The organism is Anaerotignum faecicola (assembly GCF_003865035.1).
GTDB lineage: Bacteria > Bacillota > Clostridia > Lachnospirales > Anaerotignaceae > Anaerotignum_A > Anaerotignum_A faecicola.
Window position 1 is genome coordinate 115,343 of sequence record NZ_BHVZ01000004.1, and the last position, 115,343, is coordinate 230,685.

Annotated in this window: 101 protein-coding genes and 6 pseudogenes (1 of these 107 cut by a window edge); 11 read left to right on the forward strand and 96 right to left on the reverse strand. The window is 40.3% G+C overall.

Annotation, left to right across the window (positions count from 1 at the left end; translation table 11 throughout):
- Positions 1-36: 36 nt before the first annotated feature.
- The 55 genes and pseudogenes from EJE48_RS07940 to EJE48_RS08190 form a co-directional block, all read right to left on the reverse strand.
- Positions 37-1,110: a recombinase family protein gene (locus EJE48_RS07940; RefSeq protein ID WP_330548496.1), complete on the reverse strand. Its 1,074-nt coding sequence runs from the start codon at positions 1,108-1,110 to the stop codon at positions 37-39.
- A 12-nt stretch (positions 1,111-1,122) separates the two neighbouring features.
- Positions 1,123-1,506 (reverse strand): annotated as a pseudogene (locus tag EJE48_RS12775) (recombinase family protein); the annotation flags it as partial.
- Positions 1,507-1,710: 204 nt separating this feature from the next.
- The gene (locus EJE48_RS07945; protein ID WP_118578567.1) at positions 1,711-2,577 is read right to left on the reverse strand and encodes a zinc ribbon domain-containing protein; all 867 of its coding nucleotides are present in this window, start codon (positions 2,575-2,577) and stop codon (positions 1,711-1,713) included.
- A 2-nt stretch (positions 2,578-2,579) separates the two neighbouring features.
- Positions 2,580-3,179, reverse strand: a complete 600-nt coding sequence (locus EJE48_RS12565) for a zinc ribbon domain-containing protein (RefSeq protein ID WP_243108005.1) — start codon at positions 3,177-3,179, stop codon at positions 2,580-2,582.
- Positions 3,065-3,793 (reverse strand): recombinase family protein, encoded by a 729-nt coding sequence (locus EJE48_RS12570; RefSeq protein ID WP_243107998.1) that lies wholly within the window; start codon positions 3,791-3,793, stop codon positions 3,065-3,067. Before EJE48_RS12570 ends, EJE48_RS12565 begins: the two co-directional genes overlap by 115 nt.
- Positions 3,794-3,797: 4 nt before the next feature.
- The gene (locus tag EJE48_RS12575) at positions 3,798-4,145 is read right to left on the reverse strand and encodes a recombinase family protein (protein ID WP_243107999.1); all 348 of its coding nucleotides are present in this window, start codon (positions 4,143-4,145) and stop codon (positions 3,798-3,800) included.
- 17 nt (positions 4,146-4,162) lie between these two features.
- Complete coding sequence (locus tag EJE48_RS07955; RefSeq protein ID WP_118578565.1) at positions 4,163-4,366, reverse strand: SHOCT domain-containing protein; 204 nt, start codon at positions 4,364-4,366, stop codon at positions 4,163-4,165.
- 817 nt (positions 4,367-5,183) lie between these two features.
- Positions 5,184-5,615, reverse strand: a complete 432-nt coding sequence (locus EJE48_RS07960; protein WP_118578563.1) for a hypothetical protein — start codon at positions 5,613-5,615, stop codon at positions 5,184-5,186.
- A 456-nt stretch (positions 5,616-6,071) separates the two neighbouring features.
- A complete protein-coding gene (locus EJE48_RS07965) occupies positions 6,072-6,458 on the reverse strand; it encodes a hypothetical protein (protein WP_148095977.1) in 387 nt (128 codons plus the stop codon).
- A 271-nt stretch (positions 6,459-6,729) separates the two neighbouring features.
- The gene (locus EJE48_RS07970; protein ID WP_118578559.1) at positions 6,730-11,781 is read right to left on the reverse strand and encodes a SpaA isopeptide-forming pilin-related protein; all 5,052 of its coding nucleotides are present in this window, start codon (positions 11,779-11,781) and stop codon (positions 6,730-6,732) included.
- A 116-nt stretch (positions 11,782-11,897) separates the two neighbouring features.
- Positions 11,898-12,167, reverse strand: coding sequence for a helix-turn-helix domain-containing protein (locus tag EJE48_RS07975; protein WP_118578557.1), 270 nt, complete (start codon positions 12,165-12,167; stop codon positions 11,898-11,900).
- A gap of 139 nt (positions 12,168-12,306) precedes the next feature.
- Positions 12,307-13,557: an S-layer homology domain-containing protein gene (locus EJE48_RS07980; RefSeq protein ID WP_118578555.1), complete on the reverse strand. Its 1,251-nt coding sequence runs from the start codon at positions 13,555-13,557 to the stop codon at positions 12,307-12,309.
- Between the two features lie 107 nt (positions 13,558-13,664).
- The gene (locus EJE48_RS07985) at positions 13,665-14,726 is read right to left on the reverse strand and encodes a sortase (RefSeq protein ID WP_118578553.1); all 1,062 of its coding nucleotides are present in this window, start codon (positions 14,724-14,726) and stop codon (positions 13,665-13,667) included.
- Entirely contained in the window at positions 14,713-15,606 is an 894-nt protein-coding gene (locus EJE48_RS07990) for a hypothetical protein (RefSeq protein ID WP_124984476.1), read from the reverse strand. The genes EJE48_RS07985 and EJE48_RS07990 overlap by 14 nt, the downstream gene beginning before the upstream one ends.
- Before the next feature lie 4 nt (positions 15,607-15,610).
- On the reverse strand, positions 15,611-16,045 hold the full coding sequence (locus EJE48_RS07995; protein WP_118578549.1) for a hypothetical protein: 435 nt from the start codon (positions 16,043-16,045) through the stop codon (positions 15,611-15,613).
- The gene (locus EJE48_RS08000) at positions 16,042-16,758 is read right to left on the reverse strand and encodes an ATP-binding protein (RefSeq protein ID WP_118578547.1); all 717 of its coding nucleotides are present in this window, start codon (positions 16,756-16,758) and stop codon (positions 16,042-16,044) included. Before EJE48_RS08000 ends, EJE48_RS07995 begins: the two co-directional genes overlap by 4 nt.
- Positions 16,759-16,773: 15 nt before the next feature.
- Positions 16,774-17,424, reverse strand: a complete 651-nt coding sequence (locus tag EJE48_RS08005) for a CpaB family protein (protein ID WP_118578545.1) — start codon at positions 17,422-17,424, stop codon at positions 16,774-16,776.
- Between the two features lie 10 nt (positions 17,425-17,434).
- Entirely contained in the window at positions 17,435-18,364 is a 930-nt protein-coding gene (locus EJE48_RS08010) for a S1 RNA-binding domain-containing protein (RefSeq protein ID WP_118578543.1), read from the reverse strand.
- Between the two features lie 15 nt (positions 18,365-18,379).
- The gene (locus EJE48_RS08015) at positions 18,380-20,197 is read right to left on the reverse strand and encodes a VirD4-like conjugal transfer protein, CD1115 family (RefSeq protein WP_243108001.1); all 1,818 of its coding nucleotides are present in this window, start codon (positions 20,195-20,197) and stop codon (positions 18,380-18,382) included.
- Positions 20,198-20,228: 31 nt separating this feature from the next.
- Entirely contained in the window at positions 20,229-21,326 is a 1,098-nt protein-coding gene (locus EJE48_RS08020) for a hypothetical protein (RefSeq protein WP_118578541.1), read from the reverse strand.
- A 126-nt stretch (positions 21,327-21,452) separates the two neighbouring features.
- Positions 21,453-22,091, reverse strand: a complete 639-nt coding sequence (locus EJE48_RS08025; RefSeq protein WP_118578539.1) for a DUF6100 family protein — start codon at positions 22,089-22,091, stop codon at positions 21,453-21,455.
- Positions 22,048-22,596 (reverse strand): DUF5697 family protein, encoded by a 549-nt coding sequence (locus EJE48_RS08030; protein WP_118578537.1) that lies wholly within the window; start codon positions 22,594-22,596, stop codon positions 22,048-22,050. The genes EJE48_RS08025 and EJE48_RS08030 overlap by 44 nt, the downstream gene beginning before the upstream one ends.
- 14 nt (positions 22,597-22,610) lie before the next feature.
- Positions 22,611-25,367, reverse strand: a complete 2,757-nt coding sequence (locus EJE48_RS08035; protein WP_118578535.1) for a VirB4 family type IV secretion system protein — start codon at positions 25,365-25,367, stop codon at positions 22,611-22,613.
- Between the two features lie 95 nt (positions 25,368-25,462).
- Positions 25,463-26,299, reverse strand: a complete 837-nt coding sequence (locus EJE48_RS08040) for a hypothetical protein (protein ID WP_118578533.1) — start codon at positions 26,297-26,299, stop codon at positions 25,463-25,465.
- Positions 26,275-26,817, reverse strand: coding sequence for a hypothetical protein (locus EJE48_RS08045; RefSeq protein WP_118578531.1), 543 nt, complete (start codon positions 26,815-26,817; stop codon positions 26,275-26,277). The genes EJE48_RS08040 and EJE48_RS08045 overlap by 25 nt, the downstream gene beginning before the upstream one ends.
- A 228-nt stretch (positions 26,818-27,045) precedes the next feature.
- Positions 27,046-28,569 (reverse strand): lysozyme family protein, encoded by a 1,524-nt coding sequence (locus tag EJE48_RS08050; protein WP_124984477.1) that lies wholly within the window; start codon positions 28,567-28,569, stop codon positions 27,046-27,048.
- Between the two features lie 1,068 nt (positions 28,570-29,637).
- Positions 29,638-30,345: pseudogene (locus EJE48_RS12865) on the reverse strand (hypothetical protein); the annotation flags it as partial.
- A gap of 81 nt (positions 30,346-30,426) precedes the next feature.
- On the reverse strand, positions 30,427-30,855 hold the full coding sequence (locus EJE48_RS08060) for an N-acetyltransferase (RefSeq protein ID WP_118578529.1): 429 nt from the start codon (positions 30,853-30,855) through the stop codon (positions 30,427-30,429).
- A 93-nt stretch (positions 30,856-30,948) separates the two neighbouring features.
- Entirely contained in the window at positions 30,949-31,857 is a 909-nt protein-coding gene (locus EJE48_RS08065; RefSeq protein ID WP_118578527.1) for a radical SAM mobile pair protein B, read from the reverse strand.
- Positions 31,845-32,534, reverse strand: coding sequence for a radical SAM mobile pair protein A (locus EJE48_RS08070; RefSeq protein ID WP_118578526.1), 690 nt, complete (start codon positions 32,532-32,534; stop codon positions 31,845-31,847). The genes EJE48_RS08065 and EJE48_RS08070 overlap by 13 nt, the downstream gene beginning before the upstream one ends.
- Positions 32,531-32,968 carry a radical SAM mobile pair system MarR family transcriptional regulator gene (locus EJE48_RS08075; protein ID WP_118578525.1) on the reverse strand — a complete coding sequence of 146 codons (438 nt, stop codon included), beginning with the start codon at positions 32,966-32,968 and terminating at the stop codon, positions 32,531-32,533. The genes EJE48_RS08070 and EJE48_RS08075 overlap by 4 nt, the downstream gene beginning before the upstream one ends.
- 337 nt (positions 32,969-33,305) lie before the next feature.
- A complete protein-coding gene (locus tag EJE48_RS08080; RefSeq protein WP_243108006.1) occupies positions 33,306-33,593 on the reverse strand; it encodes a fimbrial protein in 288 nt (95 codons plus the stop codon).
- Positions 33,594-33,937: 344 nt separating this feature from the next.
- Positions 33,938-35,665: a DUF262 domain-containing protein gene (locus EJE48_RS08085; RefSeq protein WP_118578523.1), complete on the reverse strand. Its 1,728-nt coding sequence runs from the start codon at positions 35,663-35,665 to the stop codon at positions 33,938-33,940.
- A gap of 139 nt (positions 35,666-35,804) precedes the next feature.
- Positions 35,805-35,966: a DUF3990 domain-containing protein gene (locus EJE48_RS12940; protein ID WP_016408173.1), complete on the reverse strand. Its 162-nt coding sequence runs from the start codon at positions 35,964-35,966 to the stop codon at positions 35,805-35,807.
- Between the two features lie 152 nt (positions 35,967-36,118).
- Positions 36,119-36,343, reverse strand: a pseudogene (locus tag EJE48_RS08095) (transposase); the annotation flags it as partial.
- A gap of 330 nt (positions 36,344-36,673) precedes the next feature.
- On the reverse strand, positions 36,674-37,141 hold the full coding sequence (locus EJE48_RS08100; protein ID WP_124984478.1) for a hypothetical protein: 468 nt from the start codon (positions 37,139-37,141) through the stop codon (positions 36,674-36,676).
- An 80-nt stretch (positions 37,142-37,221) separates the two neighbouring features.
- Positions 37,222-37,467, reverse strand: a complete 246-nt coding sequence (locus EJE48_RS08105; RefSeq protein WP_016408168.1) for a hypothetical protein — start codon at positions 37,465-37,467, stop codon at positions 37,222-37,224.
- Positions 37,448-38,590 carry a M56 family metallopeptidase gene (locus EJE48_RS08110; RefSeq protein ID WP_124984479.1) on the reverse strand — a complete coding sequence of 381 codons (1,143 nt, stop codon included), beginning with the start codon at positions 38,588-38,590 and terminating at the stop codon, positions 37,448-37,450. The genes EJE48_RS08105 and EJE48_RS08110 overlap by 20 nt, the downstream gene beginning before the upstream one ends.
- Positions 38,591-38,604: 14 nt before the next feature.
- Positions 38,605-39,018, reverse strand: coding sequence for a BlaI/MecI/CopY family transcriptional regulator (locus EJE48_RS08115; RefSeq protein WP_124984480.1), 414 nt, complete (start codon positions 39,016-39,018; stop codon positions 38,605-38,607).
- 281 nt (positions 39,019-39,299) lie between these two features.
- Positions 39,300-40,538, reverse strand: coding sequence for an ATP-binding protein (locus tag EJE48_RS08120; RefSeq protein ID WP_170158618.1), 1,239 nt, complete (start codon positions 40,536-40,538; stop codon positions 39,300-39,302).
- 206 nt (positions 40,539-40,744) lie between these two features.
- The gene (locus tag EJE48_RS08125; protein WP_124984481.1) at positions 40,745-41,044 is read right to left on the reverse strand and encodes a hypothetical protein; all 300 of its coding nucleotides are present in this window, start codon (positions 41,042-41,044) and stop codon (positions 40,745-40,747) included.
- Between the two features lie 82 nt (positions 41,045-41,126).
- Positions 41,127-42,182, reverse strand: coding sequence for a stalk domain-containing protein (locus EJE48_RS08130; protein ID WP_118739674.1), 1,056 nt, complete (start codon positions 42,180-42,182; stop codon positions 41,127-41,129).
- Between the two features lie 338 nt (positions 42,183-42,520).
- Positions 42,521-44,311 (reverse strand): recombinase family protein, encoded by a 1,791-nt coding sequence (locus EJE48_RS08135; RefSeq protein WP_118582807.1) that lies wholly within the window; start codon positions 44,309-44,311, stop codon positions 42,521-42,523.
- 21 nt (positions 44,312-44,332) lie between these two features.
- Positions 44,333-44,515, reverse strand: a complete 183-nt coding sequence (locus tag EJE48_RS08140) for a hypothetical protein (RefSeq protein WP_118582805.1) — start codon at positions 44,513-44,515, stop codon at positions 44,333-44,335.
- A 1,479-nt stretch (positions 44,516-45,994) separates the two neighbouring features.
- On the reverse strand, positions 45,995-47,530 hold the full coding sequence (locus tag EJE48_RS08145) for a UvrD-helicase domain-containing protein (RefSeq protein ID WP_279221711.1): 1,536 nt from the start codon (positions 47,528-47,530) through the stop codon (positions 45,995-45,997).
- A gap of 21 nt (positions 47,531-47,551) precedes the next feature.
- On the reverse strand, positions 47,552-47,740 hold the full coding sequence (locus tag EJE48_RS12585; protein WP_243108003.1) for a hypothetical protein: 189 nt from the start codon (positions 47,738-47,740) through the stop codon (positions 47,552-47,554).
- Between the two features lie 14 nt (positions 47,741-47,754).
- Positions 47,755-49,743: an AAA family ATPase gene (locus EJE48_RS08150; protein WP_118582802.1), complete on the reverse strand. Its 1,989-nt coding sequence runs from the start codon at positions 49,741-49,743 to the stop codon at positions 47,755-47,757.
- A 30-nt stretch (positions 49,744-49,773) separates the two neighbouring features.
- Positions 49,774-50,853 carry a restriction endonuclease subunit S gene (locus EJE48_RS08155; RefSeq protein WP_124984482.1) on the reverse strand — a complete coding sequence of 360 codons (1,080 nt, stop codon included), beginning with the start codon at positions 50,851-50,853 and terminating at the stop codon, positions 49,774-49,776.
- Entirely contained in the window at positions 50,840-52,756 is a 1,917-nt protein-coding gene (locus tag EJE48_RS08160; RefSeq protein WP_118582813.1) for an HsdM family class I SAM-dependent methyltransferase, read from the reverse strand. Before EJE48_RS08160 ends, EJE48_RS08155 begins: the two co-directional genes overlap by 14 nt.
- Before the next feature lie 92 nt (positions 52,757-52,848).
- A complete protein-coding gene (locus EJE48_RS08165) occupies positions 52,849-54,000 on the reverse strand; it encodes a hypothetical protein (RefSeq protein WP_124984483.1) in 1,152 nt (383 codons plus the stop codon).
- Positions 54,001-54,061: 61 nt separating this feature from the next.
- Positions 54,062-55,411, reverse strand: a complete 1,350-nt coding sequence (locus EJE48_RS08170; RefSeq protein WP_118582793.1) for an ATP-binding protein — start codon at positions 55,409-55,411, stop codon at positions 54,062-54,064.
- A gap of 377 nt (positions 55,412-55,788) precedes the next feature.
- The gene (locus EJE48_RS08175) at positions 55,789-56,139 is read right to left on the reverse strand and encodes a TnpV protein (protein WP_118582790.1); all 351 of its coding nucleotides are present in this window, start codon (positions 56,137-56,139) and stop codon (positions 55,789-55,791) included.
- Positions 56,140-56,173: 34 nt separating this feature from the next.
- Positions 56,174-56,668: a helix-turn-helix domain-containing protein gene (locus EJE48_RS08180; protein ID WP_306307900.1), complete on the reverse strand. Its 495-nt coding sequence runs from the start codon at positions 56,666-56,668 to the stop codon at positions 56,174-56,176.
- Positions 56,626-57,285, reverse strand: coding sequence for a helix-turn-helix domain-containing protein (locus EJE48_RS08185; RefSeq protein ID WP_118582784.1), 660 nt, complete (start codon positions 57,283-57,285; stop codon positions 56,626-56,628). Before EJE48_RS08185 ends, EJE48_RS08180 begins: the two co-directional genes overlap by 43 nt.
- Positions 57,266-57,940, reverse strand: a complete 675-nt coding sequence (locus EJE48_RS08190) for a DUF3990 domain-containing protein (protein ID WP_118582781.1) — start codon at positions 57,938-57,940, stop codon at positions 57,266-57,268. Before EJE48_RS08190 ends, EJE48_RS08185 begins: the two co-directional genes overlap by 20 nt.
- A gap of 160 nt (positions 57,941-58,100) precedes the next feature.
- Between EJE48_RS08190 and EJE48_RS08195 the strand changes: the two genes are divergently transcribed.
- The gene (locus tag EJE48_RS08195) at positions 58,101-58,739 is read left to right on the forward strand and encodes a helix-turn-helix domain-containing protein (RefSeq protein ID WP_124984484.1); all 639 of its coding nucleotides are present in this window, start codon (positions 58,101-58,103) and stop codon (positions 58,737-58,739) included.
- Between the two features lie 125 nt (positions 58,740-58,864).
- Positions 58,865-60,100: an ATP-binding protein gene (locus tag EJE48_RS08200; protein WP_334295395.1), complete on the forward strand. Its 1,236-nt coding sequence runs from the start codon at positions 58,865-58,867 to the stop codon at positions 60,098-60,100.
- Between the two features lie 132 nt (positions 60,101-60,232).
- Here the strand turns inward: EJE48_RS08200 and tnpA are convergent, their stop codons facing one another.
- Complete coding sequence (gene tnpA, locus EJE48_RS08205; protein WP_118582772.1) at positions 60,233-60,637, reverse strand: IS200/IS605 family transposase; 405 nt, start codon at positions 60,635-60,637, stop codon at positions 60,233-60,235.
- 83 nt (positions 60,638-60,720) lie between these two features.
- On the opposite strand from tnpA, the gene EJE48_RS08210 reads away from it, so the two are divergent.
- Positions 60,721-61,878, forward strand: coding sequence for an RNA-guided endonuclease TnpB family protein (locus EJE48_RS08210; protein WP_118582769.1), 1,158 nt, complete (start codon positions 60,721-60,723; stop codon positions 61,876-61,878).
- Positions 61,879-62,214: 336 nt separating this feature from the next.
- Here the strand turns inward: EJE48_RS08210 and EJE48_RS08215 are convergent, their stop codons facing one another.
- The 13 genes from EJE48_RS08215 to EJE48_RS08275 all read right to left on the reverse strand — a co-directional run bounded on the left by EJE48_RS08215 (position 62,215) and on the right by EJE48_RS08275 (position 81,545).
- Complete coding sequence (locus tag EJE48_RS08215) at positions 62,215-63,432, reverse strand: IS256 family transposase (protein WP_170158621.1); 1,218 nt, start codon at positions 63,430-63,432, stop codon at positions 62,215-62,217.
- Between the two features lie 267 nt (positions 63,433-63,699).
- Positions 63,700-64,371 (reverse strand): helix-turn-helix domain-containing protein, encoded by a 672-nt coding sequence (locus EJE48_RS08220; RefSeq protein ID WP_118582763.1) that lies wholly within the window; start codon positions 64,369-64,371, stop codon positions 63,700-63,702.
- A gap of 429 nt (positions 64,372-64,800) precedes the next feature.
- Positions 64,801-66,879 (reverse strand): protease Lon-related BREX system protein BrxL, encoded by a 2,079-nt coding sequence (brxL, locus tag EJE48_RS08225; RefSeq protein ID WP_118582811.1) that lies wholly within the window; start codon positions 66,877-66,879, stop codon positions 64,801-64,803.
- Positions 66,866-67,447 (reverse strand): hypothetical protein, encoded by a 582-nt coding sequence (locus tag EJE48_RS08230; RefSeq protein WP_118582760.1) that lies wholly within the window; start codon positions 67,445-67,447, stop codon positions 66,866-66,868. Before EJE48_RS08230 ends, brxL begins: the two co-directional genes overlap by 14 nt.
- A 10-nt stretch (positions 67,448-67,457) precedes the next feature.
- Positions 67,458-70,004 (reverse strand): BREX-1 system phosphatase PglZ type A, encoded by a 2,547-nt coding sequence (gene pglZ, locus EJE48_RS08235; RefSeq protein ID WP_118582757.1) that lies wholly within the window; start codon positions 70,002-70,004, stop codon positions 67,458-67,460.
- 56 nt (positions 70,005-70,060) lie between these two features.
- Positions 70,061-70,954, reverse strand: a complete 894-nt coding sequence (locus tag EJE48_RS08240; RefSeq protein WP_118582754.1) for an FRG domain-containing protein — start codon at positions 70,952-70,954, stop codon at positions 70,061-70,063.
- A 171-nt stretch (positions 70,955-71,125) separates the two neighbouring features.
- Entirely contained in the window at positions 71,126-71,728 is a 603-nt protein-coding gene (locus tag EJE48_RS08245) for a DUF6661 family protein (RefSeq protein WP_118582751.1), read from the reverse strand.
- A complete protein-coding gene (locus tag EJE48_RS08250; protein WP_118582748.1) occupies positions 71,718-72,782 on the reverse strand; it encodes an AAA family ATPase in 1,065 nt (354 codons plus the stop codon). Before EJE48_RS08250 ends, EJE48_RS08245 begins: the two co-directional genes overlap by 11 nt.
- A gap of 23 nt (positions 72,783-72,805) precedes the next feature.
- Positions 72,806-76,516: a BREX-1 system adenine-specific DNA-methyltransferase PglX gene (gene pglX, locus EJE48_RS08255; RefSeq protein ID WP_118582745.1), complete on the reverse strand. Its 3,711-nt coding sequence runs from the start codon at positions 76,514-76,516 to the stop codon at positions 72,806-72,808.
- Positions 76,517-76,541: 25 nt separating this feature from the next.
- Entirely contained in the window at positions 76,542-80,126 is a 3,585-nt protein-coding gene (brxC, locus tag EJE48_RS08260) for a BREX system P-loop protein BrxC (protein ID WP_118582742.1), read from the reverse strand.
- A 17-nt stretch (positions 80,127-80,143) separates the two neighbouring features.
- On the reverse strand, positions 80,144-80,716 hold the full coding sequence (locus EJE48_RS08265) for a DUF1788 domain-containing protein (RefSeq protein WP_243108004.1): 573 nt from the start codon (positions 80,714-80,716) through the stop codon (positions 80,144-80,146).
- Positions 80,717-80,733: 17 nt separating this feature from the next.
- On the reverse strand, positions 80,734-81,324 hold the full coding sequence (locus EJE48_RS08270; RefSeq protein WP_118582736.1) for a DUF1819 family protein: 591 nt from the start codon (positions 81,322-81,324) through the stop codon (positions 80,734-80,736).
- Positions 81,324-81,545: a helix-turn-helix domain-containing protein gene (locus tag EJE48_RS08275; protein WP_118582733.1), complete on the reverse strand. Its 222-nt coding sequence runs from the start codon at positions 81,543-81,545 to the stop codon at positions 81,324-81,326. The genes EJE48_RS08270 and EJE48_RS08275 overlap by 1 nt, the downstream gene beginning before the upstream one ends.
- Positions 81,546-81,924: 379 nt before the next feature.
- Between EJE48_RS08275 and EJE48_RS08280 the strand changes: the two genes are divergently transcribed.
- On the forward strand, positions 81,925-83,223 hold the full coding sequence (locus EJE48_RS08280) for a hypothetical protein (protein WP_118582730.1): 1,299 nt from the start codon (positions 81,925-81,927) through the stop codon (positions 83,221-83,223).
- 85 nt (positions 83,224-83,308) lie between these two features.
- The gene (locus tag EJE48_RS08285) at positions 83,309-84,373 is read left to right on the forward strand and encodes a hypothetical protein (RefSeq protein WP_118582727.1); all 1,065 of its coding nucleotides are present in this window, start codon (positions 83,309-83,311) and stop codon (positions 84,371-84,373) included.
- 120 nt (positions 84,374-84,493) lie between these two features.
- Here the strand turns inward: EJE48_RS08285 and EJE48_RS08290 are convergent, their stop codons facing one another.
- Complete coding sequence (locus tag EJE48_RS08290; RefSeq protein ID WP_124984485.1) at positions 84,494-85,432, reverse strand: LysR family transcriptional regulator; 939 nt, start codon at positions 85,430-85,432, stop codon at positions 84,494-84,496.
- A 382-nt stretch (positions 85,433-85,814) separates the two neighbouring features.
- Between EJE48_RS08290 and EJE48_RS08295 the strand changes: the two genes are divergently transcribed.
- From EJE48_RS08295 to EJE48_RS08305, 3 genes and pseudogenes are all read left to right on the forward strand, one after another.
- Positions 85,815-86,996, forward strand: a complete 1,182-nt coding sequence (locus EJE48_RS08295; RefSeq protein WP_118582721.1) for a DUF819 family protein — start codon at positions 85,815-85,817, stop codon at positions 86,994-86,996.
- A 30-nt stretch (positions 86,997-87,026) separates the two neighbouring features.
- Positions 87,027-88,628 carry an N-acyl-D-amino-acid deacylase family protein gene (locus EJE48_RS08300; RefSeq protein ID WP_124984486.1) on the forward strand — a complete coding sequence of 534 codons (1,602 nt, stop codon included), beginning with the start codon at positions 87,027-87,029 and terminating at the stop codon, positions 88,626-88,628.
- Positions 88,629-88,740: 112 nt separating this feature from the next.
- Positions 88,741-89,571: pseudogene (locus tag EJE48_RS08305) on the forward strand (IS256 family transposase); the annotation flags it as partial.
- Between the two features lie 162 nt (positions 89,572-89,733).
- Here EJE48_RS08305 and EJE48_RS08310 read toward each other — a convergent pair.
- The 24 genes and pseudogenes from EJE48_RS08310 to EJE48_RS12945 all read right to left on the reverse strand — a co-directional run.
- Positions 89,734-90,957, reverse strand: a complete 1,224-nt coding sequence (locus EJE48_RS08310; RefSeq protein WP_118582715.1) for an IS256 family transposase — start codon at positions 90,955-90,957, stop codon at positions 89,734-89,736.
- 371 nt (positions 90,958-91,328) lie between these two features.
- Positions 91,329-91,622, reverse strand: coding sequence for a hypothetical protein (locus EJE48_RS08315; RefSeq protein ID WP_118582712.1), 294 nt, complete (start codon positions 91,620-91,622; stop codon positions 91,329-91,331).
- Positions 91,623-92,491: 869 nt separating this feature from the next.
- Positions 92,492-93,196, reverse strand: a complete 705-nt coding sequence (locus EJE48_RS08320; RefSeq protein WP_124984487.1) for a hypothetical protein — start codon at positions 93,194-93,196, stop codon at positions 92,492-92,494.
- Positions 93,197-93,453: 257 nt separating this feature from the next.
- Complete coding sequence (locus tag EJE48_RS08325; RefSeq protein WP_124984488.1) at positions 93,454-94,710, reverse strand: M56 family metallopeptidase; 1,257 nt, start codon at positions 94,708-94,710, stop codon at positions 93,454-93,456.
- Between the two features lie 24 nt (positions 94,711-94,734).
- Positions 94,735-95,088: a BlaI/MecI/CopY family transcriptional regulator gene (locus EJE48_RS08330; protein ID WP_124984489.1), complete on the reverse strand. Its 354-nt coding sequence runs from the start codon at positions 95,086-95,088 to the stop codon at positions 94,735-94,737.
- Between the two features lie 270 nt (positions 95,089-95,358).
- Positions 95,359-96,249 (reverse strand): ATP-binding protein, encoded by an 891-nt coding sequence (locus EJE48_RS12590; RefSeq protein ID WP_408608190.1) that lies wholly within the window; start codon positions 96,247-96,249, stop codon positions 95,359-95,361.
- A 12-nt stretch (positions 96,250-96,261) separates the two neighbouring features.
- Positions 96,262-96,597: pseudogene (locus EJE48_RS12595) on the reverse strand (AAA family ATPase); the annotation flags it as partial.
- Between the two features lie 208 nt (positions 96,598-96,805).
- Positions 96,806-97,105, reverse strand: a complete 300-nt coding sequence (locus tag EJE48_RS08340; RefSeq protein WP_124984490.1) for a hypothetical protein — start codon at positions 97,103-97,105, stop codon at positions 96,806-96,808.
- 92 nt (positions 97,106-97,197) lie between these two features.
- Complete coding sequence (locus EJE48_RS08345) at positions 97,198-98,223, reverse strand: stalk domain-containing protein (RefSeq protein WP_160117338.1); 1,026 nt, start codon at positions 98,221-98,223, stop codon at positions 97,198-97,200.
- A 277-nt stretch (positions 98,224-98,500) separates the two neighbouring features.
- Positions 98,501-99,019, reverse strand: a complete 519-nt coding sequence (locus EJE48_RS08350) for a hypothetical protein (protein WP_118582299.1) — start codon at positions 99,017-99,019, stop codon at positions 98,501-98,503.
- Between the two features lie 9 nt (positions 99,020-99,028).
- Positions 99,029-100,183: an AAA family ATPase gene (locus tag EJE48_RS08355; RefSeq protein WP_118582302.1), complete on the reverse strand. Its 1,155-nt coding sequence runs from the start codon at positions 100,181-100,183 to the stop codon at positions 99,029-99,031.
- A 234-nt stretch (positions 100,184-100,417) separates the two neighbouring features.
- A complete protein-coding gene (locus tag EJE48_RS08360) occupies positions 100,418-101,326 on the reverse strand; it encodes a HEPN domain-containing protein (protein ID WP_118582305.1) in 909 nt (302 codons plus the stop codon).
- 220 nt (positions 101,327-101,546) lie between these two features.
- Positions 101,547-102,071 carry a hypothetical protein gene (locus EJE48_RS08365; RefSeq protein WP_118582308.1) on the reverse strand — a complete coding sequence of 175 codons (525 nt, stop codon included), beginning with the start codon at positions 102,069-102,071 and terminating at the stop codon, positions 101,547-101,549.
- Between the two features lie 141 nt (positions 102,072-102,212).
- Positions 102,213-103,280 (reverse strand): DUF6017 domain-containing protein, encoded by a 1,068-nt coding sequence (locus EJE48_RS08370; protein ID WP_118582311.1) that lies wholly within the window; start codon positions 103,278-103,280, stop codon positions 102,213-102,215.
- Complete coding sequence (locus EJE48_RS08375) at positions 103,267-104,148, reverse strand: ParB/RepB/Spo0J family partition protein (protein ID WP_118582314.1); 882 nt, start codon at positions 104,146-104,148, stop codon at positions 103,267-103,269. Before EJE48_RS08375 ends, EJE48_RS08370 begins: the two co-directional genes overlap by 14 nt.
- Complete coding sequence (locus EJE48_RS08380) at positions 104,120-104,923, reverse strand: ParA family protein (RefSeq protein ID WP_118582317.1); 804 nt, start codon at positions 104,921-104,923, stop codon at positions 104,120-104,122. The genes EJE48_RS08375 and EJE48_RS08380 overlap by 29 nt, the downstream gene beginning before the upstream one ends.
- A gap of 333 nt (positions 104,924-105,256) precedes the next feature.
- Complete coding sequence (locus EJE48_RS08385; RefSeq protein WP_118582320.1) at positions 105,257-105,730, reverse strand: hypothetical protein; 474 nt, start codon at positions 105,728-105,730, stop codon at positions 105,257-105,259.
- A gap of 212 nt (positions 105,731-105,942) precedes the next feature.
- Complete coding sequence (locus EJE48_RS08390; protein WP_306307901.1) at positions 105,943-106,245, reverse strand: MarR family winged helix-turn-helix transcriptional regulator; 303 nt, start codon at positions 106,243-106,245, stop codon at positions 105,943-105,945.
- On the reverse strand, positions 106,205-106,366 hold the full coding sequence (locus tag EJE48_RS12715) for a hypothetical protein (RefSeq protein ID WP_306307902.1): 162 nt from the start codon (positions 106,364-106,366) through the stop codon (positions 106,205-106,207). Before EJE48_RS12715 ends, EJE48_RS08390 begins: the two co-directional genes overlap by 41 nt.
- An 89-nt stretch (positions 106,367-106,455) precedes the next feature.
- The gene (locus EJE48_RS08395) at positions 106,456-107,706 is read right to left on the reverse strand and encodes a peptidase U32 family protein (protein ID WP_118582323.1); all 1,251 of its coding nucleotides are present in this window, start codon (positions 107,704-107,706) and stop codon (positions 106,456-106,458) included.
- Positions 107,696-108,394 carry an O-methyltransferase gene (locus EJE48_RS08400; RefSeq protein ID WP_118582326.1) on the reverse strand — a complete coding sequence of 233 codons (699 nt, stop codon included), beginning with the start codon at positions 108,392-108,394 and terminating at the stop codon, positions 107,696-107,698. Before EJE48_RS08400 ends, EJE48_RS08395 begins: the two co-directional genes overlap by 11 nt.
- Before the next feature lie 19 nt (positions 108,395-108,413).
- A complete protein-coding gene (gene mltG / locus EJE48_RS08405) occupies positions 108,414-109,874 on the reverse strand; it encodes an endolytic transglycosylase MltG (protein ID WP_016408146.1) in 1,461 nt (486 codons plus the stop codon).
- 136 nt (positions 109,875-110,010) lie between these two features.
- Positions 110,011-110,460: a hypothetical protein gene (locus EJE48_RS12600; protein ID WP_016408145.1), complete on the reverse strand. Its 450-nt coding sequence runs from the start codon at positions 110,458-110,460 to the stop codon at positions 110,011-110,013.
- A 182-nt stretch (positions 110,461-110,642) separates the two neighbouring features.
- Positions 110,643-110,690 (reverse strand): annotated as a pseudogene (locus tag EJE48_RS12945) (hypothetical protein); the annotation flags it as partial.
- 171 nt (positions 110,691-110,861) lie between these two features.
- Here EJE48_RS12945 and EJE48_RS08415 point away from each other — a divergent pair.
- The 3 genes from EJE48_RS08415 to EJE48_RS08420 are packed head-to-tail and all read left to right on the forward strand — an operon-like array spanning position 110,862 to position 113,766.
- The gene (locus EJE48_RS08415) at positions 110,862-112,163 is read left to right on the forward strand and encodes a bifunctional folylpolyglutamate synthase/dihydrofolate synthase (RefSeq protein WP_160117339.1); all 1,302 of its coding nucleotides are present in this window, start codon (positions 110,862-110,864) and stop codon (positions 112,161-112,163) included.
- Between the two features lie 43 nt (positions 112,164-112,206).
- Positions 112,207-112,359 (forward strand): hypothetical protein, encoded by a 153-nt coding sequence (locus tag EJE48_RS12275; protein WP_016408143.1) that lies wholly within the window; start codon positions 112,207-112,209, stop codon positions 112,357-112,359.
- An 18-nt stretch (positions 112,360-112,377) separates the two neighbouring features.
- Positions 112,378-113,766: a tetratricopeptide repeat protein gene (locus EJE48_RS08420; RefSeq protein WP_016408142.1), complete on the forward strand. Its 1,389-nt coding sequence runs from the start codon at positions 112,378-112,380 to the stop codon at positions 113,764-113,766.
- A gap of 65 nt (positions 113,767-113,831) precedes the next feature.
- On the opposite strand, the gene EJE48_RS08425 is transcribed toward EJE48_RS08420, so the two are convergent.
- Together EJE48_RS08425 and EJE48_RS08430 are read right to left on the reverse strand one after the other, a co-directional pair.
- The gene (locus EJE48_RS08425) at positions 113,832-114,572 is read right to left on the reverse strand and encodes a peptidylprolyl isomerase (RefSeq protein WP_016408141.1); all 741 of its coding nucleotides are present in this window, start codon (positions 114,570-114,572) and stop codon (positions 113,832-113,834) included.
- A 28-nt stretch (positions 114,573-114,600) separates the two neighbouring features.
- Positions 114,601-115,343: the final stretch of a transglycosylase domain-containing protein gene (locus tag EJE48_RS08430; protein ID WP_124984492.1), read on the reverse strand. Its footprint extends 1,951 nt past the window's final position; 743 of the gene's 2,694 nt are visible here — the last part of the coding sequence; the start codon falls outside the window, past its right edge; its stop codon occupies positions 114,601-114,603.

Sequence of the window (115,343 nt, forward strand, 5' to 3'; positions counted from 1 at the left end):
TTAAAACAACCACCAACTTTTTTCATCATCGTGTATTTAATATTCCGGAAGCATCTTCTCAACTATAATTCCAGATTTGAATACTACCTCTATCTTTCTTGCATTCACCACGTTGATATTCTGAATCAGCTGCCGCACCAATTTATCGTCATATTCTGTCAGTACGCAGTTTGTTTTGTCCAGAAAACGCCCGATATCTTCCATCTCTCTGCTTTTCTCGCCTCTGCTAGCTGCTTTGATCTGCTTTATTTCCAGTGCTTCTATCTGTGCTGTGATCGCCTGACAGCATTCCTCAAATGCGGTTTTATCGCCGTTCTGCTTGGCTTGCTGCTGTATCAGTTCCGCCATAGCTTTCTGCAAGTTTTTCTTTTCTTCAGCATATTCGGAATCCTCTGTGTCATGCGTCAAGGCTGTGACTACATTTTTTCTGAATGTCTGGACGAAGTCACCTTTGTTTTCAAGAACCTGATTGATAGCATGTAATACTGCTCTATGTAATACATTTTCCTCTATAGTCGGGGATTCCTTGCAGTATCTTGTCCCATTTCTCAGCCTGTTTTCGCATCTCCACACCGCTTTCTTTTCCCCATACTTAGACCAGATTTGTCTGCGGTACTCACATCCGCACTCTTTGCAAATGGTAATTTTCGACAAAGCGTATTTTCCACTATGCTTGCCCTTTGATTCTGTTTTCAGTTTACTGGACTTCTTATATATATTGGCTCGCTGATGCAGTTTTTCCTGCACTTTATAGAATACTTCCCTTGGAATAATTGCTTCATAGGTATTTTCCACATAATATTTTTGAAGTTCCCCTTGATTCTCTTTTCGTGTTTTGGTCAAATAATCTATTGTGAAAGTTTTTTGTGCCATGGCGTCACCGATATACTTTTCATTAATCAGGATTGTACGGATTGAATTCACATTCCATTCTGTATTGCCCCTTATGGTTTTAATACCCTTTTCTTTCAGTATGCGAGCGATACTGTTCAGGCTTTCCCCCTCCAGATATTTTCCGTAAATCAATCGTACCACTTCTGCTTCTTCTGGAATGATATACAGCTGTCCATCTGTGCTTTTGCCATATCCAAACATTCTTCTGACCAGCATCTCTCCTTTTTCATATTTTCGTTTTAAGCCCCATTTCACATTTTCGCTGATATTTCGACTTTCTTCCTGTGCCTGACTGCTGAGTATGGTGATCAGAAGTTCTCCTGTGGATTCCAGTGTGTTGATATGCTCTTTCTCGAAGTAGATAGCGATATTTCGTTCTTTCAGCTTTCGGATACAGGACAGACAGTCAACTGTATTTCTGGCAAATCGGCTAATGGATTTTGTCAGAATCAGGTCGATATCTCCATCTTTTTGCAAGCATCTTTCCATCATGGCATTGAAGTTGTCCCTTTTTTTCATATCCGTTCCTGAGATGCCGTCATCCGCATAAATACCTGCTAACTGCCAACTGGGGTTTTCTGTAATCAGCTTAGTGAAATATGCCACCTGCGCTTCATAACTGGTTTCCTAGTCCTCCTGTGCGGTACTGACTCTGCAATAGGCGGCAACATTGATTTTTTTTACTTTCTTTTTCTTTTCTGTATTCATATTAGCTTTGGGCGGAATTATTTTGATTTTTCGATCAGTCGCTGTGCTATTCATAATATACTTCCTTTCTTTTTATGCTATTTTTTCTTCCATACTCTTTACACCGTTTTATGGCAGCATTTCTGTTACATTCACTCCGTTTTTCAGTGTGAACATCACTCTGCCATCTTTGTATATGGTAATTGTTTGGGTTATAAATTCGAATAAGTCTTTGTCGAATGTTTTTTCTTCTGTCTGCTCTTTATGCTGCTGAAGCAAGTCTAAAATTTTATTTGTATAGTATTCTGCTCCGCCATCATCGGAGTCTTCATACTGTAACGATGCTCTTTTATATATCAGCTCCAGCAATTCGTCTATGTTATGACTGCTGTCGTTTTTCAGAAGCTCTATTTCATGCTCTACTGCCTGTAAACGGATATTTCTTTTGAATTTATGTATCGTAATTTTTCTAATCTTTTCCGGATGGTTTTTCATTTTAGTTACTGCCTGCATAAATAATTCTTTGATTTGGGCTTCCTGTATATGCTGATTTCTGCAGTGTACCCTGCCTTTTACAATTCGTTTACTGCAATCCCATATCTGTTTATCTCCATGCTTGTAGCAGTGATATTCACTGCCACATTCTCCGCATTTCATTTTATCACCCAGAAGGAAGTATTCTTTATAATAGATATAGGACTGTTCCTTGCCTATTGCTTTGCGTCTTTCCTTTTTCATTTGCTGTACCGCTTCAAATAATTCCGGTTCTATAATCTTTGGGAAGTTCTCATCCCCCATATACCTTTTGTCGCTGAGCATATCATTGAGCTTTACTCGATTGATTTCCAGTCCCTCAATATGGGCTTTTAGCCTTGATACTGAAATGCCGCTGTTATATACATTGAATATCTCCTGCACAAATCTACTTTGTTCCTTATCTGCCTGCAATATGCCATTTTTAAATTGATAGCCGTATACTGTTACTTTTCTTCCCATATTTATTTCCTTCTTTCTGTTAGCTTTAATCCGTTTGTCAGTTCAAATACTAACTCGTTGGGATTTACAATAATCTTTTTTACGATTGCTTGGAATAATGTCTTGTCATATACTTCCAGATATTGCGGTCCTTTTTTGAACTGCTTAATCAGTTCCTTTGTCTGTATCAATTCTTTTCTCTGTCTAGATTTCTGAAGATATTGCTCCTTTGCTCTCTGATACTCTTTTAGGTTTTTGCTGATCATATTTTGCTGTTCCATATAAAAAGCAGAGTCGATCATCTCTCCACTTGCCAAGTGGTTGAGAATCTCTCTCTGCTTTTTCTGTTCTTGTATTCGTTTGTCTAATTGTTCCAACTGCTTCTGTATCATGGGTGTTGCATTTAGCTGCTCCAGCTCGTTCACCAATGGTACCAGTATATCATCACAGTGGCTTGAAAGTTTGTTCCACATGATGATAAAGGCTTGTTCTAACTGACTTTCTTTTATTATGTCATTCTCACAAAGTTCTTTTGTCTGTATGCGTCTGGCACAGCTCCAAGTAATATTGATCTTACCTGTTCTTTCTTTTCTCTCCCGACGATTGTATGAGGAACCGCAGATGCCACAGATAACTTTTCCTTTAAACTCTGAAGGTTCTTCCGACTGTTCTTCTTTGCCGGTTTTTTTACTTTTGCCTTTTGTTTCAGCATTCGCTGAACGGCTTCATACTCCTCATGGGTTACGATTGGTTCATGATCATTCTCAATAAGCACCTGACGATATTCCCCATTATTTTTTCTTCTTACGAATGGTACAATGTCCTCACTGTATGTTTTCTGAAGAAGCAAGTCACCTGTGTTGATGTTGTTTTTCAGAATGATATAAATGGCTCCGCCTAACCATGCCGCCTTTCCTGTTTTTGTTGGTATCCTCTGTTCGTTCAGGCTTTTGGCAATCCGCCATATTCCATTCCCCTCCAGATATTCGTCGAATATAAATCTCACGACAGCTGCTTGCTTCTGGTTCAGCTCAAGCAATCCGTTTGTATTTGTACAGTAGCCATATGCCGGATTAGGCAATATGTATGTACCATTCATAAATCTTTTTTGTATGCTCCATTTCTGGTTTGATGAAATGCTTTCCGATTCCGCCTGTGCCACAGAGGAATAAATGGATATCAGAAATTCACTTTTTTTCAGAAAGTGTATGAATATTTTCTTTTTCGAAATACACATCTATTTACTTTTTCTTAAGCTCTCTGACAATCTTAATGCATTCTACTGTGTTTCTGGCAAATCTGCTGATTGATTTGGTACAGATAATATCAATCTCCCCTGCTTCACAGTCTTCCAACATACGCATAAAATCCGTTCTGCCTTTTTTCTTTGTACCGCTTTTGACGTAGTCGGCATATATTCCTATGAAGCTCCAGCCTACCTTGCTTCGGATCATATTTTCGTAATACTCAAGCTGAGATTCATAAGAGCCTTTCTGGTGAGGAATATTTGTGCTGACTCTGCAGTAAGCACAAACATTTTTCATCATCGGTTCTTCATTTATGTCTGTTGTTTTTGCTGTATCATTCATGTTTATGCCTCCTTTTTTCAAGCAAAGGATACCTGCTTTTCAGTGACACATCTACTATTTTTTTCATAAAGTTTGGCTTCTGCCGGCTGGAAGGTTTGCAAGTTCAAACTGTTCATCTGATTATATTCTTCTTCTGTGATCAGATTTCGAAAGAGCATTCTTGTCAATAACTCCTTGGAAAGCTGGTATCTGATTTCATTTTGCATCTGATCTTTTGACATATAATTTTTTCCCCCCTTAATGACTATTTTCCTATTTATGACCTTTCATCAAAGAGTCACTCTTTCTCTGATGAAAAGTCACAAATGTGTGCCGCTTAAAAACGGCACACTATTCTGACTTAAATTTGCCGTATTTGACACTACTTCCCGGACATTAGGCAGCAATATAAACTGTGCTTGGCTGCACACATAGGCTTTTCACCTCCCCCGTCATGCGGGCTGCCGTCCTTGCGATGTCTGGGACTCGGCAGAAGTATCATTGTGGCTCTGCTTCGGTCGTGGCATTTGATCTTGCCAAAAGATCAATCCCATACAGCAAAATCGCTCGAATTATGTATTACAGACAAACGAACCACCCTCAAAAATATGTTTATTTCACGTTCTGTTGTAACGAATCGTCATGGCGCACTGCATGGTACTGCTTGTCCCTTTCGGGCAAAACAGAGTAACGTATTTATATTGCTGGGTATGTATTTTTCAATGTGCAACGAAGGGAAGAAAATACCCCTCACTTATAAGCCGAAAATACATACCCCTTAACAACCAATTTTTTAAAATTTGTGCAATTTTTTTTGATTTTTTCAGAATCTTATTTTGTGTTTATTGGTTTGTCTGTTATATTGCTCTAATTTTTGTTTTTGGGTAGGCATTTTCAATGCAAAACTGAAGGGAGGAAAAATAACCCTCACTTATAAGCCGAAAATACATACCCCTTAACAACCAATTTTGAAAATTTTGTGCAATTTTTTTAATTTTTTTCAAAATCCTTTTTTATTTCTATCGGTTACCTGCTGTATTGCTTTCATTTTATTTTTGTTTAACAACCAAACTTAAGAATTTTTTCAATTATAGTCTTTAAACTATTAAAAACCCTTTTTTTGTTTTTATGGATTGCTTGCTGTGTAACATTCGCTACCTTTGCAATTTCTATCTCCGTAGTTCCTTTTGCTATCCCTTCACATATATGATATTTGTCATCTATCTGAGCAACATATGACCAAATATCTGACGCTATTACTGTCCTTATGGCTTCTTCTTCAACATTCACTGTGCTATCCATAATGTAATCAATTCCTCTGGTATCTTCAGTGTCCCAGCTATCATAGTATAAAAGACCATGGGCTTTATCTTTTTCTACCATATACTTTTCTTTGCATTCCATCTCATAATAAGCTATGTATATTTCATCAGTTACTTCTACCAATGCGCCTTTGATTTTTATAAAATATTTCTTTCCATCATTGTTCATAGTTATTCCTCCGATTCAAATTTGTTTTTTCATGGCAAATTCAAGTCAGAGGCTGGTGGTGATCGGCACCTTTTTACGCAACAAAAAAAGCAAATCTCGGACTGAGATTTGCTTTTCGGCATAGTTATTTTATATATACAATTGAAAATATCAAATATTTGATGCTGAATGGCTTTTTTCACACAATATATTTAAAAATCGTGTCTTTTTTATTGACTATAGTCCATATCCATATACCATTTCTGTTAATCTCCTGTTTCTTCATGAAATTCAAGAACTAAAAAAACGCTGTCTTAAATCCAGCGTATCATAAAAATATATATCCATATTTCTTATTACATAATAATCCCTCGGTTTTTTGATAAACAGCTTATTTTCTTCTTTCAATCTATGAATCCTTTTATTAAAAAAGCGGTACTCAGACCATTCTAAGTACCACTAATTATCAAAACTATATCAGTCAAGCTCCCACTTATACTGTGTATAGGGGCATCCGACATGCTTCAGATCCCTCTGTATCATTTCTGCAAGATGATGAAACATATCCTTGGTTGCTGCAATCGCCGCAGGCTCCAGTTTATACACGACACTGTCATATACAAAATCAATATAGGCATACCCAATATTAGCCTTATTCTGGAACTCATTTCTGATTTTATTGATTTCATCGCTCCATTTTCTCAGAAGCTCACGAACCGCATGCGGCATTTCACTGCCTTCGGAAATAATATTGTTCGGTCTGATCCATTCATCCCATTTCACCCAGATTTCCTGATTCCTGCCATCATTGCTTTTCAGCATATATAACTTGCAATTGTTTTCTTTTCCAAAATGTGTATCCATAGCACCCTCACCGATTCTGTATTCTTTCAGCATTACACCACTCAGAAAAAATAATCTTAACCAAGCGCATAACTCATCAGTTATCATTGTATCAGGTACAACGCCTGCTCGCAATCATATTTTCTTTAGCACTGTTTATTCACCGGATACTATTCTGCTATAGAATGTTTTCACAACATCATTCAATAAAAAAAGAGGCACTCAGAATCCACTTCCAAGTGCCTCATCATTTACCCTACAGATGATATACTCTCATACAGTCGGTAGCCTATCAATATCCTGTTTTCGGCAGTTTCCCTCTGCTTGCCACAGGTGCATAAATCTTCGTTGTATAGGAATCCTCCGCCTTTACTTTCTGCATTTCGTACATCCCACCTACCTCTACTCTATTCGTAAACTGATACCCGTTCGGCAGATTCTGATATGTTTTACAATAGATAAAAGGACGTTCTACTTCGCAGAAGCCAACGTCCACCGTACCAAATTCGTATTTAATATCAGTGATATATTCCCCTGCCATTAGACCCTTTGTGCAGTCAATTTCATAGACCTTATTGGTAAACAGGTTATCCCGCAATACCTTAAAGCTGCCTGTTTTATTCGTCTTATAATAGATGGTATAGTTCAGGTTCTGATTGAATGTACCGGTAAACAGCCTTGTAATATACGCCGCATCCGCAGGCAGGCTTTCATGCAGATAGAAGTTCTCCAAAGGTACCAGAGATTTGTTCTGGATATGATAGAGATCATATCTGATTACACTTCCGCCCATTGTCTCCTGATAGCCGCTTTTTTCCACATGCGTCTGCAAAGCCGTGCTTTTATTTTCTCTTTCAATCTCTACGATTTCTCCATCCTTCCTGATTTCAAAAGAAATCATTTCATCACTTAAAAGGAAATACAGCGGACTGGTTGTTTCCTTCATGGTATACTTACCATATCTCAGCCAATCGGATTCCGCAAAGCCTTTACTGTCTGTTCTTAGAACAGTAACCTTCTTCCCGTCAGAATCATAAACCGTAAATTTTGCATCCTTTAAGCCATCCCCTTTTAAATGACCGGTGATAGCATTATTATCCGCAGCAGTTTTATGGATCTGTACTTTTCCTTGAATCGGCTTATTTTCCAGCTCTACATAGGTTGTCTTCCCCCATTTTGTTTTTACTGTCTGTAAGCCCTTTGTCACAACATAACCTTCATTTTCCTTTTCTTCGATATAGTAGGTAGCATCACCAAGGAACATCTTATCCAGATGAATTTCCCCCTTACTGTCGGTGATATATGTGCCGATGGATTCCTTATTCTTATCGAAGAGCTCAAACTTTACGCCGGAAATAGGGTCTCCCGTTTCCGCATCTGTTTTTTCAATCCGGATAGAAGCCAGAGGGTAGTTCTCCCATTCAATGAGTTGGTCATCGCCCCAATCCAACGCAACTTTTCTTACATTGGTATCCAGTGCATAGCCTTTTAGGGTATTGGTTTCTCTGATGAGATAGGTGCCGGCGGGGAGCTTATATTCCAGATTGATTTCACCCTGTCTATTGGTGTAATGCTTTCCATAGGTCTTGCCGTCCTCACGCACAATGGTAAATTCCACATTTTCCATTGGCTTTCCTGTGACACTGTCAGTTTTGGAGATACGAAGTGTCGCATTCTTATCGTTTTCAAATTTCACCATAGAGGGTGCATCGCTCTTTACCTGTACGTTCTTGCTGACTGCGGTATCAAGGCAATAGCCTTCGGGTGCCGCTGTTTCCTTTACCACATACCAATCGGGTTTCAGATCCGGAATGGTGATTCTGCCGTCTGCGGCAGTGATATATTCACCAATATAGGTGCCGTCAATTTTTCTTACCTCAAACTTTGCACCCTCCAGCGGCTTCTGTGTTTTTCGGTCTACCTTCTGAATGATAAGGCTGTTATGCGGCTGATTGAAAAATTCCAGAGAATAAACTCTGCCTTTTTCGATATAAATCGTCTTTGCGGTATTATCAAGAAGATACCCCTCCTTTGCCTTTACCTCCTGTACGATATAGCCGCCAATCAGCTTTGGAATATAAATACTGCCTGTTTCATCAGTGCGATATTCACCATTGGATTCACCGACTACTGCACCTTTGATGTCTGTTATCTTAAAGATAACATCACTCAGCGGTTCTTTTGTCACAGCATCCATCTTTTTAATCAGCAGACCGCCTAACGGCGCATTTGTAAATTCAACAGTAACAACTGCATTATCATCTTTCAGCGTCACTGTTTTCAGCGTATCATCTAAAATATGGTCGCTGTCAGTAGATACCTCTGCCACGGAATACACACCGGGTTTTAAGCCTGCAACAGTAATCGTACCATTTTTCGATGTTGTATAAGTCCCGATTACGGTACCCTCTGTTCCCGTAGCACCGCTTAAATATCTTACCTCAAAACGAATACCGGATAAAGCTGCTCCTGTTTCTGCATCTATCTTTTTAATGATAATGGCAGACTGTGGGCTATTTTCAAAGATAATCTCTTTATCCTCGCCTGCTTTCAGGAATACCTCCATAGATTCTGTTTTTCTCTCATAGCCTGCAGGAGCCTGTTTTTCTATAATACGATACCAGCCGCTATCTGCCTGCTGCAGTTGGAACTGTCCGTTGCTGTCTGAGGTATATTCACCGACCTTTACTACCTCTCCGCTAAGAGAATCATTTACCGCCTTCAGCACCTCAAACCTTGCATTCTTTAAGGGCTCTTTGGTAATGGAGTCTACTTTATGGACTGTTAATGTTGCTTTTTTCGTATTTTCAAATACAGCTGTAAAATCCTGCCCGACAACAAGATTTACTACACGTTCTTCATTGCCGCTCTCGTAAGCATTCGGTGCTTTTACTTCACAGATTTTATATGCACCGGGTGTCAGACCTTTCAGCAAAATTTTACCGTCAGTATCCGTTGTAAAGGGACTGCCGGATACAAAGCCTTTATCAGGCTCCTGCAATTTTTCTACGGTAAACATTGCACCGGATAATGCAGCACCGGTCTGACTGTCTCGTTTGATAATCGTAAGGTTAGGTGCTCTATGATTCTGAATTGCTACAGTGCCGGGCTTTCCGCTTTCTGCATAAACCTCATACACCTGCTCTAAAGGAAGATAGCCCTTTGCAGGCGTAACTTCCGTTACCTCATACCAGCCTTCTTCTACATCTGACAGCGTAATGCAGCCGTTCTGATCCGTTACACCCATATATACCTGTCGGGTATTCTTATTTGTGATTTCAAAGTGTACCCCTGCAATGGGTTCTGATGTTTCTGCATCAATCTTCTTAATCTCTACAGATGGCTTTTTCTTATTTTTCATTACAACAACTGTTTCCTTGCCCCAGTCAACCTCACCAATCTGCGGTGTGGCATCCAGAATATAATCAAATCTGGCCGCAAGCTCCTTAACCTCATAGCTGCCCTCCGGCAGATCTTCAATCGTTACTTCGCCATTCTTACCTGTTTCTACTGTCTGTTCAAAGCCCGTAGTATGATTGATGACCTGAAAATAAAAACTGGCTAACGTCTCCTGTGTCTGTGCATCAATCTTGCGGATTGTAAGAGAGCCATACGGCTGATTTTCAAAGGTGACTTTCGGATGTACCTCTGCATTGTTTTCCACACGAACGCTCTGAGAATTTTTCCCTACTGCAACAGAATAATGCGGCGGCGCAGATACCTCTGTTATTTCATATACCCCCGCAGGAATCCCTGTCAGTTTCAGGACACCATCGGAAATCGTAATGCTTGCACCTTTGCCAAGGACAGGCTCTATTGCACCATTCGTTGCCTTTACAGTAATATTGATGTACTCATTGCTCTTCGATACACCACGGATATGGAATACGGCATCTGCAACTTTTTTCTTAGTCTGATAGTCCAATTTTTCTACGACCAGACTGCCTTTATCAGAGGATACAGGTGTATCGGGATTCTCCGGTGTATCAGGGATTGTGGGGGATGCGTTGTAGGTCATTGCTGCAGAATCCGTTCCCTGCGGACGGAAGTTATAGATATACCCCTGCCAGTTACCGGACAGACCTACGGGGTTCCCAAGATAGCTGGCGGCTGTATCTAAAGAACCACCAACGGTTGTACCATACAGTGTATATCGAATCCCTGTGGATTCTGCCAATGTCTTTGGTACTTTTACCGTTACATCCTGCCCCATATCAACTGCAAACGCTTTCGATGTGTCCCATGCGCCGCTTACATTTGTCTGTGGCATGATTTTTTTACTGCCTGCATAGACCTCAATGGTTCCATTTTCCACCATTGCCATAATATCGTCCCCAAGGATACGGAATTTCCATTTATCTCTGGCAATGCTGCTGGTAAAATGATAGGTATTTACAACCCAGTCACCTTCCGCAGTTGCTTCCTCAGAACCACTGACAGGTGCAAGCTGTACAGTTACCGCCGGCGGCGTATACGGGTTTGCAATGCCTTCGTTATAAATCTTTTTTAATGCATTCAATACGCGTGTGTTTTTTGCTGTATCCCCACTCTGGATAGACCATTTATCCAGCGAACCGCCAACAATAGCTGTATGAATCGCACCATGCGTTGCATAATACGCCTCATCTACACTATTACAACCTAACTGTGCAGGCGTTTTATAAGGATAGCCTGCTCTGGCAATCCCAAGGATTTTCTTCTCTGCTGCGCCGATGCTTTCTAATGGGTCTACCTGATATTTCCCGTCGGCGTGCTGTGCAGTTCCTTTCCATCCCGGATTCTTGCAATATGCTGGATACTCCAAAGCCGCAGGATCATCGGCAATCCATTTCGCAATATGGATGTTGTCTACAATTTTGCCGTCATAATGCAGGATATTATTCAAAGGCCTGTCTGCTGTAATGGTTACATAACCGCCATTTGCCTGCAAATAATCATACGGTCCCGAGCCTGTAGCAGAACGTGCCTTTGGTATAGAATCCGTCCCATAGATTTCTGTGTAGTTATCTGCCAGTAAAGGGACAGCAGAATATCTGGATTCTACTGAAAATGTCTTTGTATCCGGCAGCACTGCATCTGCTGTTTTCTCATCGGATTTTTTACTGCCGGTATCCTCTTTTTCTGTTGTATCCTCCTTCTTTTTATCCTCTGTTATACTGCTGCTGATGGTTGTGCTATCGCTCTTGTTCGTGGTATCCCAAAACAGGTCATCATAGCTATTACTACCACTGTTCTGCCCGGGAATAACAAATCCATCTTCCCATGCCGCAAAAGCGGATAACGGTGCAGCGACAGTCATCATAACCGCTAAAAGCAGGGATACCCACCTTTTTGTGTGTTTCATAAAACCACTCCTTTGATTGAATTGTATATATAAAAAAGAGCCCTGATTAAATCAGAGCTCCTTTGCGTTTATAGTATTTATTTTTTCGCTGATTGGATAAACCTTACTGTTTTATTCTATTTCAGATTTTTCTTTGGCGCGCGTTGTTTTGTTTTTAGCCCCAAATCCTGAAGCTTTCTTCCCAACGCATCATCCTTTGCTACTAACAGTAAATCTTCATCCATATTATTTAGCGCATGTAGGACTGCAGCGTACATACCGATAGATACAGACGGAGTTCCTCTCTCGATTGCCCATAATGTAGCACGGCTTATCCCAGCTCTTTCCGCAACTAATTCCATCGATAGCTTACGTCTTAATCTGGCATACTTGATCTGTTCTCCCATTTGTTCTAATATTTTCTGCGTTTTCGGTAAAAGAACCGCACTTTTTTTGCCATAAAAACCACCTCTTAATGTTTAATATTATAAACAATAATGGTGTTATTGTCTATTTTATCAAATATTATTATTAAGTTGTGGGTCCTTATTTTACATACGCAAACATCTGATAGGTTGCTTTTTCCCCTACTGCGAAGCCTGCAACCTCATACATCGGATTCAAATAATTCTTTCGATGTGCCTCAGAATCTGTCAGACGGTTATGTGCCTTTGCAGCATAAGGCGCATACAGGACTGCATTTTCTCCCACATAATAATCCGTCAGACCAAAGGCTCTTGCCATCGCAGTGCATCTGCCGTAAAACCTTGAAACATGTCCATCCGCTATGGTTTTACCGTCATACTGTATCTGCTTGGTAAAGGTATCCAATCCATAGATGGATTTTTCAAGCATTTTCACCTCACACAGAGCATTTAAATCGGCATCATATTTCAGCTCGCTTACACCGGCTTTCCGGCGTGCATCATTCACCAAATCCAAAAGCTTTTCTTCCTCATCCCAATAATAGGAGTGATACTTGCCATACAGGTTATCACTGATAAGGTTTCGGTCAAACTGTGATTTTTCCATGACCTTGTACAGCATTGCTGCAAGCTCTGCTTTTGTCACAGTACCCTCAGGGCGAATCGTACCATCCGCATAACATGAAATTATATTTTCACCCGTCAGCCGCTTCATTGCATCCTTACACAAAGCAGATTGAAAGCGTATTTCATCCGCAAATTGCTGTTCTGACACCCTTTCTTTCTCCTGCATCGGCAGCATGGAAACCAGAAAAGACGCGATATATTGTCGTTGCACCTGATCCTGCAGGCAAAAGCCAGAATACCCAAGCATGGTATAATTTGCCTCTGAAGGATTCCCCCATACACCGGCTTCGCCGCAAATAAGTGCCGCCTGTGCGTTAGGATATGCTGTATTCCAAAGAGCAGCGTCACGGAACACCTTATGCGAAACAGTACCGCCGTTAAACTCTACAGGCTTTAAGCCTAATCTTGCAACTACCGCAGCAAAGTCAGCATAAGTAATCGGTTCATTGGGATGAAATGCCACTGCACTCCCATCCATACAGCCGGTCTGCAAAAAATAGGTTAGGTATTTTTCCGCCCAATGCCCTTTTACATCCGCAGGAATCCCGATATACGCATATTTTTGCAATGCAGCGTACTTTGATGCAGACGGTCTTGGTACAATGATGTCACTTTTGGCATAGGGTGCTGCGATATGGTTCCCTGCCGATACATCTCCAAATGCGGCAACAGGTGCCGCAAATGCAGAAATATGTATGCTGAAAATCATTGCCGCCAAAGTGCCGAAAAATACTTTCTTTTTCATGTATACTCCCCCTTTTCAAAAATGAATGATACTTTAATAAACGATTCTCATTCCGGAAAAGCAACAAAATTTCAGAATTTTTTCAAAAAAAGACTAAAAAAATAAATTTACTGCTGCTGCACCGCCTGCACCAGCAGTCGTTTGGTCGGCTCATTTTCGATACAGGTTACCATTGTCAGCTTATTCCTTTCATCACTCGTTGTAATATCCGTCCAATCTGTTTCATTGATTGCCTTTATGACAGATACCGTATAGGTTCTGGTGCCAAAGCGTGTTTCATAAATGACCTTATCCCCTTTTTTGATATTTTTCAGGTTTCTGAAATCATATTTATAATCCCTGTTATGGGCGCAGAAAGCAACATTTCCATCCCATAAGGCGGATTCTGCAAAATGCCCGATTGCTGTTTTGATTGTCGCAAGGTCTGCTCCGTCCTTTACCGGGTATTTTTTAATCCCAATTCGCTCAATCGTCAGATACCCCAGAATATCATGTGGCAACTGAACCGCAGTTGTTCCTGTTGTTCCTGTGCTTTTCACTGCCTGTGATAAGCCTGTCAGCTGAAACTGATAGCTTTCCAGTACCTTATATAGCATTTTAACCATTTCACTTCTGGTGACCGGGGTATTCCCTGCAATCCGGTTTCCGCTATAGGTATCAATCACGCCTGCTGCATACAGATTTCTGACTGCACCGTTCACCCAGGAAGGGATGCTATCCCTATCCCCATAAGGCAACTGTACTGTGTTCTGTTTTTCACTTTTCACCAATTTCGATACCATGGAAATAGCCTCAAAGCGTGTGATTGTTTTCTGCGGTCGAAAGGTATGATCCTCATAACCACTAACCAATCCGCTTTTTACCGCAGTATCCACTGAATCATAAAACCAATCAGTCTTTGCTATATCCCGAAAGTCCGCCTGCTTTCCATTGATGGCAGGCAGATTAAGCTTTCCGAATAATACAGTTGCCTCTGCTCTGGTAAGTGTAGCATCCGGCCGAAAGGTGCCATCGGGATAGCCACTGACCAATCCAAGGTCACTATAGCCAACTACATATTTTTCATCCGAATGCCCTGTAATATCCGAATAAGCCGCAGCAGATGCAATATTAGGCAGTAATACGGCACACAGAATCAAGCCAATAGAAATTTTCTTATACATCCGCATCCTTCGTTTCCTCCTGTTCCGATTCTTCTGTTTCTTCCTCCAAACTGTTTCGTTTATCGCGAAGGAACAGATAGATACCCGTTCCAATCGCCGCCAATGCAAGTCCAATACCGCCAATGATGAAGCCTAACGGCAGTTTCTCCTCCTGCTGTGGCATCGACTCTTCTCCGAGGTAGGTAATGGTATATGCTGTCTGCTCGGAAATTTCCTTCTTTGCAGTACCCTTATAAAGTACAGATGCGCGATAACCGGATGGGATTTTCACAGAATAGGTTCCTGTATAATAGCCTACTGCGGCATAGGTATTCCCTACCGCGGTATCGCCACTGGCAAGGTTATTATCCCCAATCCATTTCACATCCATCAGAGTCAGATATACACCGCCCTCCCAGATGCTTTTTGGAATCTGGCTGAAATCCATGGAAGACAGGTTATAGTAGGCTCTGCTGCCATGCTTCGTCTGGTTCTTTGTGGTGTAGCCGGAAACCGTATAGTTGATACTTCCTTTCTCTGCCTTCAATGTAGCCTGATAGCCTTCCTCATCGGTATATTGCTTGGTTGCACCCAGCTTTTTCAATACAACCACATCATTCCGGGATGCTACCGTTGTTTCTTCTGTCTGTTTCACATCCTTCGTTAAGACCTCTACCACTGGCTTACTGGAAATATCAATCTGATGATATACCAGCCCGTTCAATTCAAAGGTTGTATCCATGGTATCAAAAATTTCTTCCGTATTATTGATGACGTACGTTTTCTTAATATAGGAATTCCCGTTTTTTTCATAGGCTTCCTCTAACGGCTTTGGTGCGGCAAATGCCATTGTGTTACAGCATAATACGCCTATCACAGCCATTGCTGCTATTCGATAACCTTTCACATCCTCAATCCTCCTTTTCAAATATCCGATACAGATAAAAAACAAGCCACTCGCAGAACAGAAAGAATAATACACTGCTGATGCCACAGGCCATTACTACGGAACCGGTAAACCAGAGTACATCAAAATATTGTCCGCAAATATAAAAAAGCAGCAGCAAACCGATGAAAATAAAAAAATCAGCAAAAAGCATGACAGCTGTCTGCTGCAGCTTTGGTGCATACCGTCTTTTCTGCTGATCGGATTGATACTGCTCTGTTATGATTTCTTTTGTGATGTCATATTCCGGTCTGATAGCCATTGCCTTTTGCAGCTTATCGCACATCGTGGGGAATAAAATGCTCGCCTCCTGATCCATCAGTATCTCCTCTGTTGCTATTGCTGCTCCCCAAGCCTTCCATTTTTTCTGTTTCCTAAGAAATCTCTTTTTTGCCGTCATTTTTCCATTCTCCCTTCCAGTAAATCATCCAAGGTGTGCTCCACTGTTTCACGATATCGTGTATGGCAACATGTAAGGATGGAGAATAAATCCCCTTCCATAACATAACGCTCAATCTCTCTGCCAAAGGGCAGGATTCCATCAAAGCCGCCAATGGTTACATCCATTTCCTCATGCAGGGAATATGGTTTACTAAGTCCTTCCAACAGCAGACAATGCGCCAACCGTCGGATTTTGTCCTGATACTGCTTGAAATAAAGCAGTCCCTTTACATCCGCAGTTAACAAACACGCCGTAACCTCCGCTTTTGCTGTCATTACAGTCTGAAAAGCATCCGTCCAGTCAGAGGTTCCATCCCAGATTACCACCTCAGCCATACCATCCAAAACGGTATATAGCTGCTGTATCTGCGCTGTGGTTCCTTCCTGTCTTTTCCGTTCATGTATCTGAAATCCCATTACACCGATATTCGGAAATTCGCGCAGGATTTTGATTGCATCCGCGGTACGCTGCGATGTAATCTCTCCTGCATAAAGCGTTCCCAGTCCGTCTGCATCCGTATTTCCGCAAAAAAATGACAGCATCGAAATTCTGCTGTCTCCGCTAATCAGTAATGTCTGCCTGTTTCGTTTGCCTGCTGCACTTGCCAAAGCTGCGCTGAATACACTTTTTCCACTGCCCGGACTGCCAATAATCAGGATATGCTTTGCCATAGATTCACCCCCTGCTCAAAAAAATGATTTCTGCTCTGCCAATAGCTTTTCCGCCAGTTCTTCATTGCTCCGCACAATAACCGATGCATAGAATACTGTTTTCTTCTGCCGTTTTATATACTGCTGCTGTTTTTCGTTCAATGCTACTGTTACTACTACGGTATCTTCCGCTTTTTTCGGCGGCACAACAGACAGGGTTCGGACGAATTGCAGCTCCGGAATGTCCTTCCATTTCTTATCAAACAGATTTATCTTTATCACATCGCCCGTTTCGGGGACTGGGTATTCACTGCCTTCAATCATTCTAAGTTTCAGCAGTTGTGCGGCATTTCCCTTTGGCAGAATATCCTTCGGCAGATCGCCTTCTAACGGAAGCTGTGACAGCTTGGATAAAAAGAGAATATCCTCCGCAACCAGATCCACCGCCGCATATCTGCCGATTACATCCTCTTCTGCCAGCGCAACTCCTTCCGATAGATGCAATGCGCCGACCGTAATCGGTTCTATGTCCTTATCTGTCAGCTGTTCGCCCTTTTCCATGGTATGCAGCACACGGATTGCCTGCTGTTTCGGATAAAGCCGATGGGTAAATAACGGGACTGCAAGAAAAAGCAAAACGACTGCAAGGAGAAAGCAGCTTATGGCATAGTATAGTCTGCTTTTCATACGGTACACCTCAGATATTCTGACGGATAATTCTTGTAATAATCCCTACCGCAACGCCGTTTTCCTGATCCAGACGGTTCACAACAAAGCTGATGTCATCATTCTTACCGGGCAATCTGTAATCGTTGCAGCTATGCGCAATGGCATTCACCCCGTTAGACAGCCTTACAAAAATCACGCCCTTATGAATATCCGTAATCCTGCCGGAATACCGTCCCTGTACCTTACATTCCTTCAGTTTTTCCAGTACTTCATTCTTCATAAGACGTTTCATATCGGCAGTGATCTTTACATTCATTGTTTCTGCATCCGATTCTACGGATGTAACTACCGCCATCACTCTGTCACCTACATGATATTTCTCCCTTGCATCACCGACCCATTCCCATGCAATATCTCTGGCAGGAACTGCGCACTCTGCGCCAAATACCTCAAGACGCACCACCTTTTCCGCTACTGCGATAACACGCGCCTGCACAACTCTGCCTTCGGTAATCTGGGCGTTGCCGTTTTCATTCGGGAAATAAAACTTCCTGCGTTTTGCAAGCATTGCCAGTCTGCGGCTTGCCACAACACTGCGTGCAGTATCATCCAGTGCTATCAGGATAAAATCAATCTCGCAGCCAACCATGTTATTTAAAATACGAACCTGACGGCCCTTCATTTCTCCATAGCCGTTCTGTTCGGAAAGGTTCAGTTCCATCTCACTGACAGGGATAATCATACGCTGTCCTTTATAATAAACCACAGCAATACTACCACTGCTTGTCTCCTCTACACCGCTTAATACACCGGACAGTATCCGTTTACTGCGGTATGCGTTCTGCAGCTCATGCCAGAGGAGCTCCGCTTTATCCTCCTCTGTTTCGTATGCTCCGTTTGCATCGATTGTAAGTACCTGCTGCATTTCATGTAATGTTTTTTCTGCTTCATTTGCCATACTTATTTTCCTCCTTTATTTACTCATCAGTTCTTTCTTGGAAATCTGTACTGTTCTGATCTTTGGTTTCTCCTCTTTTTTTGCCTGTATTATATCTTCCACAGGCTGCACAATAGAATCGTCTTTTGCCTGTTCCTTTCTCCAGTCCGGGATATAGGCAGCTGCTTTACACTTTTTCAGCTTTCGGCTTTCCGGATGCCTGGTATAATCGAATTTTTTCACTTTAAATACATTCTGTCCGCGTAGTATAATCAATGCCTCATCCAGCGGCATCCGCAGCACCTCATCTGCTGTCATCAGTTTTCTGCGGCCAACAGAGTTGGTCTCTCTGTATTCCGGTGTATAATCCGTCATCCGCATGGCATACAGTTGCTTTGATTGGCTATTTACATCAATCGTTACCTCACCGGTACGATTGGAGATAAACCGTGCAGTTACTTCATCCGTACAGCCCAGCGCTATCTGCGTATCACAATTTCCCAGAATCTCCAGGTATTCATCATTGGGATAACGGTTCTTCAGCTGTGCTATGTTCTGGAAAATAACAGAAATCCCGATATTCCTGCTGCGTACCGTTGAAATTTTCTTTTTAAAGTCATTGATAACGCCAAGGTTCGGGAATTCATCCAAAACGAAATTCACACCAATCGGCAGCTTTCCGTCTACCCCCTCTGCATCGGCATAACGCACCAGCTTAATAAACAGGAACGAAAAAAACAGCGAAGAAAGGAAGTCAAAGGTACTATCCTGATCGCTGCTGATACAGAAGAACGCGCATTTTTCCCGTCCCGGTCTGCTGAGATCAAATTCATCCTGCGCCGTAATATCGCAGATAGACGCATTCTGGAACACCTGTAGCCTTGCACCCAGACCGATAATTACACCACCTCTCACCTTATCTCCTGCCTGCTGAAAAATATGGTAGGGTGCCTTTGCCGGATGTCCGTTTGGCAGCATCTCAAAACGCTGATTTAATTCATTCTCTGTCAAATCGGATAGCATCCGATATACTGCGCCCATGTTCCGCTCAGCAGGTGCCCTTTCATAGTCAACATATAAAATCAGTGCCTTTAGCAGATTCAACTCGGAGGAATCCCAGAAATGATCCGTTTTTCCGCCGCCCGTATTTTTGATAATCACATCTGCACAGATCTGTGCCATCATCTGATCGTGTGAAACCTCATTGATGCAGTTCCAACGGTCGCTATGCTCCGGCTGTACCAGATTAAAAACCCGGACGATGTAGCCCTGCTCCTTCAGATACACCGACATATCCTCATACAGCTCGGATTTCGGATCGGTGAGAATCAGACTTTCCCCTCTTTTTACACTTTGGAAAATCATATTTCTGACAAAAGCTCTGGATTTCATACTGCCGGATGCACCAAAAACAGCGATATTACGATTCATCCTACTTGCGACAGGGATACTGACAACCGCACCGTCTACGGTTCCCAATATCGTTCCCTCTGTTTTCTGGATACCGGTAACATCCAACAGCTCCTTCATCCTTCGTTTATCCATAAATCGTGCTGTACCATAACTACCTTTTTCGGAGTAATGGAATTTCCGCTCCGTATCATAATCACCTTTTTCGCCCTTTCCGATAAACACTGCAAAAAGAACGATACCGGCAATCGTTAATCCAAGGAAAAACAGCACCTTTAGCCCCATCAGGGAAAATGCTGCGCTGAGACATACAGATACTCCCTTTTGGGGCAAGGACGGTGCAGTTCCGTCTCCCGGGATATGCCCTGCCTTCTGCCAGATGCTATAATTCTCTATCAACTGTGTCAGGTAGCCACCTGCATAAAAAACAGGAAATATCGCCATACAGACGTATCCGAACATCTTCATACTGCGCTTATTTATCTGCGAGGAAGTTTTTTCTGACGGTTTCCAGATTAACCGTCGAAATCTTTGTTTGTTCTCCACAATACTTCTCTATCGCCTCCTTCTGAAAATCAAAACAGATTACCTCTCCCTGCACACCGAGATATGAAAGCTGTGTCTGAAACTGTATCAATCGTTTCAAATCACAATCAACACAAATCAAGGTCGGGTGTCCATTCTGGTTATAGCCATCCTGTATGATAAACGGCTGCTCTTTCTTCTGCTGTAAGTCCTCCGCCAAAACAGCCAACAGGCTTTGATAGGCTTCTGCATCATACATGAGCTTCAACAGCAGAATCCCATTCTCATCCAATGGTATAAAACAGAATCGTTGAAATGGTGCATTTAAGATAGTCACCCGCATTTTTGCATCCTCTAAGCATTGTACTGCCTGCTGCATTCCTCTGCCAAATAACAGTGCATTTGTACCGTTAAAGCAAAGCTGCTTTGAGCGCAGTATCGACTGTATCAGAATATCGGCTCTGTTTTCCACCGTTTCAAACCACTTGGGTACTGCCACCTGCATGTTATAGCAAAGCCATACTTCTGCCTGCGAAAGCAAAACACCTGTCATTTTGGAGCTGATGATTTTCCTTGTGAAATCTGCCTGCGCCTTTACCTCCTTTGGATGAAAAAAAGCATCCTGCGAAAGCTCGCCTGACTGCATCGGGATATTTTCAAAGATTGGTTGTTTTTTACTGCGATCCATCAGAATCTCCGCCCGTTCCATAATCGCCAGTATTTCCGAAATGCAGTGCTGCCGTTGTCTTTGTGTTAAGCCTGCCCTGCGCATGGAAAAATCTGCACCGTCTGCCAGATAAAAAGAAAACCGTTCCCACTCTAACTGTAGTAGGGTTTCTTTCCCCTTTCGCATCAGACGATAACCCTTTACGCCATCCTTCTGATACTTGGATAGCAGTCTTTCCTCCAACAACCGCCGCAGCACCTTTTGCCGATAGCTTTCCTGCGGCAACAAAAGCGTCAATGCCTCCTCTGCACATTCACCGGATAATGCGACCAATGCCAATACCCGATAAGCCTGCGAATCCTTTGTAAGAATTGTCCTCACCTCCTTTCCGATACCATTCTCAGCATAAGCTCCTAAACTATGCCAAAAACCTGCATACTCCTTTCTTTGAAAATATGGAACTTCATGAGAAAAGTTCTATTTTTCGACATATCCGAAAAACCTATGTCAATTACCGTTTATTTTCTGACACGAAACCAGACCTATATCCGAGCTGATGATTACTCTGGTGCCGTTTCTGTTTCCACGCCTTGTGCTGTAGTGCAGTTCACAAAATGCGCCGCCATCGTCCAGAAGAAAAAAGCTGTTAATAATATCCAATACTTCCTTCGTCTCGATATTATCGTAATCTCTGATACAATGGATGGGCGTATCTTCTGTATACTCATAAATAAACCAGATCAGAGCATACTCCAAACGGCAGATTGGATGCGCCGCAGTAAATTCCTTTAAGGCGTAGGTTAATGGCTCCAGAAGAAATACGGTATGATTCCGATGATTTCGTTTTGGCATCAAATGCGGCAGAATCACTTCGTAGCCATAGGACTTCTCTTTAACTGTAATCCCCTGTGCCTCTGCGGCACAGCTTTGTACCTGTTCCCTGCCGTTCATCTGAAAAATGCTTACGATATTTCTTGTACTGCACGCAATACTTTCCGCCTGCCTAGCCATATCCAGACTAAGCCTTTCAAAATTTTCCGGGTATCTGACTGCATCTGTTGTTTCATAGGCACAAAGCGTATTCTGAAACCGCAGTGCATCCTCACGCAGGTGGTTCAGCCTCTGTCGAAACAGCAGACGATTCATAATACCTCACCTCTCCCTCTCTGCTTACAGTACAGAAAATACAATTTATCCCTTGTAACTTACCAATCTGCTCCGTGTCCTCCAGCACAATCAGCACCTTTCCCTGTACTTTCTCCTGTAATCGCTCTATCACATGGCATAAAAACATTTCATCACCCTTTTTACAGGAATAGATTTCATACGCCTCACCATCTGCGTATACCGCAATCAATAACGGATACCTCCCGACGGCGTGAAATTCAATAGCCTCCTTTAAATCAAGCACAACCCAGAAGCACTGTGCCAGCCCTTCGTCATACGTTTTCTGTTCAAATGCTTTTATGTAACCGTTCTCTTTGTCAGATACAAGCCTGCCCTTTTTCACCAGTTTCCGTATTATTTTTTCCATCTGTGTATCTTCTATGGAAAAATATCTTTGCAGCTGCTCCATCTGCAATGCGCCATATTCACCAATCAGCTCCACGATTTTTCCTTCAATCGCTCCACCGCTCTGTAAGCAAATCATGAAATGTCTCCTTTCTACTCCTGTTTTCTTCGTATCATCTCGCGCAGCTGCTCGCGGTCTGTTGTAATCATCTCCGTTTCCAATCCGGATGCTTTAAATTCTACCGTCACTGTATTGTTATTGGTCAGAATCAGACCGTTCCCACGTGCAAAATGCGTGATATTCATAATCTCTGTATCACTCAGATTCAAAATATGCTGTACCCTTTGCGCCTCCTCATCCTCTAAATTCAGTACAATCTTTGTCTTACTGTTATTGATAATACCTTTTCCGTACTTCCCATCATCCAAAGAAAGGAAGTCGTTGATGTCCTGTGTGGCGCAGATTGCAGCACCGCCATAGCCTCGGATAATTTTGAAAATCTCCAGAACAAACTCCGCAGCCAAGCGGTTGCTGGATGCTCCAATCAACTGCCAGACCTCATCAATAAAAATTGCTTTCTCCTGTGTTCTGTCCTCCTTTGCTTTATCCCAGACATAATCCAATACAAGAAACATCCCGACCGTCAATAAATCTCCGGTTAGCTCTGAAATATCGAGAACGATATATTTATTATCTAACCGTACATTGGTCTGCTGATTAAATGTACTTGCAGAACCATGCACCAGTCGATTCAGGATATTCGCCATGCGTCTGGTCTCTGTGCTTTTCTTCAGAACATCATATAAATCGCCTAAAACGGGCATTGTTTTATAACTTCCCATTTCGTCATACAGCGATTCATTCTGATGGGTAATGCCTTTCCCTGCATAGGTCTGGATCAACGCTTCATCCAATAGCTGCCGTTCCTCATGTGTCATATCCGGAATCAGCAGGGAAAAGAAAATATGCAACCGCTGGATTTTTGCCGATAGCTCGGAACGCTCCGTTCTTTCGCCGTCTATCACATCCTCCGCAGTTTTATCATTTTTTCGGATTTCCATGATATTGATGCAATTTTTCGATGCCGGAGAAATCTGTATAAACTCTCCGCCGATGTTATGGCAGGCTCTGCGAAATTCATGCCCCTTCAATGGTGCCAGAATAAAGGTCTGAATATTCTTTTCTCGAAGCCTTAATGCCATCAACTGCATGGTGAAGGTTTTGCCTGCACCAGATGTGCCAAGCAGAACCATGTTCGCGTTCTTATATATTCTGGAATTAAAAATATCCACAATAATCAGGGAGTTATTGTACTTATTTACCCCTAGTAAAATGCCGTTATCGTCACTCATCTCAAAGCTGACATACGGGTAACAGCTTGCCACCCCTGTTGTTAGCACATTCCTTTTTGATAGCTCATGCAGACTTTTATGTAGCTGATTCAACGGCAATACCGATGCAAAGGCTAAGTCCTGTCTAAAATAGCATGGCTTCAGAATAAGATCCTGCGACAGCATCAGCTTTTTCATCTCATTGGTACGCCATTCCAGTTCCTCCCGGCTATCTGCGGTAATTGTAATCAGGGTATTGATATAGTAAAAATCCTGATTATTTGCCAGACCATCCTTCAGATAATAGCCCGCCCGTACCGCACTGTCGATGTCATCAAAATCCGTATTGGTATCTGATGTTTCCTTCATTTTTGAACGATTGATACGGATTTGTCTGCCTAATTGAAACTGTATCTTTTCCTTCGGCTCTTTGCTGAGGAAAAGATCTATATCAATCCCCTCCCCTGCATTCACCAACAGCGACAGCCAGCCTGCGGTTACCTGTGTTTTATACCCTGTAGACGGAATCATAAAATAGGAGCAGTACAGACCGTCAATCCTGCAATATGCCGCTTTACTGAAATCCATCTGCTCCGGCAAAAGAAAAGCGGAAATTGGAATGGCGTTGGCATCCCCTTCTGCGATATACTTTTCGACCTCCGCCGCAGCACGCGCAGAGAATGGAGTTTCTGTACTTGTTTTGCGATTCAGCAACATATATAAAACCTCCGCCATAAAACTGTCCGGGTTTTCATGCTCCACTACGTTATTGCCACACTGCATAAGATAGGTTCTTGCAGTGCGCTCCGCAATCTCCAGCTGATTCACAGCGTCCTTCTCCTCATTCTTCTTACTGCTGCCGGGAATCGGTTCATACGCAAAGACAATAAAAAAACGCCGTGTCACGGCTTCTTTCAGCCCGATTCGACGAATCAGGTTATAATAATCCATCAATAACACCTTACACCGCTCATCCTGTTCCCGCCGGATTGCCTCCTGTATCTTATCCAGATGATTTGATATATCAGCCTTCTTGGAAACAACCTTAATCTGCATCCGTACAGGACTGATTTTTAAATAGGACATGTAAGAATAGATGATATTACGCTGTTCTCTCGCAGAACGTAGCAGGAAGTTGATGGGTTCTACCTCTATAATTTTGATATAACGCTTATCTCTGAGATAGCAGATACCGTTTTCTATCTTTTCTACAGGAAACGGCTCATTCGCTTTTCCTTTTGCTGTTTTTCTGCTTTTCTTCAGCTTTTCCTCCTCTCCGTATTCTTCCGGCCATTCTCCCTCGGATTGCCAGACAGGCCTTCTGCTTTCCTCCTGCTCCGACATAGCATCCGAACGATACAGCATTTTTCTGTTCCGCAGGAAACGGAAGAAGTTCAGAAGAAAAGCCGTCAGGCTTTCCCCGCCAACGCCGATTAAGGCAAAAATCCCAATCGGCAACGCTGTCAGACACAGAAGGATTGTTTTTGCGGTAAAAGAAAAGACTGTTATTTTCAGTATCGGGATTGTAATCCCGGCTACCAAAATAACAGCCTCTATGGCATTTCTTAATTTCAGCATCCCACCAAATAGTGAACCTTCATTGAGAAAGTTTGGCGGAATGAGAAAGATGTCCCGTTCCTCTTTATTTTTGGCTATGATTCTCACGCTCCTTATCAAAAATATTTCTTCATCTGCAACAGCACAACATCTACAATCCTATCTTTCAAGAATGGTCTGAACATCGGCTGATACCAGTCCAGATATTTCTCTGCAATCTCCGAAACCTCTGCCGCACTGCATACAATTTTAAGCTGTGCGCCATATAAATCTCTTGCTGTGGAAAGTACTGTGCCAAATCTGCACTGAAACGGTTTCGCCCGTAAATGCTTCATCAATCCCCTTGTTTCTACATCAAATGGGTATTTTACATTGTCTAGCATCAGCCCTTCCCCGTTATCAAATAACGGACAATAGTGATATTTACCGTTTTCCTCAAGAATTGCAATATTGTTTAAGTGTCTGTCCTCATTTGCAATCAGCGCATCTACCTCAAACAGCAAGGTCAGGTATGCTCCAAAATGCTCCAAACCACTGATGTCCTCTATTGTATCAACGATTTTTTTCAATCTGCCCGGAATCGTTTTTTCTGCCGCGAGGATTTTCTGATAGTCAGAGCCAAGGGCACGTTTTAAAATATGATACGCTGTCTGGATGCTCTGTCCTTCCCTCAAAAAGTTAAAGCTGACGCTTGCCCTTCTGGTATTTCTGTGAACCTCTACAGAGTCAATGTGATACGCTACGATTTTATAGCCAAGCTCTGTTTCGATATTGCTGTATTTTTGCAAAAGCTCACTTGTGACTGCCTCTGCCAATGCTTCAAAGCCGGTGCGATCCAGCTTATACCAGCAGTCTGTCGCCGCATCATACCATTTTTCCTGATTACCCTTCGAGGAGGTGGCAGCAACAACATCTCCTGTATAAAGTTTTATAGCCTTGTTATTTTCAGCCATTGTGCATCCTCCGCCATTCTTCCCTGTGTTTTCTCTACAATCTGGATCGGATCATATTCCGTCAAGCCCATTTCTTTCAGAAGAATATTGATATTTTCCCTGCTTTTCGGAACGCATCTTTCCTCCAGAAATTCAATGAAATCATCCCATGTTGGTCTTTCCTGTCGCCCGAAAGCAGTTTTTAAAATCCGATCCGTATGATTTATTACCCGCAGTATTTTCTCCGTAAAATCACAGAGAATGGTACTGCAAAGGGTTTCTTTATCAAAATATTCATAGCGCACAACCTGATGTCCTGCTTTGAGTGCCTGCGATTGAAATAAAAGAATATCCTCTGCCGCCTTTGGACGAATGATAATGCTTGTACCGTCGAACACAACCTCTGCCTTTGCATCCGCATGATCCAAATCCATTTTTTTCACCCAACTGGACGGTAATGTTATTCGGTAGGTTTTTGCTCCTGCCGCCGCAGTACCACCGGATGCATTCGCACTGATTTTTAGCTCTCTTATTTCCATAAGAATCACCTCATATAAATTATAGCATATTCGTGACGAATAATCCATTATTTATTCTATCTTAGCACGCATTGACCTTATTTATCAAATGAAAACAATAGCTATAAAAATCCTTTTCCACAAAATAGCACCGACTTTTTCTTTGATTTTCACATTTTCTTAGCGAGTTTATTTGATGTTTGCACAAAATAGGATATTTTTCCTGATACTCCTATATGATTTCCTCTGTTATCCTCCGATATACTCCCTCGGGTTCACCTCTTTTCCATTTACCAGCACCCCCAGATGAAGGTGTGCTCCTGTCACACGCCCCGTTGCACCGACCTCAGCAATAGCCTGTCCTGTTGAAATGCTTTGCCCTTTTGTTACAAGGATTTTGCTGCAATGCGCATACAGCACCGTAACACCGTTCCCGCAGTCCACTCTCACATGATGACCATACCCCGTTTTAGAATAGACTACCGAAGTAACCACACCACCGGATACCGCATGGATTTTTGTTCCTGTGGGATATGCAATATCCAGTCCTTCATGGAAGGCTTTCTTTCCGTTCAATGGATCTGTTCTCCAGCCAAAATCAGAGGAAACTCTACTATTCCAATCCTTTCCTACAAATGGAGAGCCCCATTTCCCGTTACTCGAAAAGACAAGATATCTATATACCGCACTGACATATTTCGGATTGCCATATCTACTCCATCCCAACTTTTTCTGCATTATTCTGGAAAACTCCTGTGCATTGGCTTCTGTATATCCGCCATATTTTTGGATTGCCCATGAAATATAGCCGTTGCCATAATTATATCCCTGTAGGGCCAGACTCAGTTTCTCCGTCTGATTGGGTGCAGTACAGCCTGCCCCCTTCAGGCAGTCCGCCAGATAATGCACCCCCACCTCTATGGAATATTCTGCATTTGTAATGCCATTCGGTTTCTTCGAATATTTCGTGTTATAGGGACATTCGCTTGCCTGCATTACATCAGTGCCGCGTCCGCCGCTTTCTGCCATCATTACTGCATTGATTACATCAGTAAAATTTGAAATACCATATTTTTCAGCACACTTTTTTACGAGAGTTCCGTATTTTAAAACATCCTCACTGACCTGTGCCGATACGCTGCCAAACTGGCTGCCATATAAAAACAATTCTAAATTAGCGGCATATAGCTCCGCTAATTTTTTCTGTTGCTCTGTCAGTTTAAAAACGTGGTCTGCGAAATAAGCATCCCCGATATAATAAATATGATATGTATGACCGGAGGTTTTTTGATAAGAAAACAGAGCATCCCTATGAGCTTTAATCAATCCTCTGATTTCCTTTGTATTGATTTCATCTGTCCCTTTTGCCGCAGAATACTGGCATAAAATCAAGGTTGCATTGACAGAACTGTAATGAAATTCATCAATAATTGTGATTCCCTCATCATCTTCTGCCATGCTTTCTATTTCACGCAGCAAAGCATCGTGAGCTTCATCTATCGCAGACCACACAGCTGTCTGATATCGCTGTATATTCTGTAAGAGAACAGCGTTATCGTTCCATACATCTGTCATCTGAAAACCGCCGAATACAAAAGACGGCAGCATACATAAAAACAGCACCAGAAGAAGAAACAAGAATCCAAGGCTTAAGCTAACCTTCGCAATGTTATGCCTTTGCCGCCATGCAATATCCAGAGCAGTAATCACACCTGTTGTGCCATAACGCAGCGTTGCCGCTGTTTTCGCCGCTCTTTGCATCTCATTGTTCATTTAGATTCTGTCCTTTCTTTTTGGTGCATCCGGTAATTTATTTTCAATCTGTTCCTTGTATTGAATTTCACCGTTTTCCTTCATAAACGGCTCCTTTACAACCGTTGGCTGTGCATACTGATGATACCATTTGGAACCATCTACTGCTGTGACCGTTTTATAATCCCCTTGTGCCGGCGGCATATATTTATCTGTGGAATACATAGCAAATTTGAGACTACCTCCCAAGTCTTTCGATGTTTCCATCCCCATAATGCGTCCACCGCCAATCTCTATCTGAGAATACTGCACCGCAGCGTCAGCAGATGGATGAAACAACTCTCCTTTTTCCCATCCATTGCTTTCAGAAGGGGATGCCTGATGATCCGACAAAAAGGGGGAATGCGAATCATCAGACAGTTCTGTTCCTACAGAAAGGGGCTCCATACCGATATTCTGCTGATACTCAGCCAATACCTGTTCCATGGATGTCTGCATCTCCGTATAGGAGCTATCGGAATATGTACTCTGATTATCAAATGCAGTATTTTCGGCAGACGCAGAATTTCGTTCCGTGCCCACCGTTTCTTTTGTATGATTCGCTCTGTCAATGCCCATATAGGATTGAAACGCCTGCACAGCCTCCTCGCCTTTGATAAAGCCTGTACGTGCAATATCTCCTTTTGCTACCTGACCGATAATATTGGCAGAAAAACCGCCGCCATTTCGGATAGAGGAGTTATATACCGAACGGGCAATATTCGAGGCTATACTATCACTTTTTCCTGTAATATTCCGGATAGCATTTTGATGAAACTGTCTGCCGACTGCACCTGCCAAACCGCCTTGCAAAATAGTTTCACTGCCGGAAGCCATATAACTCCCACTATCTGCTGCTCCGCTGCCACCGCCGCTGATTGTTTTCCCGGCTGCACTGATACCCTTCATAGCAATCGCAGCCTCACCCAGCATCGCACTGCCTGTCCTGCCGACATTGATGCCCAGCATCTGCATGAAGTTATCAATCTTTTGCGAGATTTTCAAGAAACCGATGGCGCATAAAAACCAGATCAAAAAATTTCCATTCTCCAACTGCAACGGATTAGCGATGAAATTCGCAAACATAGAGGTAAAAATTCGCAGACACCAAACATTCATCAGTATCATAAAAATCTGCCCGCCTAACATTCTGCACCAGCTGCGGAAAATATTGAGGGTGTTCATAGAGCCTCCCATGGAAAACGCCATCGGTGCTGTATAAACCAGAACACCCAACAGTACATATCGTTCCGCTGCTTCAAATAACAGCTTTAAATAGTTCCACGCCAAAATAATAAGCAGAATCAAAGCGATTAAAGCAATGGAGCCGTTTAATGATACCCCCAGAATTGTCAACAGAACAGAATTAAAATCCGCAAAATTGATAGGCGGAAGCTCCTCTGTCATCATCCAGCCAAAGGGTGTTCCGCCTATCTGTAAAATAATATCTAATATATCCTTTGCAAAAAGAGCCAAAAACAGGAACAGCATAGTTCTGCCTGTCAGTTGAATCGGATTCTCCGCTTCTCCGCTTTGCATGATACCAAAGTTACGGAATAACTGAAAAATCAGGTTCAACAGCAAAAGGCCCACCGCCAGTGCTACGATAAGACTGTAAAAAGTCTCCGCCGCCGGAAAGTATCTGAGGAAGGTTTCCATGTCACAGCCCAATGCTCCCAGAACAGAGGTGTTGATCATATCCAGAATATTCATGACTTGCTCTGCAATCCATTCCACAATACCGTCAAGTATGCCCAAGTTATCCCTCCTTTTTTTGCAAAGAAAAATCCCCCTCCGTATTTTTTTACGAAAGGAGATTGCTCATTTCAATTTTTTCTTTTATTTCTGCCAGCTCATCATATACGCTACTTGCGCTGTGTTTTCATCAATGGCCTCATCCGTTATCGAAAAGCCTTCTCTATGGTAGAATTGAACCGCTCGCATATTTTTCTGATATACCTCCAAGGTCAGCTTTTCCTTCTGACTCTTTGCATACGCAATCAACTGGCTTCCGATTCCATTTGCCTGCATCGGCTCTTTAACAAATAGCCCTGCGATATAATTCTCCATTAAGCCAATGAATCCATATATCTCTTTCGTAGCATCATCCTCGTAGACAAATACCTCTGCTTTCGGTAAACCGGATTTTACCATTTCATAATTGCTTAGCCAGTACTCCTCCGGGATAAAAGAATGTGCTTTTGTATTTGTTTCAAGCCATATCTGCATAATGGCCGTTAAATCTGTTTCTGTTTGTTTTCTTATCATTGCATTACCTCTATAAACTGGAAGTTGTTTATTAAACCTTTTTAACCTTAACCAACAACATCATAGGTCTACGCATTTCATTACACATTTAGATTAACGATTTCTTTTTCCTGTATTCTCTGTCCCTCGGATTTCCTCATGATAGAAATAATCTACGATCACCGGATGTCCCTGCGGGACTCTGCCATAAGGCATTTCATTATCCACAAATGGGCAATCATACTTCTTAGCCATTTCCTCAGCTTTTGCTTCAAGTGCTTCAAAGTAGCTGCGGTTATGCTTGTTATAGATCTCGTCGTAAAGTGGTACAAGATCAGGATATTTTCCGGCGATATAATCCATAATTGTCTTTTTGAAACCGCCTCGAAGATTGAGATTTTCGAGCCAGAACAGATCGCACTGATCCTTTACCCGCTCAAAGATTGCTTCAAAATCCGTGATACCGGGGAATACCGGAGATACGAAACAGACTGTACGGATACCTGCTTCATATACCTGCTTCATAGCAACGATACGGCGCTCAATGCTAGAAGCAGAGTCCATATCGTTCTTGAAATTTTCATCTAGTGTGTTGATCGACCATGAAACGGTTACTCGTCCAAGCTTCTTCAGCAGATCAATATCTCGTACCACAAGATCCGACTTTGTGCAGATCAGAATATCTGCGTCACTGCCGATCAGCTGCTCCAGAAGTTTTCTGGTATTCCCGAATTGCTCCTCCTGTGGATTGTAGCCATCTGTCACAGAACCGATGACCACCCGCTGTCCGGCATATTTCTTCGGATTCTTAATTTCCGGCCAATGCTTCACATCAAGGAAAGTGCCCCATTCCTCCTTGTGTCCGGTAAAGCGCTTCATAAAAGAAGCATAGCAATACTTGCAGGCGTGTGTACAGCCCACATAGGGATTGACCGAGTAACCGCCTACCGGCAGACTAGACTTAGTCATGATGTTCTTTGTTTCCACCTCACGAATGAGGATTCCATCGATTACTTCTTCCATGATCTCTGCACCTCCAACACTTTGTTGAATTCCTCCGGCATTTCCTGAATCATATTTTCATCCCCTATGATAGGGACAAGGTCTTCCTTCATAAACACCGGAATGCCGAGTGCGTGTGCCTGATCCACCAGAGACCATGCCCATTCCGGCTCCGTATGAATCTTCCTGCTCTGAGCTCCGGTCATGGTGCCGACAACGATCCAGTTGATCCCGGAAAGATCAACTGAACCTGGATTGTCGAATAGCGGCTCAAAGGTAACATGATAGTGTTTTGCTCTGACATTTTCCCGTAGTGCGTCAATACGCCACAGTTCTGCTTTTCTCGTCACCGTAACACCAAACCATGCGTTTTCCAAATCTGTATCAAAATCCACCAGATCTGGTCGCTTTGTAAGGAACAGGAACTGATGCTGTGGATTTTCACGGATTTTTTCAAATACCTCGTCTCTCCATTCTGACTTCCAGCCGGAAAGATCGCTCATGCCGGTAAGAAGAAAGTTCTGCGGACGTTTCTTTTCCATCATCTTGAGCTTACCCGGAAAGAATTCAGGGTCAGCAAAGTCATCAATCATATGCCAGCGTTTCACATTATTGCGGGCATAGCAATATGCACACCCCACAGTACATCCGATGACGATATTCATGTTTTGAATCTGATCTTTGATACAAATACTCATGATTTCTGCCACTCCTCAAGATTCTTTCTGATACGGTCGAGGTATTCCTCAAACTGGGTAATTTCTTCCTCCGAAAAACCTTTGTAGTAAATACTCCCCATTTTATCAGATACAGAATCGTATTCGTCCTTTAAGGCATGTGCTTTTTCAGTCAGAAACAGGAGTGTTTTCCTTTTGTCCGTTTTAGACTGAACACGGCTTATCAGCCCTTGATTTTCCATTCTTTCCAGCATCGTAGTAAGAGATGTTATCGCTAATCCGCATTTAGTCGAGAGTGACCTGATTGAGATACCATCCTCCTGCCACAGCACATAAAGAATACGTCCCTGGGCTCCATTAAACGCATCAATATTCTTTTCACTGAGAATCTTCTCAAAGATTCGATCTCCAAGTTGTTTTATTTTGGTAACAAGAAATCCGCCATTCATTTTCACACAAAAACTCCTATATAGTATTTTATCAAATAATACTATATAGGAGCTTTACTGTCAACAGTTTGTATGTCTAAGTAGAAGTAAATTCCGATTTATTATACTCTTTCTTTCTCCCATCTTCCTGCCCTTCGGACAAGAAGCATCCCCCTGTCATGAAATCCAATATAATTGATGACAGCCAACTGATACTAGAATACCGCCTGTTCATAAGTCTAAAACAAATCATCGGCAGATGTCATATTCTTTTCATGGCTTATCTCCCTCAAAAAACTATTTTTCTTACTGATAGTTTAGCAAAATATCAGCTACTTTTCAATGACAGCCTCTTTCTTCTCCATCAGGGTGTCCACTGCCCACCGGAGAAAAACGGTGTAATATAGGACATAATAAAGCCCAAACCATTGATAATCGCCCATGTAATCGCAATCCTTTTCAGCCATGCTCTCGATTCGTCAACCGTTCTGCCGCTCCGAGAAAAATTCATTAAAAGAAGTGCTATTGCCGCCGTCACGATTGCTGCAATCGTAGAAATCCCTATAATTTGCTTATAGACATCCTTCATAATCTCAGACGCTTTTTCCCAGACGGTGACAGCATAGACTGGTCGAATCCAATATGCCTGCATCGTAACCACACAGAAAAATAAGTATCCAAGCTGTTGAATACTGATATGATTTTTCTTTTTCCCATTCTTTTTCATAAGCTGCCTCCTTATTTCGGGTACAAAAAAACACCCAAATCACGATAATTCAGGTGTTCTTTGCTGTCTGTATATTTTTCGATACTATCATTATATAATAGAAGAAATTCATTGTAAATTCCAGAGATGTTCCAATTTCGTTCCAATCATATGCCAAAATGTCTCTGCAGAACGAAAATCCGCTCCACACATTTGCAATGGTTCGCAAAACTTAAAATATTTCGTATTTACGCATTTCCTCACAGTTTTCGGAACGGCGCAAATAGTCCTTAATACACATTCAGCAGTTCTGTCACAACATCAGAATGATTCTTCTTCAAATCAGACAGTTTCCATTCCGGATAATTCTGATAAATGCGTATGGAATTCGGGAACATTTCGATATTCCTCTCGAAATATTTTTCCTTTTTCTCTACATAATCTCTGTTGCCCTGAGAGGTATTCTTTCTTCTCGATATTAAGACAAGGTTCCCCAGCTTATTTGTCCATTCTTCTCGTTCTGCCGCAGAAAAATCTTTTACCCATTGACTATCTGCGGAAGGATTGCGAGGAAGAATATGTTCTATGCTTGCGATTGCCTGCGGAATCATAGGTGTAGAAGAACCTCTGTAAATGAGGTCTAATTTTAGAAGCAGATACTTTGCAAATGATCTTCCGTAAATATCTCCATTGATGACTCTTTCAAAATCACTTTTGTTTATGGTAAAAGTCTTTGATTGGAGCAATGCTGCGGAATCCTGACTTGCTTCAATCTCACGCAGAATGGCGTTTACATTTTCCATTCTCACAGTTGGAGTGGCAGCAGTAATCCAATCTGCCGATAATTTGCGGTCCAGTGCTTTCAGAAATGCAACAAAGCCCCGTCTGCGGTATTTCCGATAATAATCTAAAACGGGTGCGATCCAGTAATCCGCACCAAATCCCGTTTCCATCAGCTTCAGATAGTTTGTAATTTCGTAATCGCCGGTTACAACAGAATGATCCGTATCAAATACCTCCTGATATGTATGGTAATAAGAATAAAGCAGCTCGAAGGTATCTCTCCCACGGCGCAGAATTGGAGTTCTGGGGACATATTTTTTCTGTGTACGGTCATATTCCTGATTGGAATAAACAAACTCATCAAATTCCTTTAATAATGTCGTTGTCTGCTTTTTCTTAACAAGAATTGTTCTGATATGCGAAAGAAATTTATCGAAGTCCTCGCCAAAGTACGTCTCCATTTCTTCCCATCTTGTTGCCCAGGATGTTCTGTCTACAGCGGAGAGTTCTTTCAGATTTTCTGCCTTCAGAATATCACTGCTCGAAAGCTTAACCCCTCTGTTATTTAACACCGTAAACAGCTGAAAAGCATCCTGCAGTTCTTCTGTTGCAACATAAATCATCAGAACCTTATTTAAAAAATAAGACAGGTATCCAATAATTTCATTCTTGTTTTCTTCAAGGAATTCATGGGCAACCAGCATGGCATTCGCCATATTTCTAATAGATATATTGACATCCTTCGCCTGCATCTTATCTTTCAGAAGCGCACTGTCACATGTACCATGCAACGGCTTTATATGCTCGTTCACAAAATCTCTGACATCCGAACGGATATTAAATATAATCCGCATCCGTTCCGGCTGCTGTAAAATGGCATCCTCCGCCTGATAAACAAAACCGGCTAACGAATTCTGATATTGCGGATAATCTGTAAGCATATCTCTCATGCACGCTAAGATGAGAAAAACCGTTGTGATTCTTTGCTGACCATCCAGCAATTCATATTCGGTGTAAGAAACATTGTTCTCAGATTTCTCATTTATTTTCAATACCATGGAGCCGAGAAAATACTGCGCCTCCTTATTTTCCCGATAAGCAGATATTGTATCATCCAGAAGATCTCTTACCTGATCGGTATCCCAGACATATGCTCTCTGGTAATCCGGAATGCAGTACCACATATTGAATATCTCTCGAATCACCTTTTTCTCACATTTAATTTCAGTTGCCATATTCGCCTTCTCCTTCCGGTAAATCAGCTATGCTCGTAATTTTCTTATGCTATTTATTCAAAAAGCTCTGGCTCGTTCTCTTTCTCAAAAGATAATACCTTGAAATTATCCCATTCTTCAGATAATTCATAAATATTAACTATTGCAACCTTTCCCGTCTCATGCCCTTTCGAACTGTCCATTTCTTTGCCTGGTTCTCAAAAGTTGTGATGTAAAGACCTCGACCAAAATCCAAATATTTTTTCGAATGTATTACATCCGAATTTTTTATAATTTCTGTTGATCCATGATATACAATCATACATTAACTCCTTTTTCTCTCACATAATTACTACCATCCTTTCTCTCATATTTATACTTAGATTATAACAAGTATTTTAAGTTATCGTTCAAGTTATTATCATAAAATAACAGATATCTATAAGAATCTGCCCACTATTCACCTTACCATTGGTTGCGATAATTATCATTATCTGAGCGTTCTGATTTTTCATAGCCAAGGTATTCATCCATTTCAGCTTCCATCATTTCCTTGATGGTGCCGCCCAAAAGATCCTTGAGTGCATCCTGAATGTCTTCTACAGACGGGATATCGTACTCTTCAAGGAACTGATAGATGATGTTTCGTTTTCCTTCTGTCATTTGTACGCGATGTACAGGTTCCTTTTGCCTTGCCATAATAAAAGGTTCTCCTAATGATATTTATTGTATCATAGAAGAACCTTCTAAACACTATTTTATAAAAAAAAGCTCACATGCCCAAAACTGCCACAAAAAATTGTGCTTAGCAGCCCATAAGCTATTTCTCCTTAAAAGCTGCTACGAGGAGTGCCTCTCATGTGTCATAACTATCTTGGTGGTATGTATCTCCGCACCTTTAGCAAAAAACCTGCACCCGACACAGTTCCCTCTGAGGTTATATTATCAAAAAATACCTGTTCAAGCAAGCAATCCTGATAATTTATTTATTGCCAGTTAAGTATGGAATTATCCCTATGGAAAAGTTGCCTACTCCGCATAGAAAAGAATATCATCAGATTTTAGTGTTAAATTACCGCCAAACCACTTTCCCGTCAAGAAAACCTGATATTTTCCCGTATCAAGCCCTATCTCTGTATCTCCATTTTCTAAAGGAACACTACAAATCTCACCATTTTCTTGGTTTTTCAGCAATAATCTTCCTTTGCCCCAATTTCTTTCAACAGATAATTCCATTGTTGCTTGTTGTGTAGAGGTAAGATTGCAGATACTGCTATTTCCACACATCAATAACATACGCGCTTCGAATTCTCTATTATCAAGTATGGAGGATGAGTAAAACGTTGTATGATGTACCTCCGGGTAGTCAGCCAAGATTTCCTCATCGGCAAGATTATACATATTACCGTATTTTACATTTTGCATACATAACACAATCATACAAACAATTAGTAGTATGACAGTCGCAATTCTGAATTTTTTTCTCCCCATTTTCATCTCAACCTCCTTAAATGAACTAATCTTCGCTTTAAATTTTATAAATAACACTTATAATACAAATGCTATTCTTCCCATTTTTATTTGCAGTTACAAATAGTCCACAGTCCTTCAAATTGACCTTTTGTTTCATTCCACACTCTATGCATTGTCACACCATTAGTTGTTTTATGTACATACCGTTTGACATCTGCATAGGGAGAAAGTGATGTTGTTTGGCATTCCACAATATTATTATCCTTTTGAGTAGTGCTCGCATAAGCGCTCACAGGCATGCTTGTCATTACCAACATCAAACAAATTGCTTTAATATAAATTTTCTTCATTTTTTTCTCCTTCATAAGATAATCCCACCATCTCAATTTCATCTACTGAACTAAAAAACATCAATGGCTCATCTTCAATATAAAGAATATATCCACCATTGTCCGGTACTATAGTATAATCCTCATCATAAATATAATTAAAATCCACTTCTGGTGATTTATATGCAGGCTGCAGCACAAAACCATACGAAAGGAAGAATAAGGCAAAAACAACGAAATATGTTCCTATCTCGAACTTACGATTTCTTTCATACTGCATCATCACCGAAAACCGTTGCTTCAAATTAGACTGCCAGAAAAACTGACTGCTAAAATGATATTTTTTCTTGCGGCATAACACCGAAGTTTCTCTTTTCATTTCCTGTATTAAACACCCCAGATATGCGATCTTTTCTCTTTTATCCAGTTTCTTACTCACACAGGAATCACAGTATACCTCCAGCAGATGCGAGCAGGCATTTCTGAAAGGATATATCAACGGATTCCACCAGAAAACGCACTCCAGTATGATAACAACGAGCTTTATCCAGTTTGTTTTATTTGCGAAATGCTCCAATTCATGCAGAAAAATATACCGCAGTTCATCCTGAGAATACATAGCATTCGGCATAAAAATAATCTGCCTGAAATAGCCGTATTCCAGTATCGTCTGTATATTTCCGTCCACAATCACCGTTGTTTCAAATTGATACCCATTCTCTTTCTTAACTTCTTCCAAGATCTTCAGGTATCTCTCATCACAGACACTCGGCAAATGTCCAAACCTATGGATTAACTGCCTGTAGAAATGAATTCTGCTCCACGAAATGCAAAATATCCCTGCGATCCAGACAGCAAGCAAAAGCCATCTCACCTGCACCGCAAATCCGCCAATCGTAAAAAGCTTCTTTTCCATGCTACGAATGATGGTGGGGAAAATTTCAAAGGAACTGATTACTTTGGCGTGTACAAATTCAACAGGGAAAAGAAATTTCACCAAAAGTGCTGTCCCAAATACCGCAAATACCCTTAATGGGATATGCAGTAAAATTTTGTCGCTTTTTGATAAGCACACAAAAAATACAAAAAACAAATTGCTTACCAAAATTGCTGTAATAAATGAATAACTAGTAAACAAAATCATACTTCTCACCTAATTTACAACCTGTCATCCTTTTTACAGTAATCATTCAACCAATTTTCCAGCTCGGAAATAATTTCTTTATCATTTTCTTTGTCCCCACCTAACAAGCCGGATAAAAAAGAGGACACATTGAACTTATTCGTTTCGTTGTCAAAAACCTCCGAAACCTGATTTGTAACATAGTCTGAAAGACTGATTTTAGCCTCATACAGTCGACTGTTCACCTTCGCAACCTTTTGGGAACCACAAACGCCGATATAACCATTCTCCAATAATTTGTTCAACAATGGATGGATGGAATTTGCGGACCAAGTACCCTCTTTTCTGTGCTGCAGGACTTCAGATACCGTCAGTGGTTTGTCTATACTCCAGAATATGGTCATAATCTCATATTCCTTTGGGGATAAATAGTTTTTATGCGGATTCATATTTTCTCACCTCACTTTATATTTTTATAGTGTATTTTTTTTTATTATATAATTTACTTGTAGAAGCGTCAATTATCAATAATCGACAAATATTCATACCCAAACACTATCATTCACCTTATCTAATAGGCATTTTCACGATAATCCTTTTAGTGAAATTTTTATAATATTTGTTTCTTGAACAAAAAACGGCTGAATATAAATCAACCGTTTTCTTACTAAGCTATAATTCTTTTCTTGCATCTGTCGCAAAACCACTTCTATATTCACTCCAAATCTATCTAACCCCCTAAAAGCTCCTTGGTCTTTCCGACTAGATATAATGGAATATTGGTAATATTACCGTCCTTTCTATATCCCATTTTTGAAAATCTGACTGCGTATAGAGGGTGATTGTCTGCAACATATTTTTTGAAGGTCGGTGCCGATTTATCCTCACCGCCTTTTGTTTCAACAGGAATAATCTCCATGCCGCACTGCAGCACAAAATCAATTTCCCCATTTCTGCTTGAGAAGTATCTCGGCATTACCTCAAACTGCCCCCTAAGCTGCTGCAAAACATAATTTTCCGTCAGCGGCCCTTTAAACTGATAGGTTGACTTTAGAAGGATTGCACTGTTATCAACGCCCGCCATCTGCTTCAACAATCCGGTATCAAATAAAAATAATTTAAATTGGTCTAACTTATCAAAGGCAGAGAGCGGATGCTCCAGCTTAGAAACATTATATATCCGGTTTAGCATACCTGCCGAAACAAGCCATTCTATTGCTTCTTCAAAATCTCTGGCTCTTGCCCCTTCTTTCACTGCTCCATACATGAATTTTTCATTTGACTTTGCAAGCTGCGTTACAATACTGCGAAAAACCATAAGGATTCGTCCGCTATTCACCTTACCATTGTGTTTAGAAAAATCGTTTTCGTATACCTCGATCAGTTCACGTTGAATTTGAGCAATTTTAGCCGGGTCTTTATGCTTTAACCAAGAAGAAACACATTCAGGCATTCCCCCTATAATAAGATAATTGTTATAAGCTTCCAACAGTCTATTATGAAAGATTTCTTCTATCTGCTGTTCCTTATGGATATCCTCATAATAAGCAAATAAGGGTGCATCTGTTGCTTTCAGGAACTCCTCAAAAGTCAAAGGAAAAATATCTAATAAATTTACCATTCCAACCGGATATGATTTCGGCTTTGCAAGAAGTGTCCCAAGGAGGTTCCCTGCAGCAATAACATGGTACTCATTTGCCATTTCTTTAAAGTATTTCAGCGCATTTAATGCCTCCGGGCATTCCTGCACCTCATCAAATATGACCAGTGTATCTAATGGGTATATTTTCTCCCCGGCAATCATTGACAGCAGCTCAATAATACGCTGCGGATTTTTATTGGTTTCAAAGATTGATTTTAACTCATCTTCTTCATCAAAGTTGAAATATACAAAGCTCTTATAGTAGTTTTTACCAAACTCTTTCATCAACCAAGTTTTCCCAACCTGTCTGGCTCCCTTTAAAACCATTGGCTTACGCTCATCACTCGATTTTCATGCCACTAATTTCCCCATAGCTGTTCTTTTCAAAGTATCCCCTCCTTTTTGTAAGTCTAGCATAACACATTTTTTTCAATGATTTTAATTGTATTTATCACATTTTTTCGCTATTTATAAGTATAAAAAACACATTTTTCCAACTTTTTCATATCGTAAATATACATTTTATTTGTATACTAATTTACTGTTCCATTAACGTCATACTTTCCAGCAGCAATCTCTCCGGGACCGGCAAGCTTTGGATCAACACAAAAAGCCGGATGCTTTGTCCCATCATCGTCATACCACCATGCAGACGAATGTAATACATTTGAACCCTTATACTGAATATCGTTGATGTCTTTTCCCTTTACTACTGTGATTTTTCTCGTTACACTACCTTCACCTGCCGCTTGTGCAATAAGTGGTGACTGAATAAAAGGCAGTGCAACTACCAGAGCAAGCAAAAGTGCAAGAAATCTTTTCTTTTTTTGCATACTTCTTCACCCTTTCTTTTCTTGCAAATAGAAAAGAGATACGATTTTTTTCGTATCTCTTTCGCTATAATGTTTAAGTTTTTTATCTTGCAAAGATTTGAACCCAATAACTCACTATATCATCAAATAGACCGTTACTTTCACTTTCAAAATCAGAGCCAACACCGAGGTACTTATAATCAGGATTTAAGATATTCTCTCGATGACCTTTAGAATCCATCCATAATTCCATTGCACTTTCCGGTTCCTCGAAAGTACCTTTACTGATGTTCTCGCCAGCATAGTCTCCTTCATACCCTAATTCTTCCAATACAGTTTTACAAGCTTTACCATTAGGTCTGGTATGATCGAATACTTCTATAATTTCTTTTGCTCTAATTTGTGCAGCCGCTGTTAATGTAGAATCTAACTCAAGAGGAGAAACCCCAACTTTTTCACGTTCCTCATTTACCAAACGCAACATCTGCTCAGCATAGCTACTTTCATTTGTAACGTCTACTTTCTCCTGCTTTTGCTGTTCTTGCTGCTCCTTTTGTTTATCTGTCTGCTCACCTACAGCTTTTCTGTATTCTTCGATATACTTCAGCAGTTTATCATAGTTAGGATATTGCTCTACAGGCTTGGTTGTAAGTTTGACCTCTTTTCTTGCTCCATCCCACTGAACGTCTGCATTCAATCCATTTGCAAGATCCCTGATGCCGAGCAATGTTCTACCATTCTTAACTACAGGATCAGCAATCAATGCCTTTTCTTCTTCAAGATAACCGGAGCTACCAGAAATAATAGTCTTTTTCTCAATAGTAATCGTTGTAAAATATAAGTATTTTCTGTCTAAATCCTTATCCTCTTTTACCGTTTTATTCAGAGAAACATGATTATACTCTTGAAAACGTCCGTTTACCACCGGACTGTCATTTGTTGAGTATTTCTCAAAACTTACATCCCAGCCCATTTTTTCTGCCACTGCTCTTACCGGAACCATGACACGCCCATTGATATTCACAGGCTGCTGATCACCAAAACTTACTTTTTGGCCATCTACCGTTACAGTGATGTTATCAGCTGCAAAAGCTGTCGGAACAGCACCGAATACCATTGCCGTTGTCAGCAGTGCAGTCATAATTCTTTTCTTCTTCATAGTATCTCCTCCTTGATTTTTATCTCAGATAAATGATTGATTGAATTATCCGTATTTTACCACAGCAAAAATATGATTTCATCAAATTGAACACCTCAATTTGCAAAAGTCGGAAAATTTATTTCTTTTCCCTATCGTTCTTTTTCATTTTAATCTCTTGATACAAAAAAGAGCAACTGTAGCATCCGCTCTTCTCGTGGTTCTTATTGTATCTCACCTTTCCCGCTTTGGGACACCGTGTCCCGAAGTACAGGTTTCTCTTATATTATCTATTTTTTGTTCTCAGTCTACTTCAATCCAAATATTCAACCAAATCACTGATCTCGCAGCATAATACCTTAGACAATGCAACACTGTTCTGAATCACACACAGGGACAGTATTTTGCTCTATGTAACCGGCTGTCTGGAAGAAGCCGGTGTAATCTTCTCCGGAACAGCCCTTGATAAAGATGTGGCAGTAACGCTCGTCATCCTTATCCACAATATAAATTCTTTCTACAATAGTTTGGATCAAAGTGACCAGAACCTCCGGCTGCGCATCCTTTGCATATTCTGCAAAGGAGAGCAGCCTTTCTTTTGTCATTCCCAAGTCACGGATGGCAATCATATTGATCTTTCTACCCTCATCCAGTTTTGAAATCTGCCGCTCCGCTTCCCTCAGTTCTTCAGCCAGATTTTGCAAATCCTCTTGAATAAATTGCTTGATACTGCCATCTGCTTCTCGCAGATTTCTTGTCTGCGCAGCAATATCTGCTTTCAGCTTGTCACGTTTCTTTTTAATGAGATTGTGTTCCTGTACCGTCTGTGACTGCTCCAAGACTTCCTCAATCTTGATTTCCAGAATACTTCTGAAACGCTCACTGTTTTCATCTGACAGGTCGGATAACTGCTGTACCACAAATTCATCCAGAAGAACGCCGTCTACCGCTTTGAAATTACATTCCTTTTTGTGATAGCCGGGACAAACATATTTGAATCGAGGTTTTCCGTTCGTCCAACGGTCGGACTCGGAAATCACACTCAATCGCCTGCCGCAGTGAGGACAATGCACCAGTCCTGCCAACAATGCGTTGGTCTTTCTGTGAGGGCGATTGTATTTCTCTGCAATAGCATCCAGAAGTTCCTGCACTTCAATCCATTGTTCACTTGAAATAAAGCCTTCATGCCTTCCGACCGCAATAATCCACTCACTAACAGGCTTGCTTTCAATGGTCTGAACATATTTTGGAGAGATGAATGTGCTGTCGCTGCCCTCGTACTTTTCTTGGTCGGTTTTATTGTAAGCCGACAATCCGTGAGTTCCGTCAAACTCTGTCATATCTCCAAACACATTGCCGTCGTGTTCGATGAAATAATTATAGCTGCGTTTATCAGCAGTGCAATAAATGGGATTTCTCAAAACCAGTCTTGTGGTGGATGCGTTAAATGCAGCACCGGAAGGAGTGTGGAATCCTTCCTCATTCATCTGTTTTGCAGTGGTCTGGATACTGCGAGTGGTTCGAAAAATTTCATACAAACGCTGAACCATGCGTTTTTCTTCCGGCAGACTTTCTAAGTAGCTGTATGCTGATTTTCCCTTACCACTTCCGGTTGTTACACGACAGACAGTAAATCCCATCGGTGTATTGCCGCCGAGCCATCGACCGTCCTTTGCAAGTTCCATCATATTGTCTACAATTCTTTCTGTCAGAGTATCTCTTTCAAATTCCGCAATGACAGCGAATATCTGAATGAAGATTTTATATAGTCCGCTGGCAGTATTGATACCATTGGAGCAAATCAGCAGGTCAACATGGTACATTTCCAAGAAATCCATCAGGCGGATTAGGTCGGCTGTCTTTCTGCCGACACGATCCAGCTTGTAACATACGATTGCTTTGATTTTTCCGTCCTGCACATCATGCAGCATTCTCTGAAAATCCGGTCTATCTGAAAAATATCCGCTGAGTCCTTTGTCCTCGTATTGTAAAAATTCATACTCCTCATCCAACCCCAATTCCTTTTTGGCGTAATCCGCACATTGTTTGAACTGAACACCGATGCTGTCACCCTTGTTGGTGATACGAGATTTACGGGCGTATATCGCAACGCCACGGTTATCTTTTTCAACTTTTCTCTGTTTCTTCATGGGTAGTCACCTCCGCTCATATCATACCGCCATCCCAGTTATTCTATCAAGTTTGTGGCCGTTGCCACGAATCCATTCCAGAAACACATACAAGGTTTCTGCATCGAAATTTCTGATTTCCTGTGCGATAAATTCTACTCGTTTTTGCTGAAAGGCTTCCATAGTTTCTTTGAATTTTTGTCCTCTGTGAATTACTGCGATCAAATAGTTTCCTCCGTTTCTGTCTGTGGTTCTGACCTCGGACCAACTTGGTCCAACGTCAGATAATGAAAAAAGCTGCTACACAGATGCAACAATGACAGACACAAAAGATTCTGTATCTGACTTGATGCTTCCATGTAACAGCTCCGACAGTTCGGACTGACTAAAAATATGTTTGTATAAATATGGGACTTGCCCATCAATAAAATCTCGTTTGAAGCGTATTCAATTTTCAACTGTGCCTATCATATCATAAGCTGTCGAAAAGCGCAATCATGTCAAGCTCCCGATTAAGAACGTATTCCCAATTCGGGGACAAGCAGCTAATAACAGAGTTTCGTTTTACCGAAAGTTGCAGCAAGGATATTTTTGATATTCTACTTGGAACTTGATGATACCTCTGGACGAATTGTCCAGAAGTTATTTTGTTATTTTTGAAATTCCAGTCTCCTCGTCAGGAATTTACAACGCAAAATCTTCACGCCTTGCTTTGGTGCAAGTTGCACCGCAGAACTTCATCCCAACTTGGGACGAAGTTAATTTTCAAAAAGTACCTGAGCAGTCTTGTGGCTAACCTGTCCACAAGCATAAAGCCCATACCTTCAACTTCGACACAAATTATGTCGAAGTGATTTTCGTTTTTCTGTTTCCTTTATTTTTAACTTTGTGCCAAGTTGGCACGAAGTTGTTCATCCCAAGTTGGGATGAAGTTGTATCCAATCATTGGCAATTTTGTTACTTGTGGGCGAATTGCCCACAAGACCTCCCGACAAATTGTTGGGAAGTGGATTGCCATACATCACATAAATAATCAGGGGAAACTTCTCCCATGTTTTCATTTTTTCGTTTATGGAAAATTGAACTTCTATGCAAATTGCGCAGAAGTCAGTAAGTAAAAGTATTCAGAATGAATGCGCAGCCGACACCACAGGTGGCGTTCAAAAGGGATTGGGGATGCTTCCCCAACAAGCAATTTACGAAGATTGACCCAGAGGGGAAATCAAGAAAATGAGTAAACCTGTACAGGTTTGCACTGCTTGCCAATTTGTAACGCTCATAATATATGGGCAAAATTATTCCCAAGTTGGGAATAAAAAGCCGGTACACCTCCACCCGAATTGGGCGGAAGTTCCGAATTCGACTTCTGCCCAATTTGAGCAGAAGTTAATCCGCACTTGTACCCAAGTTGGGCACAAGTCATATTGTGCGAAGAAAACTGGCAAGCAGGGCAAAGTTATAGCACTTTGCTCATTTTTGCATTTTCTCCTTCGGCTCAATTTGCAAAATAGCTTGTCAGGGAAATCTCCCTGGTACCCTTTGAATATCAATTTCATTGATGGCTGCTCGTTCATCCTGAACGCTGTTCTTATAATTTGCCTTATGAAATAAGCAACAGAAAAGAGTCTATGAAATAACAATTGAATTTATAGCAACATCACTCGCCGTTCAAAGAACGATGAGTGATGTCTTACTTCTAACTACTTAATCGATTTTTCTTTCGATATACTGGCTGAAGGTAAAAATATTCTGTTCTCCAACAAGTTCAACCAAAAACGATTTGAAGGTGGAATCAATAGGAACCGTTACAAAGAAAATCAACCTTTTCTTTGGCCTTGAACAACATACATAAAATAAATTGCGGTTACGCTCAAAGGAAGCTTGTTTTCCACTTGGGATGACAGCTTTTTTTGTTATCATTGGAGCATAGGTTTCAAATTGATACTGGTTCCATCCTTTACTGATAACAAAAATCACATTGTCGTATTCTTCTCCTTTAACTCCGTGCTCTGTAGAATACTGTGCTTCTGGATGTAAGAAGTCTTTCACAGCAATAAACTGTGCGTAATCCAGATTCAAGAACGCTTCTATTGAAGTATTAGAAGCATATATTGTTTCAGGTGTATTCTGGTACAAATGATACCAACCATCTAATTTTGGTGGTATAGGAATCAATTTAGTCCGGTTGATAATTTCAAAAACATCAATGGCGCTTTTCTTGCGTGCCTCATCAAGTTGACGCTGTAGTTCTTTCCACTTATTTTTCTCAGCCTTCTTGGTAATTGGATAACGCTTAATTCCAAGTGTATCAAAAAGCAACTGCATATCGGAGGTGTTAAGCGCATGATAGATCGGTTCAACGGTCTCCATAAAGAACAATAGGAACGGGTCTTCTTTGTCTCTCAATCCGTCATTCAGAATATCCAGGAGTTTCTCGTATCCTTGCTGTGTAGCAAGAACCTTGTGCGTAATCATTAGAACTTTTAATTCTTCATCCGCAGGTGTTTCTTGTTTTATTTTTTCAGTAACTTTGTTTAATCGTGATTTCAATTCCTCTGGAGGTAATTCGTTCTTGAAATTACGGTCTGCACGACGAGGTCCAGTATAATCCTCGCACGTAATAACAAACACTTCTCCTTTAAAGTCATCTATTGCTGATGTTTGCGGTAAATCTGGACGAATTTCATTCAAGAGGTCAACAATTTTCGGCGCAGATCTAAAATTGGATCCTTTCTTGATAACCTTAAGCTTATCATGTTCAATAACTCCACAGGCCTTATTGGATTGATATATGGTTTGCCATGCATCACCGAAAAATCCGAATTGTGGACCCTTTTCCTCTGCAATAAAATGTTTTATGAAACGTTCTATGATCGGGCTATAGGAATCTTGGTATTCGTCAATCAAAATCAAAGGATACTTGTCTGAAAACACACGACGGAATTTTGCGTTATCCAAAAGTGTGCAAAATAATTTCAGAACATCGTCATGATATAAATATTGAATACCGTTTTCTTTGTACCTATGCCCCAAGGTATATGTAACTTCGGTAATCTTGAGAAAATCTCCTTCATCTGGCAAAAAGTCGGGGTCATTGGTAACAATATTGATTAGAAAACTCTGATATTGCTTAATTGCATTCCACGCAAAGGAATGTATTGTAGACGGAAGGATGAAAGAATCCTTTGATAACCTTTCTGCAATTACATTTACAGCAGCATTTGTATAAGTAATGCAGATTACATTTTGCTTCTTGCGGCTCTACTCCGCCCACTTATTTGCTTGAATCCATTCAATAACTTTATTAAGTGAGTAAGTCTTACCAGAGCCAGCGCCAGCTTCGACACGAAAGCTGTGACCTGCTTGCAACACTTCGATAATCTGTTCATCTACTTTGTCAGCTTCAGCTTTGGCAAGTTCATAATTGCGACCATGAAGGTTTTCAATCATAAATAGTCACCTCCTTACTCAAGTATTTTTTGTTCATTGAGCCACTTCAATCCAGATTTGATATAAGCTGGAATGGTATAATCATCACACTCATAAACAAGATCAAGTGCAAAATCTGTCTTACTCTTTCCAGAAAACTCAATATCATCTTCAGTTATAGTGTCCTCCAATTCATAATGCGCACGATTGACATTCCGGATAGCTTCTTCCAAGGAGTGGCCGCATAGTCCTTGTTCCTTAGTTTGAAATTCAAGGTGACATTTGCCTTTTGTTTTTTCATCGGCTGTCATTAATGTAATCTCAGTAAGGGGAATTTTCCCTTTATCATCCTCGCTAAGACCTTTGCTTTTTCTCCACCACCACTTTATAGTTTTATTTGATGTTGTCTCACCAAGGTAAACCGGAACAGATTTATAATATGTTCTGCCGTTTTTTCCTTCTGTTCCTAATACAGAATCCAAATCAGTAAGAATAAGGCATGGAATTCCTAAGAACTCGATAAAAGGGATAAATTTGTAAGCATATGCTCCACCGATTTCTATCAGCGTATAGTACTGCGCAGGCAATTTATACGCCTGAGAATCAAAATCCCCAGCCTTTGCACACTTTTCAATCATGTCTGGAAGCAGCAGACGTTCTGATGCACCTTCTACAAAAATAGCTTTATCAGCAAAGAATAAATCACATTTGGTTAGAGTTAAATATTTTCTAATGAAATCGATGTTGGTGGGATTTTCCTGAGCAAATGTACTCAGGTTTTTATAAGTTACGCCATCCTTAGTTTTCTGAGTATATCGAATTTTAGAGAAGACCATTGTATTGGCAACATGGGCGGAATGAGAAGTCAAAAAAGTTTGAATCCCGACAGAGGTGATTTTTCCAAGAAAAGCCTCCAAATATTCCGCAAAGGCGTGCTGCATTTGTGGGTGCATATGAGATTCTGGTTCTTCAATGAAAAGCAGGGGAATGCAGGCAGTGCCACACTTTTCCACCTTCTTGGCAAATGCAGCAAGAAGAAACTCCATCTTGATCAGATTTTTATATCCCAATCCGTTGTATTTGCTGGGAAGGCTTTCCTTACTTGCACCTGCTGTGTAAGAAAGTTGTGTTTGATTTTTTATCTGCTCATCAATGCTTAACTGAGTTGTAACACCCAACTGTAGTTCTTCGCTATTTGGATAACCAAAACCGACCGAACTACTTACAAGGGTACTTAGTATCTCATTACTTTGTTGCTGAACACTTTTGTTTGCATTTTCGACAATCGAACGAAGTTCCTTCACCTTTTTTGTAATGCTTGGGTCTAATTCGTCTTCACTCATATCAAAGAAATCCGAAATCAGTGCAGACAGAGAGCTGTTCTGAGTACCATCTTCGCCGAGGAGTCGTTCAGCCGGAATGATATGGAACGGAAAAAGCTCTTTCAGTTCTTTGTGCTTTTTGACTTGCTTTTCTTCTGGAATTTTAGGATTCACCGCATAAACCGTCAGTTCAAATAGCTTATAGAAATTCGCAACAATGGCATTGTGGGTGTCATCATCAAGAGTAAAGACTCCGTCTTTGTAATAGCTTTCCTCCAATAGTTTCCACAAAGCTTTCTCATCTGCCTTTAATCTGAACTCAACACGGATTAATGCTGTAGTAGTGTCTACATCTACATCAATGATAAAAGGTGACAATGCTCCCAAGTTATCCTCCGGATCATCGAGAGAGTAATCCACAAGAAATTCTATGGATATGGGTTCCAGCTGCTTGGCAAGCTCCTCAAATGTGATCTTCTTTTCCATGAATAGAGCTATCTTAGTATAGAGGTTCTCTCGCTTTTGCAGTGGGTAATCATTGAAGGAAAAGGGGGCTCCGTCCAGCACATTGCCAATACACTCAAAGCATAATGTTTTGGCTGTGTTATTACGTCCAACAATCAATGTTGTTTTAGGCTCAACCTCCAGTTCGGCATCAATAAGCAATCTGTAGTTTTTAATTTTTATCTTTGATAATTGCATATTGCCTCCGTTTTTATCTGTAGTAAGCTGTCAATCGCTTGTAGCTATCGTATCAGTTTTTTCTTTTGAATCAAGATATGCCAAATACTGCTTATACTTCCGGAGCATCAGATTTTTGGCATACTGCTCCATATATTCGTAATCAGGAGTGCCATCATCGGTAACGGGCAGCATAATTCTGGTATTAGCCATGCGTTCTGCATTAAATTTATACAGATAGCCAAACTTACTTTTCTGTTGCAGAATGGCAACCTTCATAAACAGCAGTACAAACGCATTGTCCTCATGGTGCTTCAAGTGGAACCGCTTTACTGAGTCAGAAAAAATACATTCGTATGGATGATAGAATCCTATTACCATACCATTACCATCATAGTTTACGCCGAGCACATTTTTATCCAGAGACACATTTGTGTCATTCACAAAACGTGCAATGCCGTTGCTGTTATCCAAAGCTCCGATAAATGGTCTGTCTCCAGGAGTAGTATCTGCTGCGACCAGGCGCTTTCCGGGCAAAATATCAAAAATGTCTGAGATGGAAAAAGAATCCCATGTTTTTTCAGATAATGCGGACAACTCGGATTCATCACCCAAGTCAGCAATACATTTTTGGGCATAGATACGGTACTTGTTCAGCATCGTTTGGCGTTTCTGTTGTGTAATTTTTTCTATATATTCGTAATCCGGAACACCTTCATGGACAGGAAGCATAACACGCTCTCTGGAAATACGAACATCGTTAATCTCTCTGTTAAAATTATACTTTTCACCTAAACGCCCAACAAGTGCAGATAAGCCCAAATAACAATCTTCACTGGTACCCTCTCTGCTTAGCGCAGTTACATGATCACTGGCAACGAAATCATATGGGTGGTAAAAGCAGGAACCAACACTTCCGCTATTCGCAAGGGTAAGACAGTCACCGAATTTTCGGACATTCTTCTCATTGCCACAACTTCCATCTGTACCGTTCGCAAGCGCTGTGGATGAAACATACGGAACATCACCAGGAATATGGTCAGATTTTTTAATCCGCTTTCCACGAGAGATTGTGTCAAATATCTCTGTCAAGCGAACAGCCTCCCATGTTTTCTCATCAATCTTCTGCAATATCGGCACCCCCGTTCTTAAACAGATATTCACGATTCTGCATAATCATAGAAAACTCAAATGTTAGATAATCGCCAATAGCTTTCTCAAAGTCTGCGTCTGTCGGTTTTTCGTCGTTGAAATAAAAGAAAGAATGTAGCCACTCATCCTCGGCTTTCACTGTAGATTCCACACAGAATTTTGAAGCCGCTTCAGTTCTGCCGAACCACATATCAAGCAGGTGTTGGCGCTTATCCTTTGCAGAATCGCCTTCAACAAGACCGATATGCGCACGCACTTCATAACCATCATTGCGGAAATCAATGAATTTACACACTTTGTCCTCAGGATGTGGCTCATGTGCAGTGAAGATTGCAATAACAGGGTTAGTGCCTACGCCATAAAAGGTATCTGTATTGCAGGTAATGACACCTTCCAACGTATGGTGTTTCAGAATATTTTCCTTAAAAGTCTGTTCGTCTTTGGTCTTGCCGGTCATGGACGATTGAGGAACAATTACCGCAGCCCTTGCTCCTTCGGTCAGGGAATCGAGCAAATGCTCCACAAAGGACAATTCATACTGAGACGGATCTGACTTGGTTCCTTGCGAATAAGGAGGATTCATCATGCCAACAGTTGCGCCTTTGAGCTGCACCTGAGCAGGATTTTGCCGGAGAAAATCTTCGCATTTGATATTACTATTACCATCATCCCGGAGGATCATATTGGTTGCAGCAATAGCAAACATATTGCTCTGGAGTTCAAATCCGTGCAACTGTTTCTTCTTGATGTTCTTTCGCTTGTTCTGATCAGCACCTACCTTTTCAAGCATGTGATGCATCGCTGCAACAAGGAATCCAGCGGTGCCACAGCAGGGGTCAAGCACAATGTCTGTAGCTTGAATATCCAGAAGGTCACAGAACAGATCACAAATGTGACGAGGAGTCAGGACGATACCGAGTGTCTGCCCATCACCGCCGGAGTAGCTCATAAATTCGCCATAGAATCTTCCAATGAAATCCTCGCTGGAACTGCGGTACTTAATGTTGTCAAAGACATTCTTCTTCAAAAACTCAGTGTAGAATTTTAGCGGGGTTTTACCCAGCTTGGCATCGACTTCATTCAAACGAGCGCTTGTGCGGATGATAGAAAATTCACTCATCAGCTTGTCACGTTTTGCATCAGGCCCAACATTGGATGCTTTGAGGCGACGCTGAATAGCATCGTAAATCAACTGGCCGTCAGTGGTTGTTTCGTCACCGAGCAAATCATCGGGTTTGAAGAACTTGTCATCCAGTGCCAGAAGAATACCGGAGACCACCAAAGGCTTGTCCTGATCCTTCAGGGAGCCATAGGTGCGCAGATATTCGTGCAGTTCCGCCGCATCTTTCAGAATTTCCTCCGTAGTCTTTTCAACATCGGTCTTTTCTGCCAGAACGTAACGAGTATAGTATTCGTCGATATTGACAGCGGTGAAGGAGGTAAAAGATTCAATATCAGGGAGCTGCTTATAGCCATCTCTATCATCCACATACAGTGGAGTGATTCTATGATGCTTTTCATCGCCAGAAACGCCGATTGCAAAAATCTTATGGAAGCTGCTATTCTGTGCAATGTGCTTGGCGTAAAAATATGCCCCATTAACAGCGTAATCTGCAATATCTTTCTGATCGACAGACAAGATTCCCGTACTGGTCAGCTTCTGGTGCTTGGCAAGATCAGCTTTATCCTCAATGACGATAACAAAGTCTTTTACAACTGCAACATACTCCGGATATCCGGCATTGCCAGTACCTCGCTTTGATGCACTCTGTAAAGCATCGTTAATTTCCTTAACATCACTGCCTTGCGCATCATATTTAATTTTGGAGTCATCGAGTTGACGAGCGACCCACAAATCGGTTTTAACTTCTTTCTTTGCCATTTCATTTTCGCCCTTTCTAAGTATCTGTAAGGACATATTGCCTATTTTCTAAGTATCTAACTGAGTTTCTATATCAAGCTTGTATGTTTTTTCTAAAAGAGAATATAGTTTGAAATGTCATTATTAGAAAACCCTATCCATTTCAAGCTCATGCATTTGATCAATTTATCGAGAAGAATCATCAAACATTTGGTGTTGGAGTCATTTTTGAAATCATAGTAATACGCATATCCATGGGCAATAGTACGCCTAATTTCCTTAATTTGATCACTAATCATCTCTGCAGGAATCTTCGTTCGTGATAGTAATTGAGGGAATTCATTAAACATACATTCCAATTCTTTTTTTAGGGGAAATTTAGGGTTTTGAGCATTCTTGTGATCCAGCTTGTCGAATAAATACTCAAACGCCATAACTTGTTCTACAAATCGCTGCGGTGTATACATGGAGTTAAAATCCCCTAAATGCCCCAGGGGAATGCTTTGTGTTATTTTATTGCCAGAATCTAACGCTATGTTATTTAAGATTTTTGGGATGTATTTCATAACATCAAATTCGTGGAAGAAACCGCCATGCCCACCAACTATATCTTCTGAAATGAGAGAACAGTAGAACCACCCTGCTTTCAATCCTTGTTTATAAAGTGTAATCCGTTTGAAAGGAACTTCTGCATGGGATGTCATAAACATTGCAAGCCTATGTAGAACATTAGTTATATCATAGCACTCTTGTATCTCGTTGGTGTGTAGTGGCAGAATCAATTCGCACTTTCTGTCGAGGTCTTCCAAAAGCCCGAGTCGGTTATCGTGACCTATCCGGAATTCTAATTCATACTTCTGATCGTTCATACCAAACGGAACCTTATATACAACCTTAGGCTCTATAGCCAAATTGATTCCCGCTCGCACCATGTCAATGTATTCATATTCGTATCTAAAAACTTCATCGAGGGACGGTGATTGAAGGCCTATGGAGTCATACTCTTCATCTTTGTCGAACATATTGATAGTATAGCAACGTAAATAGCAGGTACTGCCCATAGAGTTTTCTACTAAAAAAGTTGCTTTCCGTCCACGAATTCCGATATCAAAACATTGTCCATGCAGGATATAGTTTTCTTTAAAATTATATTCTTTACAAAAATCATCCAGCAGCGAGTCATCCGTAAATAGTTCCATGCGGTAGTTTTCGATTACGAATGGTATCTTTCCGTCTCTGAAGAAAATGAAGCCTTTGACCATCATATCACCTTTCTATTTCTTTCATTCTATAGGTCAAATTGTTACTTTTTAAATTGATGAACCATTACTGACCAAAGCTATTCTTCTTTTCTAATGCCAACCCAATCAATCGATCCGCCTGATCTGCCATGAATAGTGGAATGTTCAGCACATCATCGTCCAGTTTTAGATTGTCCAATGAGAAACGGATGCGGAGTTTGACCTTATCAGGGAACAGTTCCTTGAACTTCTTCATACTCTTGCTAGTTGTGTTGGCTTCGGATTTAACCTCCACGGGGAAGATGTCGTTCTCCCGCTGAATGAGGAAATCCACCTCGTAAGGTGGGTTGTTCTGGCTCCAATAGCGGGGAACCACTTCAAATTGCGTGATCAGGGTCTGCAGCACAAAGTTTTCAGTCAAAGCGCCCTTGAACTCGGTGAACAGGCGGTTGCCCTCTCCAAAGGCCGTGGGAGCCAGCTGTGCCAGACGGCGGAGCAGTCCCACATCTACCAAATAAATCTTGAAGGCAGACAAGTCATCGTAAGCTGCAATCGGCAGGCCGGGAGCTGAGCTGCGATAAATTTTATGCACCAAACGGGCATCTACCAGCCATTGCAAGGCATCCTCGTACTCACGGGCTCGTGCGCCTTCCTTGACCACCTTATAGATAAACTTCTTGTTCTCCCTTGCCAGTTGAGAAGGAACAGACTTCCAAATCATTGAGATTTTCGGGAACTCGCTAAGATTAGGATGCTTGGCAAAATCACGCTCATAGGCTCCGATGATTCCGGACAATGCTTCCTGCATGGCAGAAACATCCCGTGCCTCCGTCCACATCAATACCGGCTCCGGCATACCACCGGTAACATAGTACATTTTCAATTTCTCATACAGCGGATTAAAGAACGCATCGGGAATCGGTTCAATGGTGTTTGCCGTTTCCAGATACTTTGCTAAGTTTTCATCACCGTTGGCAAGCAGAAATTCTGTGAAGGTCATCGGGTCAATCTGCATGAAGTTGACCTTGCCTACTGGGAAGGAAGATGGCTTCGCCAGAGCAATCCCCAACAGAGAACCGGCGCAGGCAACATGGTACTGCGGTGCATTCTCGCAGAAATACTTCATGGAGTTGATAACCTTCGGGCAGTCCTGTACCTCGTCAAAGATGATAAGGGTCTTTTCTGGCACGATCTTCTGACCGCTGGCCAGCATCAAATTTTGCAGGATACGGTCAACATCTTTTGTAGTTTCAAAGAATTGCTTATATTCTTCATTTTCATCGAAGTTAAAATAAGCTGTATTTTCATAATAACGCCTGCCGAACTCTTTCAGAATCCAAGTCTTACCCACCTGACGCACGCCCTTCAAGATTAACGGCTTGCGGTAGGGAGAATTCTTCCAATCCAGCAACTTTTTTAAGATAAATCGTTCCATAGAATCACTCCTCACATTTTTATTGGAGTTTTATGCTTTATAATCACACTTTTATTATATGCGAAATCTATGAAAATTACAACCGAAATCACAAAATTATTAAAATTTAATGCTTATCAATCACACTTTTATATGAGATAGCGAAAAGATTTTCTACAATAAAGGCAGACCACAGCCTCAACATTAGTTATATTACATCTTATCATTCATGTTACATTCCGGATAGGAATGGATAAGATCAGTATCACTATAATCAGTATTGTTACATTGTGCTTATGACAGTTCTTGAATTGTCATAAATACAATTCAAGAATTATCCCATCAAAGAAATAAGGCTGACCTGTTACAGTCAGCCCTAAGTAAAAACTCTATTTCTATTAGCAGAAAATCAGTTCTGCATTAACCATTTCCTCTGCCTGCGCTTTCAGGCTATTCATGTGCTGTGCCCATACAAGCTGTTGAGTCGTCATGTCTGGAGCCGGATTTTTCTCCAGAAGTTCAGCCATTATCTGTTCCACTCTACAACGAGCAGTTTCGTCGATTTCCCATAAGTGCGGGAATAAGGTTTCCGTCAGAATCATGTCATCCAAGAGTATTGGATTGTTTTCCGCAAGAAACGCCCTGCGCATCCTGCCATATTTTCCAAGCGGTTTATCACTTGTGTTGCTCAACTTAATATTAGGGATAAGATAATCACCGCAACGAGTATAAGTCAAATTCTGTGCCATAGTCACTCCTCCAATCCGTTTTTCTCTTTCACCTTCATTGTAATGGATGTTCCCACAAAAGTGAAGTTTGTGGATTGGTCTCTTTGAGAGCAACACACATCTGATGATATACCTTTCGTGACGGTCTGCGATTGCCTTCTTCGATTTTATAGTAGTAGCTTGGTACAATCCCTATCCGTTCTGCAAAAGCCTTCTGTGACAGCCCCAGAGCCGTTCTAACGCTCTTTAGCGCTTCGGTATAGGGTACAGAAAGGAAATGGGAGAAATCATCATAGAGTAAGGACGCTTCGATTTCCAAAACCTCTGCCAGCTTAATAGCTACATCATAAGGAATAGGGTGTTTTCCATTTTCATACATCACAACAGTTGATGGTACAATATCCAGCTTTTCCGCCAACTGTCTTGTTGTCATCTGTTTTCGCTGACGGTAGTACTTGAGATTGTCGCTCGGTAAGTTGGTCTTTGGCTTTTCTTCAAAAGGTATCGTTAAATGGAGTAACAGCTTGCCTTGATGAAATTCACACAACAATGTGTGATTGAAAATACCATTGCAAAAGCAATTAAGTATTGTACCTGAGCTTTATTGATGTTCTTCTGCCGCTGTTCATACTGCTGAATTGTCCGAAGTGGAATGCCTGCCAATTCCGATAGTTCCTTTTGGCTTAAGCCTGCCTTTTGGCGACGTATTTTCAGATTTGTTTCTTTTTTTCGCTCTTTATACAGAACATTCATTGCATCGACAAACTGTCGGATATCCATTTCATGAAAAGGATGATACATACCCAATACCTCTTTGATTGGCACATACAGGTTCATCTCCGCAAAGGACATATCTGTTTCCCATTGATAATAAGCCAATGCCCAGCCTGTCCAGTATTCTTCACTCCGGTTGCTTGCATACATCGGTTTTATTCGTTCATTTTCGATTCCCGAACATTCCAGAACCTTATATGCCAGTTCAACGCCCGACATTCCTACCAAAAGCTGAAAATCACCTTCTCCAAAGCGTTTTGCAATGCCTGAAGTAAGGAATAACTCCCAAAAGTCTCCGACTGCATATTTTAAATCATATACGGCAAAATCCAGCATCCGACCAAGTGCTGTTCTTGCTTTTTCCAGATATACCTTATCGTAAGCGTGGATCATCACTCGTCATCTCCTCATCTATAATCTGCGTAATGAAAATATCACCTTTCTGTCTCCTGTTTCTTTCTACATCAAAATATTCTCTGCGAGCACTTTTGTCTCGGAGCATTTTCTTCTGATACCATTCATCTGCAGCTGCGATTTCATATCCGCAAAATTGTAGCTTTGAAAACGCCTTTTTACTTTTTAAAACAAATTGCTGTCCAAGTTTTTTTAAATACATTGCATGGTTCAACTGCCGGAAAGAAATGGTGCCATTGATAAAATCCTGTGCAAACGAAAAGTAGCTATTATCCGCACGATAACCGATAATCGCATCATACCGCTCATAATCAATAGAAAACTTATCTAAAATATACTCCTTTGCCTCAAGTGCCAGCCCGGAAGGAATATCAAACTCACGATTTTGCAAAAGGATTGCCAGCCAATGCAAAATGCAATACTGATCATCATTTAAATTTAAGATATCAAGACCGTTACAATCCAATTCATAGCAGTTTGCATATCCGTCTGTATCCTTCTTTACGCCCCACTCTTTTGCCATGTCAATACTATCTGTGCAATAGAACCCCAGACCATAATCATTATATTTTTTCCTTTGCCCATAAATGGGCTTCTCAATTATCTTTTCGGAACCATGGTATAGCTTTCTCATTATTCATATTCCCTTCCTACCTATAACTATACTCCTTTGGGAGTATAGTGTCAATAGAACGCACTGATTCCTTTTTACAAACTTGGTGGTTCGATTAGTGGCATTCGGATTATCCGCTATGCTATAATAAGCCTACACAAAAAGAAATGAGGTGTTCAATATGAGTATTAGCGAAAAAAGACTCTCAACTACAGGAAGGCGAATGAAATATTGCCGGAAGATAGAAAAGCTTAAACTCTCTGAATTGGCAGATAAAATAGATGTACCCATTTTTATCCTGAAAAGCTACGAAACTGATAAAAAACAACTTCCCTATGAATTGGCCCGCCGCATAGCCAATGTGCTGCACACAACCGCAGGCTATTTACTCGGTTGGGAAGCCGATCCGCTCCTTGATCCACTTTTGTCTGATATCTACCGCCAAAAGACAAATGAAGAAGCGTTGCTTGATGATGAGTATGATGATGAACCATTTTCCGATATTGACGATGATTGGGACGAGGAAAATGAATCCATTTCATTATTTTATGAAATGATGTATAAAAGTGAAGAGGAGAAAGACGAAATCATAGAAACAGGAGCATTCAACGCCCATATCGCAGGCTATCTGATATATACACTACAACAATTAGGCTGTTCAGCAAGTACAATTACAAAGGCTCGCCAGCTGTTCTTTGACGAAATCGTTCCAAACATAACCGCCGAAACTGCCAGAGAGCTGGGTGAAGCTACGGAGCTCAACAAGTTAGATAGTATTCTCAATAAGAACAATGTTATCCATTTTCCAACCGAGGACTAATTTTGCTCCATAAATGTGCCGAAATAGAAATACAACATAAAAAATTCAATATTGTATTCCCGTTTCGGCACATAAATTGATTTTTAGCATAATTTGTGCTATAATCGGAATACTATTTATCGGAGGTGATTCCATTGGTTGAGAGAAAAGAATATTTGGAACGATTGGCTCAATGGAAAGACGAGCAGGTAATCAAAGTAATAACCGGCATCAGACGTTGCGGTAAATCCACCCTGCTCCTGCAATATCAAGCATGGCTGAAAGCAAATGGGGTTTCTGCAGATCAGATTGTTTCTGTCAATTTTGAGGAACTGGAATATGAGGAACTTCTGGACTATCGGAAATTATATGAATATCTCAAAAGTCACTTGTGCATCGGCAAAAAAACTTATATCTTTCTGGATGAAATTCAGAAGGTAGCCGCATTTGAAAAGGTAGTTGATAGTCTGTATGTTAAGCCGGATATTGATATATACATCACCGGTTCCAATGCGTATATGCTGTCCAGCGATTTGGCTACTCTGCTGACCGGGCGATATGTTGAAATCAAAATGCTGCCCCTTTCTTTTAAGGAATTTCTTTCTATTACTGATATGGATACAGAACAAGGGCTTGCGGAGTACCTGCGTAACGGCGGTCTGCCATATATTGCTGTAATGAATCGTACTTCTGAAAAAGTAGAAACCTACTTGGAAGGAATCTACAATACCGTTATTGTAAAAGATATAGAAGATAGACAAGCCAGAAAAGAAAGTGATCCTTTCAAAAGAAAGATTACCGATATTGTGCTGCTGAAAACTATCGCAAAATATCTTGCCAGTGTAGCAGGTAATCCTGTTTCTATCAGGAGCATCACAAACTATTTAACTTCAAACGGCAGAAAACTATCTCCCAATACGGTGAGCGACTATGTAGATGCTTTAATAGAATCCTTTATTTTCTATCCTGCAGAACGGTTTGATATTGTCGGCAAACAGCTCTTAAAAGCAAACAGAAAATTATATATCGTAGACCTCGGTCTGCGTAATTATATTCTGCCACGCCAGAATTATGACCTTGGATTTTCTCTTGAAAACATTGTTTTCTTCGAGCTTCTTCGTAGAGGTTATAGAGTAATGATTGGAAAAGTCGGAAACACAGAAGTGGATTTTGTTGCTGAAAAAAATGGTGTCTATAGCTATATTCAAGTTACTGCGGATATGACTGCAAAAGAAACTTTTGAGCGTGAACTCAAACCATTATCGAATATCAGAGACAACTACGAAAAAATTGTCCTTACCGCAGATCGTTTCACTCCCGGCAACTATAACGGCATACAGGTAAAATACCTTCCCGATTGGCTGCTTGGGAAAGATTCATAAACAAAAAGAGTCTTGGATTCAAATTCTAAGACTCTTTTATACCATTTTTTCATAAATTAAATCCTTTCGTTTGCCATAGGCGGAAACCCACTACCTTCAGGTGGTGGGAGGAGCCTTGTTAATCTTTAGCCATTAACCCTGACTTTCAATATACTTTTGTATAGTCGCTGACGATACTTCTCCAATACTGCAAGCAAAGTATCCGTCTGACCAAAATATCCTTTTCTTCCAATACTGTTTAGACAGAAACGAACCATACTTTTGCCATAGGCAATATGTTGTTTCTTGTTTTACAATCTTAACAATGTCACAAACCCTATCAGTCGTATCATAACTTATTAAGAAATGCATGTGGTCTTTGTCTGCTTCCATAGCGATTATTTCGTAGCCACGAGTATTGGGTATATCAAAAATCTTTTGCTTAACATCGTCAGCAATAGAACCTTTTAGTAGTTTCTTACGATATTTAGTTACAAGAACTATATGTACTTTTAGACTGTATTTTCGTCTGTTATGACGATTATATCTATTGTCCATAGTCTACCTCTGATAATGATTGACTTTCACTATCTATTATTATATATTATATCTAGTGAAATATCAATGAAGGGAGTACATCTATGGAACAGATGACTATAACCGCAAAAGTTCAAATAGCCGCTACTGATGCAGATAAAGTTTTGCTTGATGAAACTATGTCTGTTTATCGTGATGCCTGTAATTATGTTTCAGGCTATGTATTCCAAACTCATGATTTAAAGCAGTTTTCACTGAATAAAGTTTTGTATTCTACTCTAAGAGAAAAATTTGGTCTGAAATCGCAAATGGCTCAGTCCGTTTTGAAAACGGTCATTGCAAGATATAGAACTATTCTCGAAAATCAAAATAAATGGATACGACCAACCTTCAAGAAACCTCAGTATGATTTAGTTTGGAACAGAGATTATTCTTTAACGCAAAACTGTTTTTCTGTGAATACGCTGAATGGTCGTGTTAAACTGCCATATTTCGCTGAAGGTATGTCTAAATATTTTGACCACACAATCTATAGGTTTGGTACAGCTAAGCTCACAAACAAACATGGCAAATATTATCTTTACATACCCGTAACTTATGATGTCGAAAAAAGTAATATTTCTGACATTTGTAATGTCGTAGGCATTGACAGAGGAATTAACTTCGTTGTTGCAACCTATGACAGTCATCACAAGTCTGGATTTGTTAGTGGAAAAGCTATCAAGCAGAAACGTGCTAATTATTCCAAACTTCGTAAAGAACTCCAAATGCGACAAACTCCATCTTCAAGGCGAAGATTAAAAGCTATCGGTCATCGAGAAAACCGTTGGATGCAAGATGTGAACCATTGTGTATCAAAGGCACTTGTTGAGAATAACCCGAAGCACACACTCTTTGTATTAGAAGATTTATCGGGTATTCGTAATGCTACAGAGCGTGTCAAAACAAAAGACCGTTATGTTTCTGTGTCGTGGTCGTTCTATGATTTAGAACAGAAACTAATTTATAAGGCAAAGCAGAATCAATCTTCTGTAATTAAGGTAGACCCTCGTTATACAAGTCAATGTTGTCCTGTTTGTGGGCATACGGAAAAGTCTAACCGTAACAAGAAAATACATTTGTTTACTTGTAAAAACTGTGGCTATCAGTCCAATGATGACCGTATCGGAGCTATGAATCTGTATCGTATGGGAATAAACTATCTTTCTGATAGCCAGAGTACCAAAGAATCTAACGATTCTTATACAGTTGCAACAGAGTAAACTTTGTTGCAAAGGGTGCTGTCAACCACCCTGCGATGTAACGCCACTTTAGATAGCGATATCTATTGAGATGAAAGGTCGGAGGCGTAAGCTGTTAGTACGACTGGGCAGTTACAAGCCCATGACCTTTAGGTCGTGGGTAGTTGACTATGTATTATCTGTTATTTTACAGAAAATCCGAGAGACCGTTTCAAGTTTTGTGTAAACGCTAAAAACTGATATAAGATTTGTGAATAGTTACAAATGGGCAGAGCCGATTTTCCGGATTCTGCCCATATCTGCATTATACAGGAGTTTTTGGGCATGTCAATAAAACCTGCCTAAAACAAGCTGTTTTTACAGGTTGCGTCTGATTAGACGTTCTTCAAAATAGATTTCCAGCTGGGAATGGATCTGCCCCCAGTCCTGCCGGTGTCCTGTCCATTTCTTAGTAATATCCATAGTCGCAAGATACAGCATTTTTAAAAGGCTGTCATCCGATGGGAAAACGGTCTTGCTTTTGGTTACTTTCCGGAGCTGGCGGTTGAACCCCTCAATGGCATTCGTGGTGTAAATCAGTCGACGTACCGCCTCCGGATACTTGAAATAAGTGGATAACGTAGCCCAGTTGTCATGCCATGATTTATAAATCTTTGGATACTTGGAATCCCATTTATCTTTGAACAATTCTAACTCATTTAAAGCTGTTTCTTCCGTTGGAGCCGCATATACAAGTTTCAGATCGGACATCAGCTTTTTGATGTCTTTGTAGGAAACAAACTTCGTTGAATTGCGAATCTGATGAATGATACACTGCTGGATTTCTGTTTTTGGATAAACAGCTTCAATTGCCTGTGGAAATCCATTTAGTCCATCCACACATGCTATCAGGATATCTTCAACTCCGCGGTTCTTTAGTCCATTCATGATGGAGAGCCAGAACTTGGGACTTTCATTTTCTCCAACATACATACCAAGAATGTCCTTTTTTCCGTTCATATCGATGCCAAGAGCAATGTAAACTGCACGTTTTACAATGCGTCCTTCGCTTCGGACATGATAGTGGATAGCATCCATAAATACGACAGCATACACTTCTTCCAACGGACGTTCCTGCCATTCTTTTACAATTGGAAGGATTTTATCCGTAATCCGGCTGATGGTACTGTCAGAAATATCAATATCGTACAGTTCCCGCATGTGAGCTTCGATATCTCCGGTAGTCATTCCCTTTGCATACATGGAAAGGATTTTTTCTTCCATGTCCTGCGTCACAGTATTCTGATATTTTTTGATTAGCTGAGGCTCATACTCACCGTTACGATCTCTTGGAATAGCTACATTCATATCTCCATAGCTTGTGTGCATGGTTTTGCTGGAATGCCCATTTCGACTGTTATCTGTTTCTTTGTTTCGATAGTCATACTTGGAATAACCTAATTCCTCATCCAGTTCTTCATCCAAAGTACCTTCCAAAAGAACAGACATCATGTCACGCATGATACTGTTTACATCGGCGCCGTCTTTGATGCTGATATCATTATTCTTCAGATAATCACGCATCATTTCTCGCATTGCTGCTTTTTGTGGGCTGTCTTTTCTTCTTGCCATAAAAATAACCTCCAAACTGAGTAATTTTATCTTACATCAGTTTGGAGGTTTACACAAACTCTGGGATGCTCCCAAATCCCGAATATACTTGTAAGCACATTTCTCTCCACCTTTTTAACTTAATTTATTTTATTTAACTTAATAAATGTTAAAAGTCAAATTATTAAGTTATTTTTATGCTTGCCAGAAACATCAAAATAGCTTTGGATTCAAATTCCAAAGCTATTTTTGCTACATTTCCCTTTTTTCGTTATCCAACAGCTCCTCATCATAGGAGTACGCAATCCATTTTATTCTATAATCTTTAAGCTTCAGAACTCCTTGGGTTCCATGGCGAAAAATGGCAACCAATTCGCCGGATACGCCCTTTTCCGATGTTGAATATATGGCATCCAGCACCGCCGGGAACAACTCCTCATAATCATCCTCGTTATCCGTTTTTAATATCCGAACTAAAATCGGATGATACGCATTAAATTTATTCATAAGATCATTTTCGGTTAGCTGCTGCAGCTTCTTTTTCTCCTTCTTTTGTGGCATCAAAAGAGGTTTTAATTTATCCGGAGAGATCTCCAGCACTTGACAGATACGCTCCAGAACAGCCTTACTCATTGGTTCTTTGCCCGATTCTATACGAGACAGCCCTGATGGATATATCTCTATTCTTTTCGCAAGCTCTGACTGTGATAGACCTCGTTTACAGCGGTATATCTTTACCCTTTGCCCAACCGATATCCCAAGAGCTTTGGAAAATTTATAAATCATTTCATCACCCGGAAGTCGAACACCTCGTTCAATGGCAGATAATGCTACTGACGTGATACCCACTTTTTCAGACAAATATTTCTGGGAATAACCCAATTTCATTCTGTATTGACGTATCATTTCCCCTACTTCGTTCATTTTGTTTGTCACCTCAAATCCAATTTTTTGGCACACTTAGAAACGAATACAATCATTTTTTTGATATTATATCGGTAAAAGCCATAGAATGCAAATGAATAAAAAACGATGTAGCCCCATTATAGATAATCTGCACCTGTTTATGCTAATCTAAATTTATGTCATATGGCTCATTGAAAAAGGTCTTTGTGTTATCTGCTTGATATAGAAAGCGATTCCTACAGGCTCGGTGAAACTCTGCGGAATAACGGAACTGACTTCGAAACAGTAGTAAAATAGTAAAGGTTGCTGCCCTCAAACAATAGCTCTTTTACCATGTACTCGTTAGCAAGGCGAGTGATTCCGGCAATACGGACATATACAACGCCATCTCTGCCAAGAGCCTTGATATAATACGGGCGTTGTCTGCTATTATACTGTGATCAAGTCCTATTCCACACCAAGAGCCTTGAATACTGCTTCTTCTGCGGAAGAATAGAAAATCAGGCTAAATGCGCCAACCAGATCAGATGGTACAGTTCCTATATCTCCTGCTGAAGTAATTGGCAATAAAACTTTCTTTGCTCCGCTGTCCAGACATACCTGCAAGGTGCTTGCCAACTCATCTACCTTAATCAGAGTGCCACCAATACTGATTTCACCTAAAATTGCCAAGCTGTTTAGAGGTGTCTTTCCAAGTGCTGCAGAACATATAGCAATCAGTGTTGGTAATGCTAGGGTTCCTGTCATCCCAATGCCCTGCATATCCTGATAGTTGATAATATAATCCTTTGTTGTAGTACTAATCCGACCAGAAATACGGTTTCCATTTGCTTTCAGATAATGAAACGCTGTATTCGTTGCTTCTTTCGGCTCTTTTCCTGATCCAATACCTGTGCAGGCCAGCTTTCCGGTGCCTGGCATCATCTGTGCTTCCAGCATATAGCAGCCTATCATCCCTGTTTTTGATTTGGAAACAGTATAAACAGATCCCGGCTTTCCCATTCCATCTGGGATTAGCTTGCCACCGCCCTGCTCCGGAACTGAAATATAATGCTCCTCAAAGCTGTCATTATCTGTATAAGAGAAATTCACATCATAGAACTCCATGCCGCCAATCTTCTTTAACTGTTCTTTTACTCTGCGGCGGAGTTCCAGAGAAATTTCCACAATCTCACGTAATTCTTCTTTTGTTACTTCTCCATCCGGATATAACAGTTTTGTAAATCCGGAAATCATCTTACGAACTGCAATTGTATCTCGCTGGTTCAAGTTTTTGCCCAGATGGAAATACTTGTCCATTAGGTCACTATAGCTGTCCTTACGAAGTTCACGCATGAACTCTGACAGATAATCTGTGATAAATCCATAATCATTGGTAAAGGAATCCGGTCTATATTTCGGAATCTCCCATCCAGAAATATAACAATGCATACGATCCAGGAACGCTGTATCTGTTCCCATTTCCGGCGGGAATGGGTCAAATAGGTTGGATGTCTTCAAAAGAGTATCAACACTCTGGTTGATATTTCCTACAAATACCATAGAAGCCTTTGCTTGAATCTCTGCCTTACCACGGGAAAATGCTCCGGAAGCCATGTATCCTTTCATAATCTGGATGCCGTCTTTATCTTTGAACTTAATACCGGCAACCTCATCAAAAGCCACACAGTCCCACATACCTACAAGACCTACGGTATGATTGGACATGTTGTAAAAGAGATTGGCTACGGTTGTCTGTCCTCCAGCAACAAGAATACTGTTTGGTGAAATCTGCTCATATATGTATGACTTACCAGTAGAACGTGGTCCAAGCTCACAGAGATTGAAGTTATTCTCTACCAGCGGAATCATACGGGCGATCAACAACCATTTTTCTCTCTCGCTGAAACTTTCCGGCTCCATACCTGTCGAACGAAGCAGGATATCCATCCATTCATTCTTTGTAAATGCTTTTCTTCCATTTCGAACTTCATCCATATCCACATGTGGCATCTGAATAGGTGTAAGCTTTCTAATTCGTATTGGCTGTGTATTTTTCTTATCTTCTTCTATAAACTCATACTCCATCTGCAGGATACACCAAATACCACCACAGAGTAGTCGGTCATAATCTTTCACATAATCCGGATGAATTGGAATCCCTTTTACACCCAGATTAGAGAATGTAGCTTCATAGCGGTCTTCCTTTGTATTTAAGACAACAGTAATACGGTCAATCACGGTATAGCTACCTCTTTCACGCAAAAGAGAGAGAATCTTCTGTGCCTCATCCGGACGCACATAGTTATCTCTTAAAATACGCTTTACGTTCTCTACACCCTCTTCAATGATCTCTTCATCATCAGAATTACAGTACTGTCCAAGGAGATATTCCAGTACATAAACCGGAACATTGGCACCCTCACGGATGGATTTTGTTAAATCCTTCCGTACTATACGACCGTCATAGTATTGACGAAGCTTTTGCTTGATTTCTTCTCGTTTATCTTCACTCATATCCTCTATATATTCTCTATTCTCGTTCATGTTCATATTCGTCCTTCTTACTATTGGTAATAGATTTTAAAGCGTTATTGAGTTCTGAGATAGCGTATTTATCTGCTTTTTTTTCACTCGTTATTTCTCTATATTCCCAAAATGTTTCTTCTGAATCATTTCCCTTATGGTTTTCATAAAATAATTTTCGTTCCACAAAGTCATTTTCTTCATATTCTTGCGGTGAATAGTTATTGTCGCAAATATATTCCCAATGCCCTACCTCATGTAATATGGAAAATACAACGTATGTTAACTCCTTCCCATATTCTTTTAAAATATCTTCGGGGAAAATTTGCATCATGTAATTCAATTTATCATAATTATATTTCTCATCATGGCTATAAATTTCACCGACTTCACCTTCTGGTATACTAATTAAAATACTTGGATTAAAAACAGATAATGATTTATCGATTTCAAACTCAAACAAATTATGTACATCATCTCTGCTTAAATTGCACCTATATAAGTTAAAGTAACATTTAAAACCTTTCGACGTTCTATGATGTCCTTTGCTTCGGTCAAATAGGATATCTATAATTTCATTTGTGTTCATATCGTTCCTCCTAGAATCCAAAATCATCCACGAACGCAATATCAATCATAAATTCATACTGCTGCAGAATATTCTTCTCATCATTTGCATCTGTCAGCACCAGATAATACTTGTCTCCGTACTTATATTCTCTGGACTTCAATGTGAACTTCTCATGGAATGTTCTCCTCTCCGGTGCATTTTCTCTGCTGTTTGCCACAATCGGTACATCAAAAGATATCTTCTCGCCATCTTCTGTTGTAAAATATGCCACCAGACTTCTCGCTTTCATAGTATCTGTCACTTTCTCTGTCTGGATAAAATCAAAGTAAGTAATCAGGTTTGTCACTTTTCGGTTTACGGAGGTCAGAATCACATCCACATAATCATAAGCAACAGCTCTTGTATTCATTGTCAGCTCAATTACCGGAATCAGCATTTCCTGAAGTGAAGAACCACCATGCACATAGTTCTGTCCGCCACCGGCCACCTTAAAAATATCTGCTCCAATCGGTGTTGTTACATATAAATTGTTCATATAAGTCATTAATCTGGACTTCATACCAGGTTCTCTTACTTCCTTTGTAGTAAGCAAGAAACGTTTGTTAGAATAAGTACAGATTTCACGATCATAGGATACTTTATCAAATTCTTGCAACTTGTCTCTCTTGTACAGAAAGCCATGATCTGCTGTAATAAAGAATTTTGGTGCTGATATATAGCCGGTCAATTTCTTGATCAACTTATGAATCTCTTCAATTGCTTCGGAACACGCTGTAAACACTTCATTCTCACTGGCAGGCTTATCCCCACGTGCATCCACCTGATTATGATATATATATACAATATTCTTCTTCTGCAGCAATTCACGAATTTTCTCTTTGTTGGCACTTGCCACTTCATCAAACGCTAAAGCTATATTATTTTCTTTTTGTGCTTTTAAAATTTTATCTCTGGATGTTAGATCACTACAGCTATGCCCATCTACTGTAACGTTCAATTTATCATCTACCTGTAACTCGTTGTGCGGTAAAAGGCTTGCCATTCCTACTGATGTCACCGAAGGAAGGCTGCTTATCATACACTCTAATTTAGGAGTACATTTTTCATCCAGTTCCAATCGTTCCATTAATTCTTTTGCACATTCATACCGAAAAGCATCAGAAATAATAACGATGACACGATTCTTTCCTTCATACGCCTTCAGGTAGTTCCGATAGAAGTCCTCCTGACGTTTTAATCCGGTATCTGCCATCAGATTATTCGTCAGTTCCTGATTCCACTTCGGTGTCACTTTCTGCAGATAAGTAAAGGAATACATATTCTCAATGCGCTCTCTTACCTTTGAAAACCTCTCTGCATCTTCTATACAGTCATAGGCACTGTAAAACCATCTATAATAAGAATCAACCAAATATGTTTGTTTCTGATAATCTGCTACCATAGCCTTGATATCACTGGTTACTTCTAAAACAGAGACTGCCTTCATCATCTGATAAGCATATTTGATTGCATGATATTCGTTTTTATATACATTTCCAAAATGACAGGACTTTGCTGTTCGCTGCTCTGCGATTTGAGCAAGGTTCATGCCATCAATCTGAGCATCCAGAATTTCGTCATTCAACTGATCTAATGCCCAGTCAATTAAGATATTATCCAGTTCTTTGAATGCATCACAACTTACAATATCCAGAAGCTGTGCAGATTGATTTCTTGCCTTGCCTGCATCCTTTTTCAACTCATCCCGGATTTTGCTCACTACTCGTAACGTTTTGTCCACTTTTTCTGATAGAGCATCAAACGCATCTTGATAGAATACATTGTCCATCATATTTCGGACAAATACAACGACATCATTTTTCTTTTTCAATACATAAGATCTCAAAACATCCGGCAATGTATCTTTCAACGCCACGGATGCATAAGTCAAGAGCATACATACTGCCATATCATCTACATTCGGATTTTCAGACTGATATCCGAAATACTTCTCACATAATTTCCAGAACTTTTCTAAAAGCCCGTAATCCGCTAAGGATTTTATGTATGCTTCGCTGTTGTTTAATACTAAATGTCTTGTAATCTCTTCAAAATTCGGCGTCTTCACATCTGTAAGCACGGCAATAAGACCAATATCAATGCTTTCCACATTGAAATGGTCTATGCCAAGCTCTTTGAACTTTTCAATACGATTCTTATTTTTCCAGAAGTTACTGTACTGCGCCAGATGTTCTTTAAATCGATTATCAATTCCTATTTCCTGTGCCATCTGTGATACTCGGTCCGTATAGTACGGAACCGAGTAATAATACATATCTGCTAATGGATTTTCTGCATCACTTGGTTTTGGAAATGGTGCATATACAAGATACTTGCTCTCTGTATCTGATTCATTTAATAACCATTTGGAGTAAAGCCAGTTCGTTCCATCCAAAATATGTAATTTTGCATGATCCAACTGTAACTCAGATACCTCGTCTTCGTATTCCCCTTTATCATCAAACCAGAATATAACACGAGTCTCTTCCTTGCAAAACTCTGTGTTTAACTGTTCTTGTATATTCAATAAATCCATCTACGTTTACATCCTCTCCATATAGTTAAATGCCATTTTACTCAAATCACATTTCTCTATCGTACACTATAATTATTGCTCACATTAATATCCGGAAATAAATACTCACGTGTTATTCCTTTTTTCGCCAAATGGCTTAAAATCTGCGGTTTTAAGCTCTTATTTATATGAATTTTCCAGCAAACGCTACCCGCTTTTAACGAATCTGGAATATTAATAGAATGGCTAATAAATTCATTAAAACCGGCTTGTGATTCAAATCTCATTTGTGTTGTTATATCTTTTGTAAACTCTACTCCACAAATAAAAAACACACCTTCTTGATTCCTTATCCGTATATTGTGTATTTTTACATCCTCAGTTGGCAAAACCATATATCCATGATCTAAATATGCCATAAGAAACATATTTAATTCTGCTGTTCTTACAAATCTTTGCGATAAAATCGGATACTTCTTTAACAGTTGTTCTGAAAAAGAATTTATTTTTATAGTGTTATACCCTTTCATCTGCATAAGTTCTGTGAACATAAGCGTATCAATCCATTCTGCTTTATGGGCATTATATGTATACAAGTAAAGTGCAGCATCTAACAAAGGATCTTTCTCACATGCAAAATACATGGCAACTTCTGGATTTGTTGTAAAATCAATCATTCTTGTTCCTGTCCCATAATGTTGTAAGAACGCAAATTGAGCAAATAAATCTTTCCCTTCTAAATTCGACTGATTTTTTCTATATAATACACCTTCATCTTCCGAACATCGTAAAATACTTGGCTCTATCTTCCATGCAAAATTGGACTGTCCACGATAAAATGCTCGTGTTTCCGTATTGCCACCTTTTCTTGGTAAATGAAATTCTTGATTATATTTGTCGATCACAGCATATACTTCTTCTACAGAATTAACAATAATATCGGAAGTGTCTTTTTCCTCAAATTTACTCATAAAAGAATCTCTCTCATCTTTCTTACTTAATCTTTGCCAACAAATCTACTTTTAATGCTTTCTTGCCCTCCTGGGCAACTTCCACTCCCTGGAATTTCGCATAATTTACTTTCACACCATCATCCAGATCAATCTCAATTCTCTCATTTGCAATATGTACAATATGCTTTTTTACCTCACAATCTGAAATAATTTCGTATTATATGTATCGGAATCAACCACAGATACTCTGCAATTAATCCACTTTAGTTTTTTATTTATGCTATTTTGTAATGCCTTCATAATCATCTTTTTTGATCGGGTTTTTCCGCCAAAATCACCTTCTAAAAACAAAATCACATATTTCTTTTTTGAATTATCTGAAAATGCATCTTTCGACAAGAACTGAATATATTCCCTTAACTCACACAAACATTCTTTTGTATCCCCAAAGGATTTTGCGCCAATCAAAGCTGCTATCGTCATTGCTACTTTCTGTGCCATTTCAATATCCAGACTGTCTCGCCCTTCCACATTGACAGAAGTATGTGTCTTGTTGCGTTTCTGATTATTAGGTGCAATTCGCCACCTACAATTTCCTTCATCACCAATACAATTCTTTACTTCTATAAAAGCGATCTTATATTCATCAACAGAAATAAAATCTACACCCTTTGCATTCGGCAGTTTATTAAAATAGTCTCTATAGAATTTTGTATCATCAAATTTTATCACGGTATCATTTTCTGGAAACTGAAACTTTAATCCACTTTCTTCCCTAACATTATTCTCCATAAATAATCCTCTGCTCCCTATCGTACATCGCATCAAATTCCTGCATAATTGCATTATGCTCCAAATCAGATGCTAAATTTCTCATTTCATAATGAACATCATGTGTAGCCTCATCTCTGAATAATGAAATAAACCGAATGTCCATTTTTTTAGGATTTAACTCTGGATATGCAGCAATCATGTTAAATTCTTGTTGAATAAAGTAATCGTGTGTTGATACAAAAATCTGTACTCCCATCTGGGCTAATGCAACCATTGCCTGTACAATCGGGCGAATCATTTTGGGGTTCATATTTGTTTCCGGCTCATCCCAAAATAGAATGGTATTCTTATTCAAACTCCCTGAAAGAATCATATAGATAATCATAGATAATTTTCTATAACCATCAGAAAGTAATCCCATTTCAAATTCTCCCTCGCCTTTTATTTTGAAATAAAATTTCTTGTTTTTTTGAACAATTTGTCCTTTCATGATGTCTTCAAGATTACTTAAAACCTGGTTTTGCTCTATTGTGTTAGGACCTTTTGAAAGAGGACGATCCAAAAGTTTGGCAAGATCATAGTACATTTCCTCAAAATCAATATGATATTCATCATATAATGATACGAAATGTTCTACCGTAGAAATCATTTCTTTTGTAGGAATATAAATGACATCATATTTTCTGGCTTTTTCACCTTGTTCTATAGAAACATCGGCATGATTCTCCTGCCTGTTACCAAATCCAACCGTAATTTTTTGTTGCTTCTCCATATCAACAGAAAACTCTGTTCTGTTACTTCCTTGTTTCCGGCTTACCAGTCTGCCAATCTTCATTTCATCTGGGCGAAACACTCCCTGAAGCTTTTTAACAAAGAGTTGTTCTTCCATCTCTTTTGTTAAATTTTCTCTATTTATATTGCTAAAAGGTTTTATTACAGAATACATTACCTTCAAAAGTGTGGTTTTCCCTGTACTATTTTCACCACAAATAATATTGATGTTATCAGCCCAATTCATTTCTGCATTTCCAAATGCCATAAAATTGTTTAATGTCAACTTTTTGATTTTCATATCTATTTGTCACCTTATTTCCTTTATTTCAGGTTTGCCAACAAATCCACTTTTAATGCTTTCTTGCCCTCCTGGGCAACTTCCACTCCCTGGAATTTCTCATAATTTACTTTCACACCATCATCCAGATCGATCTCAATTCTCTTATTTGCAATATGTGCAATGGCTTCATCGTAAATCTTCATTTCTGCAAGCTGCTTGGTATACTTGGTTACAGCTTTTGTTGCCTTTGATTTTTCTGAAGCGGATGTTGCATTTTCAATGATATACTGCGCACTCTGCATCGCTGTTTCAACATATTTCTGCGCTCGGTGTAAGTAATCCGTTCTGACACGACCAACAGTATCAGCATCATAACGGTGCATATAAATCAGAGCCTTAAATCCGTTCTGTTTTCCACTATCAAACAGCCAGTAAATAGGACGCTTCTGATATACTTTCAGATGGTCTGCATAAAAATCTTTCAAGAAATAATTACGAATGACTTCTCTGGAAGTATCGCCTTTGTTTCCTAATGCACTTGCAATAAAATCAAGATTTTCTTCTAAGGTATCTGCGCCGTAAACAGTTTTCACAAATTTCACGAACAGACCGACAATATCATCCTCGAAGTATTCATCGTCACAGATGGGGATTATGTTATCTCTGTCAGGATAAAATTCGTTTTCTGGAAATCGAGATTTTCCTTGAGCATGAAGACAATCTTGTATTTTATCAACAATGCTTCCAAAATCTCTACCTGCACCGCCTGCATATAAAATTCCTTCATTATACAGCGAATACCGACCGAACATACAGCCAACCGCATAGGAAATGAAAGAGCGAATATCTCTGCCAAGGTCAGCCTTGCGGACAGTTACATCCTTATCCTCGACCTCCGGTGTCAGCTCACCCTGCAAGCCATAAATATCGATGAAGATACGGTTCAGTTCTTCTTCGTTAGCTTTAAGCTGGTTAAATCGACGGTTGCAATCAAACTCCCACTCAGTATACGCATCTTCAATATATGCCTGTTCTTCTCCTTTCTCATTATCTACACCGTGACAATTTTGAATCAATGGATGGCACTGGAAGTCCCATGATGTTTCAAAAGAATCCCAATCTATTTTCGATATTGCAAGCGTATTTTTCACCACTGAAGAAACTATTGACTCATCTCTTACCACAATCGGAATGTTAAGTATATCTTCAGGCGACACACCCAATGTAGGACTTAACATTTTTGAAATATAATTACAAGATTTAGAATTAAGTATGCCGAGCAAATATATGAGACTCACTTCATTATCCAGTGGATATATGCTGTTAACCGCACTTTCTGAGATAAATCCACCTTCCACATATCTAAATGGTAAATCTCCAGATGCTACATGTCCAACAACAACTGATGGAAGAAAATTAAACTCAATATTTCTAAGTGTTGACCTTAACTTACCAGTTTTTATGTCTGTAAAATTTTTGAGAGCAAATCCATTATTTTCCCAATCTATTAAATAATCTTTATTTCCATACCAGCGTCGAAATGTACCTCCCTTATTACAAGGAAACCATTTACTTCCTATGTTTTCTTTTTGAACTTCAAACCATAGACGTAAAAAACGATTATTATCCCCTGTAGTCAGTCCATTACGAACTGTAAAATAGTCTCTTACTTTTTTATAATGAGTAAACGCATGCAAAAGAGCATCGCTTACCCAATATATATACTCTGTTCTTGGTATTCCAGAAAAAATAGCTTGTTTTGTAGCAAAGCGTTGTTTTACATCAAAAAAATCTTTTTCTTTTTCAGCTTCCGATTTTCCAGTCAAAAGTTTACAATACGTTCCACTATAATCAGAAATGTATGATAAATTCAAAATAAAAGAAACAGTTTGAACTACCTCTCCTGGTATTTCATTGAAAGCTCTTGCTCCAAGATGCAACATATTAATAACCCTGTAGCTTAAAAGTTTTTCTCTCAATCGCTCATATCCTGCAATAAACATCCACACCTGTTGTGTAATCATCGCTTGATATCCATTTTTCTTTGCCATATATCCACAATGTTCAATAAATACCGCAAATAAGTCGCTCTTGCTATCTGGATAATTCTTTTTTACATAATTCGACAGCTTTGAACTCATACCTGACGCACCCATATACGGCGGATTCGTCACAACCACGTCATACCTCTGCGCCAACGCCTCCGCCACCTGCACCAACGGCAGTAATTCTCTCAGTGCTGCTTCACGAGAGATATGAATATCCTCCTCAATTTCCGCAAAGCGGTCATACAGCGCAGACCAGTCCTGCGGTGTAACCGTCAGAATCGAGCCGTATTCCTTTGCATCATGCAGTTCACTGATGATGGTTTCCATAGCTGCTTTCCGCTTGGCATCGCCATTACAGAAATACTCAAGTGCATATTCATCATAATTTTTATGCTTTTTCCCATCCTTATCAGTATGTCCGCTCTCTGCAATGGCATACACATGCGGCTGAATGCCACGGCTGAAAAAGCGGCGATCATACTGACGCCCTTTCATCATCACTGCAAAATATGCCAGCTGATATGCTCTCCGGTCAATATCCAAACCATAAATATTATGCTCTACGATTTCAAACGCTGCTTCCCTCTTATCGTATCCTGCACTTTCATAAATATCCATCAGCACATCGAACATTGCAATCAGGATATGTCCACTTCCCATACATGGATCGATACAGGTAATATCTGTAGGCTTCAGTTCTTTGTAGGAGGTACGGATTTCTGCCAGTTTTACATTAACAGCTTCTTCCTGCTCTGCCTCTGGAAGATAATATTTCCATCCAAATCTCTCCGCAGCTGCTTTTTCGTCTGTGCTTGGATCTACAGCCCTTAAATGCTCAATCCAAATTCTTCCCAAAGAGTTTTCCACCATATAACGCACAATCCAGTCCGGTGTGAAAAGCTGTGTTGCTGCCGGAATTCTTTCTTTTGTTATTTTTATATTCTTTTTCAGTTTTGCAAAGGTATCATCTTTTAATTCTGTATTGTAATACTGATACAGCCATCCAATGATCTCCACTTGTCCGGTTGGATTCCCTTCTTCATCCAGTGCAGACACATTAAAATCATTTTCCGGAATACCAGTCTCTGAATTGACTAGCATATAGATAACATCATCTTTATTCGTATAAGAGATGCCAAAAAGTAATTCCATATAGTCAGAGTCTGCCTCAAATAATCCCGGCAGAATATCATGCAATTGATGACACTGTTTCAGGAACAATTTGCAATACAGCTTATCCGTATCTTCAGATGTACCGCTCATTTTCCAATTGATAATCTCTTCTTTTTCCTGTGCAGTCAGGTTTAAATCTACATCCGGCGCCCGAGTCACAAGATCCGGTTCCATCTTGCCTTCTTTTTCAGAGGAGAGTACACGAACTCTGTTTGGAAGATAATCATTTACTTCCATAAAACGGATTGCACAGATTCGGTTGAACCAGGTATAGGCTACTTCTTCTACAACAGCTTCAAAGCCACGAGATTCAATCTGTGATACCAGTTTCTTCCTTTGTTTACACTGATTTTTATTTAGTGTAACTTCTGTTCCCGCAACGGTCTGATATACTTCAAAGTCTGGCCCCTTAGTAATCGGTTCACTGCAGGATTTCTCCGTGATACCGAGCATGCCTGCTTTGTCCGTAACCGAATCAATCAGTTTTTTTCTTGCTTCTATGGCAAATTTTTTTATCGTGTTCTTGTTCATGTACTACTTCCTCCCACCGGAATATTTAGCTTAATGTGATAATCGTATTTTCATCCAGCTCGTTTAATAATTTTTCCTTCATCTCTGCCAAGAAATTGTCGATATCCTGTTCATTTTCAATGGAATAAGTTCTTGCACCTGCCACATTGCTGATGGATACATTCTTACGTTTCTTTGGTTTTGGCTGTACTGGCGATACATGGTCTTCACTTGTAGGCGGAGTTACTGGATTTACCGATGGTTCCGGATTTACTTTCGGACGATGCGCTTCCTCATATTCCGTAATCTCATCCAAACAGCGAAGCTTCAAGGTATCACTTTCTAATCTAATATTTTTTACCGTAGCAATCTCGTTAGAAGTATCCAGCTTTTCTTTTAATTCTTCAAAAACACTTGAGAATCTGTCCCTAAACACTGATACAAACCCTTTTTCATCCAGTATATGTAAAACCTTTCTCTGATCATCTTCTACGATTGGACGCATTTCTTCTGCTTCTTTTTCCAGTAATTCTCCATACTGCTGTACAAACCTCATAGACATATCGGGCAACTTCTGAATCTGCCTAAAAGGATTCTTTGCAGTTACAATGGCTTCCATCCGGGCTACGTTGTCAATAATTTCTTGTTCCCTGACATAAATCTTACTATTTTCAAACATCTGAATTTGTTCCTGTGCTTTTTCAAAAATTTTTTTCTGATCACCATTAAAGAAGTCAAGCACCGGTGCAGTATCATCCGCATCGTCTAACAGGTCATCTCGTTTTTTATCCACTGTTTTAAAGAATTCTGCCGGCTCTTTAATGGTCAGAAGTTCTTCCAGATTCTTCTTTGCCTGTTCCATTAAGGATTTGCATGGCAACTTTGGATTTACACGATATTCAATCATGATTTCGCTGAATAATTCCAGCTTATCCTGTGCTTTTTTCTTAAAGGTTCTCATAATCATATCGTCATCATCACTGGATACTGAGAAACCAAAATAGTCTTTTATTACTTCTTTCGCCGAGCGAATTTGTCCATCTGTTGCTCTTTCTCTAATACTAATCAGCAGTTTCTCGACAAATTCACGTTTTGTCAGGTAGCGTACCAACTCTTCTTTTGTATTGGATAGCATAGATAAACTCTGGCTGTTATAGGTCAGGGATACTCTTCCCATCTTAAAGAGCATGGCAACCAGCCACTGCACGTCTTTCGGATCAAAGCCATACGGAGCAGCCCCAAATTTATCCTGCAGGGATTTCAGAGAAGTTTTCATGTGTCGTGCGTTGTTAAGACCGATGACCTGAATGACTTCTTCCAATGCTAATTTATTCGGTGTTGTATCACTGGTTCCAAGGAAGGAAAGCTGTCCATCGCTTCCATTGAATACCGCAGCAATATCAGAAAGCTCAGGAGCTGTTTCCATATAGGTCAGCTTGTTATACTGCATAGCTACTAACTTGCCAAGTGCTTCGTTAATACGGCTTGCCGGCTCTTTGGCTGAGATATTTGCTTTATCACCATTCACATAAATATCCGCATGTTTCAGAGCATCCTCGATAAAGATACGGATACGATCTTTCTTTTCAAGGCGTTCATTTTCTTTTGCACGACGGATACTGTCAAAGCTTCCTCTTGCACCTAGTGTATTTAGGAATTTATAAATCTTGAGGGAGTCTGTAATCTCATCTAAGAAGGTGCTATCGTTCGGTAATTTTACAATCACACTATGTTCTTGTACGGAAAGCATGCGCAGGGCAGAATCCGGATAATCTTCTTCATAGGGTGTGATGATTGATACTCCGATATCATTGGACTGATTCCCCTTGAAATAACGCCCATCCACTTTCTGGTTAAACGGAAATAAATAACGGTTGCTGTAACGGTATTTCTTATCTGTAAAGATATCCTCGAAGATTACTGTAGATGCCTCTCCAATAATCTCACCCATTTCTACCGATTCGTTATTGATCGCATTATTGATTTCCTGTTCTTCATTAGTCAGGAAGCTATAGATTTCTCCATTCTTCTGTACCAGTGTCTCTCGGATCAGTTTCTTTAAGGATTCTTCTATCCTTCCACGGATTTCAATACGGTCATCGTCAATATTAGAGATCATTAACGTAGTAAGGTTATCTACCTTTGCTTTGAATTCTTTGACGTATTTAATCATAAACAGCACTTTCAACAGTTCTACATCAAACTCATCCAATCTACTATTGTCTTCGGCATCGGTAATTACCTGGCTGTGCTGATGGTCAATGAATTTATGTAGAGGATCATAGAAATAGCTAAATGGTACCAGTACACCTTCTTGACTGTCTTTTAAACGAATTGCCGACTCTTGGAACAGTGCTAACATAGAACGGGACTGATCAGATAAGTGCTTTCCACTGGCTCCATAAGTACGCACAGCTGTCAATACCTGTCCAAGCAAATTGAACTGATATGGAATAAACGGATAACAGTCTGCAAAATCAGTCTTGTCTGTATATAATTTCTTATCTGCGATATCTGTAGTAAATGTAATAAGATTCTTGATAATAGATTCTTTCTGCTCATAGAGAAGGCTGAGTGTCTGTGTTGCTGTCTCGTTCTTTGCAAGCACACGCTTACGAATTACTTCGTCAACATTTGATGCTGAAAGAGAAAGTCTCGTATCAAATCGTCCCTGAATCTTAGAGAAGTCATTTCCCTTTGTCTTTGTAATAGAGTCAATATCCTCCTGACTTGTTACGATAACCCATGCCTTACCTCTGCAGGCTGTTCCAAGGTCTTCCACGATTGTCTGGAGGTTGAGCATAAGCTGTGTGTCATCTGCAATATACTGTCCGATCTCATCCACAAGGAAAATGACATGATGATTTGGCCCTTTTTTCTCACAATACTCTTTGACCAGAGATACGAACTTTTCAATACTGAGGTCATAGTTTCCCTTTGCATTTTTACACCAGTTGCGGGCAGCCTCTTCACTCATGAAATCCATTGCAGCAATCGTTTTTACGATTTTATCTTGGATAACCACAAAGGCCTGTCTCTTCTTCTCCCACGGTGTACCTGCAATCTCTTCAAATTTATTTTTGAACTCTTCAAATCTTCCTTCGTTATCTAACTGACGTTCAAATTCTGCAAGATACGGAATGGAACCGCAATATCCTTGCATTTCATTGAATACCTTCATAAAGACTTCCACAATAGCTTCCTTGCCGGATCCGACCTTTGCAGAGCCTTTGGAATCAATATTAAAGAGCATGACATCAGAAGAAATGGTCCCGGAATTGGTCATTTTGGCAATCAGCATCGGATCATCGATTTTCTTTCCATCTGTAAAGTATTCGATTGCTCTCTTTCCTTCCACTACACTGTTTTTTAACAGATGGGAAAGAATCTTTAAAAAATGAGATTTACCACTTCCAAAGAAACCGGAGATCCAGACACCCATTTTGTCAGTATTGTTATTAATCCCCTTTTCATAGTTATCGAAAAAATCATGGAAATGTTTTAGCAATTCTTTTGTTACTACATATTCGTCCAATTCCTGATATACATTTTCTTCATCAGACTGACCTACTTTGATTACACCCTTAATATCACGGTCAATCTGTTTCTCAAACATCTCTTTAATCTGCATTTTTCTTCTCCTTTATTTTACACAAGCCGGAATGCCCGGTAATAATTTCTGGAATCCATCGTTCCAAATAATTTTAAATCCTGTCCGCTGTATTCTCCCGGATAAAACATCACAACCGGCACACTATCAAGTACCTGATGCAAATTGTTCAAAATATTATGGCTTGCAATGATTGGATGGCATTTTCCGACTCCTGTCAGAAAAATCACGCTATTTGTCAGATCTTCCTGTAGAATCTTTGAAATAATCAGGTTTAGCTCGTTTGTTTCATCCAGTCCCAATGTTTCTACCAGATTGTCTGCCATATCAAAAAAGCCATTCTCTTTTTCCAGATCAAAGAAGGCTTCCAGATATCCTTCTTTCTCTAACACCTGAATCATCGTATGAAATAGATCAAATTCTATGATTTTAAAGTCTTTATTGCTATTGTTGATTCGGTCCTTTAAATATGCGATATGACTGCGCACTTCCAGTTCCGCTCTTGGATTATAATCAAACACATAATATCCGACTTCATTTCCAAGTCCTTTATTTTCACGGAAAGACTTTTCAGAAATCTTATCTTCAATCCGATTCAGTCTTTCATCCAAACTTAACCTCGCCATCCTTAGACTCCCTTCACTGCTTTCAAGTATTTACCAAGCCCATTTGCAGTCAGTAATTCTTCTGTACGGTAATCAATATGAACTTGCTTGATTGTTCTGGGTTTTACACTACTTTCCAGTAATCCTGCTTCAAACATCATTCTGGTGAAACACTGTTTCAACTTCCGTACTGCAGTATCCGTCCAGCCAGCAACCACATCACTCTGCATTGCCTTATCTGCAAAAAAGACATTCAGATCACGATCGGTAATCTCTTTTTCACCTAATCGAATCTTCTCGTTGTATACTTCGCGTAAAAACTCAAAAAATAATCTGCTGTCCATCAGGATTGCAATTAGATTTAGAATTTTTACAATTTCCACATCACAAGTGATAAATGCCTGCAACACTACTTCCGGTAAGGCAGATACCCTTCGGTATGTTCCGTTCAACACCTCATAGGCACGATATTCTGCTTTCACCTGATAGATATTTTCCTCCCAGACAATCTTTCGGATATCTGTCTTGCTAAGTCCTTCCAGAATATAACCTGCCGTTTTTCTGGATTCTTGCAGCCAGAATAATTTTGATGTAAGTCCTGCACTGTATTCCATTACTGCCCGCCATCCTTTGTTTCTTTTTCATAATGGATAATATCTCCGAAATCACAATCTAGTTTATCGCAAATCTTCTCAAGAATCTTCATGGAAACCAGCTCACCATTGGTCATTTTTGCCACGGTGCTACTACTGATTCCCACTTGGTTCATCATATCCACTTTCTTCATATTTTTATCAATTAATAGCTTCCACAATCCATTGTATGATACTGCCATATGTATTCCCTCTTCGATATACAAAACTTATGGTTTTCCTGTATTTTGAAAGTATAGTATTGATTTTCGTTCTTATACTCTCAATTTTTATTATTGTATCATACTACATGTTTTTCTTCAACGATAAGTGCAAATGATAGCTTCGACTTTGCGAATGATTTGTTTGATAATTCTAATGATAGCACAACCGCTTGCAATAGTTATGATTTATTATTATTATTGCAGAAAAATGTAACTTCCCTTTTCCTGTTCCGTCCAGTACAATCTAAGTGAACACAGCAGATTGATTAGAGGTGCGATTGAGAAGTCTGTTATTGCATGATATAATTATCCAAAGAGTTTCTATTAAAAAAGCCCTAAAATAAGCTGGAGGTTTTCAATGAGCGATGTAGATATTAGCATATTTCGTAATGATCGAAATTTGAAGCCTGTATTTTATAATGATAAGTGCGATAAGTATGACTATTTGAGTGCTGTTGGATGTGGCGCTATTGCAGGATTGGTTGATATTTTTCTTGTTGGCTCCCCCGCTGATAGCAAATTGCAAGGGTGGACAGATGCACAGGTAGATAAAACAGTAATGTCTTTTGCCAAAACTTGTGGATGGTCACCCAGAGAAGGGAAAGAAAAAAGCGTTGCCAGTGCGATTGGTTTCTTGGAGAAAAAATTCCCTGTGAACTATGACCAACGCCATTCTGGAGATGTTGCTGGATTGTTTACTATGTCTGCAAAGAACCATCACATGAAATCGTTGGCTCATTCGCCGGATATTATTGGATTGTTCTTCTCTATTCTGAATCAGTTTACTTCAACATCATCTTTCTTACATAATGGTCAACTGATTACAATTCAGACAGAGACATACGAATTACAGGGACATGACTTTATATCAAAGCTCTTTTGCGGAGTGGCGAATTGGTTTGGTCACATTATGTCTGATGCTGCCGGCAGTTCTGGTGCATCTGGCAGAGGAAGCGGTGTTGTAATTCCGTTCTATGAGTTGTTTCAGTTGTGTAATTTTGGAAGTTTTCAAGTCGGTCAAGACAGAAATACGTTGGCAACGGTAGCCACTAAAGTATTCCAAGAGGGATATGATGCAAGATTTGGACTTACAATGGCAATTCCGGTTGTCCTTTGCGATTTGTCAATCAAGCTGATTTGGGCAATTAAGCATTGCTTCTATCACAAGCGTCCGTTACACGAGTGCATCCCAACCAAACGACATGATGATCTCAGAATCATGCTCATCATCGGAGATGGTACATTGTGTTTGATGGATGGTGCAGATGCGGCAATTCGTTCCGGGGAAAACTGGGTAAACTTCTTTCTGCGATTAAACATTGTTGCGTGGTATCGTCTGGTATCTCTGGTATTTAGAGAAGTATGTATTCGTTTGGGAATCAGCCTCTCGTTGCAGAAACAGTTGGATGCTTATATCAGAATCAACGAAGCTATAGCATTGTATTTGACACAGCTTGAAAAAATTGATTTCGAGCTTTTCAAGAAAGAAACAGAACAATATAACCATATGCTCGCCATGATGGAAGAAGCCAACAGTGAAGATGAATTGAACGTTCTGCTGAAAAGCGAATATAAGGCACTTGGCATCGACCTTCCGTACAGTGGAGATTTTGATGCTTTTATGAATGATGCTTCATCCGTATTGGAGTTCAAGTGATATTTAAGTGCGATAAATGTGGTCAATGTTGTATGGTAATTAGGAATGCTGTGAAATATTAAAAAGAGAGATGGGGGAATAGATTATGCCTTTGCCAATTTGGTTAATACCCATAGCATTAAAAGGTGCAGCTGTTGTTGCTGGTACAACTGGAGTAGGTGTAGCAGCACATGGTGCTAAGAAAATGAAAGATGCAAACGACACTGCGAAAGCTGCCCAAAGTCGCCACGAAAGAAACATGGCAAGATTCGAGAAAGAGAATGAAACAACAACAAAGAATATGGACAAGCTCGGAAAGTTAGAACTTGAAATTCTGCATAGTTTTAGTGAATTCTCGGATTTGTTTGAGCAAATCAAAAACAGACCTACTTTTGAGACATATTCCAAAAACGGTGTCTCACTTCCAAAGTATGATGGGGAGAAAATCAAGGAAGTATCTGTTGGTGCAGGCGTTCTCCTTGGAGGACTTGGCGGTGCAGGCTTAGGTGCTGCTGGTGGTTTTGCTGCAGCTGGTGCAACTACAGCTGCTGTTATGGCTTTGGGTACAGCTTCTACTGGAACTGCTATTGCATCGTTGAGTGGTGTCGCTGCGACCAATGCCACTTTGGCATTGCTGGGTGGTGGTACACTTGCAACAGGTGGCGGTGGAATGGCGGCTGGTGCTGCCGCTTTGGGTGCTGCGACTCTTGGCGTTGGTTTGTTGGTTGGCGGTATTATCTTTAGTTTCACAGGTGGTAAACTGTCAGATAAGGCTGATGAAGCCTGGGCGCAGATGAAAAAGGCTGAAGGAAAAATCAACAACATTTGCAATTACCTTGTTGATTTGTATTCGACTTCCAACAAGTATTACGAAACTCTTTTTAAGGTAAATGGTATCTATGAGAGACGCCTTAACTGTTTGAAGAGTATCGTTACCGTGCTTGGACATACCGATTGGAATACATTTACCCCAGAAGAGAAGAAAATTACAGAAAACACGGTTCTTCTTGTTGGACTGCTTTACAATATGTGTAAAGTTGAACTCGTTCTTAAGAGCGAAAAAGAGAATGATATCAACGCCATTAACAAGGCAACCGTGGAGATTTCCATCAATAATGCAAATGCTATATTGCAAAACGGTGGATATGAGACTGTGAGAAAAAGTCTGTAAATAAGATTCTTTTATGATACTCCCTAGATAGTCCAAGAAAATGCCCGCACCTCCACCTCTATTAGAGCTAAGTAAACTGCATACTACTTTTTCTATCCCTAAGAGGAAGATAAAATTTTATTATTTTGAATTATTTCCGGTGATTGCACTGCGAATCAGAGCAACAAATTCGTCGGCCAATGCGGAGAGTTCCGTTCTCTGCTTCTTTACTAGACCAAATTCATAGTGAAATGGACATGCAACAACGGGAAGACTTTTAATAATTGGATCATAGGGTTCTTTAACATAAGCATACTGATTCATAGTAGCAATGTAATAACCATTTGTTTCATGAAGCATACCAATCAGTAAATCTCGATCACTAAGTTGAATTGTCGTCGAAGGACAGAAGGTTTTAGATATTTCTGCTTCGATAGCTTTGATGAGTTCATTATTTTCTTTGATTGTAATTTGGCTGAAGTTATGCAACTCATTTATTGTTACGGATGTTTTGTTTGACTGATATAAAGGACAGGCAGGACCAAATAAAATATGTGTTGGTTCGATAGATAAAGTATGATACTCTAGACCATAAGAATAAATTAAATCTAGCCACTGCGATTTCATGAGAGATGGCATTGCGATAATGCCGATTTCAGATATATTATGAGCTACGTCAAAGAGAATTCTGTCTCTGGGGGTGTTTATATAGTGAAAGTTAATATTCTGGTCAGAATACTTATTAAACATCTGATAGAGAAGTCTATTGGCAAAAAGCAAATAGTAGATAGAAATTTTAAAGGCAGAATTAGATCCGTTTCTGTATTGTAGATTTGAGGCAGACTGAATGTGTTGATAGGCTTCTAAAATAGTTTTCCCATATTTAACAAATATTTTTCCGAACTCTGTTTGTTCGATTCCTTTTTGTGTGCGTATGAATAGTTTTTGACGGAGTTCTGTTTCTACACATTTGATAGAACTGCTTAATGTGCTTTGTGCAATATAAAGATTTTGAGAAGCTCTATTGATGGAACCTACTTGAGCAACTTCTATAATTTGTTGTATTTGTTCTATTTTCATAAAAACTCCTCCAATCTATTACAATATATTTTACCTTAATTTTACAGGATAAAAAGTATATTTAGTTATCGCAATTTTCGTTAATATATAACGAATTATTCGGTAAAAAGAAATACGGATATAAAGAAATATCCTGTAATATAAGCATTTTCATTATATGCTATAATTTAAATCCTGTAAATAAGATATATTAAAATATGCTTTTGATATCGTAGTTTTCGTTAATGTAAGACGAAAAAGCAGATAAACGATAAGCTTGCGGGAATGATATAATCATTATAAACAACGGTTGTTATAAAAATACGTATTTTTAAATTGAAACGAAATTAAAGCATTTGGAGAAAGGAGAGTATGATACACGGGTATTATACGAAAAGAGCTTATGACATCTTTCATTCAATCTGATCAAGTATGGTTAATTTGGGCGGTCGTTATATCTTTGGGTGCTTTTGCTATTCTGGCAGAGCAAAAATTCAAATGGGGTGGCAAAATAGGAAGTGCTATTATCGCAATTTTTAGTGCTCTGATTTTGGTAAATGTGCGTTTGATTCCTGTTTCTTCTGAAGTTTATACAGTTATTAACAGCTATATTTTGCCTTTATCCATTCCGTTGTTGCTTTTTCAATGTGATTTGAGAAGAATTATAAGAGATTCTGGTAAGTTAGCAGTGATTTTCTTTGTGGCGGCAGTAGGGACATTGATTGGTGTTGCTGTTTGTGGGCTGATGTTCAAAGATGTGGAAGGTGTTGGTGGTATTGCTGCTATGACAACAGGTGCACATATTGGTGGCACGGTAAATCTGGTGGCGATGGGGCAAACTTTTAATATGGAAGCAAACTATGTGAATGCTTGTGCAATTGCAGCGAACCTTTTCCTTGCATTCTATATGCTGATGCTGAGCAGTGCTGCAAATTTGAAGTTTGTTAGAAAGATGTATCCGCATCCTTATATTGATGAAATGGAGAGGGCAGCAGATGGTGGTAAATCTATGGCAGAAAGCTACTGGAAGCCTAAGAATATCTCCCTATTGAGTATTGCTCTTAGTTTAGCAACAACTTTTGTGATTACCGGTGTCAGTCAGACTATTTGTACTTTTGTAAATGCTACAGAAGCCCCTTTTATTGTCAAACAGCTTTTGGGTAGCATTTATCTAGTAATGACACTAATCACTGTGACATTGGTTACATTGTTCCCTAAATATTTTGAGAAATTACAGGGGGCAGAAGAACTGGGTAACTTTGCAATCATCCTGTTTTTTGTTGGCTTGGGATGTGCAGCAAACTTGGCAGAATTGGCACAGATTGGCGTAGTTGTGATTGCGTTTATCATTTGTATTATGATTTTTAATTTCTTGGTAACAATGGCGATTGGGAAAATTTTCAAATGGTCTTATGAGGAAATTTCCTTAGCTTGTAATGCGACATTTGGTGGACCGACAACTGCGGCGGCATTTGCAATCAATAAAGGTTGGCATGAACTAGTAGTTCCTTCTATTTTAGTAGGGCTTTTGGGGTATATCATCGGAAACTATTTTGGTGTCCTAATCGGTAATCTGTTGATGTGATGGTTATCTAAATAAAGGAGGACACGGCTTATGAAATATGATCTTTTTATTAAAAATACAAAAATAATTGATGGTTCTGGTACACCGGCATTTGCAGGGGGAGTTGCAGCAAAGGAAGGAAAGCTATTTGTGTTTCCCCCAAATACTGTTGTGGATGCAGAAAATGTGATTGATGCCAAAGGACGGTATACTTGCCCTGGATTTATAGACCCTCACTCCCATGGAGATATTCCATTGGGAGAGGAGTATGCATCTCTCTCTAAAATATCTCAAGGGATCACAACACATCAGGGTGGAATGTGCGGGTTTTCAATGTTCCCTGTAAACCCGGAATATTTAAATTTATTACAGGAAAGTTTAGGACTTTTGAGTAATACATTTCCAGAGGAAATGAGTACATTTACAAGTTGTGAGGCTTATCTGAATTATACAGATACGGTAAGACGTCCGGAAAATACACAATTTCTGATTGGTCATGTGACTCTTCGTGTAGCTGTTATGGGTTATGCAGATAGAGAACCTACAAAAGAAGAACTGGAACAAATGAAAGCATTGCTTCGTGAAGCGATGGAACATGGGGCTGCAGGGATGTCTTCTGGATTGGTTTATGTACCTAGTGCATATGCAAATGAAGACGAACTGGTAGAACTTTGCAAGATTATTGCCGAATATGGTGGGCTGTATACGACACATATGAGAAATGAGGCTGGAGATTCTTTTCGTTCCATTCAAGAGGCAATTTCTATTGCAAGAAAGACGGGCGTTCGATTGATTATTTCTCATCATAAAATTCAAGGGAAAGCAAATTGGGGAATGTCTAAGGAAACGCTAAAAATGATTCATGATGCGATTGATGAAGGAATTGAAGTTTCCTGCGATCAATATCCTTATACAGCGTCTATGACACATCTGTCTGTATGTACACCTCCGAAGTATTTTACACATGGATTGTCTGGTATGCTGGAATATCTGAAGGATCCGGTAATGAAAGAGAAAATTAAGAATGAAATGAACGATCCAAATACTCCGTATGATAATTTTTATTTGCACTCCGGAGGTTGGGAGGGTGTGTTTATTTCTTGTTCTCCCTGCTACCCGGAAGCTGAAGGAAAAAGGGTTGCGGAATTGGCAAAGGAGAAAGGGCAAGATCCCTTTGAAACTTTCTGCGATATTATGATTGCAAATAATGGTGTTGTAACAGCGATTTACTTTTCTATGAGTGAAGAAGATGTATTCCGCATCATTCAGGATGATTTGGTTGTAGTAGGTACAGATGGCATTATTAAATCTATGGATGATAAGGCGCATCCAAGAGCTTTTGGTACATTTCCGCGTGCGATCAAATATTTTGTGAAAGAGAACCATCTGATGACACTGGAAGCGATGATACGAAAAATGACATCGTTAACTGCTGAGAAAATCAACCTGAAAACAAAGGGATTGGTTAGAGATGGATATGATGCCGATTTAGTTATTTTTGATTATGAAACAATTAACGATACAGCAGACTACATCCATTCCAATGCATTGGCGGATGGTATTGATTATGTAATTGTTGCTGGCGAAGTGGTATATCATGACAAAAAAATGACAGGTGCAAAACCAGGAAAGACTGTCAGATATCAAAGATGATTTTATGATGATAAATTAAAAAGAAGCTTCTGATTATTTGGGAGCATCCCAAAGTTTGTGTAAACCTCCAAACTGATGTAAGATAAAATTACTCAGTTTGGAGGTTATTTTTATGGCAAGAAGAAAAGACAGCCCACAAAAAGCAGCAATGAGAGAAATGATGCGTAACTATCTGAAAAATAATGATATCAGCATCAAAGACAGCATCGATGTAAACAGCATCATGCGTGACATGATGTCTGTCCTTTTGGAAGGTGCTTTGGATGAAGAACTGGACGAAGAATTAGGATATTCCAAGTATGACTACCAAAACAAAGAAACAGACAATAGTAGAAATGAACATTCCAGCAAAACCATGCACACCAGTTATGGAGATATGGATGTGGCGATTCCAAGGAATCGTAACGGTGATTATGAACCACAGTTGATTAAAAAATATCAGAATACCGTAACTCAGGACATGGAAGAAAAAATACTTTCCATGTATGCCAAGGGAATGACAACCGGAGACATTGAATCCCACATGCGTGAATTATACGATATTGATATTTCTGACAGCACAATCAGCAGGATCACAGATAAAATCCTGCCTATTGTAAAAGAATGGCAGGAACGTCCTCTGGAAGAAGTGTATGCTGTAGTATTTATGGATGCAATCCATTATCATGTCCGCAGCGAAGGACGTATTGTAAAACGTGCGGTTTACATTGCTCTTGGTATCGACATGAATGGAAAAAAAGATGTCCTTGGAATGTATGTTGGAGAAAACGAAAGTGCAAAGTTCTGGCTTTCTATCATGAATGGATTAAAAAACAGAGGCGTTGAGGATATCCTGATTGCATGCGTTGATGGTTTAAATGGATTTCCACAGGCAATCGAGGCTGTTTATCCAAAAACAGAGATTCAGCAGTGTATCATTCACCAGATCCGTAATTCAACGAAGTGAGACTATGAGAAAAAGTCTGTAAATAAGATTCTTCTATGATATGTGAGGGTGGTAAGCCTGAAAATCAGGCTTCTCACCCTTGTTTTATATATAACAGTTGTTGAATGGCATGTCAAGAGCAGGCGGTTTTCCGCCCCGCCTTATTCGCCTGTTTATTCGTTACTCCGGGAGGCGTCCTTCGTACATAATACTCAGTTCACCATACACCTGTGCCCAGTTCCGGATCGTACTGGTCCATTTCTTCGTAGCTTCAAACGTGGCAAGATACAGTGCCTTTAAAAGGGCTGTATCGCTTGGAAATACGCTTCTCTGGCGATTCAGTTTCCGATAGGTGGAATTCAGTGATTCTATCGCATTTGTCGTGTAAATGACCTTCCGGACCGTTGCCGAAAATTTGAAAATCTGAGAAATTGCATCCCAGTTATCCTTCCAGCGTTTCATGGAATTCGGATATTTGGGAGTCCATTTTTCGGTCACATGTTCTAATGCTGCCAATGCCTTTTTCTCGTCTGCCGCCTGATAAATCGTTTTCAAATCCGCTGCAAATGCTTTCCTATCCTTGTCAGGGACATATTTCAGAGTGTTTCTTACCTGGTGTACGATACAGCGCTGATATTCGGTCTTAGGGAAGGCAGCATTGATAGCTTCTTTGATTCCTGTAAGACCATCAGCACAAAGAATCAGGATATCTTTCACACCTCTGTTTTTCAGCTCATTCAGTACTGTCAGCCAATATTTGCTGCTCTCATTTTCGCCAACCTGAATGGTCAACACTTCTTTTTTGCCTTCGTGATTGATGCCTAGGATCACATATGCGGCAAGCTTACGGATAACGTTATTATCTTTCACCGAAAAGTGGACGGCATCGATAAAAAGAATCGGATACACTTCTGCCAGAGGTCTGTTCTGCCATTCTTCTATTTCCGGCAAAAGACGATCTGTGATATCAGAAACCATGCCTTCGCTGACTTCAAAACCATAAATATCTTCAATCATCTCAGAAATCTGGCGTGTTGTCATGCCTTTGGCATACATAGAAATGATCTTATCATCGATTGCAGAGATGTCTTTCTGACGTTTCTTGACGATTTTAAGTTCAAATGTACTGTCGCGGTCCTGCGGAACACTCAGTGTGGTTTCGCCATATTTACTGCGAATCTGTTTTTGTTTATATCCATTTCTGGAATTGGGATTTTCAGAGCGTTCATAGGACTCATAACCCAGGTGTTCATCCATTTCAGCTTCCATCATTTCTTTGATGGTATCGCCCAGCAGATCTTTGAGAGCGTCCTGGATATCCTCTGCTGACTGGATATCGTATTCCTGCAGAAGTGCTGCAATAATGTTTTTCTTACCCTCGGACATTCTTTTTCTTCTTGCCATAATTTAAGGCCTCCTCATGATATTTTTATTCTATCATAGAAGGCCTTGTTATTTATGTTTTTACAGAGTTTTTTTCACAGACTCCAATTTGCCCCGGAGCTGTTGGATAAAAAATTTTATGAAAAGCAACTTTGAAAATATTTTTTTCAAAGCCTAAAGGAAACCGCCACAAAAAATTGTGCTTAGCAGCCCATAAGCTAAGGAAAGGTGAGGGCCAGTCCCCCACCTTTTTTTAGCTCTAAGACCGCTCAAAATATTCTCTATAGATATTCTGATAATTATCCACATTGAGCTTTCTATTACGGATATTTTGGAAAATACACCTGTAAATAATTATTGCTACCTATACAGCCACTTTACATTTTCTCGCTTTATCTGCCATCGAGAACCTGTCTTGCCGTCTTTTCATCGAACAAATAACAGAGCTGGGCAACCACTTTTTCCCCTGCATCCTCGTCAATATCTGCATTTTTAACAGCCGTTTCGACAAACGCTTTGATAATATCGTTGAATGCGGAGCTGTCCACCATACGGCAAATATCTTCGGTATCACAGGTGGCAAGGAAGTCATAAATACGAATCTCCTTGTCTGCCGTTTCCTTGTCGATTCTTCCCTGCTTTACCATCTGTCTGTAACTGGCTGCCATTATTTCGTAACCATTCATTCTTTTGCCCTCCTATTATCGCTATTTATCGAATTTGATACTTGACTGCTCTCTTTATGTATATATTATATTGCAATAGATCCACACTCGTCAAACCATTGCTTCTGCCATTTACGGATAGGTTTAGTGTCAAGCCCCGCATCCAATCCTTGTATCTCATGCGAATATCATAAACAGTTCTTCAGATATAATCCTTACCCCTTTTATACAAAGGAATACAGCCCCAAGGCAATTTGCCCCGGAGCTGCTTGGATGAAAAATTTTATGAAAAGCAACCTTGAAAATATTATTTTCAAAGTCTGAAGGAAACTGCCACAAAAAATTGTGCTTAGCAGCCCATAAGCTATTTCTCCTTAAAAGCTGCTACGAGGAGTGCCTCTCATGTGTCATAACTATCTTGGTGGTATGTATCTCCGCACCTTTAGCAATAAAACCTGCACCCGACACAGTTCCCTCTGAGGTTATATTATCAAAAAATACCTGTTCAGGCAATTCGATACTGCTTTTTCTACATAGCACTTTTCATTAGACGACAGCAAAGCCAATAAGATATTTCCCGCTTAATGGCGGATATACTAAGGTGCAACGCTGCTTTCAAAAACAAAAGGAATGAATAATAGACCATTCTGCCAGAATCATTGCTATATAAGTATTTCTTTAGTGACACAAGAATACTGTTGCATACACCAAAGAAATAGCTATTACTCTATTAGACATATAAAATTTTTAATTATCAAAAACGGAGTGATAGGACTTACTCTTTCACTCCGTTTAATTTAGATAACCCTATAAAGCAATGGTAAAAAGCTTACGTTTTAAACTTTTCTTCAGGCTTCATAGCGCTTAAATTTTTTATATTTCTCAATTTATCATGCTCCTTCAGAAGCGTAATATTCAACATATTCCTTAACATCGTAAACTGTAAAATTTCCCGTAGCATAATAAACATATCCATTATAAGTCACAGCACTTGTTCTACGCCCATCAATAAATTTGTTAGTATAGGTTTTGGAATTATATGTGCTATTCAATGTCATCCATGTAGCAGATGTAGCGTCTACTTGATTAAATGTCCAGTATCCATAAGAGTTATCAATAATACCCTCTAAATGGCCTTTCACTGTATTATCATTTAAACCACCTTTATATTTTTTGTCAATAATACAGGATTTCATTCTTGCTTGATTACTGTTTTCCCCACACGGAAACCACTGCGCTTTTTCAAGGCTATCTCCAGTTTCTTCATATTTTTCTTTCACTTTTTGATTGTGTAAAGAAATTTTTTCTAATTCTTCTCTTAAAAATTTTTCAAATTCATCTGGGGTAAGCTGTTTATTCTCTTTTGTTTGATTATTTAACAACTGTGTAGTTTTCCCGTCAATATCATTTGGCATACCTTGTCTTATTTCAAGTCCATACTCGTTGCTTAATTCTTCAATTATTTTATCATAGTATTCCTGACTATATTCATTTTCTTTCTGAGCGGCAAATGTGCTAGTTTCTGCAGTAGCAGCATACGCAGACATCGGAACAGTCAAAATAAATGCAAACACTAAATAAACCAATCTCTTCATGATGTTACCTCCTCGTATAAAATAAATTTATGGAAAACGATAAGAATTTATTGTATACTATTATCAATCCTGTTTGAAACAGATTTTGTGTTGGTCGCACGCTTCTGCATTTTTCATTCAGGATTTTTTTATCACCTCCATTACAGATTTCTTCTTAACCTTCATAAAACCATCCCCTTCCAATTAAATATTAAATAACACTTATATTAGTGGTATTTTTCTTCAATCAAATTAAAATGAACCCAAAGCATTATGAATTATCTATATAAATATCCGCAATAATAACCCACATAAGTTCCACTGGCTGTCTTTTCTCCATACGAATAGGTTAATGTTCCTGTATATGTATACCCATCCTGCTCCATAGATACCTTCAGGCTGGCAGGAGAAGGTGTTTTAGATTTGTATTTGTAATCTTTAATATAAATAGATTTTGTAGCTCTTTGAGTACTATTCGTATTTATATATGGCTCTAATTCCTCATAGGAAAGATCCAGAGCAACAGCTTCATCACTCATCAAGCAAATTTCATCGTCAGACACCTCTATTACCTGTATTTGATCGTTATTGCTATCATTCATTGCAACAGATACTCCTGTTGTAGCAAAAGCTGTTGCAGCACTTGAAAAAATAAACAGGGATGCCAATGTCATTACCAGGGAAGTCTTTTTAAATTTCATAATCATTACAATCCTTTCTTTTAACATACTTTTTTTAATAAAATTATTTGCCAAAATCTTACTTTCGTTCTGCCAAAGTGCCATATTTACAAGCGTTCTGGCGTACATTTCTCTTTTATCCTCATGTAAGATTTGAATGACCTTTTTATCGCAAAAAATCTCTGTATCCTTATCCATATACCAATACAGCAGCCACATACATGGATTGAACCAATGTATACAAACAACAACTACCGATATAATTTTCCACAGATAGTGCATATATTTGATGTGAATACACTCATGCAATAAAATACACTGTAGAGTTTCCTTATCATTTATATTTAAATCTTTAGGCATTATAATAACCGGGTTCAGAAAGCCATAAGATACAGGCGTATCTAAAACAGCAGAAGTCTTTATTTTTATCCTTCTTACAGGAAATTTTATGCTTTCAAAAACTTCTTCCATCCCTAAGTTCTGTATCAAAGCAGAATTTTCTGCAATATCATTACAGTATTTGTGCATTTTTAAAAAATATCTTGCAAAAAATACTGAAATAAAAATTATAAGTACCGTACAAACTATTAACCCTATGGAAATTATCCACTCTGTTTGTTCTCTCTCCGAGAGTGTAAGATTTAAAATTTGCCTTACGCCACCTTCTAATGCTATTTTCGCATTGTAAATACTATAGTTAGATTTAATTGAGAATGGCACTAAGGCTCTGAGCATTGCCAACCACCATAGTCCGCAGAATAATTCTATTGGCAAAAATCTTTTAAAAAGCCCCCTTAAAATAACTGTAAACAATACAATACAACTTGCCGAAAAACTCATATATAAAAAACTCATGGCACACTTCCATTCTTCAGCACATTATTTCTTTAAATCATCTATTACCTGAAACAAGCCTTTAATCTCATCATTTGTCAAATTATCTTTATTTAAATACGCCTTAAAAAAAGCAATTTTGGAAGGATAAGATTTTTCAATCTGTTCAGAAACACTGCTCATTTGTGCTTCTTCTTTTGTGATTAAAGCCTTACAGGTAAATTTCGGTTTTTTCCTTTCAATATAGCCTTTATCAACACATTTCTGAACCACTGTATAAGCAGTTGTTCTTTTCCACCCATCTTCTTTTCCTAAAATTTCCGCAATTTGCCCAGCGGTAAGTTCTCCATGCTCCCATAGAACTTCTAAAACCTTTATTTCCGAATCATAAAACCTCATATAACCAACTCTTTTCCATAAACTTTTTCTCTTTCTTCTCTCTAAAATATCTCTAAATACAGCCCATAAAACTGTCTATTGGTGTAGTCAGATTATATCATTGACTATTGTTATAGTCAATATGGCATATTGCTATATCACCTTTTGTTACATTTTGCCAAAAAATGGCACAAAAAAACGGTTAATTTATAATCAACCGTTTTCTTACTAAGCTATAATTCTTTTCTTGCATCTGTCGCAAAACCACTTCTATATTCACTCCAAATCTATCTACCCCCCTAAAAGCTCCTTGGTCTTTCCGACTAGATATAATGGAATATTGGTAATATTACCGTCCTTTCTATATCCCATTTTTGAAAATCTGACTGCATATTGGGGGTGATTGTCTGCAACATATTTTTTGAAGGTCGGTGCCGATTTATCCTCACCGCCTTTTGTTTCAACAGGAATAATATCCATACCGTACTGTAGCACAAAATCAATTTCCCCATTTCTGCTTGAAAAGTATCTCGGCATTACATCAAACTGCCCCCTAAGCTGCTGCAAAACATAATTTTCCGTCAGCTGGCCTTTGAACTGATAGGTTGACTTTAACAGGATTGCACTGTTATCAATGCCCGCCATCTGCTTTAACAATCCGGTATCAAATAAAAATAATTTAAATTGGTCTAACTTATCAAAGGCAGAGAGCGGATGCTCCAGCTTAGAAACATTATATATCCGGTTTAGCATACCTGCAGAAACAAGCCATTCTATTGCTTCTTCAAAATCTCTGGCTCTTGCCCCTTCTTTCACTGCTCCATACATGAATTTTTCATTTGACTTTGCAAGCTGCGTTACAATACTGCGAAAAACCATAAGGATTCGTCCGCTATTCACCTTACCATTGTGTTTAGAAAAATCGTTTTCGTATACCTCGATCAGTTCACGTTGAATTTGAGCAATTTTAGCCGGGTCTTTATGCTTTAACCAAGAAGAAACACATTCAGGCATTCCCCCTATAATAAGATAATTGTTATAAGCTTCCAACAGTCTATTATGAAAGATTTCTTCTATCTGCTGTTCCTTATGGATATCCTCATAATAAGCAAATAAGGGTGCATCTGTTGCCTCCAAGAACTCCTCAAATGTCAAAGGAAAAATATCTAATAAATTTACCATTCCAACCGGATACGATTTCGGCTTTGCAAGAAGCGTTCCAAGGAGGCTCCCAGCAGCAATAACATGGTACTCATTTGCCTTTTCTTTAAAGTATTTCAGCGCATTTAATGCCTCCGGGCATTCCTGCACCTCATCAAATATAATCAGAGTGTCTTCCGGATATATTTTCTCCCCGGCAATCATTGAAAGCAGCTCGATAATACGCTGCGGATTTTTATTGGTTTCAAAAATTGATTTTAACTCATCTTCTTCATCAAAGTTGAACTATACAAAGCTCTTATAATAGTTTTTACCAAACTCTTTCATCAACCAAGTTTTCCCAACCCGCCTGGCTCCCTTTAAAACCATTGGCTTACGCTCATCGCTCGATTTTCATGCCACTAATTTCCACATAGCTGTTCTTTTCAAAGTATCCCCTCCTTTTTGCTAAGTCTAGCATAACACATTTTTTTCAATGATTTTAATTGTATTTATCACATTTTTTTCGCTATTTATAAGTATAAAAAACACATTTTTCCAACTTTTTCATATCGTAAATATACATTTTATTTGTATACTAATTTACTGTTCCATTAACGTCATACTTTCCAGCAGCAATCTCTCCGGGACCGGCAAGCTTTGGATCAACACAAAAAGCCGGATGTTTTGTCCCATCCTCGTCATACCACCAAGCAGACGAATGAAGAACATTCTTCCCATCGTACTGGATATCGTTGATGTCTTTTCCCTTTACTACTGTGATTTTTCTCGTTACACTACCTTCGCCTGCTGCTTGTGCAGTAAGTGGTGACTGAATAAAAGGCAGTGCAACTACCAGAGCAAGCAAAAGTGCAAGAAATCTTTTCTTTTTTTGCATACTTCTTCACCCTTTCTTTTTTTGCAAATAGAAAAGAGATACGATTTTTCGTATCTCTTTCTTTTAGCTATTAAATTCAGTTTTAAAATAACTTAGTCGGAAAACATAATAACCCAATGAGAACCTTCATGGCCTACGCCTGCATATTTCCATTTTGTATTTAACATATTTTCCTTATGCCCTTTAGTAGAATTCATCCATCCATTAACTGCTGTTTCTGGACTATACCAACTACTAATATTTTCAGAAATTGACTTTGTTTCATAAGAATTATCTACTTCATATACGACTGTTCTAAAATCTTTTCCGTTCGGTCTTGTATGCCCCCATGCTTGTGTAATTTCTTTTGCTCTAATTTGTGCTGCCTTTGCTAATGTAGAATCTAATGCAAGAGAAGAAACACTAACTTTTTCACGTTCCTCGTTAACCAAACGAATTACTTCGTCGGCATAGTTGCTTTCATCCATCTGAGTGGTTTCTTGTTGTTTTTCTTTATCTTTCAAATTTACTTCTTCCGATTCAGTTTGCAATCTTTTTGTATCACCTTCTCGGATATTAGCATATTCCAGCACATCACTGTATTTCGGGAACTGTTCTACAGGCTTTGTTGTAATTTGAACAGTTTGCGATGCACTATCCCATTTAATATCAGAATAAGTGCATTCAGCAATATCTCTGATACCAAGTAAGGTTCTGCCGTTAATTGTAGCAATCGGAACTGTCACAGGAGCTTCTTTGGTTTGATAGGGAGTTTTTCCATCAATACGGCTGCTTCTGGTTTGATGCTCAATATTGATATTGGTTTGATAGCCTGCCCAATAAGTATCAGATTTTTTAACGATATTTTTTAAGACAATATCGTGTTCCTGCTGAAACTGTCCATCTACTACTGTATTACCGTAATAAGTGAACCATTCAACATCCCAGCCCATTTTTTCTGCCACTGCTCTTACCGGAACCATAACACGCCCATTGATATTCACAGGCTGCTGATCACCAAAACTTACTTTTTGGCCATCTACCGTTACAGTGATGTTATCAGCTGCAAAAGCTGTCGGAACAGCACCGAATACCATTGCCGTTGTCAGCAGTGCAGTCACCATTCTTTTCTTCTTCATAGTATCTCCTCCTTGATTTTTTTCAAAGAACCGGTTGATTTCATTTAACCGTATTTTACCATAGCAGAAATACGATTTCATCAAATCGAACACCCCAATTTTTAAAAACCGGAAAATTTATTTCTTTTCCCTATCGTTCTTTTTCATTTTAATCTCTTGATACAAAAAAGAGCAACTGTAGCATCCGCTCTTCTTGTGTTTCCTATTGTATTTCACTATTCCCACTTTGGGACACCGTGTCCCGAAGTACAACTTCTTCTTTTATCAACAAATTCCTCTATCGTAACAAGTCCAACAATGTATATTCCCCTTTTGGCACTTTTGAAATCTCATGATGTTTTTTTATAGCAGCTACAAGCACCATCGGATCAGCAAAGTAGCTTTTGACAAATCTATACGTTTTTACATCTGCCATCCTTAGATCCTCTTTACAGAAATCACTGGGCTTTTTCCGTGATTTCTTATATTCCTTATACTTATTCTCATTATGGATGATCAACATCTCTATTTCTGGAGCAGTTACTACATTTATAACGTCCACTTTGCCAGCATAGGCCTTACTGAGTTTAAAATTTTCGCCTCTTGAATCAAGGATTCTAATAACAGAAATTTTGTCCTTAAATCCCTTTCTCAAATATTTTTCTTCAAATTTTTTGGCTTCTCGACAACGGATTACTTCTTCCTCAATCATCTCTTCTCTATTAAAAATCAAAAGGTTATAATCCAGAAGTATGTCCATGATAGCATTTTCAGCCGAACCTTCACAAATACACGCCTTATAATTTGCTAATTCCATATGCACCTCCTACATAAGTGCTAAGGCAATGCTCTTCTTTAACCGCATATAAGCCTCATATGTCGGAGTTGTTCCCTCAAGGAAACCGCTCTGGTATGCATCACTTTTCTTAATATCGTTTCTTTTCAATATATTTGATAGATTCTCCACCGTAATACCATTACGATTTCTAGTGATAAAAATGCTGTCGTTGCGATCATATTCATCCAGTAACTCTGGATAATGTGTAGAGAAAATAAGTGTGCCACCATTTTTATTCAGTTTACTATCCATGAAGAACCGAATCAATGTTATTACAATTTCTTTATTAAAGTGATTCTCCACTTCATCTATAACCATATACCCGCCGCTTTGTAAGACTTCCTGTGCCAAGGTAAATGTAATCATTCCTTTTACTGTACCGGATGAAAGATAATTATTCAATTCTACCGGATTATTAAGAAGAATTTCCTCCTTATCCTTGAACTTCAAATGGATTAATGTTTTATTTTCATTTTCATCAAAGTGCAGCTTCTCAATCGTCGGATCTAAGAACATAATAACTTCTGACGGAATTTCTTCTGAGAATGTAAGAACATTTTCATTCGTATATTTCAAGAGATTAACAATACACACATGCTCTTTCGCCTTCTTATTTCTGGCAATCATAATACTTACATCATCTGGCAAAAAGTCCTCCTGACTACTTCTAACCATTGCAGGCTCTTTACCTTCAAAAATGAGCATCCCCTTACGGGTAGTCACCTCATCTACGTCTTTTATCCATAAAGATTCTGAAAGGATACTGTAACTCGTTCCTTCCGGCTTGCTTTTTCGGGAAGTAATTATCGTTTCCAATCGGCAGATTTCATTCAACTTTCCAGAAAAGAAATACATATTCAATTTGACCTCTTTTGCATCACCCAATATATCTCTAGTCTCTATATGGTTTATTGGCTCATTATTGATTATATCTAAAGCAAGCAAAATAACCTTCAAAACAGATGTCTTTCCGGATGCATTGATACCTATAAACCCCGTTGCAGAATTCATATAAATATTTGAAAATAATGGATACAAAATATTCTTTTGTTCTTCAGCGACCCTCTGCTGTGCATAAAAAGATAAATCCAGTTTTTCCTTGAATAATGGTAGCCCTTCCGCTGTAATACGAAGAAGTTTCATAGTTACCTCCTGACTTATAAACAGATTTTCCGTTTTTAATCTATATCTATAAGTAGTTTATCACTTAATATAAAATTTATCAACGTATTTTTCGTTTTTATTTTTACATGTTTATCCTATAAATACACAAAAAGCTCCAACATATTCCGAATTCCAAGGGAACAGGTTGAATCTTTATCTTTTCTTTTTGTTGAAGTGCAGTCTAGTAAATAGTTTCTAATCTACCCTCCAATTTTAATATATTAAGTTCGGAAACTGACTTTCAAATTTCTTTATTTCTTTTTTAATTACAACATCCAGTTTATCTTTAGGAAACCCCATCTCCAACCAGATTATATAACGAAACATCCACTCAAGTTTAATTGCATAAAAACCGCATTGTGCTCCGTCAAGCACCCCGTTCTGTTTAGCATTAACATGAAAAACTTTATTTCTTGTTTTTACAATTTTCTGAATCAGAGTCTTTCTTCTTCGATATTCCCTAGAAAAAATCGTTTTTCCATATGTTTCTATAAGAGCCGTCATATAACATGCAAAGGACTTTTTACCACGAATTGACAATTCGAATTTCTCTTTACAATTCTCGCACTGCACTGTTCTGGTTGTATTATTCTCTGATTTTACTATGATTTTCTTCTCTTTCTCTAACCTTTTTCCAAAAGCTTCAAAACACTCTGCCAGCATGGAAATTCGCACATCCGCTGTTAATCCATTCAAACAATTAGCAAATAATGCTACCTGGTTAATTATTCCCAATGAAGATTGTAATTTAAGCCACTTTAAAAAATATCGCTTATATTCTTTATCTGTCAGTTCCAAAGGAATTTTATGCTTATACTTTTCACTGAAAAAATAAGGAAGTTCAACATCCGTAATGGAATTTGTAACATCAATACCGTCTGTCTTACATTTTTTCATACAATAAAAAGCACCATCTACCAAATATTCATATCTTCTTATATCTCCAAGATAATGATATATTTTTTCAAAAGTAGTTGGAGTATCAACTGATATACTTATTTTTTTCTCATTACCAATTACAGCAATTTCTATCGCATAAGTAACATGGTCTTTTTTAAATGAGAAACAACTTTTTTCAAAACATATTTGTGTACTATTAATGCCTCTCCATTCTAACGACAAATGCCTCTATGTCTTTAATTGGTCATATGTAGTATTTTCAGTCATCCAATAGCTTCCTCCTTTCTGCAATCTTCTTTTAATATACCACAGCAACCCTTGCTTTACTACATAAGAAAACGCTTCTTAATCACAGTTCATCATTTCAACTTTTCTATATTTAATATCACACGGGGCATCCTCTAAATCGTAATCTCCTTATCCACAGCTTTTAAAATCCCCCTCACAGCCTCCCTAAAAGCAGCTGCTCTGTATACAGTAATTCCAACGCCGCATCACAACAGTTCGTTCTGAACCCCCAAAGCAAATCACCCATTCTTCTTATACTCTCGTTTTTTCTACGATAATATGTACTCCTTGAAAAATCCCGGAACATTTCAGACAGCTTCTCCACGATTTCATCAACACCACCAAATTCCTGCGAAGATAAATAGGTATAGTACAATACCCAATAGCACTCCTCGCCGTTCCGATATTTCTCCCGCAGCAACGCAACTGCACCATCTATAATTCGGAGCATATTTCTGCTTTTATTGATGCTTCTGATTCTGGCTGCAACATCAGATGCAGGAAGATCAAGACCTGCTTCATACGATAATTCTAGAAACTCCTCGATTGTGTTTCCAAACTCTGCCTGAAAATTTACATTTGTCTGAAATACAGAGACTTCCAGACTCCATACCACATCCCTGTAATGCTCCAGCAACAACTGCGTATTATGAAAAATTGCTTTATCATCCTTTTTCATTTTATCCCTCCTGATACGAAAAAAGAGCAGATAAAATATCTACTCTTCGTCTCACGAACCATATTCTGCTTTTCTTTCTCACTTTGGGACACCGTGTCCCGAAGTCCTTCTCCTTCCACCTTGGGACACCGTGTCCCGAAGTTACTCTTCCATAACCATATCGTGCTGCACCGCCATCGTATAATATGTATCCATCGTAGCCGTTGCATTAAACAGACTTGTCAAAATATATGCCTTAATATTTCCAATCTTGCTCGTAGTCTGCTCCAAACAATGCAATACATATTCCACATGGTTCGGTCCGATACACAGAAACCGATTTTTTACTAACTGGTACGGATACTCTGCTCCGCCAATCCTTAAAAACTTCCTGTTGATTGTCAACACCTCTACCATCAGCTCAACCATCTCATCCAGCATCTGCCTTTGCATGATGGGCAGATTGCTGTACAGCGTTTCATAGCTGATATTCTCTTTCACAATCCTGCGATACACCTCTGTCACATCCATCGCATCCTTCTCCTTTGTCGGATAGATTGGATAGATAGAATCCTCAGTCTTATTCCTTTCAGTCTTATTCTTCTCAGTATTATTTGTTGGTGCTTCATTGCCACTCTTGGACAGTATTTCTGTGCTATTCTGGATATGCAGATTTTTACCACTCTGCAATGGCAAATCCGCACCACCTTGGAGTTTCTCTCTATTACCTCTCTGCATTGGTATAGCTTTACCTGTTTGGAAAGAATCCTCTGCACCTGTTATCAGTGGCATTTCCTTGCCACTCTGCAATGGCAAAACTTCTCCCTGCTCCTGCTTCTCCTCTTTCTGCGAAATATCCGCCTGCACTGCAATAAAATTTTTCAGATAAATCAAGTCCGGTCTGCCTAAGCCCTGTCTTTTCCTCTCAATTAGACCAATCCCCGATTTTGAATCCAGTTCCGCCATCAGCGAGCCTGCCTTCCTCTGGCAGCATTCAAATTCCTTCATAACCTCTTTTAGGGTAAAAATGATATATACTCTGTTATTCTGATCCATCCATTTATTTTCTCTGGATAATGACATTCTGTCCAGCATAATGCCATACAGAATTTTGGCATCACTGGAAATTTTCTTAAACCGTGCATCTCGAATCAGAATTTTCGGCAGCCGAAAGAAGCTGAACTGTTCTGCTTGAGAACCGTAAAAATAATCAAATTTAAAATTCTGCATATCCTTCCTCCTGCCTCCATTTCTCTAACAGTTCTAGGATTTTTCTTTCTATTTCTTCCGCAGAGGATTCCTCCGAAAAATATTTCCGAATATTCTTTACGGGTATGGATGTCGCTCTGCTTTTCAGTTTTCTGCCTAACAGGACTTCTTCTATCCCTTCGATAGATACTGCTCCGCTCATCTGTTTCAGCTTTTCTGCCATATCAATATTCGGATAAACCTTATGCTCCAGAATCGCCTCCAGTAAAATATTCTGCTCTGTCTCAGTCAGAAAGGAAAGCTTCTCTGCCGCTCGGAAGGCAATCTTCTTTTGATCTACCAAGTCAAGCAAATCCTCCTGCAAATAGGTTAATCTGATGTAGCGTTTGATTTGTCGTCCACTCTTATTATTTTCCTTTCCCAGCTGTTCTGCACTGTTTTCCGAAAATTTCTTTCCCTGATGCTTCAGCGCCTCATATTTTATTCTGTAAGCCCAAGCCTTCTCACTATAAAGCAGTTCTTCTCTCTGGTTATTGGAATCCACCATCAGAATTGCAGACTCATCATCCGTCAATTCTCGGATGATAACAGGTATTTCTTCCAGCCCTGCCTTCTCACAGGCTCTTTTTCTTCTGTGCCCGGATACAATTTCATAGCCCCCTAAGGTGCGAGGCCGAACCAATGCCGGTTCTAAAATACCATTTGTCCGAATACTCTCGACCAATTCGTCCATTTTCGCATCATCAAGCACACGAAATGGGTGCTGTGCGTATGGATAAAGACTCTCCAAAGGAATCATTGTTGTTACATGCTGCTTCGATTCATTCGGAATACCGAACAGGTTATCAATACTTTCAAATTTAATCTCCTTCGCCGTTCCCTCTCTCATCCTCAAGCACCTCCTTCGTCAATGCCTTATACGCCTGTCCAACCGAACCATTGGGATCATATTGAAAAATGCTTACGCCCTTCGCTGTTGTTTCTGCAGCACGAACAGAGAGGGGAATTTTATTTACAAAAACATTCAGCATTGTTCCATAATTCTCCTCCAGAAGCTCTGCAATATCTCTGGCATTTTTCGTCCTTCTATCGAACATTGTCACCAGTACCCCCTCTATCTCCAAACGAGGATTTAACTGGCGTTTCACCTGTACGATTGTTTTCATCAGCTGCTGAAGCCCTTTGATTGGCAAGTATGCTGCCTGCACAGGTATCAGCACGCTATCTGCACACGCCAATACGTTAATTGTAAGCATCCCAAGCGAAGGCATCCCATCAATCAAAATATAATCATAATGCTGCTTTATGCTCTCGATATAGCGTTTCAGAATCAATTCTCTGCTCATGACATTGACTAACGAAATCTCCATTGCAGATAAATCTATATTGGAAGGCAACACGTCCACTCCCTCGCTATGACGAAGAATTGCATAGTCCTTGTCCATTTCAACCTCATTGATGGTATTCATCATAACAGTTGCAAGCGTATGGTTGATTTCATCCGGATTGATGAATCCTAAACTCGCTGTTAAATCTCCCTGCGGGTCTGCGTCAATCAGCAATACCTTTTTTCCGCGCCTTGCTAAACCAATCCCTAAATTCCCACAGGTTGTTGTTTTGCCAACGCCGCCCTTTTGGTTTACTACTGCAATTACTTTACACATTTCCTCCACTCCTTTTTATCATAAAAACAGTGCCTATTCAGACAATACCTCTTTACAGTTTTCTGATGACCGGTCGCTTCAAACTGTCTAAATTTTCTGTTTTACACTGCTATTTACAATAGGCGCGGCGCTATGTCTCCCGTATTGAAAAAAAGGCACTCAAAAAGCTGCGTGCCGCTTTTCAGTAAGAATCAGGGCTTTGCCCTGCTACATATCCCATTCCTATCCACTTTTTTGCAACCAAAAAAGCAGCTCCCCTTCAGAAACTGCTTTTCCGTTTATTCATTATTTTATTATTTTATTTTCAGAAACCATTTCCGCTATTATGTAGTTTTATATCAGCAAAAACGATTCCTCCTCAAATTGCTTCAGATGAAATATTACACACCACTCCACATCATCCGTCACGGGTTCAAAGTGCAGAGAAGAATAAATCGTATGCAACTCCTTCTCTGCGTCATCCGTTTCACAAACCACAGTCCCAAAGTAAACCATACCATTTTGCGCTTCCGGTGCGAAAGGCTCTGTATTTCGGGCAATTTTTATCGGCTTATCACTTTCTGCGCAATCATAGATGGAAATATCCTTCCCCTGTTCAGGAAAAACGGTGTAGCACATGGCGGTAAGATGCATCGGGTACAGCCATTGTTCTGAACCAGGCAACTCCTGCTCCATCGTCTGTGGCTCCAACGCCTGCACCGTCAAGGTATATTCTGTTCCGTTCATCGGATGAACAAAGGAAAACGAATCTCCCGGCGCATGCAGCTTAAAATGCGGTCCCGGCACATCGCATGCCTGCTGCTCCATCGTAAGGGAAAGCGTTTTTATTTCGGTCTCATTTGCCCACGGAAATGCATACCTGTAACTACCTTATCCATCCAATCCCTCCTTCGCAGCATCCGCTTCTTCTTATGGATAGTGTAACAGAAGTTCAACCGCTTATCAACGCAAAGAAGCCTCTCCTTTTCGCAATCAAAAAAGCAGCTCCCCTTCAGAAACTGCTTTTCCCTGCTTTTCTCTTATTTAAAATGGCTGCCGTCTGCGATAATACGCAGTGCGTTTTTCAATGCGGTCACTTCTTCTTCCGTAAAGCATTTCAAAACTTCTTCGTTTACTTCATCAATGATTTCCGTAATCGGCTCCTGCAGCTGCTTCCCCTTTTCTGTCGGCACAACGCGAACCTCTCGTCTGTCCTCCCGATTGATGACACGGTCAATCAGACCTTTTTTCTGCATACGATCCAACACACCGGAAATCGTCGAGGTTTCCAGACAGAGAATCTCAGAAATCTGCTTCGGCGTTGCAAATTCTCTCTGCCACAAACAGCTTAACACCATACTGGGAAGGTGTCAGGTCATATTCCGAAAGCTTGCCGCTGAGAAACTGAAAAACCGTATGCTGTGAAGTTGTTAATAAGTAATTGATACATTGTGTAAGTTCCATAAAATTTACCGTTCTTTCCTTTAGAATACTAATTATTATGGTAGCTTTTTTTCGACAAAAAATCAAGAGTTATTTTGCATCCAAACGAATTATTTTACATCAGTGGGACGCTTGCGCAGCATATCAAATTTTTTCACAGGCTTTTCAAATTTCACCTGCAAAAGCTCCTGCGGATGCGGCGCGGATGCAACGGTCTCTCCATTCTGATTGCGGATTTCCGTTACCTTCATGGCATAGGAATCCCCCTGTGCGGGCATGACCTCAATTTCCTCGCCGACAGAAAATTTATTTCTCTGCTCCACCCATGCGAAGCCGGTTTCCTCGTTCCAATCCTCCTGCACCATGCCGATAAAATCGTACTCGCGGATATAGGAATTATTAGTGTAAACCTGCTGATTGCCGTCAGGCTTGCCATAATAGAAGGCTGTGGTGTAATCTCTGTGGCTCGCCTTGGAAACCTCTGCCAGATAATACGGCAGACGCTTTTCATAGAGCTTCGGGTCAGCGAAATAATCATCGATCGCCTGTCTGTATGCCTTCACCACCGTGCCGACATAAAACGGCGTTTTCATGCGCCCTTCGATTTTCAGGCTGTAAATCCCTGCCTTTGCAATATCGGGGATATGCTCAATCATACAGAGATCCTTAGAATTATAAATATACGTTCCTCTTTCGTTTTCCTCAATCGGCATATATTCGCCCGGTCTGGTTTCCTCCACCAGATGATATTTCCAACGACAGGGATGCGCGCACGCCCCCTTATTCGCATCTCTGCCTGCAAGGTAATTGCTCAGCAGGCATCTGCCGGAATAGGAAATGCACATTGCGCCATGCACAAAGGCTTCAATTTCCATATCCTCAGGAATGCTGTCGCGAATCTGGCGGATTTCCTTCATGGAAAGCTCACGCGCCACTACAACACGCTGTGCGCCCAGCTTATACCACATCTGTGCGGATTTATAGTTCGTGTTGTTCGCCTGCGTGGAAACATGAATCTCCATATTGGGAACGGCTTCCTTTGCAACAGAAAATACACCCAGATCGGAAATAATCAGCGCATCTACGCCAATGGCTTCCACCGCCTTGAAATAGTCCGCCATCCCTTCAAAATCGGGGTTATGTGCGAAAATATTTGCTGTTACATAAACCTTTACGCCATGGTCATGGGCAAATTTTACCCCCTCCGCCATGGTATCTATATCAAAATTTTTTGCCTTGGCACGCAGACCATACGCTTCGCCGCCGATATAAACGGCATCCGCACCATAAAGTACAGCAATTTTCAGTTTTTCTAAATCGCCCGCAGGTGCCAATAGCTCCAGTTTCTTTTTATTCTGCATTTTTGGTTTCTCCTTCTGTTTTGGTTTCGGGGATAATTTCCTTTTTCTTATAGCACAGCGCTACCCCGTCCCCGATGGGGATGATAGAGGTTTCCAGTGCATCATGATGGGTAATCTCCCAGAGGAAATTCCGCAGACGCTTATGAATGGTACGCTGTCTGCGCGGCACGCTAAAGCGCGTCTGTGCAATCGTGCCGCCCTGCAGCACGTCATCCACAATCAGAAGACCGCCCACAGGCAGAAGCCGCAGGCAGTGCGGCAGGAACGCCTGATACTGCCCCTTCGCCGCATCCATGAAAATCACATCGTAGGGGCCTTCCAGTGTCTGCAGAATATCCGCCGCATCCCCCTCCAGAATTTTGATTTTATCCTCCAGACCCATGCGCTTAATGTTCACACGGGCATCCTTCAGCATCACCTCATAGCGGTCAATCGTGGTAACGGTACCCTCCTCAGGCAGATAGCGGCACATCAGCCCTGCGGAAAAGGCTACAGCTGTGCCGATTTCCAGAATATTTTTCGGCTTCTGCATCGTCAGAAGCACACTTAAAAGCCGCGCCACCTCGGGCGGCACGATTGGTACCTCTGCCGCAATCGCTTCCTTCTGAATCTCGCCCAGAACGCCGTCATACATCGGCTGTACGCTGCGCAGATAGGCGTTCATCGTATCATCGGTTACATAATTCATTTTTCATCTCTCCTGATTTTTACTGTGCGCTGGCGTTATATGCATTCTTCGCCGCCAGGAATTCATCATAGGTCTTGCAGAAAACATGGTTATCCTTCCCCACTGCCTCCACAACATAATACAGATAGTCATTATCCTCAGGATACAGTGCTGCCTTAAACGAGGATTCTCCGGGGTTTGAAATAGGCCCTAAGGGCAGCCCCTTATTCTTACGGGTATTATAGGGAGAATCCGTTTCCAGCTCGGCTGTTGTCAGCTCGCCGCTGGTCTTTCCTACGGCATAAAGTACGGTTGCATCAATGCCAAGGGACATATTCTCCTTCAGGCGGTTATAGATTACCCCTGCCGCTGTCGCGCGTTCCGCATCCACCTTAATTTCCTTTTCAATCATGGATGCAACGGTTACGATTTCATCCAGCGTATGCCCGCTGTCCGCAACTGCCTTCTGATATTCCTTAGTATACATCTGGTCGAAGCGCGCAAGCATCATATCAATGATATCATGTGCCGTCATGCCCTCATGCAGAAGATAGGTATCGGGGAAAAGATACCCCTCCAGCTTATATTCTCTGTCAGGCAAATCCTTAAGGAAATCATAATCAAATGTACCCTTGTTGCATTCCTCAATAAATTCATCCGCGGTGCAAAGCTCTGTTTCCGCAACCTTTGCCGCAATCTGCTTCACGGTATAGCCCTCCGGAATCGTCACCTTCAAATCCTCAGAGGTTTTGCCGCTTTGCAGCAGCTCCATAATCTGCCGCTTCGTCAGCCCTGTATCAATATCATATTTCCCATGCTTATATGTGCCGTCATAGCCCTCCAGCCTGCTGGTCAGCTTAAAGCCGAATACGCTGTGAATCAGCTTGTTTTCCTTCAAAATTTTTGCAATTTCATCTGTGCCTGCTCCTTCCGGAATGGTAACGGAGACGGTTTTCCCCGTCAGGTTCATTTCCTCTGTAGGAGGGTTCATCATGTGGTTCATGAAAATGAAGGAACCAATCCCGATAATCAGCGCAACCGCAATGAGAAGCAGCCCCTTGGAAAAACGTGTCAAATGGCGTTTTTTATGGTGCTTTTTCCTGCTGTGCGTCGCTCTTTCCGCTTCTCTCGTTCTGCGCGCCCTCTGCTCCTCGTGCGGAACGCGCTCTCTGCTGCGGGGGACCTCTGTCTGTCCTCTCTGCTGTCCTCTTGTCTGTCCTCTCTGATGAGAGGTTCTCTGATAGGTGTCCTCTCTTTCGTAGGAATTCTCATAGGAATTCTGCAAAAATTCTGCCCTTCTTGCGGCTGTCCGCTGTTCGTATGCTGTCATATCGTTTTCCGCATCTATCTTCCGTCCGGGCAGCTCTGTATGATGCTCCGAAGAAAAGCGCAGAGGACGGCGTTCCTCTCTGACAGGATATCTTGTATGCCCATCTACGGCTTCTCTGCGCGGATATCTGGTTTCTGCTTCTATGTTTTCTTTATCGAATCTATCATCCATACATGATACTCCTTTCCTTATTCCATCATATCATTATACCGTTTTCTTCCCCGGCGCACAACCTTTTCTTTTTCGACATTCTGCGAAGGCGAGCATAAAAAATGCCCTCAGAGAAGTTCTAAGGACATTTCCATTTTTATTTTCTTTTTTTCAGGCAGGCATAGTGCAGCTTCAGCCACATGCCGAGGCTTTTTTTCATATCCTGCCCCGTCAGATGATAAAGGAAGCGGTCTAGGGCGCGTTCCTCAAACGGCTCAAGCATAATGCCGCCGTATACTGTTTTTTCCAGCAGACTGCAAATCCGCTGATATTCCCCTTCGGAAACCGCAGGCAGACGCAGGGTTAAGGCGCGGTCGGTTTTCTCCGTTTTCCAGCCCAGAGCCGCATCCATGCCCCAGAGCGCAAGCAGCCAGAACAGCTTATCCTTTTTGTAGAAAATGCGTTCCTGCGGCGTGAAGCTACGATAGCGCTCCTTTTCGCGCCACAAAAGAACCATCCGCAAAAGCTCCAGCAGGCAAAGCAGAAGTGTTGCAAGCAGCACCAGTACACCAAGCACACCAAGCCCAATCGCTGTCGCATAGAGCACCAATCCGCCACGCCGTTTTGCAGCATCATCTGGCGGAAGGTAACGATAATTTCCCCCTCCGAGGTGAATTTCACTGCATTGGAAAGAAAATTGATAATCACCTGACTGATGCGCAGCTCATCCGCCTTTGTAAGGTACTGCATAGCGGGACTGTTCGCCTCCAGCTTATTTTCTGCCAGCGTCAGCATACCGATAATCCCGTTCATCGGCGTACGAATTTCATGCGACATACGAGAAAGGAAGGTTGTTTTGGAGCGGCTTCTTCCTGTATCCGACAGGATACATTATTCTTTTGAAATCTTTTCAAAGTTATTATCAATCTTTTCAATTTTATTAAGTCTGTTGCAGAATTTCATAGCTTTGTTATAATGGAGGATAGACAAAATTCAGGAGGTGAGCCTGTGAATTATCAGGAATGTATTCATTATTTGGAAGAAGATGTTGGCTTTAGTTCTATACCGGGGCTGGAACGCATACAATACCTCTGTGATCTGCTTGGAAATCCGGAGCAAAGGCTTCCTGTGATTCATGTTGCAGGCACAAACGGGAAGGGCTCTGCCGTGGCAATGCTTTCTTCCATATTAAAGGAGGCGGGCTATCGCGTCGGCGCATATACCTCCCCCCATCTGGAGCGATACAATGAACGCTATCTCCTCAATGGTGCGGAAATTTCGGATGATGATTTTGCAAAGGAAATCACCCTGATGCGGCAGCTCTGCGAAAAGCTGGCGGCAGAAGGCAAGCCTGTTCCGACGCTTTTTGAAATTACAACCGGTGTGGCGTTTCATTATTTTTATGAAAAGCAGGTGGATGTTCTGATTCTGGAGGTCGGGCTTGGCGGCAGATTTGATGCCACGAATGTCGTTCCCCACCCTCTGCTTTCGCTCATCATGTCTATCAGCATTGACCATACGGATTTTTTGGGGGATACGATTGAAAAAATTGCTATGGAAAAATCCGGCATCATTAAGAAAAATTGTCCTGTGGTGTTGTATTCCCAAGCGGAATTAGTATATAATATCATTAAGGATGCAGCAGCTCGGATGGATGCTCCATTCTATTGTTTGAATGACGCAAAAATCAGGGTCGCTTCGCAAACATTGGAAGGGACTGTTTTTTCTGTCAAAAATAAATGTTTTTCCTTGGAAAATCTGGAATTATCTCTGCTTGGCACTTATCAGCTTGAAAATTGCCTTGCGGTTCTGGAGGCCTGCCTTGTGCTGAACAAAAACGGTCTTTCGATTCCCGAAGGAGCAATTCGCAATGGACTGAAAAATGCCCGTTGGGCAGGCAGGATGGAGCTTTGCGGCAGAGCGCCGCTTGTCATTCTGGATGGCGCGCATAATGCGGATGGGATTCGGCAGCTGGCAAATTCCCTTTCGGTTTATTTCAAGGAAAAAAAGGTTACCCTTATTCTCGGTATTCTGGGGGATAAGGAATATCGGAGGATGGCAGAGCAGATTCTTCCCTTTGCGGAGACGGTGATTCTGACTGAGCCGCACAGCGAGAGAAGGCTGGATGTATTTTCTCTTGCCCGCTCTGTTTCCGATTTCAGCGGTACGGTGGAGATGGAAAAGGAAATTGAGGCGGCGTATGAAAGGGCGCGCACCCTCACCCCTCAGGACGGCATTATTCTTTGCTGTGGTTCCTTATATATGATCGGAGCCATGCGCACCTATCTGAAGCACCGTAAAAACAGCTAAACTGAAGCACATAGAAAAAGTATTTGAAACGGAGGAATGTCCTGTGTTTAATTTTAAAGAAGAATTGAGCAGATATCAGCCCATTCTGGAAATCGACCAGATCGAAGCATCCCTGCATACATCCGAAATGCAGGATCTTCTGGATATCCTACAGCATATTGCGAAGGAGAAAAAGCAGCCCCCCACTCAGGAATAAGCAAAAGGAGAGAATGACATGAAATGCCCGAATTGTGGTTTTAATTTTTCTGAGGGCTGTCGCTGTCCCGATTGCGGCGTAGATGTGTATGTGTTCCGAAAGGCACGCAATGCATCCATCCGTCTTTATAACGAAGCGCTTACCTTAGCCGGAGAAACCGATCTCTCCGGTGCAGCGGCAAATCTGGAACAGAGCCTTCTTTTTGATAAAAATAACATACAGGCGAGAAATCTTCTCGGTCTGATTTATTGCGAAACGGGGCGCATCGGGGATGCCCTCAGACATTGGATTATCAGCTCCTCCCTTCTGCCCGAAGGAAATGCTGCCGCAGGCTATATGGCGTATTTGCAGAAAAACGCCAGAGAAATGGAAAAATGCAATGATGCGGTGCGGATGTATAATCAGGCGATTACCTATCTGAAGCAGGGCAGTGATGATTTAGCCATTATTCAGCTGAAAAAATCCATTGACAATAACCCGAATTTCATTGATGCCTATAACCTGATGACGCTTTGCTGCATTGAGGATAAAAATCTTAAGCGCGCACTGCATTTTAATGAAATCGTGCTGAAACGGGATATTCGCAATCCTCTTGCCCTGCATTATGCACAGCTGATTGGCAATGTGCCCTCTCCCACTCTGAAAAAGGGAGACAAAAATAAAGCCTCTGCGGCAGTCAGCGTGAAAAAAACAGACAGCAATCCGCCCCTTCCCGGCTATAAGCGCAAGGACAGAAGCAGCAGCGTTCTGGAAAAGCACAACATGATTGCCTTTGTAATCGGGCTTGTGATTTCAGCTCTGGTGATTCTGGTGCTGATTGTGCCTGCGCTAAATGAGGATAAGGATGCAAAAATCAAGGAATTGCAGACCGCTGTTGAAAATTATTCCGGTGAAACCAATATGACACCGGAGGAGGTTCTGGAAATGCGGACAGAACTGCAAAAGCTGCAAAAGGAAAACAAGCAGCTGCGCAGCGAGGAAAATAAGCAGGCGAATCTGGAATTGCTGGAAACGGCAGTATCGCAGATGACAGACGGCGATTATGAAGCCTGCATCACCACCTTTGAATCCATTGATACGGTTGGATTTAGTGATGATGATTTGGCGAAATATAATTCTCTGAAGGCGGAGCTTTACCCCAAGGCGGCAGATGCCTACTACACCAAAGGAAAAAGTGATTTCCTAAGCAAAAACATGACAGAGGCAAAGACCGATCTGGAAACAGCCTTGAAATACGCAAGCAACGAAAACTTTGTGGATGACATCTATTACTATCTGGGACAGATTGCAGAGGGAGAAAAAGATACGGCAAGCGCAAAGAAATATTACAACAAGATTATCAGTGATTACCCCGATTCCAATCAGATTGGCAATGCCAGAAACGCATTGGAGGGCTTAAAGGAATAAGCCTAATGGAATAAAAATAGAACACAAATGAAGCCCCTCTTTTCAGAGGGGCTTTTGCTATGCGCTTATTTCATGTATTTATCGTGCAGCTCCTTATACTTTTCGGTATAAGCCTGATTCTGCTTCTGCTGCAGCAGATTTGCACGAATCTGTTCCTTCACCTCATCGAAGGGGGTTACAGATGCGTCCTTCTTATCCTCAACCTTAATCAGATGATAGCCGAACTGTGTCTTTACAGGGCCAACTACCTTGCCAACCTCAGCCGCAAATACCGCCTGATCGAACTCCGGAACCATCTGACCCTTGCCGAATTCGCCAAGGTCACCGCCCTGCGCATTGGAGGGGCAGGAGGAAAATTCCTTCGCGGCATCCTCAAAATAGATATCCCCTGCGGTGATTTTGTTCATGATATCCTGTGCTTTTTCTTCGGAATCCACCAGGATATGCTTTGCATGTACGGTTTCGCCCTTTTCAAAATGCTGGGGGTTTTCTTTGTAGAACGCCTGCATTTCTTCATCTGTTACAGTGATATCCTTCAAAACGCTGTTGATGGCAAGCTGGGCAAGGATATCCTTTCTTGCCCGTTCCATCATGGCTTTAAATTCATCGGTTTCATCCATTTTTTCTTCTTCTGCCATCTTTGCATACAGATGGAATGCCAGAAGCTGCTTCAGTGCGTGCTCTCTGAACTGGGGATATGCCGCATACGCCTGCTGCTCCTTCGGTAGATTCGCGATATATGCGTCCAAATCCGCATCTGTAATGTTTACGCCGTCAATTGTTGCTAAAATATTCTGTTCGCTCATTTGAATTCTCCTAAATGTAAATTATTATTTATTGAATCCCGAAGTCCTCATTATTCCAGAGGTTATCCTCAGGGTTCTGTCCATTGCCGGGGTCTGTTGTGCCGGGGTCTGTGCTGTTGGTATCATCATCACCGCTGCTCACATGCGCAGAATCGCAGGTTGCGCTGATATTGATATCCAGCTTGCCTGCGGGAACCTTAGAGGGCTTGCCCTTAATCGTACCGTCACTGTTGACCGCCAAAACCACATTCATGGTCGGGCAGGTTGCGCCCGCAAGCTTGCCTGTTTCGCTGCAAATCGTATAGGATTTGTGCATCGTGCAGGTGCCGCCGCCTGTGCTGCCCTTGAAATCCGTTGTAACATAGTCACTCGTTACACCATAGCCATAGTAATCGCTGTTGCAAAGAGAAGAAGGTGTCATGCCGGATGCAGAGCAGATAGAACGTGTTGTCAAGCCATCCGGTTTTTTAAACTCCTTATTCTTCAGTCCCTTATCATAATGAATCTGGCTCATAACCGAGCTCCAGATGCGCAGATGGGCGTTATTTGCATTTATAATCTCCTTCTGACTGTCATACCCCATCCAGATACCGGCGGTATAGTAAGGCGTATAGCCATAGAAGGTCAGGTCAACGGTATCATTGGTGGTACCTGTTTTACCTGCAACATTCATGCCGCTGATGGCTGCCTTCGTACCGGTACCCTTCGTGATAACATCACGCATCATATCCGTCAGCAGGAAGGCGGTTGTTTCCTTCAGCACCCGATGTG

Coding starts and splice junctions, on each gene's coding strand:
- EJE48_RS08105 (WP_016408168.1), bottom strand. CDS start 37,467: ATGAAGAAAATTTATATTAAAGCAATTTGTTTGATGTTGGTAATGACA.
- pglX (WP_118582745.1), bottom strand. CDS start 76,516: ATGAACAAGAACACGATAAAAAAATTTGCCATAGAAGCAAGAAAAAAA.
- EJE48_RS08015 (WP_243108001.1), bottom strand. CDS start 20,197: ATGGCGATATTTCCTGTTTTTTATGCAGGTGGCTACCTGACACAGTTG.
- EJE48_RS08425 (WP_016408141.1), bottom strand. CDS start 114,572: ATGAGCGAACAGAATATTTTAGCAACAATTGACGGCGTAAACATTACA.
- EJE48_RS08000 (WP_118578547.1), bottom strand. CDS start 16,758: ATGGCAAAGCATATCCTGATTATTGGCAGTCCGGGCAGTGGAAAAAGT.
- EJE48_RS07940 (WP_330548496.1), bottom strand. CDS start 1,110: ATGCTGGTCAGAAGAATGTTTGGATATGGCAAAAGCACAGATGGACAG.
- EJE48_RS08285 (WP_118582727.1), top strand. CDS start 83,309: ATGCCTTTGCCAATTTGGTTAATACCCATAGCATTAAAAGGTGCAGCT.
- EJE48_RS08030 (WP_118578537.1), bottom strand. CDS start 22,596: ATGATTTGCTTACAGAGCGGTGGAGCGATTGAAGGAAAAATCGTGGAG.
- EJE48_RS08365 (WP_118582308.1), bottom strand. CDS start 102,071: ATGAAAAAGGATGATAAAGCAATTTTTCATAATACGCAGTTGTTGCTG.
- brxC (WP_118582742.1), bottom strand. CDS start 80,126: ATGCAGATTAAAGAGATGTTTGAGAAACAGATTGACCGTGATATTAAG.
- EJE48_RS07955 (WP_118578565.1), bottom strand. CDS start 4,366: ATGTCAAAAGATCAGATGCAAAATGAAATCAGATACCAGCTTTCCAAG.
- EJE48_RS08110 (WP_124984479.1), bottom strand. CDS start 38,590: ATGATTTTGTTTACTAGTTATTCATTTATTACAGCAATTTTGGTAAGC.
- EJE48_RS08330 (WP_124984489.1), bottom strand. CDS start 95,088: ATGAGGTTTTATGATTCGGAAATAAAGGTTTTAGAAGTTCTATGGGAG.
- EJE48_RS08280 (WP_118582730.1), top strand. CDS start 81,925: ATGAGCGATGTAGATATTAGCATATTTCGTAATGATCGAAATTTGAAG.
- EJE48_RS08150 (WP_118582802.1), bottom strand. CDS start 49,743: ATGCAATTATCAAAGATAAAAATTAAAAACTACAGATTGCTTATTGAT.
- EJE48_RS08395 (WP_118582323.1), bottom strand. CDS start 107,706: ATGCAGAATAAAAAGAAACTGGAGCTATTGGCACCTGCGGGCGATTTA.
- EJE48_RS08210 (WP_118582769.1), top strand. CDS start 60,721: ATGGAACAGATGACTATAACCGCAAAAGTTCAAATAGCCGCTACTGAT.
- EJE48_RS08100 (WP_124984478.1), bottom strand. CDS start 37,141: ATGAAAATGGGGAGAAAAAAATTCAGAATTGCGACTGTCATACTACTA.
- EJE48_RS08290 (WP_124984485.1), bottom strand. CDS start 85,432: ATGAAAATAGAACAAATACAACAAATTATAGAAGTTGCTCAAGTAGGT.
- EJE48_RS08080 (WP_243108006.1), bottom strand. CDS start 33,593: ATGCAGGCATATTGGATTCGACCAGTCTATGCTGTCACCGTCTGGGAA.
- EJE48_RS08240 (WP_118582754.1), bottom strand. CDS start 70,954: ATGAGTAAATTTGAGGAAAAAGACACTTCCGATATTATTGTTAATTCT.
- EJE48_RS08025 (WP_118578539.1), bottom strand. CDS start 22,091: ATGAATCGTCTGCTGTTTCGACAGAGGCTGAACCACCTGCGTGAGGAT.
- brxL (WP_118582811.1), bottom strand. CDS start 66,879: ATGAACGAGAATAGAGAATATATAGAGGATATGAGTGAAGATAAACGA.
- EJE48_RS08275 (WP_118582733.1), bottom strand. CDS start 81,545: ATGGCAGTATCATACAATGGATTGTGGAAGCTATTAATTGATAAAAAT.
- EJE48_RS08035 (WP_118578535.1), bottom strand. CDS start 25,367: ATGCTGAAATTAAGAAATGCCATAGAGGCTGTTATTTTGGTAGCCGGG.
- EJE48_RS08190 (WP_118582781.1), bottom strand. CDS start 57,940: ATGAGAAAGCTATACCATGGTTCCGAAAAGATAATTGAGAAGCCCATT.
- EJE48_RS08380 (WP_118582317.1), bottom strand. CDS start 104,923: ATGTGTAAAGTAATTGCAGTAGTAAACCAAAAGGGCGGCGTTGGCAAA.
- EJE48_RS07970 (WP_118578559.1), bottom strand. CDS start 11,781: ATGAAACACACAAAAAGGTGGGTATCCCTGCTTTTAGCGGTTATGATG.
- EJE48_RS08050 (WP_124984477.1), bottom strand. CDS start 28,569: ATGAACAATGAGATGCAAAGAGCGGCGAAAACAGCGGCAACGCTGCGT.
- EJE48_RS08220 (WP_118582763.1), bottom strand. CDS start 64,371: ATGAACGAAGTAGGGGAAATGATACGTCAATACAGAATGAAATTGGGT.
- EJE48_RS08310 (WP_118582715.1), bottom strand. CDS start 90,957: ATGGCAAGAAGAAAAAGAATGTCCGAGGGTAAGAAAAACATTATTGCA.
- tnpA (WP_118582772.1), bottom strand. CDS start 60,637: ATGGACAATAGATATAATCGTCATAACAGACGAAAATACAGTCTAAAA.
- EJE48_RS08160 (WP_118582813.1), bottom strand. CDS start 52,756: ATGGCAAAGAAAGAAGTTAAAACCGATTTGTGGGTCGCTCGTCAACTC.
- pglZ (WP_118582757.1), bottom strand. CDS start 70,004: ATGGATTTATTGAATATACAAGAACAGTTAAACACAGAGTTTTGCAAG.
- EJE48_RS07975 (WP_118578557.1), bottom strand. CDS start 12,167: ATGGGAGAACAGATCAAGTATGCCAGATTAAGACGTAAGCTATCGATG.
- EJE48_RS08350 (WP_118582299.1), bottom strand. CDS start 99,019: ATGGAATTAGCAAATTATAAGGCGTGTATTTGTGAAGGTTCGGCTGAA.
- EJE48_RS08420 (WP_016408142.1), top strand. CDS start 112,378: ATGAAATGCCCGAATTGTGGTTTTAATTTTTCTGAGGGCTGTCGCTGT.
- EJE48_RS08135 (WP_118582807.1), bottom strand. CDS start 44,311: ATGAAGAAACAGAGAAAAGTTGAAAAAGATAACCGTGGCGTTGCGATA.
- EJE48_RS08085 (WP_118578523.1), bottom strand. CDS start 35,665: ATGGCAACTGAAATTAAATGTGAGAAAAAGGTGATTCGAGAGATATTC.
- EJE48_RS08250 (WP_118582748.1), bottom strand. CDS start 72,782: ATGAAAATCAAAAAGTTGACATTAAACAATTTTATGGCATTTGGAAAT.
- EJE48_RS08005 (WP_118578545.1), bottom strand. CDS start 17,424: ATGAAAAGCAGACTATACTATGCCATAAGCTGCTTTCTCCTTGCAGTC.
- EJE48_RS08195 (WP_124984484.1), top strand. CDS start 58,101: ATGAGTATTAGCGAAAAAAGACTCTCAACTACAGGAAGGCGAATGAAA.
- EJE48_RS07960 (WP_118578563.1), bottom strand. CDS start 5,615: ATGAACAATGATGGAAAGAAATATTTTATAAAAATCAAAGGCGCATTG.
- EJE48_RS07995 (WP_118578549.1), bottom strand. CDS start 16,045: ATGACGGCAAAAAAGAGATTTCTTAGGAAACAGAAAAAATGGAAGGCT.
- EJE48_RS08375 (WP_118582314.1), bottom strand. CDS start 104,148: ATGAGAGAGGGAACGGCGAAGGAGATTAAATTTGAAAGTATTGATAAC.
- EJE48_RS08300 (WP_124984486.1), top strand. CDS start 87,027: ATGAAATATGATCTTTTTATTAAAAATACAAAAATAATTGATGGTTCT.
- EJE48_RS12585 (WP_243108003.1), bottom strand. CDS start 47,740: ATGATTGAAAACCTTCATGGTCGCAATTATGAACTTGCCAAAGCTGAA.
- EJE48_RS12940 (WP_016408173.1), bottom strand. CDS start 35,966: ATGATTGTATATCATGGATCAACAGAAATTATAAAAAATTCGGATGTA.
- EJE48_RS08325 (WP_124984488.1), bottom strand. CDS start 94,710: ATGAGTTTTTTATATATGAGTTTTTCGGCAAGTTGTATTGTATTGTTT.
- EJE48_RS08040 (WP_118578533.1), bottom strand. CDS start 26,299: ATGGCTGAAAATAACAAGGCTATAAAACTTTATACAGGAGATGTTGTT.
- EJE48_RS12575 (WP_243107999.1), bottom strand. CDS start 4,145: ATGAATGATACAGCAAAAACAACAGACATAAATGAAGAACCGATGATG.
- EJE48_RS07945 (WP_118578567.1), bottom strand. CDS start 2,577: ATGGGAAGAAAAGTAACAGTATACGGCTATCAATTTAAAAATGGCATA.
- EJE48_RS08070 (WP_118578526.1), bottom strand. CDS start 32,534: ATGAGTATTTGTATCAAAGATCAGATTCAAAACATGAATATCGTCATC.
- EJE48_RS07965 (WP_148095977.1), bottom strand. CDS start 6,458: ATGGATACACATTTTGGAAAAGAAAACAATTGCAAGTTATATATGCTG.
- EJE48_RS12590 (WP_408608190.1), bottom strand. CDS start 96,249: ATGGTAAATTTATTAGATATTTTTCCTTTGACATTTGAGGAGTTCTTG.
- EJE48_RS08270 (WP_118582736.1), bottom strand. CDS start 81,324: ATGGAATACAGTGCAGGACTTACATCAAAATTATTCTGGCTGCAAGAA.
- EJE48_RS08170 (WP_118582793.1), bottom strand. CDS start 55,411: ATGGAACGATTTATCTTAAAAAAGTTGCTGGATTGGAAGAATTCTCCC.
- EJE48_RS08185 (WP_118582784.1), bottom strand. CDS start 57,285: ATGATCCACGCTTACGATAAGGTATATCTGGAAAAAGCAAGAACAGCA.
- EJE48_RS08315 (WP_118582712.1), bottom strand. CDS start 91,622: ATGAATGGTTACGAAATAATGGCAGCCAGTTACAGACAGATGGTAAAG.
- EJE48_RS12715 (WP_306307902.1), bottom strand. CDS start 106,366: ATGGAACTTACACAATGTATCAATTACTTATTAACAACTTCACAGCAT.
- EJE48_RS08130 (WP_118739674.1), bottom strand. CDS start 42,182: ATGAAGAAGAAAAGAATTATGACTGCACTGCTGACAACGGCAATGGTA.
- EJE48_RS08345 (WP_160117338.1), bottom strand. CDS start 98,223: ATGAAGAAGAAAAGAATGGTGACTGCACTGCTGACAACGGCAATGGTA.
- EJE48_RS08215 (WP_170158621.1), bottom strand. CDS start 63,432: ATGCGAGAAATGATGCGTGATTATCTGAAGAATAATGATATCAGCATC.
- EJE48_RS08125 (WP_124984481.1), bottom strand. CDS start 41,044: ATGCAAAAAAAGAAAAGATTTCTTGCACTTTTGCTTGCTCTGGTAGTT.
- EJE48_RS08175 (WP_118582790.1), bottom strand. CDS start 56,139: ATGGCACAGAATTTGACTTATACTCGTTGCGGTGATTATCTTATCCCT.
- EJE48_RS08060 (WP_118578529.1), bottom strand. CDS start 30,855: ATGATAAGAAAACAAACAGAAACAGATTTAACGGCCATTATGCAGATA.
- EJE48_RS07980 (WP_118578555.1), bottom strand. CDS start 13,557: ATGAAAAAGAAAGTATTTTTCGGCACTTTGGCGGCAATGATTTTCAGC.
- mltG (WP_016408146.1), bottom strand. CDS start 109,874: ATGGATGATAGATTCGATAAAGAAAACATAGAAGCAGAAACCAGATAT.
- EJE48_RS08010 (WP_118578543.1), bottom strand. CDS start 18,364: ATGGCAAATGAAGCAGAAAAAACATTACATGAAATGCAGCAGGTACTT.
- EJE48_RS08400 (WP_118582326.1), bottom strand. CDS start 108,394: ATGAATTATGTAACCGATGATACGATGAACGCCTATCTGCGCAGCGTA.
- EJE48_RS08355 (WP_118582302.1), bottom strand. CDS start 100,183: ATGAAACTTCTTCGTATTACAGCGGAAGGGCTACCATTATTCAAGGAA.
- EJE48_RS08370 (WP_118582311.1), bottom strand. CDS start 103,280: ATGCAGAATTTTAAATTTGATTATTTTTACGGTTCTCAAGCAGAACAG.
- EJE48_RS08340 (WP_124984490.1), bottom strand. CDS start 97,105: ATGCAAAAAAAGAAAAGATTTCTTGCACTTTTGCTTGCTCTGGTAGTT.
- EJE48_RS08295 (WP_118582721.1), top strand. CDS start 85,815: ATGACATCTTTCATTCAATCTGATCAAGTATGGTTAATTTGGGCGGTC.
- EJE48_RS12570 (WP_243107998.1), bottom strand. CDS start 3,793: ATGTGTATTTCGAAAAAGAAAATATTCATACACTTTCTGAAAAAAAGT.
- EJE48_RS08165 (WP_124984483.1), bottom strand. CDS start 54,000: ATGATGGTCAAAGGCTTCATTTTCTTCAGAGACGGAAAGATACCATTC.
- EJE48_RS08245 (WP_118582751.1), bottom strand. CDS start 71,728: ATGGAGAATAATGTTAGGGAAGAAAGTGGATTAAAGTTTCAGTTTCCA.
- EJE48_RS08385 (WP_118582320.1), bottom strand. CDS start 105,730: ATGGAGCAGCAGGCATGCGATGTGCCGGGACCGCATTTTAAGCTGCAT.
- EJE48_RS08045 (WP_118578531.1), bottom strand. CDS start 26,817: ATGGAAATAAGAGAGCTAAAAATCAGTGCGAATGCATCCGGTGGTACT.
- EJE48_RS08115 (WP_124984480.1), bottom strand. CDS start 39,018: ATGAATCCGCATAAAAACTATTTATCCCCAAAGGAATATGAGATTATG.
- EJE48_RS08065 (WP_118578527.1), bottom strand. CDS start 31,857: ATGGAAGAAGTAATCGATGGAATCCTCATTCGTGAGGTGGAAACAAAG.
- EJE48_RS07985 (WP_118578553.1), bottom strand. CDS start 14,726: ATGCGGATGTATAAGAAAATTTCTATTGGCTTGATTCTGTGTGCCGTA.
- EJE48_RS08230 (WP_118582760.1), bottom strand. CDS start 67,447: ATGAACACAAATGAAATTATAGATATCCTATTTGACCGAAGCAAAGGA.
- EJE48_RS08320 (WP_124984487.1), bottom strand. CDS start 93,196: ATGAAGAGATTGGTTTATTTAGTGTTTGCATTTATTTTGACTGTTCCG.
- EJE48_RS08120 (WP_170158618.1), bottom strand. CDS start 40,538: ATGGTTTTAAAGGGAGCCAGACAGGTTGGGAAAACTTGGTTGATGAAA.